This window comes from Bacteroides caecigallinarum, from assembly GCF_021531075.1.
GTDB classification, from domain to species: domain Bacteria; phylum Bacteroidota; class Bacteroidia; order Bacteroidales; family Bacteroidaceae; genus Phocaeicola; species Phocaeicola caecigallinarum_B.
Map to the genome: position 1 here is coordinate 1 of NZ_JADYTJ010000002.1, position 115343 is coordinate 115343.

The 115343-nt window shown below is 41.0% G+C and carries 90 protein-coding genes, 3 tRNA genes and 2 pseudogenes (1 of these 95 running past the window's edge); 33 read left to right on the plus strand and 62 right to left on the minus strand.

Annotated elements, in window-relative coordinates; all coding sequences use genetic code 11:
- Positions 1 to 555: 555 nt before the first annotated feature.
- From I6E11_RS00735 to I6E11_RS00780, 10 genes are all read left to right on the plus strand, one after another.
- Complete coding sequence (locus I6E11_RS00735; protein ID WP_087384143.1) at positions 556 to 753, plus strand: helix-turn-helix transcriptional regulator; 198 nt, start codon at positions 556 to 558, stop codon at positions 751 to 753.
- 34 nt (positions 754 to 787) lie between these two features.
- Positions 788 to 3091: an ATP-binding protein gene (locus tag I6E11_RS00740; protein ID WP_087384146.1), complete on the plus strand. Its 2304-nt coding sequence runs from the start codon at positions 788 to 790 to the stop codon at positions 3089 to 3091.
- A 2-nt stretch (positions 3092 to 3093) separates the two neighbouring features.
- On the plus strand, positions 3094 to 3726 hold the full coding sequence (locus tag I6E11_RS00745; protein WP_087384149.1) for a hypothetical protein: 633 nt from the start codon (positions 3094 to 3096) through the stop codon (positions 3724 to 3726).
- A 3-nt stretch (positions 3727 to 3729) separates the two neighbouring features.
- Positions 3730 to 4314 (plus strand): HNH endonuclease, encoded by a 585-nt coding sequence (locus I6E11_RS00750; protein ID WP_087384152.1) that lies wholly within the window; start codon positions 3730 to 3732, stop codon positions 4312 to 4314.
- A 3-nt stretch (positions 4315 to 4317) separates the two neighbouring features.
- Positions 4318 to 6102: an HsdM family class I SAM-dependent methyltransferase gene (locus I6E11_RS00755; RefSeq protein WP_087384155.1), complete on the plus strand. Its 1785-nt coding sequence runs from the start codon at positions 4318 to 4320 to the stop codon at positions 6100 to 6102.
- 43 nt (positions 6103 to 6145) lie between these two features.
- A complete protein-coding gene (locus tag I6E11_RS00760) occupies positions 6146 to 6328 on the plus strand; it encodes a hypothetical protein (protein ID WP_022510850.1) in 183 nt (60 codons plus the stop codon).
- 483 nt (positions 6329 to 6811) lie between these two features.
- Positions 6812 to 7924 (plus strand): site-specific integrase, encoded by a 1113-nt coding sequence (locus tag I6E11_RS00765; protein ID WP_235335952.1) that lies wholly within the window; start codon positions 6812 to 6814, stop codon positions 7922 to 7924.
- A gap of 213 nt (positions 7925 to 8137) precedes the next feature.
- Complete coding sequence (locus tag I6E11_RS00770; RefSeq protein WP_235335953.1) at positions 8138 to 8362, plus strand: helix-turn-helix transcriptional regulator; 225 nt, start codon at positions 8138 to 8140, stop codon at positions 8360 to 8362.
- Between the two features lies 1 nt (position 8363).
- Positions 8364 to 9323, plus strand: a complete 960-nt coding sequence (locus I6E11_RS00775; RefSeq protein ID WP_235335954.1) for an AAA family ATPase — start codon at positions 8364 to 8366, stop codon at positions 9321 to 9323.
- Positions 9323 to 11845 (plus strand): S8 family peptidase, encoded by a 2523-nt coding sequence (locus tag I6E11_RS00780; RefSeq protein WP_235335955.1) that lies wholly within the window; start codon positions 9323 to 9325, stop codon positions 11843 to 11845. The genes I6E11_RS00775 and I6E11_RS00780 overlap by 1 nt, the downstream gene beginning before the upstream one ends.
- A gap of 75 nt (positions 11846 to 11920) precedes the next feature.
- Here I6E11_RS00780 and I6E11_RS00785 read toward each other — a convergent pair whose 3' ends face one another.
- The 8 genes from I6E11_RS00785 to I6E11_RS00820 form a co-directional block, all read right to left on the minus strand.
- Entirely contained in the window at positions 11921 to 14830 is a 2910-nt protein-coding gene (locus I6E11_RS00785) for a GIY-YIG nuclease family protein (RefSeq protein WP_235335956.1), read from the minus strand.
- Positions 14831 to 14833: 3 nt separating this feature from the next.
- Complete coding sequence (locus I6E11_RS00790; RefSeq protein ID WP_235335957.1) at positions 14834 to 16372, minus strand: Eco57I restriction-modification methylase domain-containing protein; 1539 nt, start codon at positions 16370 to 16372, stop codon at positions 14834 to 14836.
- Positions 16362 to 17024 carry a DNA methyltransferase family protein gene (locus I6E11_RS00795; protein ID WP_235335958.1) on the minus strand — a complete coding sequence of 221 codons (663 nt, stop codon included), beginning with the start codon at positions 17022 to 17024 and terminating at the stop codon, positions 16362 to 16364. Before I6E11_RS00795 ends, I6E11_RS00790 begins: the two co-directional genes overlap by 11 nt.
- Positions 17025 to 17264: 240 nt before the next feature.
- Positions 17265 to 18467: a site-specific integrase gene (locus tag I6E11_RS00800; protein ID WP_235335959.1), complete on the minus strand. Its 1203-nt coding sequence runs from the start codon at positions 18465 to 18467 to the stop codon at positions 17265 to 17267.
- Positions 18468 to 18471: 4 nt separating this feature from the next.
- Entirely contained in the window at positions 18472 to 19239 is a 768-nt protein-coding gene (locus I6E11_RS00805; protein WP_235335960.1) for a hypothetical protein, read from the minus strand.
- A 49-nt stretch (positions 19240 to 19288) separates the two neighbouring features.
- On the minus strand, positions 19289 to 20218 hold the full coding sequence (locus I6E11_RS00810) for a relaxase/mobilization nuclease domain-containing protein (protein ID WP_235335961.1): 930 nt from the start codon (positions 20216 to 20218) through the stop codon (positions 19289 to 19291).
- A complete protein-coding gene (locus I6E11_RS00815) occupies positions 20215 to 20589 on the minus strand; it encodes a plasmid mobilization protein (protein WP_235335962.1) in 375 nt (124 codons plus the stop codon). Before I6E11_RS00815 ends, I6E11_RS00810 begins: the two co-directional genes overlap by 4 nt.
- Positions 20590 to 20813: 224 nt before the next feature.
- On the minus strand, positions 20814 to 21278 hold the full coding sequence (locus tag I6E11_RS00820; protein ID WP_235335963.1) for a DUF3408 domain-containing protein: 465 nt from the start codon (positions 21276 to 21278) through the stop codon (positions 20814 to 20816).
- A 462-nt stretch (positions 21279 to 21740) separates the two neighbouring features.
- Between I6E11_RS00820 and I6E11_RS00825 the strand changes: the two genes are divergently transcribed.
- The 6 genes from I6E11_RS00825 to I6E11_RS00850 all read left to right on the plus strand — a co-directional run bounded on the left by I6E11_RS00825 (position 21741) and on the right by I6E11_RS00850 (position 27976).
- Positions 21741 to 22052 carry a helix-turn-helix domain-containing protein gene (locus I6E11_RS00825; RefSeq protein WP_013618156.1) on the plus strand — a complete coding sequence of 104 codons (312 nt, stop codon included), beginning with the start codon at positions 21741 to 21743 and terminating at the stop codon, positions 22050 to 22052.
- A gap of 40 nt (positions 22053 to 22092) precedes the next feature.
- Positions 22093 to 22401, plus strand: a complete 309-nt coding sequence (locus I6E11_RS00830) for a helix-turn-helix domain-containing protein (protein WP_235335964.1) — start codon at positions 22093 to 22095, stop codon at positions 22399 to 22401.
- 880 nt (positions 22402 to 23281) lie between these two features.
- Positions 23282 to 25120 (plus strand): KAP family P-loop NTPase fold protein, encoded by a 1839-nt coding sequence (locus I6E11_RS00835; RefSeq protein WP_221728454.1) that lies wholly within the window; start codon positions 23282 to 23284, stop codon positions 25118 to 25120.
- Positions 25120 to 25980 (plus strand): Qat anti-phage system associated protein QatB, encoded by an 861-nt coding sequence (locus I6E11_RS00840; protein WP_234250491.1) that lies wholly within the window; start codon positions 25120 to 25122, stop codon positions 25978 to 25980. The genes I6E11_RS00835 and I6E11_RS00840 overlap by 1 nt, the downstream gene beginning before the upstream one ends.
- Entirely contained in the window at positions 25977 to 27275 is a 1299-nt protein-coding gene (gene qatC / locus I6E11_RS00845) for a Qat anti-phage system QueC-like protein QatC (protein ID WP_221728456.1), read from the plus strand. Before I6E11_RS00840 ends, qatC begins: the two co-directional genes overlap by 4 nt.
- Positions 27275 to 27976, plus strand: a complete 702-nt coding sequence (locus I6E11_RS00850) for a TatD family hydrolase (RefSeq protein ID WP_118162930.1) — start codon at positions 27275 to 27277, stop codon at positions 27974 to 27976. The genes qatC and I6E11_RS00850 overlap by 1 nt, the downstream gene beginning before the upstream one ends.
- Positions 27977 to 28254: 278 nt before the next feature.
- On the opposite strand, the gene I6E11_RS00855 is transcribed toward I6E11_RS00850, so the two are convergent.
- On the minus strand, positions 28255 to 29436 hold the full coding sequence (locus I6E11_RS00855; RefSeq protein WP_235335965.1) for a site-specific integrase: 1182 nt from the start codon (positions 29434 to 29436) through the stop codon (positions 28255 to 28257).
- A 19-nt stretch (positions 29437 to 29455) separates the two neighbouring features.
- Complete coding sequence (locus I6E11_RS00860) at positions 29456 to 30685, minus strand: site-specific integrase (protein ID WP_235335966.1); 1230 nt, start codon at positions 30683 to 30685, stop codon at positions 29456 to 29458.
- 219 nt (positions 30686 to 30904) lie between these two features.
- Here I6E11_RS00860 and I6E11_RS00865 point away from each other — a divergent pair, with 219 nt between their 5' ends.
- Positions 30905 to 31189 (plus strand): tyrosine-type recombinase/integrase, encoded by a 285-nt coding sequence (locus I6E11_RS00865; RefSeq protein ID WP_235335967.1) that lies wholly within the window; start codon positions 30905 to 30907, stop codon positions 31187 to 31189.
- 138 nt (positions 31190 to 31327) lie between these two features.
- Positions 31328 to 31564: a helix-turn-helix domain-containing protein gene (locus tag I6E11_RS00870; RefSeq protein WP_394800084.1), complete on the plus strand. Its 237-nt coding sequence runs from the start codon at positions 31328 to 31330 to the stop codon at positions 31562 to 31564.
- 681 nt (positions 31565 to 32245) lie between these two features.
- Here the strand turns inward: I6E11_RS00870 and I6E11_RS00875 are convergent.
- Positions 32246 to 32365 (minus strand): annotated as a pseudogene (locus tag I6E11_RS00875) (IS982 family transposase); the annotation flags it as partial.
- 232 nt (positions 32366 to 32597) lie between these two features.
- Here I6E11_RS00875 and I6E11_RS00880 point away from each other — a divergent pair.
- From I6E11_RS00880 to I6E11_RS00890, 3 genes are read left to right on the plus strand one after another with little or no spacing between them, the layout of a single operon-like run.
- Positions 32598 to 33632 carry a CHC2 zinc finger domain-containing protein gene (locus I6E11_RS00880; protein ID WP_235335968.1) on the plus strand — a complete coding sequence of 345 codons (1035 nt, stop codon included), beginning with the start codon at positions 32598 to 32600 and terminating at the stop codon, positions 33630 to 33632.
- A gap of 6 nt (positions 33633 to 33638) precedes the next feature.
- Positions 33639 to 34379 (plus strand): hypothetical protein, encoded by a 741-nt coding sequence (locus tag I6E11_RS00885; RefSeq protein ID WP_204508603.1) that lies wholly within the window; start codon positions 33639 to 33641, stop codon positions 34377 to 34379.
- 1 nt (position 34380) lies between these two features.
- Positions 34381 to 37812, plus strand: a complete 3432-nt coding sequence (locus tag I6E11_RS00890; protein WP_235335969.1) for an HD domain-containing protein — start codon at positions 34381 to 34383, stop codon at positions 37810 to 37812.
- 416 nt (positions 37813 to 38228) lie between these two features.
- Here the strand turns inward: I6E11_RS00890 and I6E11_RS00895 are convergent, their stop codons facing one another.
- A complete protein-coding gene (locus I6E11_RS00895; protein WP_235335970.1) occupies positions 38229 to 39434 on the minus strand; it encodes a site-specific integrase in 1206 nt (401 codons plus the stop codon).
- Positions 39435 to 39694: 260 nt separating this feature from the next.
- On the opposite strand from I6E11_RS00895, the gene I6E11_RS00900 reads away from it, so the two are divergent.
- On the plus strand, positions 39695 to 39973 hold the full coding sequence (locus I6E11_RS00900; protein ID WP_118153334.1) for a helix-turn-helix domain-containing protein: 279 nt from the start codon (positions 39695 to 39697) through the stop codon (positions 39971 to 39973).
- A 97-nt stretch (positions 39974 to 40070) separates the two neighbouring features.
- Here I6E11_RS00900 and I6E11_RS00905 read toward each other — a convergent pair whose 3' ends face one another.
- From I6E11_RS00905 to rbr, 5 genes are all read right to left on the minus strand, one after another.
- Entirely contained in the window at positions 40071 to 41306 is a 1236-nt protein-coding gene (locus tag I6E11_RS00905) for a site-specific integrase (RefSeq protein ID WP_235335971.1), read from the minus strand.
- Between the two features lie 237 nt (positions 41307 to 41543).
- Positions 41544 to 41617, minus strand: a tRNA-Asp gene (locus I6E11_RS00910).
- Positions 41618 to 41646: 29 nt separating this feature from the next.
- Positions 41647 to 41723 (minus strand) — tRNA-Asp (locus I6E11_RS00915).
- 170 nt (positions 41724 to 41893) lie between these two features.
- A complete protein-coding gene (gene eno, locus I6E11_RS00920) occupies positions 41894 to 43174 on the minus strand; it encodes a phosphopyruvate hydratase (protein ID WP_235335972.1) in 1281 nt (426 codons plus the stop codon).
- Positions 43175 to 43370: 196 nt separating this feature from the next.
- Positions 43371 to 43949: a rubrerythrin gene (rbr, locus tag I6E11_RS00925; protein ID WP_154043679.1), complete on the minus strand. Its 579-nt coding sequence runs from the start codon at positions 43947 to 43949 to the stop codon at positions 43371 to 43373.
- Between the two features lie 216 nt (positions 43950 to 44165).
- Between rbr and I6E11_RS00930 the strand changes: the two genes are divergently transcribed.
- A complete protein-coding gene (locus I6E11_RS00930; protein WP_235335973.1) occupies positions 44166 to 45860 on the plus strand; it encodes a SulP family inorganic anion transporter in 1695 nt (564 codons plus the stop codon).
- A gap of 292 nt (positions 45861 to 46152) precedes the next feature.
- Here the strand turns inward: I6E11_RS00930 and I6E11_RS00935 are convergent, their stop codons facing one another.
- The 12 genes from I6E11_RS00935 to I6E11_RS00990 all read right to left on the minus strand — a co-directional run bounded on the left by I6E11_RS00935 (position 46153) and on the right by I6E11_RS00990 (position 57775).
- Positions 46153 to 46773 (minus strand): LysO family transporter, encoded by a 621-nt coding sequence (locus tag I6E11_RS00935; RefSeq protein ID WP_235335974.1) that lies wholly within the window; start codon positions 46771 to 46773, stop codon positions 46153 to 46155.
- Positions 46770 to 47048, minus strand: coding sequence for a LysO family transporter (locus I6E11_RS00940; protein ID WP_235335975.1), 279 nt, complete (start codon positions 47046 to 47048; stop codon positions 46770 to 46772). Before I6E11_RS00940 ends, I6E11_RS00935 begins: the two co-directional genes overlap by 4 nt.
- A 372-nt stretch (positions 47049 to 47420) precedes the next feature.
- Positions 47421 to 47491: transfer RNA gene (locus tag I6E11_RS00945), tRNA-Gln, on the minus strand.
- Positions 47492 to 47679: 188 nt separating this feature from the next.
- Entirely contained in the window at positions 47680 to 48447 is a 768-nt protein-coding gene (locus tag I6E11_RS00950) for a metal ABC transporter ATP-binding protein (RefSeq protein ID WP_235335976.1), read from the minus strand.
- A complete protein-coding gene (locus I6E11_RS00955) occupies positions 48447 to 49334 on the minus strand; it encodes a metal ABC transporter solute-binding protein, Zn/Mn family (protein ID WP_235335977.1) in 888 nt (295 codons plus the stop codon). The genes I6E11_RS00950 and I6E11_RS00955 overlap by 1 nt, the downstream gene beginning before the upstream one ends.
- Positions 49335 to 49401: 67 nt before the next feature.
- The gene (gene mnmD, locus I6E11_RS00960; protein WP_235335978.1) at positions 49402 to 50061 is read right to left on the minus strand and encodes a tRNA (5-methylaminomethyl-2-thiouridine)(34)-methyltransferase MnmC2; all 660 of its coding nucleotides are present in this window, start codon (positions 50059 to 50061) and stop codon (positions 49402 to 49404) included.
- A gap of 21 nt (positions 50062 to 50082) precedes the next feature.
- A complete protein-coding gene (locus I6E11_RS00965) occupies positions 50083 to 50541 on the minus strand; it encodes a YqaA family protein (protein ID WP_235335979.1) in 459 nt (152 codons plus the stop codon).
- 5 nt (positions 50542 to 50546) lie between these two features.
- On the minus strand, positions 50547 to 51488 hold the full coding sequence (locus tag I6E11_RS00970) for a hypothetical protein (RefSeq protein ID WP_235335980.1): 942 nt from the start codon (positions 51486 to 51488) through the stop codon (positions 50547 to 50549).
- 6 nt (positions 51489 to 51494) lie between these two features.
- Complete coding sequence (purD, locus tag I6E11_RS00975) at positions 51495 to 52769, minus strand: phosphoribosylamine--glycine ligase (RefSeq protein WP_235335981.1); 1275 nt, start codon at positions 52767 to 52769, stop codon at positions 51495 to 51497.
- Positions 52770 to 52792: 23 nt separating this feature from the next.
- Positions 52793 to 55027: a S9 family peptidase gene (locus tag I6E11_RS00980; RefSeq protein WP_394800083.1), complete on the minus strand. Its 2235-nt coding sequence runs from the start codon at positions 55025 to 55027 to the stop codon at positions 52793 to 52795.
- 117 nt (positions 55028 to 55144) lie between these two features.
- Positions 55145 to 56665, minus strand: coding sequence for a THUMP domain-containing class I SAM-dependent RNA methyltransferase (locus tag I6E11_RS00985; RefSeq protein ID WP_235335983.1), 1521 nt, complete (start codon positions 56663 to 56665; stop codon positions 55145 to 55147).
- An 84-nt stretch (positions 56666 to 56749) separates the two neighbouring features.
- Complete coding sequence (locus I6E11_RS00990; RefSeq protein WP_235335984.1) at positions 56750 to 57775, minus strand: threonine aldolase family protein; 1026 nt, start codon at positions 57773 to 57775, stop codon at positions 56750 to 56752.
- 120 nt (positions 57776 to 57895) lie between these two features.
- On the opposite strand from I6E11_RS00990, the gene I6E11_RS00995 reads away from it, so the two are divergent.
- On the plus strand, positions 57896 to 58780 hold the full coding sequence (locus I6E11_RS00995; protein WP_235335985.1) for a DMT family transporter: 885 nt from the start codon (positions 57896 to 57898) through the stop codon (positions 58778 to 58780).
- Positions 58781 to 58982: 202 nt separating this feature from the next.
- Positions 58983 to 60581, plus strand: a complete 1599-nt coding sequence (locus tag I6E11_RS01000) for a sialidase family protein (protein WP_235335986.1) — start codon at positions 58983 to 58985, stop codon at positions 60579 to 60581.
- A gap of 91 nt (positions 60582 to 60672) precedes the next feature.
- Here the strand turns inward: I6E11_RS01000 and I6E11_RS01005 are convergent, their stop codons facing one another.
- Positions 60673 to 61566, minus strand: a complete 894-nt coding sequence (locus I6E11_RS01005) for a serine O-acetyltransferase (RefSeq protein ID WP_235335987.1) — start codon at positions 61564 to 61566, stop codon at positions 60673 to 60675.
- Between the two features lie 147 nt (positions 61567 to 61713).
- Between I6E11_RS01005 and I6E11_RS15030 the strand changes: the two genes are divergently transcribed.
- A complete protein-coding gene (locus tag I6E11_RS15030) occupies positions 61714 to 61848 on the plus strand; it encodes a hypothetical protein (RefSeq protein WP_262911637.1) in 135 nt (44 codons plus the stop codon).
- A 95-nt stretch (positions 61849 to 61943) separates the two neighbouring features.
- On the opposite strand, the gene I6E11_RS01010 is transcribed toward I6E11_RS15030, so the two are convergent.
- On the minus strand, positions 61944 to 62585 hold the full coding sequence (locus I6E11_RS01010; protein ID WP_235335988.1) for a hypothetical protein: 642 nt from the start codon (positions 62583 to 62585) through the stop codon (positions 61944 to 61946).
- Between the two features lie 174 nt (positions 62586 to 62759).
- Here I6E11_RS01010 and I6E11_RS01015 point away from each other — a divergent pair, with 174 nt between their 5' ends.
- Positions 62760 to 64271, plus strand: a complete 1512-nt coding sequence (locus I6E11_RS01015) for an IS1182 family transposase (protein WP_235335989.1) — start codon at positions 62760 to 62762, stop codon at positions 64269 to 64271.
- A 386-nt stretch (positions 64272 to 64657) separates the two neighbouring features.
- Here I6E11_RS01015 and I6E11_RS01020 read toward each other — a convergent pair whose 3' ends face one another.
- The 10 genes from I6E11_RS01020 to I6E11_RS01065 all read right to left on the minus strand — a co-directional run bounded on the left by I6E11_RS01020 (position 64658) and on the right by I6E11_RS01065 (position 84674).
- Complete coding sequence (locus I6E11_RS01020) at positions 64658 to 65377, minus strand: hypothetical protein (RefSeq protein ID WP_235335990.1); 720 nt, start codon at positions 65375 to 65377, stop codon at positions 64658 to 64660.
- Between the two features lie 461 nt (positions 65378 to 65838).
- Positions 65839 to 67359, minus strand: a complete 1521-nt coding sequence (locus I6E11_RS01025; protein WP_235335991.1) for a DUF5060 domain-containing protein — start codon at positions 67357 to 67359, stop codon at positions 65839 to 65841.
- A gap of 34 nt (positions 67360 to 67393) precedes the next feature.
- Complete coding sequence (locus tag I6E11_RS01030) at positions 67394 to 69508, minus strand: glycoside hydrolase family 43 protein (RefSeq protein ID WP_235335992.1); 2115 nt, start codon at positions 69506 to 69508, stop codon at positions 67394 to 67396.
- A gap of 34 nt (positions 69509 to 69542) precedes the next feature.
- Entirely contained in the window at positions 69543 to 70970 is a 1428-nt protein-coding gene (locus tag I6E11_RS01035) for a glycoside hydrolase family 43 protein (protein ID WP_235335993.1), read from the minus strand.
- Between the two features lie 158 nt (positions 70971 to 71128).
- Entirely contained in the window at positions 71129 to 72673 is a 1545-nt protein-coding gene (locus I6E11_RS01040) for a cellulase family glycosylhydrolase (RefSeq protein ID WP_235335994.1), read from the minus strand.
- Positions 72674 to 72687: 14 nt separating this feature from the next.
- Positions 72688 to 74193: a glycan-binding surface protein gene (locus tag I6E11_RS01045; RefSeq protein WP_235335995.1), complete on the minus strand. Its 1506-nt coding sequence runs from the start codon at positions 74191 to 74193 to the stop codon at positions 72688 to 72690.
- Between the two features lie 20 nt (positions 74194 to 74213).
- Positions 74214 to 75797, minus strand: a complete 1584-nt coding sequence (locus I6E11_RS01050) for a RagB/SusD family nutrient uptake outer membrane protein (protein WP_235335996.1) — start codon at positions 75795 to 75797, stop codon at positions 74214 to 74216.
- 11 nt (positions 75798 to 75808) lie between these two features.
- Positions 75809 to 78913 (minus strand): SusC/RagA family TonB-linked outer membrane protein, encoded by a 3105-nt coding sequence (locus tag I6E11_RS01055; RefSeq protein WP_235335997.1) that lies wholly within the window; start codon positions 78911 to 78913, stop codon positions 75809 to 75811.
- A 108-nt stretch (positions 78914 to 79021) separates the two neighbouring features.
- Complete coding sequence (locus tag I6E11_RS01060) at positions 79022 to 80524, minus strand: glycoside hydrolase family 43 protein (RefSeq protein WP_235335998.1); 1503 nt, start codon at positions 80522 to 80524, stop codon at positions 79022 to 79024.
- Between the two features lie 142 nt (positions 80525 to 80666).
- Positions 80667 to 84674, minus strand: a complete 4008-nt coding sequence (locus I6E11_RS01065; RefSeq protein WP_235335999.1) for a hybrid sensor histidine kinase/response regulator — start codon at positions 84672 to 84674, stop codon at positions 80667 to 80669.
- 139 nt (positions 84675 to 84813) lie between these two features.
- Here I6E11_RS01065 and I6E11_RS01070 point away from each other — a divergent pair.
- Positions 84814 to 85952: pseudogene (locus tag I6E11_RS01070) on the plus strand (IS4 family transposase).
- A gap of 51 nt (positions 85953 to 86003) precedes the next feature.
- Positions 86004 to 87425: a sialate O-acetylesterase gene (locus I6E11_RS01075; protein ID WP_235336000.1), complete on the plus strand. Its 1422-nt coding sequence runs from the start codon at positions 86004 to 86006 to the stop codon at positions 87423 to 87425.
- An 85-nt stretch (positions 87426 to 87510) separates the two neighbouring features.
- Here I6E11_RS01075 and I6E11_RS01080 read toward each other — a convergent pair whose 3' ends face one another.
- From I6E11_RS01080 to I6E11_RS01110, 7 genes are all read right to left on the minus strand, one after another.
- The gene (locus I6E11_RS01080) at positions 87511 to 88149 is read right to left on the minus strand and encodes a ribonuclease H1 domain-containing protein (RefSeq protein ID WP_235336001.1); all 639 of its coding nucleotides are present in this window, start codon (positions 88147 to 88149) and stop codon (positions 87511 to 87513) included.
- 2 nt (positions 88150 to 88151) lie between these two features.
- Positions 88152 to 89969 carry an arginine--tRNA ligase gene (gene argS / locus I6E11_RS01085; protein WP_235336002.1) on the minus strand — a complete coding sequence of 606 codons (1818 nt, stop codon included), beginning with the start codon at positions 89967 to 89969 and terminating at the stop codon, positions 88152 to 88154.
- Between the two features lie 110 nt (positions 89970 to 90079).
- Positions 90080 to 90649 carry a DUF4369 domain-containing protein gene (locus tag I6E11_RS01090; RefSeq protein ID WP_235336003.1) on the minus strand — a complete coding sequence of 190 codons (570 nt, stop codon included), beginning with the start codon at positions 90647 to 90649 and terminating at the stop codon, positions 90080 to 90082.
- Positions 90650 to 90741: 92 nt separating this feature from the next.
- A complete protein-coding gene (locus I6E11_RS01095; protein WP_235336004.1) occupies positions 90742 to 91644 on the minus strand; it encodes a BT1926 family outer membrane beta-barrel protein in 903 nt (300 codons plus the stop codon).
- Between the two features lie 22 nt (positions 91645 to 91666).
- Positions 91667 to 94039, minus strand: a complete 2373-nt coding sequence (locus I6E11_RS01100) for a hypothetical protein (protein WP_235336005.1) — start codon at positions 94037 to 94039, stop codon at positions 91667 to 91669.
- Positions 94040 to 94339: 300 nt separating this feature from the next.
- Positions 94340 to 94711 carry a helix-turn-helix domain-containing protein gene (locus I6E11_RS01105; RefSeq protein WP_235336006.1) on the minus strand — a complete coding sequence of 124 codons (372 nt, stop codon included), beginning with the start codon at positions 94709 to 94711 and terminating at the stop codon, positions 94340 to 94342.
- 233 nt (positions 94712 to 94944) lie between these two features.
- Entirely contained in the window at positions 94945 to 96171 is a 1227-nt protein-coding gene (locus tag I6E11_RS01110) for a M16 family metallopeptidase (RefSeq protein WP_235336007.1), read from the minus strand.
- A 180-nt stretch (positions 96172 to 96351) separates the two neighbouring features.
- On the opposite strand from I6E11_RS01110, the gene I6E11_RS01115 reads away from it, so the two are divergent.
- The gene (locus I6E11_RS01115; RefSeq protein ID WP_235336008.1) at positions 96352 to 96885 is read left to right on the plus strand and encodes an LOG family protein; all 534 of its coding nucleotides are present in this window, start codon (positions 96352 to 96354) and stop codon (positions 96883 to 96885) included.
- A 123-nt stretch (positions 96886 to 97008) separates the two neighbouring features.
- On the plus strand, positions 97009 to 97929 hold the full coding sequence (locus I6E11_RS01120) for a carbohydrate kinase family protein (protein ID WP_235336009.1): 921 nt from the start codon (positions 97009 to 97011) through the stop codon (positions 97927 to 97929).
- Here I6E11_RS01120 and mnmA read toward each other — a convergent pair.
- The 5 genes from mnmA to polA form a co-directional block, all read right to left on the minus strand.
- Positions 97901 to 99031 (minus strand): tRNA 2-thiouridine(34) synthase MnmA, encoded by a 1131-nt coding sequence (gene mnmA, locus I6E11_RS01125; protein ID WP_235336010.1) that lies wholly within the window; start codon positions 99029 to 99031, stop codon positions 97901 to 97903. The genes I6E11_RS01120 and mnmA overlap by 29 nt on opposite strands.
- 70 nt (positions 99032 to 99101) lie before the next feature.
- A complete protein-coding gene (locus I6E11_RS01130) occupies positions 99102 to 100016 on the minus strand; it encodes a ketopantoate reductase family protein (protein WP_235336011.1) in 915 nt (304 codons plus the stop codon).
- Positions 100017 to 100027: 11 nt separating this feature from the next.
- Positions 100028 to 101131, minus strand: a complete 1104-nt coding sequence (ychF, locus tag I6E11_RS01135; protein WP_235336012.1) for a redox-regulated ATPase YchF — start codon at positions 101129 to 101131, stop codon at positions 100028 to 100030.
- Between the two features lie 169 nt (positions 101132 to 101300).
- Positions 101301 to 101687 (minus strand): DUF3836 domain-containing protein, encoded by a 387-nt coding sequence (locus I6E11_RS01140; protein ID WP_235336013.1) that lies wholly within the window; start codon positions 101685 to 101687, stop codon positions 101301 to 101303.
- Between the two features lie 153 nt (positions 101688 to 101840).
- Entirely contained in the window at positions 101841 to 104624 is a 2784-nt protein-coding gene (polA, locus tag I6E11_RS01145; RefSeq protein ID WP_235336014.1) for a DNA polymerase I, read from the minus strand.
- Positions 104625 to 104718: 94 nt separating this feature from the next.
- Between polA and I6E11_RS01150 the strand changes: the two genes are divergently transcribed.
- Complete coding sequence (locus I6E11_RS01150; RefSeq protein WP_235336015.1) at positions 104719 to 105693, plus strand: polyprenyl synthetase family protein; 975 nt, start codon at positions 104719 to 104721, stop codon at positions 105691 to 105693.
- Positions 105694 to 105895: 202 nt separating this feature from the next.
- Here I6E11_RS01150 and deoC read toward each other — a convergent pair whose 3' ends face one another.
- The 8 genes from deoC to I6E11_RS01190 form a co-directional block, all read right to left on the minus strand.
- The gene (gene deoC / locus I6E11_RS01155) at positions 105896 to 106786 is read right to left on the minus strand and encodes a deoxyribose-phosphate aldolase (RefSeq protein ID WP_235336025.1); all 891 of its coding nucleotides are present in this window, start codon (positions 106784 to 106786) and stop codon (positions 105896 to 105898) included.
- Between the two features lie 71 nt (positions 106787 to 106857).
- Positions 106858 to 107178, minus strand: a complete 321-nt coding sequence (locus tag I6E11_RS01160; protein ID WP_204507500.1) for a nucleotide pyrophosphohydrolase — start codon at positions 107176 to 107178, stop codon at positions 106858 to 106860.
- 3 nt (positions 107179 to 107181) lie between these two features.
- Positions 107182 to 107634 (minus strand): D-aminoacyl-tRNA deacylase, encoded by a 453-nt coding sequence (dtd, locus tag I6E11_RS01165; protein ID WP_204403149.1) that lies wholly within the window; start codon positions 107632 to 107634, stop codon positions 107182 to 107184.
- Positions 107635 to 107645: 11 nt separating this feature from the next.
- A complete protein-coding gene (gene uvrC, locus I6E11_RS01170) occupies positions 107646 to 109472 on the minus strand; it encodes an excinuclease ABC subunit UvrC (RefSeq protein WP_235336016.1) in 1827 nt (608 codons plus the stop codon).
- A 17-nt stretch (positions 109473 to 109489) separates the two neighbouring features.
- Positions 109490 to 110014 (minus strand): adenine phosphoribosyltransferase, encoded by a 525-nt coding sequence (locus I6E11_RS01175; RefSeq protein WP_204403153.1) that lies wholly within the window; start codon positions 110012 to 110014, stop codon positions 109490 to 109492.
- Positions 110015 to 110146: 132 nt separating this feature from the next.
- A complete protein-coding gene (gene mnmG / locus I6E11_RS01180) occupies positions 110147 to 112018 on the minus strand; it encodes a tRNA uridine-5-carboxymethylaminomethyl(34) synthesis enzyme MnmG (RefSeq protein WP_204507503.1) in 1872 nt (623 codons plus the stop codon).
- A gap of 121 nt (positions 112019 to 112139) precedes the next feature.
- On the minus strand, positions 112140 to 112562 hold the full coding sequence (ybeY, locus tag I6E11_RS01185; protein WP_154044731.1) for an rRNA maturation RNase YbeY: 423 nt from the start codon (positions 112560 to 112562) through the stop codon (positions 112140 to 112142).
- Between the two features lie 122 nt (positions 112563 to 112684).
- Positions 112685 to 113917, minus strand: a complete 1233-nt coding sequence (locus I6E11_RS01190; RefSeq protein ID WP_235336017.1) for a nucleoside recognition domain-containing protein — start codon at positions 113915 to 113917, stop codon at positions 112685 to 112687.
- A gap of 116 nt (positions 113918 to 114033) precedes the next feature.
- Between I6E11_RS01190 and I6E11_RS01195 the strand changes: the two genes are divergently transcribed.
- On the plus strand, positions 114034 to 115089 hold the full coding sequence (locus I6E11_RS01195; RefSeq protein ID WP_235336018.1) for a DUF3810 domain-containing protein: 1056 nt from the start codon (positions 114034 to 114036) through the stop codon (positions 115087 to 115089).
- Positions 115090 to 115285: 196 nt separating this feature from the next.
- Here the strand turns inward: I6E11_RS01195 and I6E11_RS01200 are convergent, their stop codons facing one another.
- A protein-coding gene (locus I6E11_RS01200; RefSeq protein ID WP_235336019.1) for a TolC family protein crosses the window boundary here: on the minus strand, positions 115286 to 115343 show its 3' end. The gene runs 1289 nt beyond the window's last position; 58 of the gene's 1347 nt are visible here — the last part of the coding sequence; the start codon falls outside the window, past its right edge — the gene reads right to left on this strand; its stop codon occupies positions 115286 to 115288.

Below are 115343 nucleotides of genomic sequence, written 5' to 3' on the forward strand. Positions count from 1 at the left end.
GCTGAGGAAAAAGGACGATTTGGTTGGGATTGTAAGAACGAAAATGTATCTTTGCCATATTAGTTTTGATTATGCTTAAAGATACAAAATCTTTAGGACATAACAAAGCCTCGGCTTGGGAAAGTCGGGGCTTTGTCATAAAAAAAGAGGGCATGCATTTTGACACACCCTCTTAAGCGGTGCGTACGGGACTAACGGAGTCTTTAATCAAAACTGATATTCAGTCTGTTATAAGAATCTTCCATAAAAAGCACCCAGCTCTGCACCTGCTTCATTTCTATGTTTTTCCGATAGGAATTTGCCTTGTTCCAACATTACAAAGTTAATGATTTATATTGGATAATCAAGCGGATAAACATTATTAATGCCAATCAGACTTTCAAGAATGTAGCTACCAAGAGGAAAGGAACGATGAGATTATGTAATGTAATCAAGCTGTACTTCACTTGTAACATCCATTTATCAAATAAATTGAGTTTAATATAGCAACGCTTTGAGGAATAAAAAATATTTCATTAAATTTGCGTGATAGTTTAATTTATTAGATTTACAGCTATGAATAAAGACTTGAATAGAATTAAGGTTGTCTTAGTGGAGAAACACCTGACAAGCAAATGGCTTGCGGAAAAATTAGGTAAGTCAACTTGTACAGTGAGCAAATGGTGCTCTCAAAAGTCACAACCAGATTTGCAGACCATGAACCAGATTGCGACTCTGCTTGACGTGAAATTAAGCGAACTTATTGTGGATTGAGAGATATCTTTTCAAGTTTATTTAACGTACGACAATGAAAATTCCATTTGCGATATCAGCAAGAACAGCGCATCTTATTGGTATGGAGAACTTTGCCAATGCTGAAGGAGCTATTATAGAGCTGGTAAAGAATGCTTATGACGCGGATGCGGATACTTGTGTAGTAGTGGCAGATATCCGAGAAGATAATGTAAAATCCAAACTGTTCATAATTGATAATGGTTCAGGAATGACAGATGAAATTATCATCAAGCATTGGATGACAATTGGCACGGATGATAAGCTTCTCAATGCCCGTTCTTCAAATAAAAAGCGTGTTAAAAGTGGGGCAAAAGGTATTGGTCGATTTGCTTTGAACAGATTAGGGACTTCTGCAGAGATGTTGTCTTTTGCTAGTAACGAGTTTGGCAAAGGTTATGTGTGGAATGTTGATTGGAAAAAGTTTGATAAAGCACGTGTGCTTTCGGATGTAGAAGCAAACTTAGAAGAAATTACTATTGACTATTTGGCAAGTAAACTTAATGAATATGGCATTAACAGATTGCCAATATATGACAAATTAGTTTCTGAAAATTTTCACGGAACAATCCTTTGTATATCCCATCTGAATGACGATTGGAATGACGATGCTCTGAATGGATTGTTGAAGAACCTTGAGATGCTCATCCCCGCAGAGTTACAATCATCTTTTGAATTGTATCTGTACAAGATGCATGATTTGCAGTGGAGTGGAAAGGTTAATCCGATGGAGTATGAGGATTATGACTATAAAATTTCTGCTCAGTATGAAGGAGGTCGTGAAATACAGATAAAGATTGAGAGAAATGAATTGAACTTTTCTAAACTTGAAACATTTTACAGCAAAGTATTTCTGCGAGATGCAATGAAAGTAGAACCATTTCGTTTAGAGGATTTTCAAAAAAGAGAAATCACTCAAACTATTCAAATAAACGAAAAGGTTGATGCTAATCTGCTAGAGCAGGTCGGGAAATTTGGATTTACATTCTTCTTTCTAAAAAATACGTTAAAGGATGATCGAGACAAGGATGGGAATCAAAAATATCCATACAATTTATTTGATGAATCAGCCCGTACTCATTGGCTTGACAGGTTTGGCGGTGTGCGTATCTATCGCGATGAGTTCCGTGTCCGTCCGTACGGAGAGAACGGGGATGATTGGTTGGGTTTAGGTCGCAGACAGGCAAAGAGTCCTGGTGGTGCCGGTCAGAAAATGGGCGGTTATAGAATCCGTCCCAATCAGATTGCTGGTGTCGTCAAGATTTCAAGATTGACAAATGCGGCTTTCGAGGATAAATCAAGTCGAGAGGGTATTCAAGAAAATGCGGTTTTCGCTTTGTTTAAAAATCTGTTGTTGCAGATAATCTCGGCTTTCGAGCTTGATCGTAATACCATCATGTACAATCTGTCGGAACTGTACAAAGAAGAACATCCACAGACAGCACAAGCAAAGGAGATTGCCAATAAGGCTCTTGAGTCTAAAGATGAGAATTTGTCGAAAGAAGCAGAAGATTTAAAGATTCTTGCTGCTGATTATAAGTCTTTGGAGACAGAACTCAGTGACAAGGAGGCTGAACTTTCAATGCTTCGTGGACTGGCGAGTATGGGAATATCTTCTGCTACATTTACCCATGAACTCCGAAGCGTAATGCTTCGTCTTTTACCGAGAAACGAGTTGCTTAAGAATATTCTTCTGCAATATCTACCAGAAAAACAGTTTGAAGGAATGCGTTTCGACAATCCATATCAGGAGTTAAGAAACATGAAAGCAGAAGACGAGAAACTTTATAATTGGCTCCTTTATTCTTTAAACTCAATACGTCGAAGTAAAAGGGATTGGGTAGATATTGATTTGTCGAATTACTTTACTTTGTTTATTGAGTCATGGAAGCCTATCCTATTAAGAAAATTGATACATATTGATCTCCAATTAATAAACATGGATGGTACGTTCCTAAAAGGATTCGAAATGGATTTGGATAGTATATTCAATAATTTTGTAACAAATTCCATATCTGCATTCCTCACTTCAAAGGAAGAGAATAAAACGATTTCAGTACGTGTGAGCAATGACCATGGATATGCTGTAATAGATTTTGTTGATAATGGTATCGGACTTTCTCAAGAATATAAAAATACCCCAGATGTTATTTTTAATGCTTTCGAGACATCTATAGTGGATAATCAGAACAATAAGATTGGCACTGGCATGGGATTGTTTATCGCGAAAGGCATTATCAGCAAATATCCGGATGCAATGATTGCATTACTGCCTGTTGAGAAAGGCTTTGGAATAAGAACAATATTTAAGATCAAATAATTATGAACGATAAAATCAGATTAGTCTATTTAGATGAAGATGAGGGCTGGCAGTCACAAGCTCATTCTGTACTGAAGAACGACTTTCAGCTTCACATTCCACAATCTATGCCTCAAAATATAGAAGATATTTGGCGGGAGATATGCGAATTCGATGCACAAGCTGTATTAATTGATTATCGCTTGAATAATACAGGGGTAGTATCATATACTGGCGATGATGTGATACATGTACTTCATCGTCACAACAAACATCTACCAATGTTCATTATAACATCATTTGAGAGTAATGCATTAATAGAGTGTAAAGAAGCCCAAATAATCCGTGGTAAAGAATTATTTACTGATGCAAATCAGTACGAAAAGCTAAAGAGTATTATTACGGCAAATGTAAATAATTACAATAGTCGTAAGGCTTCGGCTGAAAATATAATTAAACATCTTCAAGATAAAGTTTCCAAAGGAGAGAACTTGACAAATGAAGAGTCGGTCGCAAGGTTTGAGGCTGAACTTTACTTGTCAGAGTTGGATTTGGATAATAGCGTTCATGCTGATTTGATTACAAGCAAATCAAATGAGACATTAGAGGAATTGTTGAAAGTCGCCCAAAGTATTGTTGATTTACACAAGAAGTAAACTATGTCAGATTTCAGAAAAATAACCCCTGCTCGTCGAGAATCAGTACCAGTATATAAGACTCATAACGAATATAAGCCATTGCTACGCGAAGATTTTCATCAACGCTGCGGTTATTGTGGGGATCATGAGTTCTTTAGGGATACTTATTATGAGGTTGATCATTTTGTCCCTAAAAAGAGCCTTGTGAACATATCTCCTACAGAATATTCTAATTTGGTTTATTCATGCCGATCTTGCAATAATTCCAAACGCGCAAAGTGGCCTACGGGGGATGAGAATATACATAACGATGGGAAACAAGGTTTCATAGACCCTTGCGATGATGCTTACGCAGCACAATTTGAGAGACTGGCAGATGGCTCTATACACTCAATTACTGATCTTGGTGATTGGATGTGGTCTGCACTTAATTTTGGAAATCCTGCTCACCGAGTGAGATGGAAGTTAGAAGAAATTAAAATTATGCTTAAAGAATTAGATGAAGTGAACATTGATTCGTTGGAGGAACTAAGAGCCAAAGAAAAACTGAATAGATTATACCACAACCTAGAGGAACAATTAAGAGGAAAACCAAAATTTGACTAATCAATGAACTCTCAAATTTTCGCATATCTTAAACGAAAACAACTCACAGATACACGGACAGTTAATCGCCTGTTCGTGTCTTCTTTTGTGTCGCTTAGTGATCTGAAGATTGAGAATAATCATATTATAAAAGGATTGCTCATAGACAAGGATGATAAAGATTTTGACTTGTTGCAGGAATTTATATCAAAGATTCGCCATTTCCATCCTACACCAATGACAATAGAAGACATGATTAGTCTCTTTGAATTTGTCGTTTCGCCAGCTGACCGTATTGTAACAGGAGCCGTTTATACACCTAGGTCTGTAAGAAAAAAGATCATTGAAACTTGCTTAAATACAATGCCAAATGAACAAATGCAACATGTTCGTGTGGCAGACATCGCTTGTGGTTGTGGTGGTTTTTTAATGGATGTTGCATTGTTTCTACGCAATAATACAGGGAGGACATTTTGTGATATTTATCAAGAATCAATATATGGGATTGATGTCCAAGAGTATTCTGTGGAAAGGACAAAAATCCTGCTTTCACTTTTAGCCTTGCTTTATAATGAGGATTTAGACTTTGATTTCAATATTCTTCAAGCAGATACACTAGATTTTAACACAGCGGAATGGAATCAGACTTACACGCATTTTGATGTTATTGTTGGCAATCCGCCATACGTTTGTTCGCGCAATGTAGATGCTATCATAAAGGAAAAGATGTTGCAATATGAAGTTTGTCTGTCTGGACATCCAGATTTGTATATTCCTTTTTTCCAAATAGCAACGGAAATGCTTAATGATGGTGGAAAGTTGGGCTTCATCACAATGAATAGTTTTATCCGCTCAGTCAATGGTAGAGCTGTACGGAATTATTTTTCTCGTGGAATTCATGATATTTCAATATTGGATTTTCGTGGTTATCAGATTTTTCAAAAGAAAAGTACATATACATGTCTTTTCTTCCTCACAAAGAATCAAGCATCAGATACACTACATTATGCCGTTAATGAGAATGGAGATTTAAACGTAACACCCAAATATACTAATATCTTATATGATCAACTTGATAACAAAAAAGGGTGGAGTCTCAATGATTTTGATGCAGTACGCCAAATGGAGTCCACAGGAATTCCTATTGGCAAATATTGTCAGTCTCGCCACGGTATAGCTACACTTAGTAACAAGACTTACATATTCAAACCTGTCGCAGAGGACGATAACTATTATTATTTGGAATCTAAAGATGGACGCTACCCTATAGAAAAAGCAATATGTAGAAATGTCATCAATTCCAACAAACTCAATTCGGAGGTTTCTTTCGAAAGCATTATCGAGAAATTGATTTTCCCATACTGTATTAATGAAGGGCGAGCTACAATTATTGAGGAGTCAGTCATGAAGACCATTTTTCCTTATACTTATACTTATCTTTTATCCCAACGCAAACAACTCGCTACACGTGACAAAGGCAAGACAGATAAGTATCCCACATGGTATGCCTATGGTAGAACTCAGTCGCTCATAATGCCAAGATATAAATTATTCTTTCCGAAGTTCGCAAACAAGCCTCTTCATTGCGTTTTGAAAGATGATGCAGACCTGATGCTATACAATGGCGTTGCATTTGTTAGCGATGACCTTGAAAAGTTGCAAGTCTTGAAAAGCGTTCTTGATAGTGATCTTTTTTGGAGCTATCTTGTCAAGAACGCAAAACCATATTCAACTGGATACTATTCGCTTAGTGGAGTTGATATTAAAAATTTTTGTATTCCTACTATTAAAAAAAGAAATGTGCCATAGTATAAAAAAACTCTAATAAGCTTTTTAAGCTATTTTTTTTAAGATGAATACAGAAAAGAAAATTCTAAAAGAAAACGGTCTAACAAACATCGACGAACTCATAGATTCCCAGTTCGGCAAACTTGGAACATCGGAACGTGAAAGATTCCGTGAAGAAGCCCGTACCTATGTAAACGGACATGCTAAAACTGCGGAATGTAAGATTTCCCCAAAGGAACGGAAATAACCGACTTTTCCTGTCCATTCCGGCGAGCCGAAGAACACTACCTCCGTAACGTCAAATTCTTCTCTGATGCAGATGAAAAGAGGTGGTTATTTGAAAAGTCCGCACTTAGCAGTCTGATGTATCTGGTTGAATGCTAATATCCTACAAGGTTCACCAGCAAATAATGTAGGAATTGAACCTATTTTTGTAAGCAATGCCGAACTACAAAGATGCAAACATTTGATAATAAACACATTACATACCATCCAATTACTCCAAGGCAGATTGGGGATCTGGGTTCGGGCCCCAAGCGGATCCGAACCTATTTCTATGACCTAAACAAATATCTGAAAACTACATATTTACTTTATTTTCTTCTCTTATTTCATTTAATCTAAAACTATTAATAATCAACAATTACATTCCATTCAAAACCATAATCTATGTCTTATCCGTGTCCTATGCATCCGTCTGTGATATGGACACAATTAATATTTATTTTTTATGAGACATAGTTTTTCCATCTACTTCTATCTGAAACGTAGAAAGCTTCAAAAAGACAGCAAGTCAACAATCATGCTCCGCATCATAGTCAACAACAAGGCCGCAGATGTAAGTCTGAAGACGTCCATCCTACAGGAGCATTGGGACAAACAGAACAGGCGTGTTTCCGACATGAATCCAGAAGCACACGACATCAATGCATACTTGGACAAAGTAAGTTCCACATTGCAGCATCATTACCGACAGGCCCAACTAGAAGGAAAACAGCTTACGGCAAGCATGCTGAAACAACGCTTCATGGCCACAGGAACCAATCCGCCTTCCCTTCTAGAGTTGTTTGACAAACAGGTAAAAGATGCGGACAGGCTGGCACATGCCGGACAAATCAGCATGTCCCATTCCAACAGACATAAACTAGTCTACAGGCGGCTTGAGGAATTCTGCAAGAAAATGGGCAGACAAGATATGCCACTGGAACAGTTCAACCGGCAGATGATATACGAACTAGAACTTTTCTTCAGGACTGACTGCAGGCTATCAATCAATACAACAGCCAAGATGATGAGTATGGTAAGAAAAGGAATCCTATGGGCATACCGGTGCGGAATTATCCTGACCAATCCGTTCTCAACTTACCGAATAAAGAAGGAAGAAAGCCAGAAACAATACCTGAACAGGCAGGAAATAATAAGAATAATGGGCAAGCGGCTGGATATTCCTAGACTGGCTTCCATCCGTGACATATTCATCTTCAGCTGCTTCACAGGCATCTCCTACTCAGACATCTGTCGGTTGAGAAAGGATCAAATCATTTCAGATTCTGACAAAAGCATGTATATCCATCTGTACAGGACCAAGACCAACCACCCCGCATTCATCCCTCTCCTTCCCCAAGCCAAGAAAATAGCAAGTTTTTACATAAGAAAAGGCGAATCGGAATACCTATTCCCGACCATCTCGAACCAGAAAAGCAATGCCTACCTTAAAGAGCTTGCCGACATCTGCCATATAAGAAAAAGGGTGACATTTCATTGCTCAAGATATGGTAATTTCTCTTTCTCGCTGAAAGCAAGCCATTTGCATAATTGGGATTCGCGACAGGTAACGATTTAGAAACGAGTACAGTTCTATACTCTGCATTATTTTGCACTATTCAAAAGAACGCTATATATGATACAAAGATACAATTTTTTTTGCAGAAAATGAATTTGTTAGAAATATAAATCAATCAACCTCATAGAGTTTTTACTAGTTAAACCTTAAAGTATCCCATAATATTTGGTATATTTGCACTTAAATATGAGATATAATCCCAAATCAAGAAGCATGAATAAGATAAAGATGGTTCTAGCCCAAAAAGGCATAAAACAAAAATGGCTTGCGGAACAATTGGGCAAAAGTTTTAATATGGTGAATTCTTATGTTCAAAATAGGACTCAGCCAAGTATTGAGACTTTATATAAGATTGCTTCAATATTAGAAGTAGAAGTAGATGAACTTCTATACTCAAAAGAAGATATTAAAAGAATGAATAATGTAAATCTGCAATAATATGGCAACAGCGAATCAACTAAAAATGCTTGTTAAAAGTCATTTTGAAGAAAACAATGAAAAATTCAATACCATAGCATTGCAAATTGCTGCACATGAAGCAAGATTAGGACATACTAATCTTGCCAATGACATTCGCAAGATTATTGAATCATCCAAAAATAATAAACCCAGATTGAAGAATATAGATTCTAATCTTCAAGGTCTTTTTTTGGAGATTTACCCACAAGAAAGGTTGTCGGATTTGGTTGTCTCACCTCAGATAAAGGAACGAATTGAGCGAATTATCCATGAATTTACATATAAGGATAAGTTGTTCAAACACAATTTGGAGAATCGTCGTAAAATACTCCTTTCTGGTAATCCAGGAACTGGTAAAACTATGACAGCTTCAATAATTGCAAACGAATTGAGGTTACCTATCTATGTTGTTCTTATGGATAAAATTGTAACTAAGTATATGGGTGAAACAAGTGCTAAGTTACGACAAATATTTGATTTCATAAAAGATGTTCCTGCTGTATACTTATTCGATGAATTCGATGCTATAGGTGGTCAACGTGGTAAAGATAATGAAGTTGGAGAAATGCGTCGCGTCCTAAATTCTTTTTTACAATTTTTAGAAAGAGATCATTCTGATAGTTTAATAATAGCTGCAACAAATAATCTGGAATTATTAGACCAAGCTCTCTTTAGACGTTTTGATGATGTTATCCGTTATCAATTACCTACCGATAATGAAAAACTACAACTTCTAAAAAATCGGTTAAATGGGAATCTTAGCAATAAGGAAATAAAAGATTTATTACCAGAACTTACTTCATTGAGTCATGCAGAAATAAATCAAGCTTGCTTAGATGTAATAAAAACATCTGTAATATACGATTTACCTATAAAATTTGATTTAGTAGTAAAAACAATACGGGAAAGAAAATCTGCTTATAATTTAAGTGCTGAATAATGGATAAGTACAGTCATATCATTTTACCTGAGCAAATTAAAGTATCAATAAAATACTCTCCAAGAGGTAATGGAGGTAGTTCTCCTGCGATACCTGTCAGAGATAGGAGAACTCATGCTGAGAATTTGCAACATCAACTAGAGACAGCTCACTCTGAAAATGAGCGTATCAAGATGGAAATGGAAGCGGTTTCTTTACCTGCCAGAACTGGTACTTATTTGGAATTCTCAGGTGCTCCAGCTCATGAATTAGTTACAAAAAGTTTAGAGGATCAACAATCAGGAATAAGACTACTGAATGTAAGAACAATTTGTGATGAAAATACAGGCGAACAAACATTTGCTACTGTTTTTATCCCTCACGGAAAAGAAAATAAGTTTGTGGCTAAACTAAGCAAGTACGCACACGAAAACACATCAAAAGGAAAGCCTAAGAATGATAAACTTTTCCGTAGTATTGAGAGTATTAATATTGCATTGCTTAAAGCTTTATGGACTGATAATATTAGTGATTTTCCTACCAATAATATTGATTGGTATGAGGTATGGATACGTACTAGTGATTCTGAGGAATTATCTAATCAACATGATGCATTTATCGGAATTCTAAATACATTACAAATAGAATATAAAGAAAATTCTATACTCATATTCCCGGAAAGATCTGTAATTCTAATAAAAGCAAATTTAGCAATTCTTACAAAACTGTTGCAAAGTTCTGACCAATTGGCAGAAATTAGATGTGCTAGAAGTTTAACTGATTTTTTATTTAGAGAATATCGTAGTGAACAAAACGAATGGGTTCAAGATTTACGAAACAGAACGATAGTTGATCCAAATTGCGATTCTGTTCTCTGTGTTTTAGACACAGGTGTAAATAATGGACATCCTCTTCTCGCTGATGTAATTAAAGATGAGCATTGTGCAACGGTAGTTGGAGAAGGTAATGCGGATAGAAATGGGCATGGGACCTGTATGTGTGGAGTTGTCGTGTATGGAGATATGGCAAAGGCTCTAGCTCATAATAATATTGTTCCAATTCATAATTACATTGAATCCATCAAAATCTTTCCATATAATACCCAAAATCCCAAAGAAGCTTGGGGATATTTGACAGAACAGGCAGTTGCGATTTCTGATGTCACATTTCCAAACAAACCTATATGCTATTGTATGGCAATAACTGCTGAAGATTGTGAAAACGGTAGACCTTCATCTTGGTCAGGCTCCATTGATAAAATCACATATAACAATGGCCATAATGGTAAATTATTTCTAGTTTCTGCTGGGAATATTAGAGATATAAACGGAATTGATAAAGAAATAATAAGACAATATCCAAATGGAAATTGTTTGCGCCCTATTCAAAATCCTGCACAATCTTGGAATTGTATGACAATAGGTGCTTATACAGATATCGTTGCTGCCAACAATCAAGAGTTGCAAGGATATCAAAGAGTTGCTCCAAGTGGAGGAATAAGTCCTTTTACTCGTACGTCTAAACTTTGGGAGAAATCATCATTGATAAAACCAGAAGTAGTATTTGAAGGAGGTAATTTATACAAAACTAATGACAATCAAATACCTTTTTCAGAAAGTGAGGCCCTTCAATTAATAACTACGAGCAAGAATTATGCTGTTAATGGTTATTTTGATTCTATAAATGCAACTAGTGCAGCAACCGCTTTAGCTCTGAATTTTGCAGGTAAACTCCAAGCTAAATATCCAGGCTTATGGGCAGAAAGCATTAGAGGGATTATTGTCCATTCAGCAAAATGGACACAATGCATGGAACAACAATTTCCCGCAAATAATCGGAAGGGAATGGAAAATAGGTTGCGACATTGTGGTTATGGAGTACCATCGGAAGATAGAGCTCTTTTTAGCTATGGAAATGGTTTAACTTTTATAGCACAAGAAGTTATTCAACCTTTTATCAAAGAAAGAAGGGATAGTGATGCCAAGATAAATGAAATGCATTTTTTTAATTTCCCATGGCCACATGAAATTTTAGAGGATTTAGCGGAAGTAGATGTCTCGATGAAAATTACATTATCATATTTTATTGAACCAGCTCCTGGGGAAATTGGATGGAAAGATAAATACAGATACGCTTCATGTGGATTACGATTTGATGTTAATAGAGAAGATGAAGACGAGAGGGCCTTTAAATTAAGAATCAACAAGGCAATTGAAGCCGAAGAAAATGAAGAACGTGGAAAGAATGATTCTGCTAGGTGGTTAATTGGTGCTGATAATAGGAATAAAGGTTCAATTCACTCTGATGAATTAAGGTTATCAGCAGCCCAATTATCAACATGTAATTTAATAGCTGTATATCCGATTGGAGGTTGGTGGAAAACTCGTAAAAATTTAAAGAAATACAATAATAAACTAAGATATTCATTAATTGTTTCATTGGATACGCCTATTGAAGATATAGACATGTATAATGTTGTAAAAACCAAAATCGAAGCAATCATTCATACTCCTATTGAGGTGGAAATTCCAATAAACGACTAAAAATATAGGCGTTCATTCTCAACTGAAGTGAACGCCTATATTATACAATCCTACAACTTTTGACGAATACGGTATTTATTTCACCTCCAAGAATCTCATTTGGAATGCATCAGGAAAGATAAATTTCTTTTCTCCTAATGCAAATCTGACATAGATAAACTTCTCATTTTTATTGATTTTTACGACTGTTCCTTTGCCAAACTTCTTATGAACTACAGTACTGTCAACCGCTAATTTCTCAAGTCGTTTTTTGAGATTACGATCCTCTTTCGTTGATTGCACAGATGGTGACTTCGCAGTAGTGAGCTCATTTACAGACCGAGATTGGACAATTGGTACAGAATGAGGTTGTAAGGCCTTTGTTGTTCCTTGTTCAGTTTGTTTTTTATTGACTATCTCAGTACCTTTTGAATAGGAATCAGAAGCTACCTGTGTCATTGAGGATTGCTGACTGTAGAAGAGTTTTTCATACTGTTCCTTGCGGATGGTAGTATCCCAGCCACCTACTTCGTCTGCTATATGTCTATTGATACCAGTATATGTCAGACTCGCATCTTCATAGCGTTTGAATTTGAAGATAGCGTCGTTCATCAGCGGTGCATTAAATACACCGAGTGAACATAGCATATTAAAGTCCTCGACACTTAAACCTGTAACTTTCTTGAACAGTCCTGGCTCTAACTGTGTAATGACATCTTTCAGGCACCTTTCACGATAGTCGGTCAAATACATAAATACGGGAATACGAGTAGCAAACTTTATCAGTTTCTCTTGAATCTGTTTGCGTTTACTCTTCATTTCCTTTTCCTCGTCAGAAATTTCCTTTTTCTCATTTGGGGTTGGATTGGGATTTTCTTTCTTTGCCTTTTTGACGGCCTCGGATTTATTGATGATGGTAGTAAGGTCATTGTTCAGGTTACGGAAGCCTTCTATATTCATTAAGGCTTTCATGGCTTCAGGACTCGCAAGCAAACGTTTCAGCGTATCATTATCTACATTTACAAGCAGGGCTGATTCCCATCGTTTTGCCAATAGCGTAGCCGAAGTTCCAGCCAAAGCGATATCCAAGATGTCTTGTGCATCAACTTCCTTCATGCTGCTTCCATCATAAGCCAGCACAGGAAGAAATTTTATGAACTCACCGACTTTTGCCTCTGGGTTGGATTCATTGATATCCAGTCTGCAACTGTAATCAGCTATTTGTCGCAAGGCTCTGTCAAGGGCGAAGTCAAAAACATAGCATTCATTTTTCATTATGATACGTCTTCCCTTCTCATCCTTTACTTCCCATGGACTTTGAACTCTAAATGCTGCCTGAAAATATGTTTCCGGACTTTTCAAATTACGGAGCATGAATATCCCAGTCCAAGGCTTCACCGTAACACCTGTTGTCAGCTTGCCACAAGTCAGCGTTATTGTCTTTGTTGTAAGTGGATCCCCCATATTTGCCAAAACTGGATACAAGGCATCCAAACCAATACCAGCTGCAGTTCCAGCACATACTATCACTTTGTAATCGTGGTAAAATTTGTTTTGTCGTTGAGCAAGCAGATTTGCCATAGCGAAACAAGATGCGACATTAGGCAAAAACCAAAGTGTATGAGAAAGTACATTGAGTAATCGAATATCACTGAATGGCATTGGGGGACGTTTATCCTGTCCTAACTTCATATCATCTATACTAGCCGGGAGGTATGAGCCACGAATAAGATTCAGCCATTTCTGTACCTCGTTTTCATATTTGAATCTGGCATTTGCCCCTTTGCCTTCTGCTGCGAAAAACACATTCAAATCAAACTCATCAAATTCACCTTGCTTTGCTACTTCCTGTATTTCATCAGGCATACGGTAAGTAAGCATTACCATTCGTGGCAGGGCCAGATATGGATTACCACTACCTTTCCATTCCGTTTTGGCTCGCTGTTCATCAGAATAAGTCCAGTTAAAGATCTGTTCCTCTATAAATTCTCCGGTATTGATGGCTCTAAATGGTGTTCCTGAGAGAAATAGATAATATCGTGTTGAAATAGGAAGCCATGTTTCATTGATGGCATTGCTCGCTTCATCTTTCTGATATTTTTCCGCATCAAAATCTACCTCATTTTCTTCATCTTCCTTTTCAAACAATTCCTTTGCTTTCTCTTTCCAGGCTCCGAAGTGATATTCGTCAAATATTACCAAATCCCAATTTGTCGAATGGATAAACTCATTCTTGGTCTTTATACCTCCATTTTCGTTTGTGCCAAGCAAATCTTGAAATGAACCAAAAACGACAATAGGTCTTGATTTATCCGCACGATTAAACTCTTGGTCAATATTCAGGTTATTGTTGCGGGCATCTTTATTGGATATGTACTGCCATCCTTCAAAATCGATATGGGATACAAGATCTTCTCTCCAAGCCGATTCTACAGCAGGTTTGAATGTAAGGATTAAAATCCGCGATAAACCCATTTTCTTTGCCAGCTGATAACTGGCAAATGTTTTCCCGAAACGCATTTTGGCATTCCATAAAAACTTTGGGGTGTGGCCAGGTTCTTCTTTGAGAGCTTGATCAAAATATTTTTTAGTCTGTTCTACTGCACGAGACTGTTCAGGACGCATTTTGAAATCTTGCGTTCTGTTCTCCTTATTTTCCAAACCTGCACGAAGGGATAATATAGCTGCTTCAACATCAGATACTGAACATTTGAACCACTCATCGGTTTTATCAAGAGGATTCAATCGATGACAACCTTTGTTTTCAAGAATCTTGTGTATATCCTTATCTGTAAAACAAGAACCGTCATTAGCCATTGCTGATTCCACTAATACAATCTCATACTTGATTTTACTCGTGTGCAGCTGTTCCTCAATACGTTCTTTAGCACTACGATCAGTATAACCGATTTTCAAATATCCTTTATGTGAATTTACTTCAGGCAATCTGTAGGCATATATTGTCGGAGTAACAGCAGGTCGTTGGGGGAAGAAGTTTTTTTCCATAAATTACTTCATTGGTCGTATCATTGATTCAATAAACGCGATTTCTTCTTTTGTTAGTCCATACTTAGCATACAACTCTTCATCAGTCCAGGATTTAGAATAATCTTGAATAGGAACAAATGCAAAAACGCCTTTAGATATATTTTGAGTATTCTTTATTAGGGACATCATAAATCTAAAGAACCTTGTGGTCATATATGAAATAAGGTTTTGACCTTCAATCTTGTTATTAACAAAATCTACAATCAAATACGTTTCTGTGCAGACTGTATTTACATCTGCATATAATGGAGTAGAAATAATGCTGTGGGGATATTCATCTCCACCAGGACTAGCTTTTGAAACCAATACTTTCTTTTTGTCTTTCCAAGCAATATTTTTAGTTATATATCGTGGTTCTATAAATACTTGTTTCTGAGAAGATTTACTTCTATCGCTACGAAATAGAGTTATATTTGCTTTGCTTGATTTTTTTAATTCATAATTTTCAAAATTCGAAGGTATTCCAAACGGCAACCTCGATTGCACTCGGTTATCCATTGTTTCTTCTTTAAAACTGCGTACTTTATTTAAGATAGAGATAGCTTCATTGTACCTGATAAAAGTTGTTGAATTACCTTCAAGTAAAGGTCTTTCTATAAAAGATGTAACAATGTTACCTTTATGGTTGTAAATTAGACAATCCCCTTTTTGATCCCTATCCCATAAGAAATAACACACTCCGCCACGAATGTTAATTCCTGGGAAGCAATCAGATGTTTCTGGGAAATCATGAATTATGCGTAGATGTCTGTCATTCAGCATTTCATCTCTAAAACTATCAAGTCCCTTACCACCTGAATACCATCTTGCAGGAATAATCATCGTTAGATACCGAGGATTAAGCTTTATGGCGTTTTTAACAAACTTATCATATATAGGAGTGGCACTGCTGCCTTCTCCTCCTCCATCATTCATTTGATAAGGTGGATTGCCTATAATCACATCAAATTTCATATTGAATACTTTGTGTATATCTAAGTTGTGGATAAATTGATAAGCGTGGGTTTCAAGTTCCGTTCCACGATCATATTCATTTTTCGAAGCCCCGCAATAGATACATTTACCATCTTTCCAAGTATGTCTAATACGTTGGAAGATTATATTTCCTTGAGGCTTTTCTTCAGGAAACTGATACACTGAAAACTCTCCACTCGGATATTTACTACAATAAACGCTTCGACGAGAAAGTAAACTCGTGAGTTCTGTAATAGCAATACCAAAGAGTTGCTTTGAAAATATGTGCTCTATACGTTTTTCAAGATCAGGAATTTGTTTTTCAAGCCCTTTTATCAGTCTTTTGGCAATTTCCCGTAAAAACACACCGCTTTTGCAGCAAGGATCAAGGAATGTCGTATCGGGATTTTCAAACAACTCTTGCGGCAGCATATCAATAATCTTGTTAGCCAATTCCGGTGGGGTAAACACCTCATCATTGCTAAGATTTGCAATACAAGACAGCACATCAGGATTATATACATTTTGAAACAAACTATTTTCCATAATCCTGAACCTTTTTATAGTGAGTGATATATCTGCTTAAGAATATGCCGCCCTCTTCTTTTTGATCTTCTGTTAGGGCAAAGAGGTTTCCGTCACTATTATCGTTGTAAAGAAGAAGATCTGACATAGTATAGTCAGAGCGCTGCATCTGAGTACCACCGATCAGTGTCCATTCTGAAAAGACTATGGGGGCTGTAGTATCGTTACCATCAGCATCGACACACATCAGTGTTAGCGCATTTCCGTTGATGATATTTCGGCTGATAATAAACTTAGCCGCTTGACGAGCTTCGTCCGAAGCCTCGGCTTTACAATGGTCGGTGTATTCTTCATTCCAAATTGAGAATAAGCGTTCACGACAAGCATATACATTGTCGTTCATTATATCTACACCGTACAAACTGCCTATGGCTACGATCGCTTGCTTTTCGTAGTCACGGGGGCTCTTCTTATATTTTCTTCTTAATTCTGCGAGTTTACGTCTGAGTATGGCAGAAAGGAAGTTCCCGTCACCACAAGCTGGTTCCAGAAATCGGGAATCCGGTCTCAAACACTCATTTTTTACAAGATCCAACATCGCGTTTACCTCACGCTCTGCTGTGAATACTTCACCTCGTTGTGCAACTCTTTCTTTAGACTTTATCTGATTCATATTCCATCTTACTAAATCCCTCTACGTAAGAGGTAGTATGACAGATGGAATATCCTGGTTATCAGTTGTTATTTAAGTCTCAAAACTCAAATCTGATAAACAATTCTATGTTTTTGAACATTGCAATATGCTTTTATTGGTTCTTAAATAGTAACAGTTGCTATATTTTGAGTAATTTCGCAGTAAATTATGTCTCTCTTACGTAGAATGTGATTGTTTTACTAAACACTTCATATGGTTCTACAAATCCTTTAATATCTGTTCGTTAGCTTTGTCCACTACGGAATTATCCAATGAGGCCAGATAAATTTGTGTGGTTGCCTCGGAATCATGTCCCATTCCTTCACTGATAACCGAAATCGGAATGTTCTTGCCTTTGGCTGCGCTTGCCCATGAATGGCGGGCACAGTACATGCTCAGAGGAACGGATATATCGGCCAGTCTGGCTATTTCTTTCAGGTTTCGGTTTATTCCGGACATAACATTCCTGTAATGCTTGTGCGTATCCTTAAAAGGATATTTCAATACCGGCAAAAGATAAGGACTGAGGCTGTCTTCCGGGTATTTGCCGACAATCTCCTGCATATATTTTTCCCACCTGATAACCAGCTGCTGCCCGGTCTTTCGTCTGCGATACGATAAAAATCCGTTCAGAAGATCTTTCTTTTTTAAGTGAGCCATATCTATGAACGACATGCCACGGGTATAGAAACTGAACAGGAACATGTCCCTTGCAAATTCCAGATTAGGCTGTAAGGACAGATCCAGATTCTTCATACGTTTGATGGCGGATAAGGGAACGGCACGCTTGACGGTCTTGTCCACTCCCGTATAGACATGCCTGAAAGGATTGCGCTGTTCCATCAATTCCTTTTCCAGGGCACGGTTATATACCGCCCGAAGGATACGCATGTAGAATGAACTGGTATTCCGTACGGCCCCTTTCCCATGAAGGTAGGCTTCATAAAGCTGCATCAAATCCGAATCAATTTCGGACAGCAGAACATCCCTGTTCCCTCTGAACTGCATGAAACTTTTCAGGGTGCAGGAATAATTTTCAGCCGTGCGTATCTTGCCCATCTGTTTGAGACGGGCTATGATGCCCTGCATGAAGTTGAAAAGCGACTGTCCCTCTGTGTTGCTTTGAAAAGAAGCGACAATATCATCTGCCGTATATCCGGCTTTCCGGTTATCCAGTTGTCGGATAATCATGTCCAGTCGCTTCAAGTCCCACTCCATGCGTTCCTGCAAGGAAAGGAGCAGATTGCTTCGTTCCGAGCTGCCGACAATGATACAACTTCCAGCTTCGTTCCATTCATTCGTAAATATCCGGTAATCCGTCTTTAACTGACGGATTACACGGTTCTGGATAATCTGATAATAGATGGTACCTTCTTTCCCCTCTATGGTGGAAGGTCTGAATTTCACTTTGACACTGGCCATGGGCTTACTTTTTAGGTCCGTCCGTAATAGACTTGTCCTTGATGGACTTCGCCTTGCTGTCCAGTTCTCTCGCGGCCTGTTCCTTCAGCCGTGCCTGCTCGGTCAGGGTGGCCTTTCTCCGTACCGCTTCCTCGTAGGCTTCCACGTCCTCACGCATCTGTTTTATCCGTTCGTTGTTCCGGTTCGGGCCGAAGAGGTTCTCAAGTTCCAAAAGTTGTTCTGGGGTAGCCTCTCCTTTCATCTTGACATAACGGTACTTCAGATCATTATCGGCCTGCTCGTTATCTGTTCTTGCCGAAAAATAGAGCGCCACGGACAGGGCCACGATTGCCGCGAACATTACGGAAAAACTCCCAAGAATGTACGGGGATTCCAAGCTCAGGCTGAAATGATGGTTGATGTTGCTTGTCTTGACGGCATTCTTCCTGATTGTGTCATTGGTCTCACAAAACAGGGCTTCCACTTTCTCCTGGTGCTGACGCTGTTCATTTCGTATTTCCGACAAGACCTGTCCAAGCCTTTCCTGTGACGAGTTTTTCCTGTCCATGGAAACCATATCGTTCTTGATGGCAGCAAGACCTTCGCACATGCGAACCAACAATTTGCGAAATGTCTCATGACCATTCCGGACTTCATTCAGCACGGACTCATCCTTTTCATTGTTAACTGTCGGGCTATTACCTTCCGGCAAGGGAATGGACAACCCGTTGATTTTGTTCTCGATTCTTTCCAGGCATCCGAAGATGCTCTCGATACATTCTTCCAATTTCATATTCCTGCAATTTTAATGTTCATGAATAATTTGAATGGGAAAGGACGGACTACAATCCGAATCCTTTCCTCTTTTGTTTCTTCTTCCTGCGTCTGCGCAAGAGTTCTTCCTGAGGTAACGGCTCTTCGGAGGCGGTGCCGTTTGTCGGACTGAACAGTCTCGGTCCCGTACTTTCGAGGAGATGACCTCCGCCCGGTATCCTTTGCTGCACCTTTCGTTCGGATTCCTGTCGGGATTCCGAGGGGTTCCAGCTCAATCGGGCATTCAGCTTGGCAAAGCTGAACTCCCGGCTGATTTGCGAAGCCTTGAAGGTCTGTCCATCCTTGGTGAACCGGATTCCCTGTATGTCCTCCGTTTTTTTTATCTCCCTGGTGCGCTTTACAAATTCCAGCCTGATGCCCCGGCGAAGCAGGTAATCGTTGAACTCTTTCCATGTTCCGGAGTGCTTCAAAGCCGCCTTGACGGCATTGAAGATTTCGTATTTCACACGCTCCGAAGCATGGAGTTTCTCCACGTTAGTCTTGCCTTTGTCCTCGGCGTATGTCAGCCCGTACCTGTCCTTAAGCACTTTCGTGGCGATTTCATTACGCTTGTAATCGCCTTGGGAAGAGATTACCTTGCCGTCATATCCGATGCGGTTATAGACCAGGTGGCAGTGCGGATTGTCCGTATTATGGTGCCTTACCAGAATAAATTGGGTGTTCCTTATACCCATCAGCTCCATGTATTCCCGGGCTATTTTAGCCATAAATTCATCTGTCAGCAGTGCCTTGTCCTCCGCCTTGAAGCTCAATGCGATGTGCCCGACAGGTTGTTTGATCTTCGGATTAAGCTCCCGCTGGTAGTTGAAACTGTCCGTTATTTCCCGGATATTTCCCAGCAGTACACCGTCGGAGTCGATGATTTCCGCGTTGTCCTTGCCCATCACGTAGCGGATACAGCCGCCGAAGGATTTCCCTTTCTTGATCTTGCCAATCATGACGGCCTCCTTTCTCCGTACCTGTACCGGACTATAATCTCCTTGAGTTTCTGCAGGAGTTCCGTCACCGTCCTTTGGGTACGGTGGAATCCGGCCTGATGGGACAGACGGGTCAGCTGGTTCAAGTTGTTTGCCATACCCATAAGACTGCGTATGACGGCAGTTTCCTCGGCAGAGTGCCTGGCTGTTATCGTCGCCTCAAAGGCTGATATGCGGAGAAATTCCGCCAGCGTGAGGTTAGCCTGCCTGCTGCGTCGGCACAATCGTTCATAGTCTATTTTGGAGAATTTCACTGTAACGGCTTTGCTGAGTTTGCACACTCCGCTTACCCGGGGACGTCCCCTCGGTCTGTTTTTCTTTCTGTCATTCATATTTTCTTCGTTTGATTTTTGATTATTCTTTTTCTCACAATCTGCGACCACCGGGAGCGGATTGCCTCCACTCTTCGGGAGTGGAGCGAGGTTTTCGGGATGCCCGAAAGATAACCTCGCTAACTCCCAAAACTGAAGTTTTGTCCATTACTCCGCCAAGGCGGCTGCTGACTGTCTGAATGCTATGATACTTGAAGTCAGTAAGTCTGTCATTCCGGAAAATATCACAGTTTTCTCCACTGCTCGAAGTCTTCCGAGTAGATTTCAAGATGCTGCCGGGCGATGTTCTCAAGCAGTCCTGAAACGCTCATTTTACGTCCTCCCAACCTGCGGACAAACTCGTCCAGCCTGTCACGTACCTCGCCGCTTACGAACACGGGCTTGCGGTCTTCGATTCTCGGAACCTGAAGAAAGGCCTTCCGGTATTCGTCCAAGGAAAGTTTCCTTTGCCTGCTGCTTATACGACGTTGAGATGAGAGAACTGCTTCCTCTTTTCCGGTTGATGGTTGCTGGTTCTCGGATGGAGTATCGGTCTGTTCTACTGTCCTTTCAGACTTTTCTTTCCCGGTATCATTCAAGGATGATTCACGGGCAGTCTCAATGCTGCCATCTGACGGGAGTATGAGTGACATGTCCGTACCTGTCATAGCCTCCCATTCTTCTTTGGTCAATTTCTTTTTTGTTACCATACATTTTTGATTTTAATCGGTTTACTCACTGGTCTCGGTGCGCACCTTGACTCGTTGTCGTGAGCAAAGGAAATGTGTATAGTGAACAGAATCAAGCAAATGGAGATACCGTGGCAATTATGTTACCCTATGCACAATACTGATTGGGCGGTCGGTGCTGCCTGCCGTGATTTGCCGGAGTGATTTCTCCATACCGGATTATTCAAGCGGATTCCGTTTATAAAGAAGGCTCATTGTATGCAGTTGATATGTAACATGATGTCATTCCTGGCAACGCATCGTCACCGGTCTGAAAATCCATTGCAGTATGATTTCTACTGCTTTTATTTGCAGTGGGAACAGAGAAAACGGTCACGTTTCCTGCCTAGAATAGGACGCTGATATATGATGGAATATCGGCTGTAAAAGACCTGTTCTGTTCCGAAGATTTGAATATATGTTTAACTGAAAATAAAGAAGACAATGGAAATCATCAGCTTTGAAAAAAGGACTTTCGAGGAAATAGCTGCCAAGCTGGATCGCTTCGTGCAGCGGGTGGAAAGTCTGTGTCGTGAACACGGCGGGAAGGAAACAAGTGAATGGATGGACAACCACGAGGTCTGCCGCAGGTTGCGTATCAGTCCGAGGACCTTGCAGACCCTGAGGGATAACGGGACGCTTGCCTTTACCAAAATCGGGAACCGGACTTACTACCGTCCTGACGATGTGGAGCGAGTAGTCGGTAACGTGGAGGACAAACGCAAGGAAGCCCGCTGGAAAGGCAAGACCATTTGAACGAGTTTCAAGAATAATGTATAACCAATATCAAACGCGTATGAGTAATGAAATCAGAGAAAAGGACCACGAGTGGGTAAAGACGTTCCACTCGAATTTCGACAGGCTGCTGGCCCTGATCGAAAGGGTGTTGGAGAAACGGCAACCGTCTGCCTATGGAGATGAACTGCTGACGGACAAGGAAGTGGCATATCTGCTGAAAGTGAGCCGGAGAACCTTGCAGGACTACCGCAACAACGGCATTTTGCCTTATACACAGGTAGGCGGCAAGATTCTCTACCGGGCTTCCGACATAGAAAAGACACTGATGAAAGGCTACAAGGAGGCATACAGATACAAAAGGAGCTAACATCGCAAGCATCCCCCACAAAGAACACACAAGGATTTTGATTTTTCTGGAGGGAGCGCAGTTTGCCGTCTGCCCATTTTATTTGTGTTCCTAAAAAATAGCCTTTCCAAATGATAGAAAAACAGCATATAGTATTAGACCCTATTTGAACCAATCCATATGCTGTTTTATCTTTTTTCTTTTTCTTCTGACTTTTCCGTCAGTCGCTTGTTTCCGCTGCCGTCGGCATTCATTGTACAGACGTGAAAGGGAAAAGGTTTTCGGGCTGAATACGCTCTGAAAGAGGAAGATTCTGCCCGAAACGGCAAAGCCGCCTGACCTTTTCGCTTTCAATAGAGTCTGTACTAACTTCTATGGACGGCGAGGAAATGGGCGGCTAAATATTTTACGAATATATGGATTATGCATAAGATTATGTGTCTTATTTTTATAAGATTTCTCATTTTGATTTAATAATCGAAAAACAAATGCATAAATGGTTGTTTTTTAATTGAATCTTATTTATTGTTGATTGTTTTTGGTATCTTTGTGTTAAGATTAAAGGGTTTTGCAATTTAGAGAGTTAAATCGCATCAAAGTCAAATTATGCTTGTTAGGAAAAAACGAACAATTAAGTGGCTTACGGATGAATTAGGTAAGAAAACTGCTATTATGAGTAAGTGGTACACTAATGTGTTATATACATTTGATAAGATTGCAAGATTGTTTGACATTGACATACAAGAACATATTACAGGTACAAATTGGATCTATGACAGATAATTATAAATCTATAAACCTGAGTATGATGTCAATTCTGTAACAGGTTACCGCAGTTTTTCCTCTTTATACAGGCCCCGAAGTAAAATTATTGTTAAAAAACTATATAAGAAAGATATCTATGTGGCCAGATAAAGAAGCAGAGATTGACTACCTTAATTTTGGATATATGGTAGATATGGTTGTTGATATAGCAACCAATAGGGATCTATCACCTTCAACAATAGGTCTGTATGGCGACTGGGGAAGTGGCAAGTCTAGTCTGATGAAGTTAGCTCAAAAAAAGATAGAGGAAAAGAATACAGAAATAGGGGACGAAAAAGATTCGATTAAAACCCTCTGTATAGAATTTAACGGATGGCTTTTCGAAGGATATGAAGATACTAAGACATCTCTTTGCGGTGTTATATTAGATGCATTAGCTGACGAAAAACGCTTCAGCAAAGAGATAACAGATTATGCAAAAACACTAATAAAGAAAATAGATTTTAATAAGATTTTAGGAAAAGGTATTAAATATGGATTGGATTTCTTCTTGACTGGTGGCATTGGTGCATTGACTGATTTGACTCTCAGTAGTGTACTATCTACTATTAAGACTAATGTTAGCGAAGTACAGGCTAAAGATTTAGAAGAAATTCTTAACAAGTTTAAGAAGGACGATAAAACACGAACGGAAATTAAGAATTTCCGCGAGGAATTTAAACAACTTCTGCAAAAAAGTAATGTAGAAAATGTCGTTGTATTTATTGACGAACTTGACCGCTGTCTGCCCGATACGGTTCTCGAAGTGTTTGAGGCCATGCGATTATTCCTTTTTGTAGAAGGTATGTCTTTTGTTATAGGAGCAGATGAACGCCTTATACAGTATTCAATAAAGAGTAAGTACAAGGAGGTACCAGGCAATAATTTGGATATCGGGAAAGAGTATCTAGAAAAGGTAATTCAATATCCTTTATATATACCCCAATTGACGCGAGCTGAAGTAAATCAGTATCTTGCTTGTTTATTATTGAGAGAGACCTTGACTGAAAATCAGTTTAAAGAAATACTGAGTATTATATATACTCTGGCTCCAAATCAAGACTTTTCGATGGAACAGATCAGTGATAAAGCGCCAGATATCGCAGAGAGTTGCAAAAAAGATATGGCACTTGCGCGACAGATCTCCTCTGTATTGGCTCCAAGCATTAATGGAAACCCACGTCAGTGTAAACGTTTCTTGAATACATTGTATATGCGACTTAAACTTGCCAAAGCGAGAAATGTAGCTCTTGATAAAAATATATTGGCCAAGCTTATGTTAGCAGAATACTTCAATCCGGAGTTTTTCAAAGCTGTCACAAAACCTGAAAATAGAGAACTTTTTAAGGCATTTGAAAAAGGAGAAGAATTGAATGATGACAATCCTTTTGCTGTGTGGAAAGAAAAGGATTGGGTAAAAAAGTGGATGCAAAACGGTACTAGACTTGATGAAGAAAAGTTGGACAAATACGTTTACTTTGCAGATGTTAAAAATCGCTATGGACAATCAAGCCTAGACATGTTGAGCCCAACTGCCCGTAAATGTTATGAACAACTTGTTGACGGGACTGAAATGAATAGAAATGCTGCCTTAAAATTGGTTGACAAACTTGTACCCGGAGAGAAAGCAATCATTGCATCAGAGGTATTTGCTGTGATAGAGAATACATCAACTATAAATGTAGAGGTTTTAAGATCTTATACTGAATTCTGTATAAAGGCTGGAATGACAGAAGATGCATTGAAGAAACTTATGGAGCAACCTGTAAGCAAGTACAATGCGGTTGCTTGTGGGCAGTTAGCATCATTTATTTCCAACCTATCACCTGATAAGGCAACTATGTTTAACGATTATCTTTCGACAAATCCAGAGTTGAAGAGTACCATCGAGAGACAGGCAAGACTAAATTCAATTGTATCTTCAAATAAAAAATAATGGGAACATCAAGTTTATATAAAGGTCCAAAAATTACATCTTTATTACCTTCAGATTACAATCCAGATGTAAATCCAGAGTTGGATGCACCAGATGAAACAATACCAACAAAAGATGAAGCAGGAGAGGCTGAATCGCAACAGGATGATACTGAAAATGAAGAATCAAATGAGCAAAAGGAAGACCAATCTAATCAACCTTCTGTCAAATGGGGTACAGTACGTAGCTCGATGAGGAAAGCCATGAATAATAGAAGCAGTGGCAATGCTAAAAGTGCTATAAGAAATTACACCAAAGCACTTGGTGGACATACTAATGCCACACGACAAGCTGCAAAGGTTCGCAGAACGGCCGGTATTCTCTACAGTTACTTTGCTGGAACGCCAGAATCCATTCATCAACGATTTGTAGATGCAGGGATACGTTTTGATGGAAGGGCTACGAAAGATATCTTTAATGATATATGTGGACTTATTGCACCTGTACCCAATGACCTTGAGGATTCTCTGACAAATAAAGCTTTACGTGAAACTTTTGCAGATGTAGCAGCGGACCAAAGCATTGATCTCAATCAACTTGAAAGCTTCAATGAAGAATTACTGCAACGGCTAGTAGGTGGATTGATAAAACATTATATTTTTGATAAGTTGTTACTACAATCAGAACAAACAGCTCTCAAGAGTTGTGAACATGTATCAGACTTACGTGAATTAGAAAAATCTATAAAAAAATATATAGATGGGATTGTTGACAGTGTTGTTCCTAATATAATCAAGAGTGGTTTGAACCCTGAGGACTTTAATAGGGCATTGGAAACGCTATGTGATATTTCTTATCAACAAATGGAGGAACTACGATGAAAGAGAGTTTTGTTTTTACACTATCAGAACATGATAGTTTTCAAGTTGATGGTTCTAGAAAAGTAAACATTAATGATCCAGAAGCATTCCAGTATACATTTTGGAATCCCAAGACTGGTTACGGAAAGAAACATATGTACGTTACCCCCCAGCGTTTTACTGATGAAGCTATGGATTTGTTTTATATTTCTCTTATGGTTTTCTGTGTAGATAGAAGTGTAAGTCGTAAAAAACAGGAAGATGCATGGACTCGAGACCTTGAACTGTACATTCCCGTAAAAGCTTATGAAAAATGGGAACATTGCAAATCTATCTTAATAAATGCATTAAACTTCCTGACAGGTGACCACTGGGCTATACATTTTAGAGAAAGAGTGACCACAACAGATGATGAGAACAAGTATATAAAGGGAAGATGGCGTTATCGTCGCTCAGTTAGAAAGATTGATTCTGATATATTTTGCATGCTTTCTGGTGGGTTAGATTCATTCATAGGTGCTATCAATCTGCTCAAAGACGGGGAAAAGCCTATATTCGTTAGTCATTATGGTGGAGGTAAGGGAGTAAAAATATATCAAGACAAAGTTATCAACTCTTTGAAAACCCAATATTCTATTGATTCCAAACGATTCTTCAGGTTTTATGCAGCTTCTCAGAGTGGTGTTGAGGACACGACACGTTCTCGATCGCTTATGTTCTTTGCTCATGCCATAGCTATTGCTTCAGGTATTGGTCATCATGTAGATTTGTATGTGCCAGAGAACGGTGTAATTTCATTAAACATACCTCTGAGCATTATGCGATTAGGTAGCCTTAGTACCCGTACAACACATCCATATTTTATGGGAATGCTACAAAGTCTGTTATCAAAATTAGATATAAACATATCATTAGTCAATCCATTTCAAATGCAGACAAAAGGTGAGATGATGAGAACCTGTAAAGATCTTGATTTTCTTAATGCCCATTATCAGGATACATTATCTTGTTCGCATCCAGATCAAGGTCGCTGGACTGGAGAAACAGTGGGACATTGTGGGGAGTGTTTACCTTGTACTATAAGAAAAGCTGCAATAAAAGCCGCAGGACTGAATGATGCCACCGTTTACCGGCATCATTATGAAACTGAAATAGGATTTGAATCATTACAGTCTTATAAATTGGGGTTAGCAACACCAAAAGATAGTTATGCAGCTATACAAATGTCGGGACCAATTACAGACCATATAAATGATTATGTTAGTCTTTACGAGCGAGGTATCAAGGAATTGGAAAATCTAATTAATTCACTTTAATGGAACACCTCTACGACACTCATTTCCATCTGGATTTACAGAAAGACCGGATTGGTGCTATTTATGAAATAGAAGAACATCAAATTTATACAATAGCAGTCACTAACTTGCCAGACTTATACAGAAAGGAATCTGGTGAGATAGCAAGCAAGTACATTAGATTTGCACTTGGTTTTCACCCAGAATTGATTCATCATTATAAAAGCCAAATCCCATTAATGTGGGAACTTTTGCCAGTAGCACGTTATATTGGAGAAGTAGGGTTAGATTTTGTTGATAGGACATACAAAAACGAACAATTAGCATTTTTTAGCGAATTAATAGAGCGATGTCGTTATGATAAAGACAAAATAATAACCATCCATTCACGGCGGGCTGTTAGACAAGTTCTAAATATAATTGGAGATAGATTCAGGTTTAAACCTATACTTCATTGGTTTACAGGAAGCAAGGAAGAGTTATTAAGTGCTGTGGAGAATGGATTTTATTTCTCCATTAATAAATCAATGATGAATACGAAAAAATTCCAATCTATGTTTTCATTAATACCAAAAGAACGATTATTATTTGAAACTGATAGTCCATTTCTCTCTTTCCAACATTCTCATAGCGAAACATTGATAAAGTTGAGACAATTGATTATAGAAGAAAGAGAGGATGTTAATATGTGGAATAATTTTAGAACAGTATTAGAGGGTTAAAAGTTTTGTTTTGTGGGCTTTTCCTCAATTAATTTATTATCACCTAGTAAGACAATAGCGTTCGATTGAATACAATGTTATCATTAGTTTTTTATTAATATAATTTAATATTAAAAGTACAGACTTTCCTATCACTTTTACACTAAGAGATTATGATTGACTCTAAATGTTAACATTCCTTTAGGATAAAGTGTTTTGAAACAATATAGCGATTATGATCACATAAAATGCATATAAAACGGAGCTGAATTTTGTTTAGTTCAGCCCCGTTTTATAACCTAATGTTTTTTTATCAACCTATCCATATCCTCCGAAATCTTGTCATCTGTAACTTTTGCGTATCCTTGTGTCGTTCTGATATTTGTATGTCCCATCATTTTGGATATGCTTTCCATAGGAACCCCTGCAGAGACCATTAGGGTGCCAAAAGTGTGACGACTTTGATGATATGACAGGTTATGTTTGAACTGATGGGAAAAGCCCAACTCATGTATTTCAAACCAGATCATATCACGTATTGGTAACGGGAAGATGGTCTTGCTGTCATCTGTCGTATTATACAAGGAAATTATCTGCTCCGCGACCGGATGCAATGGTATAAATGACTCAACGCTTGTTTTCTTGCGGAATGTTCTGATATATTTCCGTCCTTCCGCAGTTGTACCTATATGATGAGGATAGAGATTGCGTACATCAACATAAGCCAAACCGCAAAAACATGAAAATATAAAGGTTCTTCTTGCCAGTTCTTGTAATGGATCAAGTTTAGGACTGCTCATTATCTCCTGAAGTTGTTTCTTGCTTATGTACATGAGCTTTGCAGGTGCCTTCTTTTCATATTTTATATCATCCAAAGGATTATACCTCAAGATTCCGTTATCTACGGCTAAATAGACCAAACGTTTCAGCCAACAAAGACAATGATTCCGGTATGATGGCTTATGAGGATAATTTGTTTTCAGATATAAAATATAATTGATGCCAAACTCTTCGGTTATATCTGTAAAAAGCATGTCCTCCTTACCCAGAGAACGGATGTATTCACCCAGATAGTAATGATACATTTTTGATTGTCGGTAACTGGAAGTTGAATCTATTTGAATGGAACGGATTTTCAAATTTTCCCGTTCCACTTCCCCTGCTTGTAATATATACTTCGGGATGTCGGCAGTTCCTGTCATGGCTGTTTTCAGCAGTTCCGCACTAATGACGCCGTTCACTTTCAACAGTTCAGCATAAGTTTCATCTACGCGTTTCTTATATTCACAAAGCATTCCATTCAGTCTGTTGTTTTTGACTTCTCCTTTCTTGCTGTTCCACTCTTCCGGCTGGCAATATAACCCGGTCGATAATGCAACAGCCTTCCCGTCTATTGTAATACGACACATGATTGATGTGGTCCCGTCAGATTTGACTTTACCGCGGTTTATATAATACAGTTGCTTATATGTACTTCTCATGATTCTTTCTTTTTTGATTTTATAATACCAGTTTCATATCACTCGTTGCTTCGATGAATTTGTCCATATCCTCAAAAAGTTTTTTAGGAGTTACCCTTGCATAAAGCTGAGTTGTTGTCAGATTGGTATGCCCCAGCATTTTGCTGATTGTTTCAATTGGGACACCAGCCTCAAGGGTTATCAGACTTCCGAAGGTATGTCTTCCCATGTGATAGACCAGGTCACAACTTATGCCTGCCAGATCCCGTAAACCTTTCATGTGCCGTCGCATATTAGGATGGTGTATCATCGGGAAAAGCTCATCCCTTTCATCCGAACGATATTTTTCTATTAGAGCGATAGCCTCCGGCAGCAATTTGACGCGTGCCTGATAATCATTTTTCTTTCTCAAATACTTTAACCACAAATTGCCCTTATCATCCTTGTATATATTCTCTCGGGTAATTGAAACCGCATCTGCATATGGGACTCCTGTATAACAGGCGAAAAGGAATAAATCTCTGGCTATGTTATGAGTGACTCTTTCCGGTGGTATTACAACATCACGGATCTTCTCAAAATCCTCACGACTCAAAGCCCGTGGTGGTTTACGGTGCTCTTGGGGCAGTTTGAAATTCACAAAATAACGCTTTTCCGCATATCCTTCCTTAAATGCCATCCGGCAGATTTTCTTCAGGATGGCCAGATAATGTCTTGCCGTATCTACCGCAAGTCCTTTGTCCTTCAGAATATAATCCTGAAACTCCCAAGGAATGTGTTCATTCAACTGACCAAAAGCGACATCACTTGTCTTGAATCGTTTTTGAATATATTCACCAAGATACCTACGGGTGTAAATGTATGTTGACATGGAGCTTTTTGCCACATCTATACCGATTCTTGAGCGCATATCCTCGATATGCATATCAAGCCGTTTCAACAGAGTCATCTGGGTTTCCACACTTCCCTGGAAAAGCTCTTTTACGGCAGTCGCGTCAAAATCAATCTTACGTTCTACAAGTGAATCAAATGCAGAATTGACAGAAAGCAGGAGCCGGTCAATTTTTGCATTAATATCAACGGCTTCTTTACTCTTTCCATTCAGTCGGCTTTCTCTTGGATTCCATAACTCCGGAGTACATGACAGCTTACAACTGAATTGTGCCATCGTGTTGTTCACCGTTATTCGCCCCATTATCGGAGCCTTTCCGAATTTATCAAGACCGCTCTTTTTCAGGTAGAGCAACACCTTAAATTTTTCTACTTTCATACGCTTATTTTTTAATGGCAAAATTACCTATTTTATAAGCGTCCTTTGATATGCAAAATGCTGACATATAGTGAATAACAGCCTCTGTGACAGCTTCTTCATTGTTCAGTCTGTTACCTATTCGGCTCAGGTAACTGGGCAGCTAACATTCTGGTAACTGAACACCTGCAATATCCTGTCCATTTTTGCTTTCCATTATCTCAGCAAAAAACAGAACTTTTGCTCATATTCAACCAATTACGTTTTCCTTTCTCATCCCTTCATCTGCTTGCTTCCTATATTCTGTTCCATGTGGCCCGGCACACGTTCGCCGTGACCGTCTGTCTGGAAAACGGACTTCCAATAGAAACACTTTCCAAAATGCTCGGACATACCAATTTGAGGGTTACACAAGCCTATGCCAAAATCACATACAGAAAAGTCACGGAGGACATGAAGGTATTAAAGAACAAGCTGAAGGACTGGAAGCCGGAATCCGGTCCGATGAAATCTGATGACATTTAATGAAATCTGATGACAACAGGCTCCGGCGGTTTGCAGTGGCATGGGAATGCGGATATCTTTGTTTCAAACCAAAAAGGACAGATTATGGGAACAATCATCACCAGATCAGACAAGGAAGTGCTTCATTTCTTCGATGAAATGAAAAGGGTATCGGATCTCATCGACCATTTGCCAATGGACAACCAGCACTTATTGGACGGGGAAAACTATCTGACAGATACGGAACTAGCCGGAAAGCTCAAGCTAAGCAAGCGTACGCTGCTGGACTACAGAAGCAACGGCATATTGCCTTATTACCAGATAGGAGGAAAAATCCTATACCGGGAAAGCGATATCGTACGACTGCTGGAAAAGAACCGAAAAGAAGCGTTCTGACATCCGGTTCTATTTATGGGAAAGAGGGTGCACTTCAAAATGTACATTTTGATGCACCCTCATGTTGTTATAATATGTACTCAAGATGTACTTCAGTTAATTCTTACTTTATATAGTCTAGTTGTAATTTTGCGATTGGATACTGCTCCCAAAAGAATGTCTGCTAAGTAGTAAAAAACACACTCGCATAACGACTCCCAGATACCTTTATATTGCTAACGCACCACTCCTCAACAAAGCCCATTTTTTCGTCCGGCATCATCACAAAATCAACGATTTTGATACAAGATAAAAAATTAAATTTGTACATCACTCCTAGGGTAAATTTACCTCGGACACACTTTATAAAACACTTCCCTGCAGCTTCAAGAAGATGGTGTAATAGTACCTGAATAACCGGAAGGGATAGATAATGTTAAAATATAAGCTACCTACAAATGTCAATAAATCATGAACAATAGCACAGAACCAAAATCTGAAATAGAGGCCCAATCTAAAACAGTTCATGCTTCACAATAGGGTACACAACCTGAATCTATTGCACAATCCATAAATTATGAATTGTTTAGCATGCTATATAACAGGTTTCTCGTAGAATGGAGAATGCGACTTCGCTTATATGATATGGGGATTGTGACCACCCTAATGGCCATTTTCATTTTCTCCATAAGTCTCTGTATTCTTGGTACGATGCCTAGCCCTCTTGTCTTCAATCATATATTTTCCCTGCTGCAATACAAATTCCTTGCAAAAATTATCGGCCATACAAAAAAATTCTGTAATTTTAAATTTTGAGAACATAACAGTAATCGTTTAAATGTTATAATTGAGTACTATAGATTGAACACTTTTTGTTGTTATATTCCTAATTTTCAATGAAATATTTATTCGTTTATATCGAACTTACGTTAAATATAGAAATTATCAAATAAAGAGTTATGTGTGATTAACTAAAAAGGTCCACGCTGAAAGGATGTCTCAATTTAAAGAAAAAAATGATATATATAGATAATTTTAAAATCAAAAGTTTTCTATGATTTCTCCTGAAACAATAAAAAAACTGCACGAACTGAATTGTGAGGATGTGGCTAGAAGACTAGGATTGGAAGTCAATATGCATCAGGCTCATTGCTTTATGCATCAGGACAAAAGGCCTAGCCTTGCCTTTAAGAACAATTTATGGAAATGTTTTGCTTGCGATAAAGGTGGAGATGCTATCTCTCTAGTGGAAGAAAAATGTAATCTTTCGTTTGTAGAAGCATGTACGTGGCTTTGCGAACAATACCATATTTACATGCCTTCAACTAACCTGAAAAATACAAAAAAGAGACCTAAACTCAGACACAGAAGAACTCTTGTTATCGACAGGGAAGAAAGTAGGCCTGATTTTGATGGTGACGTGGCTTCAGCCATCATAAACCTAGCTGATTTGGAAGCCAAAGGAAAGGAGTTTCTTTTTACGGAAAGGAAACTGTCGGCCCAAGTGGTGGAAAAGATGAAAATCAAATCGGTAGAAGATCCGACAGAAATGAAAGAGATTCTAATGAATACCTTTGGTGAAGAGCGTTTAATTAAATGTAAAGTGTTAAAAAGAGATAACAACAAGATACAATTAACCATCAATATTCCTTCGTTACTGATACCGTATTTTGACAGAACAGGCAAACTGGTGGCTTTACAATCTCGCTACTTGGGCACAAACGAAAATATACCTCGATTCAAGATGCTGTGCAATTCACGTAAACAGCTTTACAATATGGTTTTACTAGCTAAGTTGCAAGAAGGAAACAAATTATATATAATGGAGGGAATTACTGACTGTCTGGCTATGCTATCGGCCGGATATCCTGCTGTTGCCATTCAAAGTGCAACGACTATCCCGGAAACGGAACTAGATAAATTATCTGGATTTGATTTGGTGATGGTCCATGATAATGATAAAGCTGGAGTAAGTGCTTTCTATCACTTGCACCGTAGCCTGCTTAGATACGGATGCCGTCTGAAATGCGCAACGATTCCTGCGCTGTTCAAGGATTATTCTGCATATTATCTATACTTAAAAAAATAAAAGGCGATGGAAAAAGATAAATTAGAAAGAAACGTCATTCAGCCTTCACTCAAAGAGTTTTCCAGAGAGATGCTGAGCCAGCTCATTGAAATCAGCTTTATCGAGCTAGAACAGGCTCCAGCTGAGGGTGAGCCCCAAGCCAATGGAAACCCACAAGACGAAAAGGGATATACCAAATATGAATCCCGATATCTAGTTCAGAAAGAATTGTTTTCACTGATGCTTTTTGATCCAATGCTGGAAGAACAGATTTCGATGAGGAAAAATGCGAACTTCGACTACATGACAGGATTGCACTTTTTCATTACGGCCAATAAGAATTTCCATTATAACTTTGGATTTTTTGAGCAGCAGATAGATTTTTTTGATCAGATTCTGAATGGTTGGTGTAGCTTTCTGGATCAGGTAGTGAGAGACGTAACCGCTCTACAGGGCTTTATAACGGAACAATGTGTAGAACTAGAATTTGATGGTATTTTACGCTTATTCTTATGTAAAGATACCATCATCAGTGCCTCTCTCAATCTAGATAGTTTCAATACCATTTTTAAAAAACGAACAGGAAACTATCACTATCATTTTGGTCTGTACTTGTGTGAAAGAAATAACCAAAAAACTCAGCTTATGGTATCTGGTCAAGGTGACGGGAAAGGCAAAGAAAGTGGTTTATACCAAGCTGTTAATTGGTTTAACAACCTCGTTGAATCATTAGAAAAGAAATATAATGCAACATTAAAACAGAATTGACATGAGTCTATTTGATACTATCACGCACCGAAGGAACATTTACAAGGCTATTTATGCACTGGATTCCTACATCTGTGAACGAAATCTTCTATCGGTAGAGGATCTGAAGTGCTATTATCAGCTGAAGGATAAATTTGACTTTGACGGCACAATCATGGATGTTATAGAGAAATGCCAGAAGAAACTTGAGAAGATACTGAACGAAGAAAATGATGATTTCTTTACCGTTTCAGTATACTATAAGATAAAGAAACTGAAAGATGAAAACGGAAAACAGTTAGTTACTTACAGACCGTTACATACTGCAAGTCTGATTGATCAAATCTGCATGGCCGCCTTGCTGATCCCACTGATGTTTGATGACAGTAAAAGCGTGCGGAACAAGTCGGAGCTTTCAAGGATGATTCCACATAATTTTTTTGGTAATATGCCGAGTGAAAGTGTAGATAGTCTTTTTATGAATTGGACAGAAAAGTATCGGCAATATTCTAAAATTATCCAAGACAAGAGCCGGGAATATTTGAAGACGCGGGAATATGATACGGTAATCAACTTTGATTTGGCAGATTTCTTTCCTTCCATAGACCCGGCCAGAATGTATAATTTCATCCTGAATCTGTTAGTTCCTAAATATCCCGATAAGGACGACTTGAAAACCTTGAAGAAGGCCATTGTGAAACTGCTCTATTTCAAGATTCAGGAAGATTCTCTGAGGGGGTGGATGGATGTTTATTATCCGAATACGGACACGACGTCTTTTAAGAAGGTTTTCATGAACAGAGGAATTGCTCAGGGATTGCCTCAATCTTATTTCTTCGGGAATCTATGTATGATTGACATTGCGGACAAAATGGCATCAACCGAAGAGTTGAAACAATCAGATGCCTATTTTTATGTGGATGACTCGGTTATTTTTGCTAAAGGGATTAACCAAGGAAATTTTAGAGCACTGATAACTAGACTAAACAATACTATCAAGGAATCACCGGCCAAGTGTGACGAACAGCCGGAGTTGAATCAAGTTTACCTGGATTTTCAGAAAAAAATTAACTACCAAATAAAATTTCATGAAGACGAGAAAAGTACAATTTGTACCATTGAAGAGGCGTTTAACGGAATGGAAGGGCTCTTCCTGGTGCAACGACCTGTCTCGATGGGAGGTTGGATACATGGAAATATTGATGAAGTGGACGAACATGTATCCCTGAAGAAACTCAATGCACTCCAGACGGTAGTAGAAAACCAACTTTTAGAGGTAAAAAAGAAACAAGAAAAGGACCCTAATAAAAAGCAATGGGGCGAAACCCGAATAAAATGGCTATCCAGATATTTGAAATATTTCATTTATCGGCAACGGAAATTGAAACTTATCATCAATGGTCAGTTTGATGAGTCCATGAAAGCAGATTTCTATGATGATTTCCATATCACGACATTGGGTATGGAGGCAAATGAAAATCAAGACAAAGCCGTCAAAGTTAATAAATTTGAGGAGGAAATCTTCCAGGCTGAAATAGGAATGTTTGCCAAGGCAATGACTTTCGATGATTTAAAGGAGTTCTGTAATAATATCCAATCATTTGATAAGATATTGGCAAGCTATAACTGTCCGAATGAGCGCAATTTTAAAGCGCTGTATTACTATAAGACTACTGAATTATTGGAACAAACCCATTTTCTGCAACAAACAGATAGCTATGCTTCCTTGAAGCAATTACTTTTACGCACTTTCCCTTTTCAGAATATTGAGGTGTTCTTGGATACAATCTATCAGGATCATACTGTAAACGAAAAAGGTTTTTGGGGAAAACAAACATTTCTTCCAGCAGAGGAGAATAAGGATAAGGAGAAAAAAAAGAAAGAATGTTGGATTGAATTACCTGATTGGGTGGACTTTATTTTTAACAATTCATCGGAATTCAAACGGAAAATACTTAATTGCTGCTTTTCGCTGGCTTGCAGGATCAGGGTTGAAGACAGCCTAACTATCTTACATACGGATCTGAAACCGGTAAGATATTATGAATTACGTATTTTATCCATTCTAAGGAACCGAAAATGCAATTGTGAGGATTTCTTTCACTTCCTACAGCAATTAGATTATAAGGACGTGAATGAAAAGATGGAAATTGACTTGGGTATCTTAGAAGCTTTGACTATTTTCAGGCAACGAGTACAAGATCCGATGAAAATAGACCGACTCATCCAGACGCACCGGCTTGTGAAAAGTTTGTGGCACAATGGTTCTAAGTTCCTGAATGCTTATACGCTTCACAACCATGAACATGCCATTAATCTGATTAAGAATGTGGTGAGAATGGTCAACAACATTGATTTTTTAAACATAAAATCAACGGATTATTTCTTGTTATTCCAGGCCTGTTATCTGCATGACATCAGTATGGTGATTCATCCGAATATAGCGTCTTTCAATGAATCAAATCCGGATTCAGAAGTGTTAATCAGCCAATGGATGGATGAAATGTTAAAGATAGAGAATGATGTCACTAGGACTTTTAAAGAAGACCATTTTTCTCTAACAGAAATACTTCAATTACGAAAAAAAATCGGTAGATTGCAAGTAGAAGCTTTCCAGAAGGTTTTCAATTTTTTTGAGAACAAGGTCAGAAACGCCCATCAGCAAGACAGTGCTAAATACATCCGGAGCTGGCAGAAAGGAATCTTGTCTCATCTTTCAGAAGTTGAAGCCGATATGATTGCAAAAGTTTCAGAAAGTCATGGTTGGGATAGCATACACGTGTATAGCCTGAAGTCTGAGGCAAAGGAAGAGTTGGTCAGTATTAAATATATGATGATTCTTATACGTATGGCTGACTTGTTGGATCTGGCAAATGATAGAATAGACTACTATCTTCTGAAGCAGAACCGGTCTCAAATGAGCCTTCTTTCCCGGTTTCACTGGATTTCGCATCTCATATCGGACGGATATAAATTGGATGTCGAGTTTAATCCGATAAAAGGTGTTCCATTGGACGAACACCCTATTGAGGAAAATATTTATGTGGACATCTTCTTGAATACTGAAATTATGGCTGCGATGCCTGTAAATAAAGAACCTTGCTTGAATATCCGTGCCACTAAAGGACTATGTAACAGCAGCAGCAATCCCCTAAAAAAAGAAGGCACACAGCAGGAGTGTATCCAATATGAATTATTTAAAGACAACAGAAGGTGTAATTCGGACTTGGTCCGAATTGACGGAACAGGTAAGAAATGCCCTTTCTTATGTATCTGGATACAAAAAAAACATGAATGGTTGTTTGCAGAACTGGCTGAACTGAAGTATTATCTTAACTCTGTAAATTCGAACCTTATCAAATCGGATATTAAAGTCAGATTCTTTTATTCTAACCTTCAGCCTTTTGATTCGGAATTCTATGATGATATCAGGTCTTATCTACAAAAGTCATGAAGCTAGAAGTATGTGTAGAGCTGTTCGGATTTTCGCTACCAAATGGCTTCATGTAAACGGGTATACTTCTATTGGGGTTTATATCGACTGCTATATGATGTGTGAGCATCAGCAAATCACTCACTGGCTGGTTAGGAGCCTGATTGATTACCCAAACTATATCTAATATTCATTAGACGGCATATTGAACCGAATGTTCTGACGGTGATGCTACTGGTTAGTTTTTGCTTATAGGTCAGGGCTTACCAAAAGGATCATTATTTCAGTATAAACCGCGTCTTAGTGGTACTCATTCTTGTCAATTATGTCTGCTTGAGATGAACCGGAAAGAAGCGTTCTGACATTGAAAAGGCTATACCACCACATCCGTTGGAGTATAGCCTTTCACTTTTTATCATATTTTGTATATATCCACTTCATGCCTTTTGGGAATTCCTCTCCAGAGCCTGCATATAATGGCGCAACATATAGTCGGAAGAATAGCCAAGCATTTCCCTGACGTGTCCTTTAGGAATCTGGTTAGCCAGGATAACTGTTACGACAAACGTATTGCGGGCCATCTGGGTGGTAAGCCTCTTGGAAATCCGACATTGTACCGAAACCTCTTTCAGGTATTCATTCATTTTCTGGACTGACGGGACAGGAAAACACGGACCTTCGGGATTCATCGGATTCCAGCCTCTGTATTTCTCCAGCAGAACCATTGCCGGTTTAAGAAGAGGAACACGGCTTGTACAGCTGTCTCCGACCTCCGTTCCTTCAGCACGGGTCCTGCAAATCCATAGTGTTCCTTCGTCATCCCTAAACAGGTGCGACGGACAAAGGGTGCTTATTCCCTGATAGGAAAGTCCGGTGAGCGCACAGAAGACGAACACATCCTTCACCCGTTCCAGACGTCCGGCCGGCATATCCGTTTCCATCACTGTTCTCAGTTCATCCCAGCCCAGGAAGGAAGGTGAAGTCTCCTCTTTCACGCACAGCCGTCCCAGTTCTTCCAGGCACCTACCATCCTCCATCCAGCCCTTCTGCCGGGCCACCTTGAGAACCTTACGGAAACACTCCAAATATTTAGCCGCCGTATTCCGTGCCAGCCCGCGGGTTTCCTTCAGATACCTTCCAAATGCCGTGATAAACTTCCTGTCCAGTTCGGAGAACGCGATATCTTCCTTATTGTAAACATTCCGTATGACGGTCTCTACCAATCCGCAGCATCTGTTGTAACGTGCCAGCGTGGCAGGATGCAAATCCCCGGGAGAAGCCGCCCATTCGTCTATGCATTCCTTCATGGCCTTCAGAACCTGATGCCGTCCTTCTCTGGCATATAGAATATCCAGGATTTTCTTCGGAGTCAGTTTTTCCCCATCATACACGGAATTCCTGTGGATGACATATATTCTGTCCCTCAGTGTCTCAAGGTACATGTTCAGTTCCCTCGAACTTCGGTCTTTTCCTTTGCTACGCATCTTTGCATTGTCCCATAACTCCACCGGTATAGAGCGCTGGATACGGATTTCATCCCGCTGCCCGTTGATTGTCACCCGAAGAACGACCGGTGCTTCACCGTTCTTCAATAACTTGTTCTTCAAGATAAAGAACATTACATTCAGTGTGTTTCCTTTCATACGTTTTGTTTTGGTACAAACTTAGTAAATGCGCTGAGATACAACACTATGCAAAATTGCGCAATATAGTGAAGTATAATACATGCCTTTCCTGAACACAGCTGTACTTTCCGGATTCAACGACCGGATATTTTTGAAAGACCGGTTCCTGCAACAGACAACATGAGACATCTGGTGACTTGTGATGCCATCTGATGACATGATATTGGCCGGTCGGCCCATACCGTCTATATTTGCCTCAAACCAAACAACTACACTTTATGGAAATCGTAAACATTGAAGCCGGTACTTTCAGAGAAATGGTAATATCTATCCAACTGCTGAAAGAAAAACTGGAAAACCTCAAAGGCAGGAAAACCTCAAAAAGTCTGGATGACTGGATGGACAATCAGGAAGTATGCATGGCGCTGAACATATCGCAGAGAACATTGCAGGCCCTGAGAAGCAACGGTACCTTACCCTTCTCCCAGATTGACCGGAAAACCTATTATCGGAGACAGGATGTTATCAGACTGATTGAAAAAGGGAAGAAGAGATAATCCCGACAAAAGCGGGGCCAATCCATACAAGCAAACAACTCTTCATTATGTAAAAGGCTATACCTCACTGTGCGTTGTGAAGTATAGCCTTTTCTGATTATCCGAAGACCCGGGCGACATCCTGCATGTCCTTCATGATACTGTTGTCCAGCACACGGGCATAATGCTGTGTCATGCGGGTTGAAGAATGGCCGAGCATTTTTGACACATTCTGTAGGGCGACATCGTTGGCAAGGGTAACAGTCGTCGCGAACGTGTGTCTGGCCACATGAACGGTCAGCCGCTTGTTTACCCGGCATATGGTGGCTATCTCTTTCAGGAACTCGTTCATCTTCTGATTCGAAGGAATCGGGAAACAGGGACCTTCAGGATTTTCCGGATTCCAGTCCTTGTATTTCTCCAGAATGACAAGTGCGGGTTCCAGAAGCGGGACATTGCAGGTACAGCTTTCCTTATGAGTAGTAATCTTTACGCGGGCCTTGTGTATCCACAATTTCCCCTCATTGTCCTTGTAAAGATGTGCCGGACACAAGGTCTTTACATCAATATACGACAGGCCGGTCAGACAACAGAACAGGAAAAAATCCTTCACGGTGTTCAGACGTGTCGTGGAAAAGTCCTTCTCCATAATCCGTTTCAGTTCCTCCAAGGTCAGGAACGTAGGACACGTCTCCTCTTTCCGGAACAGACGCTTGCGTTTTCCGGCCAACGGATCCTGCTCCAGCCATCCGTTTTCCCGGGCCAGTCCGAGAAATTTGCGGAAACAGCTCATATACTTGGTCAGGGTATTCTGGGAAAGCTTGCGTACCGTCCTCAGATGCATCTCAAACCGGTCGATGAATTCCCCATTCAGTTCATGGAATGTAATATCCTCTTTCCTGTAGAAATCCTTAATGACCGTCTGCAACGATTCATAACAGTTGTTATAACGTGAAATGGTGGAGGGCTGGTACTCCGTACCGATCAGGGAAATCCAGTCATCGATACATTTCCGCATAGTCTGCAAAACCAGATGCCGTTCCTCTTTAGAGAATAACTTTATCAGAAGATTCTTTGGGGTAATCAGGGCTTCCCGACAGAGAAGTTCCTTGTGAATCTGATACAGCCTTACTTTTAATGCCTCGATATAGCTGTTCAGTTCCGTTGAACTCCGGTCTTTTCCTTTGCTGCGTTCCTTCACATTGTCCCATAACTTCAACGGAACAGAACGTTGAATCCGAACTTCATCCAATTGTCCGTTAATTGTCACCCGCAGAAAAATCGGTGCCTCGCCGTTTTTCTTTAGTCTGCTCTTACGGATAAAGAACAGAACTTTCATTGATTCCTGTTTCATACCACTTTATTTACGTTGTAAAATTAGAAAATGAGGAACAGGAAAATCCTACGCAAAAACATGATAATCAATGAAGTATTATACATTTCAGGTGCTTTTTTATTGTCCCTAAAAAAGAACCCTGAATTTGCACCTGACAAACTTCTAGAAACGCTATATTCTGCTTCCGCCCGGAAACAAAAAAGCCCTGATTCTGTTGTGAATCAGAGCTTTTCCTAATTTTGCTTTGTAAGCTTGCGGTGCGTACGGGACTCGAACCCGTGACCCCATGCGTGACAGGCATGTATTCTAACCAACTGAACTAACGCACCAGTTATTTCTAACTGTTTATTTTTTTTGTTGGCGGTGCGTACGGGACTCGAACCCGTGACCCCATGCGTGACAGGCATGTATTCTAACCAACTGAACTAACGCACCAATTATTCTCGGCTTTTGAGTTGTTTTATGTCTCAATTGCGGTGCAAAGGTACAACAATTTTCCGTACTTGCAATACTTTGACCGATTTTTTTCAAAAAAAGTGATTATCACCTCATTTTTTACCGAAATCCGGCTGTTTTGAGGTGATAATCGTTGAATTATGGGCAAGTTATTTTATTCTCTTATATCCGTATTTTGCCAGGTCTCCAAGTTCTTCTTCGATACGGAGAAGCTGGTTGTATTTTGCCATTCTGTCCGAGCGGCTCAAAGAACCTGTCTTTATCTGACCACTGTTGGTTGCTACAGCAATGTCTGCTATTGTGGCATCTTCTGTTTCTCCCGAGCGGTGTGATGTAACAGTAGTATAGCCATGTCTGTGTGCCATTTCTATTGCATCGAGTGTTTCGCTCAGCGAACCTATCTGGTTTACTTTTATCAGGATTGAGTTTCCGCATCCCATTTCTATACCTTTTGAGAGGAATTCCACGTTAGTAACGAACAGGTCGTCGCCAACCAGCTGGCATCTGTCGCCGATTCTTTCTGTAAGTTTTTTCCAACCATCCCAGTCGTTTTCGCTCATACCGTCTTCTATTGAGTCGATAGGATATTTGTTTATCAATTCTTCTAGATAGTTAATCTGTTCGTCAGAAGTACGTTTCTTTCCTTTTTCTCCTTCGAAGATTGTGTAATCGTATATTCCATTCTTGTAGAACTCTGACGAAGCGCAGTCCATACCAATCATAATGTCTTTTCCCGGTTCGTATCCTGCGGCTTTGATAGCAGAGATTATTGATTCAAGAGCGTCTTCTGTACCGTTGAGTGAAGGTGCAAATCCACCCTCATCGCCTACTGCAGTGCTGAGTCCTCTGTCGTGAAGTACTTTTTTAAGGGCATGGAAGACTTCTGCGCCCATTCTGAGTCCTTCGCGGAAGGATTCTGCACCTACAGGACGAATCATGAATTCCTGGAAGGCTATAGGAGCATCGCTGTGAGAGCCTCCGTTTATGATGTTCATCATAGGTACAGGTAAAGTGTATGTGTTCACACCGCCAATGTATCTGTAGAGAGGAATATCAAGATAGTTTGCGGCAGCTTTTGCCACTGCAAGTGATACACCGAGAATTGCGTTTGCTCCGAGTTTTGATTTGGTCTTTGTACCGTCCAGTTCAAGCATCTTGTTGTCTATGGCCCTCTGTTGCAGTGCAGACCAACCTGTAAGTGCAGGTGCAATGACATTGTTTACGTTATATACAGCTTTCAGTACGCCTTTACCGCCGTATCTGGTTTTGTCGTTATCGCGCAGCTCAAGAGCCTCGTTTTCGCCTGTTGATGCTCCTGAAGGAACAGATGCTCTACCTGTAATTCCTGATTCCAGACGAACTTCTACTTCTACTGTCGGGTTGCCGCGTGAATCCAAAATTTCACGTCCTTTGATTGATTCTATTCTCATACGCTTAAGTTTTTTATAGTTTTATATACACCTGCAAAGTTCAAAAGTCCTGATTTTATTTACAATACCTAAAAGTAGGTATTCTTCTATTGCAGGTTTTTGTATTGTTATAAAATAGGACAGGTTGCCCTGATCAAATGTAGGTACATTTTCACGAGGCAACCTGTATATCTATGATTTAGGGAATGAACAGTTATTAGTAGTTGTTCTTTTTAACTTCGAAATAAGCCTGTGGGTGAAGGCATGCAGGACATATTTCAGGAGCCTCTGTACCTACGTGTACATAACCACAGTTGCGGCACTGCCATACTGTTTCAACATCTTTCTTGAATACCTTTCCTTCTTCGATATTCTTAACGAAAGCTCTGTATCTTTCTTCGTGTCCCTTTTCAGCTACAGCAATTTCACGATACATTTTTGCGATTGCAGGGAAACCTTCTTCGTCTGCGATGTCAGCAAAACGTGGGTAATCCAATGACCATTCTTCGTTTTCGCCGGCAGCTGCTGCTTTCAGGTTTTCAAGTGTTGTACCGATTACGCCTGCTGGATAGCTAGCTGTAATTTCTACCATTCCGCCTTCAAGCCATTTGAACATACGTTTTGCGTGTTCCTTTTCCTGATCTGCAGTTTCAGTGAAGATTGCAGAAATCTGTTCGTAACCTTCTTTCTTTGCTACACTTGCAAAATAAGTGTAACGCATTCTAGCCTGTGATTCACCTGCAAATGAGATTGCCAAATTTTTCTCTGTTCTTGTTCCTTTGATGCTTTTTTCCATAATTGTAGTTATTTTGTTGGGTTAAACTTCTTGTTTTATTTTCACACTGCAAATATAATATGTTTATTCAAATTTGTAATCATTACAATTTTTAATTTATAATCTTTTAAGTTTTTTCTGCCAAATCATAATTTATATAGTTATAAAAGTATGTTATATGGCAGAAAATACGTAATTTTGCAAAAAAATATTTATAAATAGAAATAAGATTGTTTTATGAAAGGGGTTGAGTTTCATCCTAAACTGTTTTCTACACTCAAGAATTACAGTAAATCAGATTTCATGACTGATTTGATGGCAGGTATAATAGTAGGTATTGTAGCCTTGCCATTGGCTATCGCGTTTGGTATTGCTTCAGGTGTAACTCCTGAGAAAGGTATCATTACGGCTATTGTGGCTGGATTTATCATTTCGTTCCTTGGTGGCAGTAAGGTGCAGATAGGTGGTCCTACAGGTGCTTTTATTGTTATCATCTACGGTATCATCCAGCAATATGGATTGAGCGGACTTATGGTTGCCACTATGATGGCTGGAGTCTTGCTTATATTATTAGGTGTATTCAAGTTGGGAACTGTCATAAAGTTTATTCCCTATCCTATTATTATAGGTTTTACCAGTGGTATTGCCGTTACAATCTTTACTACACAGATAGCAGATATCTTCGGCCTTGATTTCAGGGGAGAAAAGGTTCCTGGAGATTTCATTGGTAAATGGATGCTCTATTTCAGACATTTTGATACTGTGAACTGGTGGAATGCCATAGTAAGTGTAGTCAGTGTGTTTATCATAGCTATAACTCCAAAATTCTCAAAAAAGGTACCTGGGTCGCTTGTTGCCATTATTCTGGTTACTGTAGGAGTGTATTTGCTGAAGCAGTATGCAGGAATCACATGTATTGATACTATCGGCGATCGTTTCAGTATTAAGGCTGAACTTCCTTCGGCAGCTGTTCCTGCGATAAATTGGGAGGCAATACAGAATCTTTTCCCTGTAGCGATAACTATAGCGGTTCTTGGAGCAATAGAATCTTTGCTTTCTGCTGCTGTGGCTGATGGTGTGATTGGTGACAGACACGATTCAAATACAGAACTTATAGCTCAGGGTATTGCCAATGTGGTATCTCCTATTTTCGGAGGTATTCCTGCAACAGGAGCAATTGCCCGTACTATGACAAATATCAATAACGGAGGAAAGTCTCCTGTGTCAGGAATTGTACATGCAATAGTTCTTCTTCTGATACTTCTTTTCTTAATGCCGCTTGCACAGTATATACCTATGGCATGTCTTGCCGGAGTATTGGTTATTGTATCATATAATATGAGCGGATGGAGAGTGTTTATGGGATTGCTTAAGAATCCTAAATCGGACGTTACAGTTCTTCTTATAACATTCTTCCTTACAGTTATATTCGATTTGACAGTGGCTATTGAGGTGGGATTGCTCATTGCCTGTGTGCTGTTTATGAAACGTGTGATGGAAACTACTCAGATTTCCGTTATCAAGAACGAACTTGACCCTAATAAGGAATCGGATATGGAGGTGCACGAAGAGCATCTTATTATTCCTGACGGTGTAGAGGTGTATGAGATCAACGGTCCTTATTTCTTCGGTATAGCAACCAAATTTGAGGATATGATGGCACAGCTGGGCGACAGACCTAAGATTCGTATTATTCGTATGCGTAAGGTGCCGTTTATCGATTCTACAGGTATTCATAACCTTACTACACTTTGCCACATGTCGCAGAAGGAGAATATACATATCATCCTGTCGGGTGTAAACGAGCATGTACATAAGACACTTGAGAAATCAGGATTCTATGAACTCCTTGGCAAAGAAAATATCTGTAGCAATATAAATGAAGCCTTGGCTGTAGCTACAAAAGAAATTGAAGAACTCAATAGAAAATAAAGCTTTTAACAATTAACATAAATGCTCCATGTTGTTAACAAACGTGGAGCATTTTCTTTATTTATTAAACTATGTTATAAAGCATAGATTTTTGGTCGAAATACTTGCAGATTACTGGAAAGTCCGTACCTTTGTACTGTGTTTTTCATAGTATTAGATTTTAAGGTTAACAAAGGTTGGAGTACAGCGGTACTCCTTTTTTTATGTCTTTACGTTTCGTACGATAAAATATAGTAAAAACCGCCGGCTAGATATACATCACATATCTCTAGCCGGCGGTTTTTGTTTCTTATTATAAATTACAGAATAACGATACGAAGAATGGTACGCTCAGGTTTATCAGAATTCCGTGAAGAATAGCCAATGGAATGGCTTCCTTGCCTGAATATTTGCTGATAGTAGCTAATAGAATATCAGATGATCCTATACCTGCGGCAGATATAGGTGCAAGCTGCCCGAAATATTTTCTTATTACCGGGGCACAAATCAGGGCCGTCATTTCGCGGAATATATTTGCAAGCAGGGCAATAGTTCCTAGTTCTGTGGCAAGCTGAAGTCCTATGCTTGGTGTTTTAAGCTGGGTTATAAGAACTGAAGATACGGAATAGTATGCAAAACCACTACCTACAGCCATACAGTCGAATATGCTCCATCTGCTCAGAATAAATGCTGCAATTGCAGAGAAAACGAAAGTTCCTGCCACTGTAGCCATCGGGACAAGAAGCATGTTAAAACTCAGTTGTGATGCAAATCCTTTTATGTCCTGATTACCTCCAAGATTGATGCCAAGCAAAAGCATAAGTACATAGAGTACATATACCGAGAGCTGATGCGCATCGAAATCCATTGTAACAAAATAACCGCCCAGACATCCTAATATAAAGAATACCAGAATCATTATACTTCCTTTCATTTTCCGGTTCCTTTCTTGAAAAACATGTTGAATACCAGCATGGCTGCTACAGAGCTTCCTACAAGGCTTAAGGCAGATATTATCGCTGCCTGTTCGCAGTAGTAAGTCAGATTGTTGATTATTAGTTCGTTTGCCCCTACAGATAGTCCTAGAATGAATAAAAGAAGACAAACTACAATTTGTATAAGTACAGTTACCTTGCTTAGGTCTTTTTTACTGCGTAGACTATAACCTATCAAGGCACCTATTGCCATAATAGAAATAAAAATGAACATGTAAAGTTATAAATTAAAATTAGACATAGAAAATAAAAATCCTCGCTTGGAGTATATTCTATGGCACATTAGTGAAATTAAAAGATCGTATAGACCAGATTATTTTCATTTTTAATATCAATTTATAAGTTTTTGTGTTGCTTGAAATCGGGCGCAAAGGTACACTTTTTTCTTTTATGTTATATTTGATATACAAGAAAAATGTTTTATACTGTAATTTGAATATTTTGTGCTCATATTGCTTACAATTTGATATGTATATTACATTACGAATTGATAGTATATTATTGTCGGTGAATAAATATTCGTTTTTGTTACATAGTTATATAAACAAGAAAGCCCCAAGAGATTATCTCTTGAGGCTTTCTTGTGTTGGACTACCAGGATTCGAACCTGGACAAACAGAACCAAAACCTGTTGTGCTACCATTACACCATAGTCCAAACTTAATTGCTTTCTTTCGAAATGCGTGGTAAAGATACTATCTTTTTATGTTATCTTCCAAATTTTCTTTAACTTTTTTCGTACTTGCAGGTCTATATTTATTAATAAAGTATTGTTGTCTTGGGTAAAATTCTATCTGTGAAAGATGTGAAAGTAAAATTACTGTATAAAACCACTATAGTTTCAATCAGTCTTTATGATTGTGTTTCTTGAGTACTCTGTGTGGCAGTTCTCCATGTCCAAGCAGTTCTATAGGGCATTGCAGCTTTTCTTCTATCCATTCGGCAGAGACTTCGTTTTGTGGGTGATAGTCCAAAGTGCCGTTTACGCAAGCTATACTCTTTACATTTTGCAGTACTGAGCCTATGTCGTGGCTTACCAGTATTATGGTCCTTTCCTTGTTTATTTCCTCAAGCAGTGAATACAGTCTGGCTTCGAAACGCTTGTCGATATAGGTATTTGGCTCGTCAAGTATTATTGCCTTAGGATCTGAAACAATGGCTCTGCCCAATAAAGCTCTTTGCATCTGTCCTCCGCTCAGTTGTCCTATCGGCTTGTTTTCCATTCCTTCGAGTCCCATCATGGATATAGTTTCCTTTACTCTCTCATGATGTTCCTTTGTGAATCTTCTGAACAGGTTTTTCTGTCTGTTAAGCCCTGAAAGAATAACTTCGTAAACAGATATAGGGAATTTCTTGTCTATCGAATTATATTGCGGCAGATAGCCTATTTCCAGTCTTTCTGTGGGGATACCGTTATCATAATAGGTTATTTTTCCTTCGGTAGGTTCCAGAAGTCCCAGTATCACTTTCATAAGTGTGGTTTTTCCTCCACCGTTCGGACCTATAATGCCAAGGAAATCCTTTTCTGCCACCTCCAGATTTATGTCATGGAGTACAGTCTTATTCTCATATCCGGCGAACAGGTTCTCTATTTTTATTATGCAGTTGTTCATTATTCGTTGCTTGAAACTTCTTTTGTGTGTAGTGCCTTTGCTGTATTTATCATCTCTTCAGTCCAGTTGTAGTTCAACGGATTTACCGGAACAACTTCCACTCCTAGCTCCTTGGCTATAGTCTCTGCATTACGCATGTCGAACTCCTGCTGTACGAATATTACTCTTGCATTCTTGTCCTTACACAGTTTTATAAGTGACTGCAGATGAGCAGGCGACGGTTCTTTACCACCCTCCTCGATACTGATCTGTTCCAGACCATAATCTCTGGCGAAATAAGTCAGAGCAGGATGATAGATAAGGAAAGTCTTGTCTGCATCAGTAATTATTTCCTTTATTTTTTCATCGGTCTGTTCTATTATTTTTGTAAGACTGTCCAGTCTGCTGTTGTAGTATTCCGAGTTTTTGCTGTCCAGTTCTTGCAGTGCGTTGCAGATGTTATTGGCTATTATTTTAGCGTTCTCTGTAGAATTCCAGATGTGTGGTTCCACACCGTGTACATGGTTCTCCGGTGCGTTGTTGTCATGTGAGTGTGAACATTGCTGGTGTATGAGATTTACTCCGGCTGAAGTGTCGTAGAATGGAAGCTTCGGAAGATTTTCCTGCAATTTGGCAGTCCATGACTGTTCGAATCCTATGTATCCTATACGCAGATATGCAACACTCTTGCTCAGGTTGACCATTTGTTGTGGAGTCGGATCGTATGTTTCCGGGCTGCTGCCGGCCGGTACCATGCTCACTACTTTGAATTTATCGCCTGCAATGACTTCTGTGAAATATCTTAGCGGTTCTATTGTGACGGTTATTGTAGGCTTATCGTTTTTTTCAGTGTTACTGCATGATGAAAAAGCCAGAAGCAGGCATATAATAGATAATAATGTTTTCATGTTACAATCAAAATTTAAAAGATTAATCATTATGCTGTTTCCTGCACATTTCGTTTTGTGTAAGATTTCATTTCTTTTTGGTCCCTCTCAGTATTTCTCTTTTGCCTCCCGGAGGACCTGCCAAGCGTTCCACTATGAAACCCGCTTTCTGAAGCATCCGTCTTACAACTCCTTTTGCACAATATGTGGTTAGTATTCCGTTGTCGTTCAATACTTCATATAGGTTGTCAAATAGCGTCTGACTCCACATTTCAGGTTGCTTTTCCGGAGCGAAGGCATCAAAGTAGATAATGTCGTAGCCTTTACTGAAATTATATTCAGTAAAATCACCTTCTATTTTTTCAATAGTGAAATGTTCTGAAACGGTTTGCGGTGAGTTCCATTCTGCATTGTGGATAGAGTAAAACAGTTCGCTTTCTTCCGGGGCGATAAGTTTCGGATAGTCAAGAAGCTTTATAGTCTCCATATCAAGAGGATATTTCTCTATAGTAGTATAGAATATGTTTCTGTTTTCTTTCTTTGCTTCTAGCGAAGTAAGGAAGGCATTGAGTCCGGTCCCGAAACCAATTTCCAGTATATGTGGTGAAGTAGCCTGTGAGTGTTTAAGACCCATATTGATGAATATGTGTTCCGACTCTGTCAATGCTCCTTTCACAGAGTGATAATGTTCGTTCAGTTCCGGCACGAACAGTGTATAGCTTCCGTCTGCGGTCTTTTCTATTTCCATAACCTTACTATATAACTTGTTTTACAAAGATATAAGTTTCAGGGTAGTAGCTACCAGAATGGCATATCTGGCAAGTTTTCCCAAAGTCATTGATATCGTTACGATAAATGCATTTGCTCTCATTAGTCCCAATACTACCAGTATAGCATCACCTATAACTGGCAGGAACGACAGGAAAGCTATCCACGAACCTTTTCCTTTAATAAATCTTTCTGCCTTGTCCATCTGTTTCTTTTTTACTCCCAGATACTTCTCTATCCATTCCATCTTTCCAAGATGTCCTATCCAGTAACAGGTAAGTCCTCCAAGAGCATTTCCTGCCGTGGTTGACAGTGTGGACAGTATAGGGTCAAGCCCCAGGCCTATACATGCCAGTAATACAGCCTCCGAACTGAATGGTAATACAGTTCCTGCAAGGAATGCCGATATGAACATTCCCCAATATCCCCATTCTGTAAGAAACTGAAGCATTGCATCCATGTCTTTTATAATCCTATGTTTAAAGAAAAATGAATCATCAGGTTATATAACGCAACAATAGCAATTATAACCAGTGAAAATATCATAAATATGTATGTAAACTTGTTTGTTTTATGTATCATGGTATATCCGTAAAGGATTGAGCCCATAGCCATTATAATGGGAAGTATAGACTTCAGCATAACAGGTTGTGCAACCATAATGATTGTTTCATATATTCCTATGGTGTTTATCACTCCTATCATGATTCTGTTCTTTACTTTATCATTTTGTGATATTATAAGGCTGTTTATTCCACTAACAACAGACAGTAGCAATATGCATCCGGCTGTCACTGTCTGATATATTGGTAAATTTCTGTATATGTTTATGTTCCATTCAGATACATTGTCGAACCATGTGAGAAACATCGGACTGTTACCACTGTAAAGATTGTATCCGGTTATGAGCCAGTATGGTGTGCACAGACCTATGATGCCTGCAAAGAAGTTTCTGAAACTGAAAGACCTAAGCTGAAACATGAGAATAAACACTAGTGGTGCAGAGAGAATTATCCCTGGTTCAATAAGACTTCCTATGCCTAACCATAAAAAGGCATGAAAAATATACGTAGGTGCATTTTTCAACTCATAACTTTTGAGCATACAGTAGAGACTTCCCATGAAGAACAACATAACCCAGCATTCCCCTTTGCCATATTCGTGAAGGAAAAATGACGATGAATAAAGTATGGCAAATAAGGCAGAGGGCAATGATGAACGGCTTCTGATAAGAGCAAATGAGGTGTTGAATTCTATGAGAAGATATGTTACCAAACCTCCTGTTATGAAAGAGGCTGCTTCCAGATTATCTTTGAAAGCAACTATCCACAGAATTGCGGATAATATGATAGCTACCGGAAGTGTCAGTCTACCGGTAGCTATCTGATATTGAAAGCGGTTATGCATGATATATTATAAATCGAAACCGATGTCTGAACGGAAATATTTCTTTTCAAACTGTATCTTGCCTGCGTTCTGGAAAGACATTGCTAATGCTTCTTCTTTGTTTGTTCCGTAAGAACTTACAGCTATTACACGTCCTCCTGCTGTTACAACCTGATCGTCTTTGACAGCTGTCCCGGCATGGAATACAATACTTCCTCCTGCTTTGGCATCTTCTATTCCACTCATTGGGAATCCTTTTTCGTATGCTTCAGGATAGCCTCCTGATACCAGCATTACGCATACAGCCGAGCGAGGGTCTATCTCAAGAACACGCTGGTCGAGGTTGCCCTCCGCAACACCTTCGAGCAGGTCAACCAGGTCGCTCTTGATACGGAGCATTACACTTTCTGTTTCAGGGTCACCCATACGTACGTTGTATTCTATCACCATCGGTTCGCCCTTCACGTTGATAAGTCCGAAGAAGATGAAACCTTTGTAGTCGATACCTTCTTCCGCAAGACCTTCTACTGTAGGACGTATGATGCGGTCTTCTACCTTCTTCATCCATTCTGCATTTGCAAACGGAACAGGTGAAACAGAACCCATACCTCCTGTGTTAAGACCTTTGTCACCTTCTCCGATACGCTTATAATCCTTTGCCTCAGGTAATATTTTGTAGTTTTTTCCGTCTGTAAGAACGAAAACAGAACATTCTATTCCGCTAAGGAATTCCTCTATAACAACTGTGGCAGAAGCACTTCCGAACATACCGCCAAGCATTTCTTTCAGTTCCTTCTTTGCCTCTTCCAGTGTAGGGAGAATCAATACACCCTTTCCTGCACACAATCCGTCAGCCTTAAGCACGTATGGAGCTTCGAGAGTTTCAAGGAAAGCCAATCCTTCTTCAAGGTTTTCGGCTGTAATGCTCTTGTAGCCTGCTGTAGGGATATTGTGACGCTGCATAAATCCTTTTGCAAATTCCTTGCTTCCTTCAAGCACTGCGCCGGCTTTAGAAGGACCGATAACAGGGATTGACTTCAAAGCCTCGTCATCGCGGAAAAAGTCATATACACCCTTTACCAATGGATCTTCCGGACCTACTACCACCATGTCAACTTTGTTTTCAACGACAAACTGTTTGATGGCGTTAAAGTCGTCAGCCTTGATAGCTACGTTTTCACCAACTTCGCGTGTTCCGGCATTTCCCGGAGCGATGTACAATTTCTCAACTTTTGAGCTTTGTGCAATTTTCCATGCCAGAGCATGTTCGCGGCCGCCTGAGCCAAGTAGTAAGAGTTTCATATTATATTTTGGTTTTAAGTTTTTCATTTTAAAAAATCGTCAAAGTATCTCGAAATGTGTTCATGCAGATGAACTCTTTCTGTTCCAATCATGTTATGTCCTGATTCAGGATAAACGAAGAAATCTGGATGTGTTCCTGCATCAATGCATGAACGCAGGAATGTATAGCTGTGCTGAGGAACGCATGTTGGATCTTCGCCGCCGATAATAATCAGCAGTCGTCCTTTCAGATTTCCTGCTTTCATATTCAGATTTGAGTTTTTGTATCCTTCCGGGTTTGTTTCCGGTGTGTCCATGTATCTTTCACCGTACATTACCTCGTAGTATTTCCAGTCTATAACCGGACCTCCGGCTACACCAACCTTGAATATCTCAGGATAAGTAAGCATAAGGTTAGTAGTCATGAATCCGCCGAAGCTCCATCCGTGTACCCCTATCCTATTGGCGTCAACGTAAGGAAGAGACTGCAGCATCTTAGCTCCTTCCACCTGGTCTTTCATCTCTTCAACACCAAGCTGACGGAAAGTGCAGTTCTCAAATTCCAGACCACGGTTGTCGCTACCACGGCTGTCAATAGTAAGCATCACATAGCCTTTCTGAGCCATGTACAAGTCCCATCCGCGTGCATCGTAGAAACGTGTGTTATGTATCATTTGTGCGTGAGGACCGCCATACACGTAGATTATAGCAGGATATTTCTTGTTAGGGTCGAAATCAACCGGCTTGATAAGTCTGTAGTAAAGGTCTGTCTTGCCGTCTGCAGCTTTGATTGTTCCCAAAGTAATTTCAGGCATATTGAATTTCTCAAGCATTGGGTCGCTTGATGCGAAAATCGTAACACCCTTCTTGCCGTTGGTAGGCAATATGCTTGTTTCGCCTGCTATGCTGAACGAAGTCATATTGTCGATGATATAAGTACCATCGGCAGAGAGTTGCGCCTTGTGATGACCATCTTCTTTACCTATCAGAACACGTTTGCCGTTTTTTATGTTGAGACTGTAGATGTTTGTCTGCAAAGGTGAAACCTCGGTAGATGCAATAATGACTTCCTTCTTCGCTTCGTTGAAACCGAGAATATCCTGTACCAGCCAGTTGCCTTTGGTAAGCTGTTTAACCTCTACATATTCCTTGTATTTATTCATACCTTCTATCAGTTCCAATGTGACTGGTCTAGGTTTCTTCGTGTCGAACAGATACAGATGGTTGAATCCGTCTCTCTGGCTCTGGTAGATGAATTTTGTTTCATCCCAAGGCAGGAATGTAAGAGTGTGCTGAGGTTCAACATATTTCGGATGAGCTTCTTCATACAGTACACCGATTTTCTTTCCTGTTTCGGCATCATACTTAACAAGCTGAGCATGGTTTTGGTCGCGGTTAACTTCTATCACGTAGATGTTTTCCTCGTCAGGAGCCCATGATACGTTTGTGAAATATCTGTCGGTTGGGTCACCTGCATCCAGGTAGACTGTTTTTTCGCTTTCAAGATTGTATATACCCACAGTAACCTTATGGCTTGTCATACCTGCCATAGGATATTTGTCTGGCTCTAGAGTTGCTATGCGTGTAGTGGTGTTCACTTGTGGATAGTCTGTCACCATGCTCTGGTCCATGCGGTAGAAAGCAAGATATTTTCCTTTAGGACTCCAGAATGTTCCTTTGTATATCCCGAATTCATTGCGGTGGACAGCCTGTCCGTAAACGATGTCGTGAATATCATTTCCGCCACATGCAGCTTTCTCAATGTTGATGTCAGGATTAACCTGCTTGTCAGCAATCTTTTCTGAAGCTATATGCAGATTGTCGCCCACTGTATATGCTACAGTCATGCTTTCCTTGCAGAAATCAATGTTGGCAGCTCCATTGTTTATTTTGATAACTGATTTTACTGCCTTATCTTCGAAGTTATAGACTATGATGTTACCGTCGTTTGAGAGAAGTATTTCCTTTTCGTCACCCCACGGCATTGAGGCACCCATAAGCGAACGGAGTGGTTTGATACTCTTAGTCTTTTCGTCAGCCTGAAGTGCGGAGTTCAGTTCTTCTAATGTGATGATAGTTTTTTCCTTACCGTTCTTTTTGTCGATAGATACTATTTCTTCCACTCCAGTACGTATACATACATTGCCCCACCATTTCAGGCCTGACATTCTTTTCGGAATGAGGTTGAAATAGTTGTCGCCTCCCGGTATTACATCCTGTAGGGTGAACGAAGTCTTTTCCTGTGCCAGGATTCCTGTAGTAGGGATATTAAGTGCCATTATACTCAATAGGGTTATAATTTTGGTCTTGAGAATCATGTTTTTCCTGTTACGTTATGAATCGTTTTAAAAATATGAAACCTTGCAGGGTAATGTTTTACCCTGCAAGGATATGCATTAATCAATGTTGTTTTCTTCTGTTGACAGTAAATCTTCAGCTTTACGTCTGCTGTGTATATATCTTGGTGCAGGCGCTGCTTTAGGACGTCCATCGTCTGTTGACGGGCGTGGAGTGCGTGGCTTGTTTTCATCGCGGTATTTGAATTCGCTTTTTCTTTCGCGTGTAAATTCTTTTCCGTCGCCCGCCCTTCTTCCTCTGAATGCAGGTTTGGCATCATCGTTTTTACGGTCTTTTCTTTCAGTTTTATCGTTACCGAAAGATTTTCTGTCCTTACGGTCGCCTTTTCCGAAATCAGTTTTCTCATTTTTTCTTTTGGGCTTTTCGCTTCTTTCTTCGCTTTTAGCCTTGAAGTTCTTTCCGTCTTCGCCGCTTCTGAAAGCCTTGAACTTACCGTCGAACAACTGATATTGGCGGAACTGACATTCCAGGGCACCATTTATCAGGCGTATTTTTACGCTTGGCTTAAGTCCTATCTGGTCGAAACATTCGTCGCGGTAACTCAATATCCACGCATCATTACCTGTGAAAGCATGTTTCAGTCTCTCTCCTATCATCTTGTATAGGCCAAGGAGGTCGTCTGATGAGATTCTTTCACCGTAAGGAGGGTTTGTTATGATTATACTCTTTTCTTTAGGCTGTTCAAACTGTTGGAAAGGTTGTATCTTTAGTATTATATCCTTGCTTAACCCCGCAGCTTTTACATTGTGTATAGCAATTTCGTTTGCCTTAGGATTGTTGTCGTAACCGTATATCTTGTGGTTAAATTCTTTTTCCTGCGAATCGTCATTATAGATAGAGTCGAGAAGTTCACGATCGAAATCTTTCCATTTTTCGAATCCGAATTCTTTGCGGAATACACCTGGAGCAATGTTGCGTGCTATAAGTGCAGCTTCGATAGGAATAGTACCAGAACCGCACATAGGGTCAATAAGGTCGCACTCTCCTCTCCATCCTGTCATAAGAATCATTCCGGCAGCTAGAACCTCGTTAAGCGGAGCTTCTACCTGTTCCTGACGGTAACCACGACGGTGAAGAGATTCTCCAGAACTGTCAAGTGACAAAGTACACTGGTTTTCTGCGATATGGATGTTGATACCCAAATCAGGCTTATTGATGCGTACTGACGGACGGTTTCCTGTCTTTTCGCGGAAATAGTCTACAATGGCATCTTTTACTTTGTATGCAACGAACTTAGAATGACGGAATTCTTCCGAGAATACTACAGCATCTACGCTGAAGCTACTTGTATTGTCAAGATATTCATTCCATTCAATACTTTTTACAGCATCATAAACTTCGTCTGCAGAGTTTGCTGTGAAGTGTTTGATAGGCTTAAGGATGCGTATTGCAGTACGAAGGCAGAAGTTTGCTTTGTACATCATTGCCTTGTCACCGGTGAAGGAAACCATACGTCGACCTATTTCGATATTGCTGGCTCCCAATTCTGTGAGTTCTTGTGCCAATACTTCTTCCAGACCTTGGAACGTTTTGGCGATAAGCTCGAATTCTTGATTCATGTTTGAGAAAAAATTACGTAATTTTGTTTTAGGGGACAAAATTACGTAATTTCAGTCGCTTAATCAATGTTTTAGCGTTGTTTCTTATAATAATTCTATAAAAGAGTTCACGTCTTCTTCGTGTGTAGCCCAGCTGGTGACAAATCTTACCACAGTTTCTTTCTCTCCACGAGACCCCCAAAGTTCAAATCCGGCGTGTGGTGAGAGTCTGTCAATCTCTGTATTTGGCAGGCAAACGAACTGCTGGTTTGTTGGTGAGTCGATATAAATCTTATATCCTTTTTCCTTGAAAGCCTGTTTCAGTTTCATTGCCATTCGAACAGCATGTCTGGCTATATTCAGATATAATCCGTCAGTGAACAGAGTCTCGAATTGTATACCCTGCAATCTTCCTTTTGCGAGCAATGCACCGTGCTGTTTTATCAGAGGGAAGAAGTGAGGCAGACGTTTGGGATTTGCAGCCACTACAGCTTCGCCGAATAAGGCACCTACCTTTGTTCCACCGATGTAGAATACATCACATAGTCTTGCAATATCTTTTAGTGTGATATCAGCTCCTTCGGCAGCCAGTCCGTAACCAAGTCTTGCTCCGTCCATATACAGTGGTATGTCTGCCTTACGGCATACACGGCTGATACTTTCAAGTTCCTCAAGTGTGTATAGTGTTCCGTATTCCGTAGGATGTGAAATGTAAACCATACCAGGAGCAACCATGTGCTCGTAAGTTTCGTCGCGGTAAAAATCGGATATGTATTTCTCTATATCCTCAGCTTTGATTTTTCCTTCATATTGAGGCAGGGTCAGCACTTTGTGTCCTGTTGCTTCTATTGCTCCCGACTCGTGAACGTTGATATGTGCACTCTCTGCAGCCAATACTCCTTCATGATGTCTGAGTAGTGCATCTATTACAGTAGCATTAGTCTGTGTCCCTCCCACTAGGAAATGTACGGCAGCGTCAGGCTGTCCGCAAGCCTCTCTTATAAGTTGTTTGGCTCTCTGTGTATATTGGTCGGAACCATATCCTGTGGTATGTTCAAGATTGGTCTCCATAAGTCGGCGCATCACTTCCGGGTGTGCCCCTTCCATATAGTCTGTATAAAAGTATAACATTGTTGAATGATTTTATAATTCGTGTGCAAATATATGCATGATAACCCTTATATAGTAGAATTTATCAGTGATTAATGTTGAAAAATATCTAATTTTGCGGTGAAAATTTATGAAGACGATATGACAAGTTTACACAATGCCAAATATCATATTCTGGCGATACTTACGGTAGCTGTATGGGGAACCACATTTATATCTACAAAAGTTCTGATAAACAATGGTTTGACTCCTCATGAGATTTTCTTTATACGCTTTGTGATTGCGTATATCGGAATATGGTTTATTTCGCCCCGCAGGATATTTTCCGAAAGCGTTAAAGATGAACTTACGTTACTGGCAGCCGGACTGACAGGTGGTACACTGTATTTTATCACGGAAAATACGGCATTGCAGTTTACTCAGACCACTAACGTGGCTTTTATTATATGCATAACTCCGCTGATAACAACCGCTATGTCTCTTTGGGTAAACAAAGACAGTAAAGTGGGGCGCGGATGGGCTGTAGGATCATTAGTCGCACTGGTTGGTGTGGCTATTCTTATATTCAACGGTAGTGTCATTCTGAAGTTGTCGCCAGTAGGAGATTTGCTGACACTTGCCGCTGCATTGTCGTGGGCATTCTATAGCCTGATAATAAACAAACTTTCGAAGAAATATAACTCGGTCTTTATTACAAGGAAAGTTTTCTTTTACGGAGCTTTATGTGTTCTGCCTACATTTGTAGTCAATCCCCCTTCATTCCCTGTCGAAGGTTTTCTTCGCCATGAGGTATTTCTCAACATTATGTTTCTTAGTGTTTTGGCCTCACTTGTATGCTTCGTTGTATGGAATATAGTACTGATGCGTATAGGCACTATAATGTCATCTAACTATCTGTATCTTAATCCTTTGTTTACAACGGTTGCAGCGTCTATATTCCTTGATGAAACATTAACCTGTTATGCCGTGATTGGTGTTGTATTAGTAATGCTTGGAGTATATATTGCAGCAAGAAAAGGGTCATAATATACCGATAATAATTATAGTGCAAATAATTATCTTTACTTTACAAAGTGGTTATCATAAATAATTTACATACCTTTGTGATAATTATTCATATATACATGAAATGTTGATAATCACATTGTTGTAGTGAATGCTATTTTTTATTTTCGGCATTACTGACCGAACATTGTTGTTTTTAATATAAACCTTAAACATAATTATTATGAACAAAAACACAAGAACAATATTTCTATTCAGTTTTATTTTACTTTGTAATGTTTTTATACATGCCAACAATGGTTTTACAGCACTGACTGTTGACCAGGGTTTCCTCACAGCCGGAAAAGGAAATGCAGACCATATATTGCTTAGAATAAATCTTAAAAGGGATATTACAATGGAGCCTCCTATCCTATCCGGTTTGAGAATTTCCATGAATGGAACTACAGACTGTAATGACATTTCTGCACTAAAAGTATATGCAACACAATCTCCTTTCCTGAATGGTGACATAAAGGTTTATTCTTTGGCTCTTGCTAGACATGAAGCTCCAGCATTGTGGAATACAGAAAGTTTTGATATTACTTTTTCTTCAGAATACATACCTTTTGATGAATTGAATTATCTGTGGCTTACGGCGGATATCTCGTCCAAAGCCAAGACGGGTAATGAGATAGATGCAATGTGTGAGGGCTTATTATGTAATGGCGGTACATTTATATCTGTAGAGTCGGGTAATCCTGAAGGTGTCACTCGTATATATAACAGACAGACTATGTTGTTCAATCCGTGGGATAACGGTTCTGAGTTTTATAGGATACCTGCAATGATTGTATTGGAAAATGAACAGTTTAAAGGACGCATACTGACTGTAACAGACAGACGTTTTAATAGCAATGCCGACCTGCCAAATAAAATAGACCTTGTAGCAAGGTATAGTGATGACAATGGTAGTTCGTGGAGCAAAACAAAAACAATTGCTGGAAATTATAACCAAGGACCAGATTATGGCTATGGAGATGCGGCAATAGTAGAGACCGAAAACGGTAAAGTTGTTTGCCTTATGGCTGCTGACCGTCAGTTCCAGCGTTCTACATATGAAAACCGAATAAAGGTTTATCAGACATCGAGTTCTGACGGTGGGGAGACATGGGTTCAGCCAAAAGAAATATCGGACTTAATATATGATGCTGTATACAAAGACGCTCCGTCAAAACTTCAGGGAGTCTTTGTCACTTCTGGAAAAGGACTGTGTCTTAAGCATCAGAAGAAAAAATCTCTAAACGGTAGAATACTTTTTGTTATGGTTTGCAAGTTCGAAAGCGGACCGTATTGTAATTATATTGTATATTCGGATGATGAAGGAAAGACATGGAACGTATCGGAAGAGGCTGCATTCATTGGTGGTGATGAGGCCAAACTTGTGGAAGAATATGATGGTTCTGTAATAATGTCAACTCGTCGTAGTGGAGAACGTGGATTTAATTTTTCATGTGACGGAGGACTTACATGGGGTAAAGGCTATACCAACAGTGATCTGTGGGGAAACAGTTGTAATGCAGATATGTTGGTCTATTCGGAGAAAATATACTTGCATACTATGCCCAATGACGAGAGTCGCAGAAATCTTACAATTTATGCCAGTAAGGATAAGGGAAAAACATGGCCTTATAAGTTTGTATTCAATAGTCTTACTGGAGCATATTCCACTATAGTAAAATGTAAGGACGGTTCAGTTGGTATATACTATGAGGATGGAACTATGAGCGGACATTATTCAATGAATTTTATTTCTTTACCTCTGGAATGGATATTAAGGTAAATTCATGATTTTATGAAAAACTAAAAATACTCCGATACTGTTGTTTGTGAATTATCGGAGTATTTTTTACCTTTATATACTGAGTATAGTATCATTTCCTTTGGACAATGCGAGTACCTGCCGGCACACTTTCTGTCACCCATATGTTTCCACCTATGGTTGCTCCCTTCCCTATCGTGATACGTCCAAGAATTGTAGCATTTGAATATACCACCACGTCATCTTCAAGTATCGGATGTCTGGGAATTCCTTTGATTGGATTTCCGTTTTCGTCCATAGGAAAACTCTTGGCTCCTAACGTTACACCTTGATACAGTTTCACATTGTTGCCTATTATACATGTCGCTCCTATTACCACGCCCGTTCCGTGATCTATTGTGAAGTGATGCCCTATCGTAGCTCCCGGATGTATGTCTATTCCCGTTTCCGAGTGTGCCATTTCGGTAATTATTCTTGGAATGAGAGGAACGTTCAGAGTATATAGCTCGTGTGCTATTCTGTAGTTTGTGATAGCTCTTATAATCGGATAACAGCAGATTATTTCACCGAAACATGTAGCTGCAGGGTCGCCATAATATGCAGCCTCTACATCGGTTGCAAGTATACTTCTAATCTCTGGCAGACGTCTTATCAGTTCCGAAGCCAGACGTGCGGCAGTATCGCGACACGGTTCGTCTTTGGTTTCCATGCCGTTGTTCTCTACTCCGAAGCACAATCCTGCCTGAATCTGTTCCGTAAGCAGCTCGAACAGTCTTTCCAGATTTACTCCTATGTGATAGTTTATGTTCTGGCTGTTGATATTCGATTTTCCGAAATACCCAGGAAATAATATTGCTCTAGACAGATCTATAATCTCCTCAAGTGCTTTTCCTGATGGCAAAGGCTCACCGTCCTTATGCTGATGGAAAAGTCCGCGGTAAGAGTTGTTGTCCGACAGTTTGTCCACAGTATCTGTTAGTATGTGAGAATAATCAAATAAGGTCATATTGCTTTGGTTTTTATGATATTATTGGCAAATGTAAAGTATATTTTCTTATTTTGGTAATAAAATGAATATTTTTTGACTTGATACTGGTTTTGACATGTAATAAAAATGCAGTAAATTTGTGTCGAACATAATACTATATCTCTTATGCCGATAAAAAAGAACAATAATCCGTTTGCTTTCAAGGCCAAACAAGGAGTGAAGAAAAAAAGCAGTGGCAAACGTATTGGAAAGTCCAAGCCAGAAAAGGCCAACAATCAGTTGAACAGACGCGTTAAATAAAAAAATGATACGATACATGCAACAGTCGCGGCATGATCGTATCATAACTATGATATGGTAATTATTAGAAGTGTCCCTAAAAGAATTTCAATCAATTACTTCTTTATGCTTTTTATTACGGTTGAGGCTATTTTTGATGAACTCTTACGGCTAGCCTTGCTCAATTTGTCTGCCTTTTCGAGGTTCATGCAAGTGAAATAGTTATTTCCCTTTGTGATTTCTTTCTGGTTCTTGTCATACAGCGAGTAGCTTACAAAGTGGAAAAGTGTTCGTAAAGGCTTTTCCTGCCATTTCAAATAGTGCTGATTCAAGAACAGTACATAGTCTGCATTTGAGGCATCAATTAGTCGATGATATTCATTATTGTCGATACTGCTGAGGTCGATATATCTTTCTTCCTCCTCCCCTTTCAGCTGAATGTCGTCTATGATTTCGTTTATCTCGGATGAAACAACCGGGGAAACAAACGTATAATCCTTGTCTTTGTTTGACTGGATAATGTTGTTTGTGATAATCTTGTTATAAGTGTAACTGATACTGTCGGTTGGTATGCCTGTTTCTTCTGTAATCATACTTTGTGGAAAGTAGTTTGAGTTTACGTTATCCAGACCGATGACAAGTACCTTCTTGGTAGAAACATTGCTGTTTTCGTTTACATAGTCTTCTGCATTTGCAGATAGTGAGAGTCCCAATACAGATAATCCAAAAATAATACCTTTGAAAATTGTTGTTATCATCTCTTTCAAGTTTTAATTTCACGATACAAAAAGAGGCTGTCTCAAAATACTTTGAGATGGCCTTTTTTGTGTCTTCAAAAAAATCGGACAAGTCCTAACTTCGCTCAGCCAGAACTTGCCCGTTTCCCTAATTTTTTGTATCTTAGGGAATCAAGTTTAGATATCCCAAAGATAATGTTTAAAAGTTACACATCCAACGATAATCTGCTTTTACCTCCATGTTTAGGCGATTTTATTCCCCAGAACGATCCGGTCCGGGTTGTTCACCGTATCATTGAACAGATAAACCTTGAAGAACTTTACCGCAGGTATTCTCCTAAAGGCTGTTCTGCATACCATCCTCGCATGATGCTTCAGATTCTTGTCTATGCTTATTTGCGTAATATCTATTCCAGCCGTCGCATCGAAGAGTTCTGTCGCAATGACATCCGCTTCATGTGGCTTACCGGCAATGTGACCCCTGACCATAATACCATCAACCGTTTTCGCAGCAGCCGGCTGAAGGATGTACTCAAGACAATATTTGCCACCATCGTGAAGTTCCTCGTGGCGGAAGGTTTTGTAAGTCTGGATGTTGCCTGTACCGACGGAACGAAGATAGAGGCGGACGCCAACCGTTATACGTTCGTCTGGGGCAAGTCCATACATACGCGCATATCCAGAATCGCAGAACAGCTTGAAGAGATATGGCAGTACGCCGAGTCCGTCACCAAGCAGGAACTGCGTGATTCCGCTCCCCTTACATATCAGGATATCACCCCGGAGAAAGTGGAAAAGGCACTCGGGCAGATAGATGATGCCCTGAATGGAGTGGGCGCGGACAGAAAAATGAAAGCGAAGGTTAGGCGTGTAAGGAAGTCTTGGCCTGAACAGCTCAGGAAATATGAATCACAGGGAAAGATACTTGACGGACGCAACAGCTACTCAAAGACAGACAACGATGCAACTTTCATGCGCATGAAAGAGGACCATATGAAGAACGGACAACTAAAACCCGGATATAACTCCCAAATCAGTACCAATAAACAATTCATTCTGAACTATACTCTCCATCAGTGTGCGGGAGATACCTCCACCTATCCTCTGCATATGGATGATTTCCATTCCCTTTACGGCAGATACCCTGACGTATCTGTCTGTGATGCAGGATACGGAAGTGAAGAGAACTATCTGTATGCTTTCAAACATGGCATTGAAACTTTCATTAAGTACAATTATTTTCATAAGGAACAGAAAAGGAACTTCAGAAACGACCCGTTTCTGTCTGCCAACTTTTATTATAATGAGGAAAATGATGGTATGTACTGTCCTATGGGTCAGAGAATGGAAAGACTCTCCGATGTAAGGCGCGTAACAGACAACGGTTTTGTGCAGACAATATCAAGATACAGGGCACGCAACTGCAAGGATTGCCCGTTAAGATGCCGGTGCCATAAAAGTAGCTCGGAAAGGATTGTACAGGTAAATCACCGTCTGAGAAAAATCAAGGAAAGAGAACGTGAAAAACTACTTTCTGATGAAGGTCTGAAATATCGCAGTCAGCGACCACAGGATGTAGAAGCTGTATTTGGAAACCTCAAGAACAACAAACACTTCAAGAGGTTCCATCTTCGTGGACTTAAGAAGGTTGAAATTGAGTTTGGCCTGCTGGCAATAGCGCATAATCTTGCTAAAGTAGCCTCTTAGGAGGCTTATGGTAACAAAAAAACAGTTTGAGAAGGTGAAATCTTCAAAAGTAAGCTTATAAATTAATCTTTAAAGAAAAATCCAAAGGACTTCAATACGGAATGAAACAACAGAGGCTATCTCAAGTTCATTTTGAGACAGCCTCTTAATTCAGGCCTGGTTCCTATAGAGGTACTTTTTCAGTGCCCTCGAACAATCAGAACGCTATTTTTTCAAAAGCCTCGACTCCGAAGAAAATTTATTACCATCAATATTGCGGCAGTCGGCTTTTGGCAAAGATACCTTATTGAAAGACCTAATTTAAATGTTACTATTGTGCCAAGATGTTGTCTGATATTGCTTTCTAACAACCTAACGTATTATTATGTGTGTTTTTGACCTGGTAATTATAAAATTATTTTGGAAATTTTATTACCTTGACGGCGGATGAATACGCCGTTTTCAGGCTTGTTTACACCGATGCCATGAAGATTGAAGTACTCGACAGGTGCGTTATCGCTGTCGATGTCAATGTCCTTGATTGAGACAGTGCTATCTGATTTAAGCAAGAGCTGGTCAAGGATGAAACGGACAGCCTGGATAGTGAGACCGTTGGCTTTAAGTTTGTCGATATACTCCTGTTTAAGGGTCAGTGAGATGCTGTTGGTGGTATGGCTGAATTCCTCTGGATTAACGTCAGTGTTGATTTCAATGCCGCCCCAACTGCCAAAGAGAAGCTTGATGTAAGGATTGTCACTATCAGAAATCATGAATACAAGTTTGTCTCCGGCTTCGGCTTCTGAAAACAATGATGCCGGTAAATCAATGCTTCCAAATTCTTTAAAGCTTTTCGGCCCGACCCAGATAGCGTTTTCATCGACAGTTATTTCTGACGGGACATAGGCTATTTCGATTATTGAAACTCCATAACCGAAGGGCAAAAATCCATACTCCTTCATTGTGGTTACCTGTGACTTGATCAATGCGGATTGAGCAGTCACAGGATTTTCACCTTCAAGAGGAAAACTGAGCAAATCTGTCCATCCGTCAACAGGTTTGTCATAACATAATTTCAATATGGCTCCCTCCTGCATATTCAAGCGTATCTCGATTTTGCCTCCGACCATAAATTCGGTGCAGGACTCGGGGCTGATATTAATACCTCCGTTACTCCAGCTAAGGCTGACGCCTTCAGGTGCTTCGGATTGCCAAAGAATGACACGCTCTGATGCTGAGAGTTGAATGAGTGCTGACAGGACAGCAACACATGAAAGTAAACGTCTAATCATATATAGTTAAGGTTTTAGTAGGTTTCGTGATAAAAAGTTTAGATTGAGGCCACAAATTTAAGCATACTTTTTTTACGCATGAGATACTGTTATGTCTTCGTGATATGACGTTTTTGTACTATGATTCGAATAAAAGCGATTATGATACAAATTGAAACTTATGAAATCGAAATTGGTACAAACCGATAAAATACACTTTGACTGACGATACAATGAGAGCCCGACTTTCAACCTGTTTTTTTGAAAGTCGGGCTCTCCGTATTGTATTTTTCCGTATTGTGGGAAGGTATCAATAACTGTTAGCTATTGACCGCCGTCACAATTATAGCCATATAGGGACGTTCTGCTATCGGGACAAGCGAGCGGCCGCGGAAAGTTCCTTCAACCGGGGTTATTTTCATATTCCAGGTGTCAATAAGTGCAATTTTATAATCCGTATCATCTGGAAGTTCGAGAACCATCTGACAATGGATGTCACGTCCGGTATAAATCAGAAACCATTTATTGTCGGAACCGAGAGTAGGATAGTTCTGCCATCCGGTTATCTCTTTTACCGGTTTTATGTCTTTAGGCGATTTTTCAAGAATTTCTTTCAGGAAGCCTATGCGTTGCGGACTTTCACCTTTTAAGATTCCTCCTTTTGACCACCAGAGCACTTCATCTGACTTTTCAGGAGCTACGGAACCGTCGGAAAGCAACACTTCTCCGTGTCCGACAAAGCCGCCGGCAAGAAATCCGTTCCAGAACTTCTGAACCATTTCCTCTGCCGAAAGTGTTCCCCATATCCAGGGGATATTTCCTTCATAGCGACATTCATCATAAATGACCGGTTTGCCATATTCGCGGCAGATGTTGCCGGCGTTGTCGGTGTCCGGAGCCTGAATACTGACATGAGTTACATTACTGTCATTATGGTCATATAGTTTCACGCCATTATGAATACTCCGCAGATGATTGTAGGGGTCATTTTCAGCAAAAAATTCCAAGTGATGTTTCCAGTCGTCCACCGTATAAGCTTCCATGAAATCATATTCATTCGCCATGCTCCACCAGACATTTTTATAAGCCCCGAGGCGGGAGATTAGATACTGCATATAGCGGTCACGGTCAGCGAGGCCAATGGAACTGAAGCCCCAACGGTCGTATGGGTGAAAGACTATTATATCTGCTTCAATTCCGAGGCTGTCAAGCGAGGAAATGCACTGTTCGATGTTTCTGAAATATTCCGGAGTCAACTGTGAGAAATCCCATTGACCTACGGAGCCTTTGAAGGGATAAATTTCAGGTTCGTTCCGGTTCCAGTCATAGCTTTTCGGGAAAACGCACATCCGCAACTTGTTGAAACAACTTTTGCCGAGGGTCTCAAGTGTCTGTCGGCGCAGTTCTGATGGCTGATGGACCCAGGCATAGCAGGTCGTTCCTACCGGAATATATCTTGAACCATCAGCATAAACGAAATTCGTAGAGTCAACTCTGACAAGTCCGTGATTGTCAGCACTTGCTGTCACACACACGAACGAGCCTTTCTTCTCTTTGCGGTTTATGCCGTCAAAGCTTATACGATATTTCCACAATCCTGTTTTGTGCGGCATGAAACGGACTCTGTACACATCATCTCCGTCATAAAAACCTTTGACATTGACTGTGTCGGCGCCGTTTATGAAAGTAGCTTTGACCGTAACATCGTCAAAGGGGTTTCCCTTGACCTTCAAGTGGAATGGGAGTTCAAATATTTTCCATTGTTCGACCCTGTCGTTAGCGCGGACCTCTCCGAAAAGTAATGACAGCGCCATGGTCAGGAATATGATATTGATTCTCATATTGATTTTTTTTGAATAATTATTACGGGTATGATTATTTCTCAGCCATTACATCTATGATTCCGGCTTCGGTCCATTTAAATACTGTGCCTCCGAGACGGCTTGCCGATGTGCCGGGCCAGTCAGCGGAATAAGGCTCTCCTGAGGCCGGGTCGAGGCCTACATAGCGATGTGTTTTCAAGGATAGCAACATGAATTGGCCGTGAAGCATATCCTGCCACATAAAAAGGCAGTCATCGGTTTCTTTTGGTGACAGACGCAGGTCTCCTGACAGACCCAGACCGGCAACTGTTATGAAACCGTTTCCGTTGACGGCTTCAAGAGCCACTTTGCCGTTGCCTCTGTCGTGGACAATGAAGCGGCAGTTGTCGGTTTCATAATCGGCATCACCCTGCCATACTGACAGAACCATCCGACGGCTGTGGGCCTGCATCCGGTGATTGTTTGAAAGATTTGTCAGACTTATGACTTTTCCCAGTGGGATGTTGCGGCTGCGGTCGGCCAGCGGTTCTTCAACAATGAAATCATCGAACTCGGCATAGCCGCCGTTTTTCCCCAGTCGGTTGAATGCAAACAATGAAATTCTCGCACCCTGAAACGTCTTGGTCTGATAGGGTACCACCAGCCGTTGGCCTATATCCTGAAATGTCTTTCCATCGGTACTGAAACTGAATTGAGCCCATTCATGCTCGAAATCGCCTGTAAGCCGGAGCTGTATTTTGTGGCTGTCCAGCGGTTTTTCAATGCTTGTGTCTGTTCCGAGGTCATAATAGCTCAGCAGCGGTTTGCCGTCACGGATTTCAATGCCAATCCATTCGTAAGGAATGTTCATCAACGCCAATCCGGCAATATCGCCGTTTTTGAGTTTGTCGGCTTCAAGAGTTACGGTCGATACCGATACCGGTCCGATGCCTCGTTGAGTCAGTGTGTTCTTGGCCCAGTACAAATTTTTGGCCGGCATAGTGTTCAGGCGCAGTTTCCCTTTTCGTAATGACCATTTGCTGTCATCGGGCAGATGATTCCACTGCCACACAGGCTGAAGTCTGCCATTGTCAAAGTTATCGCTACGGCAGTAAGGAGCATGAGGAGTGACCGAAGCGGAAACAGAAGGTTTTAGCCAAGTCCGGGGTGAGCGGCCGAGATTGCCAGGCAGGCCGAAATAGGGCCATCCGTCAACCCATGTGACCGGCGAAAGGCAGGTCGTGCGCCCCACGGCCAGAAAATCGAGCATCGAAAATCCCCACCAGTCACCGTTTTCAAGCTGTACGATACCTCCTTGATGGAGAGTGGCACAACCCATTTTGTCGGCATTCGGTTTGACTGTTTTCAGAGACCATTTCCCCGGTTCGGGCATTGCGCCGTCCATAGGTATATCCACGGCCCATGTTGAGTGTTCTGTTCCCATAGTCTCTCGGCAGCTTATGACCCGGGTTTCATAAGGCCCTTCAAGTTTGTCGGCGCGGGCACACATCATACGCCCCATGGGCGAATAGTCAGCACTGATGATGTAGTATTTCCCATCAATTTTGTAGAAATGGTGTCCCTCGCCCATGGCATTGCCGCGTTCAATCAGGCAGAAGTCACTGTTATCGACATAGCCGCTGAAATCCGGTTTGATTTCGATACAGTGCACTTCATCATAACCGTAGATGGCATATATCCGTCCGTTGTCAAACAGGACAGACAGGTCATGTATGGCTCCTCCCATATTATAATGTGTCCACGGACCTTTGGGGTCCTCCGACACGTAAACCTGCATACCTATTCCGTTGATGTTTGAAAATATGTAGAATTTGCCGTCATGATAGCGTATGCAAGGAGCCCATATACCCTGGCCATAGGCTTCTTTCCCGTTTTCAAGCCGGAATCGGTCATCATCAATGTCAATACGGTCAAACGCGTAACTGCAGAAGTCCCAGTTGACAAGGTCTTTAGACTCCAGCACCACAAGGCCCGGATTACAGTGCATGGTTGTTCCCACTAAATAGAATGAATCGCCTACGCGGATTATGTCAGGGTCTGAAAACTCGTCATAGAATAACGGATTTGTGTATGTGCCGTTACCATTATCTGCGGTCCACGATAACTGTTGCCCGTTCATGCTCAGAAGTGTCATGAGGAACAGTGTCAGAATCATTATTTTTTTCATATATACTTAAAATTATATCCAAATATATGCTTTGCTATTCGAATTTCCAATAATCGAAATTAAAAAGTTTGCAGCCCTTGCGTCCGCGGAACACGAAAGTCAGGTCATGGACTCCGGTCACGGTCTCATAGAGGGGGGCTTTGACTGAAGTCCAGTTCTCCCAGCCGCCGGTCCCGGGAATCTCAATCGAGGCTATATGTTTCCCGGAAACGCTGTCGAGATACACGTCGATTCTGCCTCCCCGCAGCGCACTTGCCGCCGAAGCGGTCAACGAGCGTGCTCCCTTATCTCCGAAATCAACAGAACGCACCTGAAGGAAATCGCCGTCATGAATGTCCGAAACATAAATGCCGGTCTTGGCATTGGGCTCTGTTTTAAGCCCTTCGGACCATGCCATGGTCTCTGCCTCGACACGTGAATAGGGATTCAGAGTCCCTACCGGCTCAAGGCCTTTGTCGGAGGGCAGGATGACCGGTATGGAACCGTCAGGATTATAGTCAAAACGCTCGATAGCGGTCGACCTGTTGAAACCGCTGCCACCGGGAAGTGTGCCGCAATGATAGCAAAAGTAATTTGCGCCACGGAACTCTACGATACCGCAATGGTTGGTGAACGAGTTCATCTGCTGCAAAGGCATGATTTGCCCGGCATATTTCCACGGGCCATAAGGAGTTTTGCTCACGGAATAAGATATGTGTTCCGGAACTCCACCGGCTGCGTAAGCTAAAATATATCTGTCGCCGTGTTTATAAAACCACGGTCCTTCTTCATACAAATCCTTATAGTCGGTGAAAACCGTGCCTTCGGCCAGCTTTTCAGGCCCGCCGAATGAATTTTCATCCTGTTTGAATTTCCAGACGCCGTCAGCAACTTTCTCGGCATGGTCACCTTTGATTTCAAATTTATGGTCATAGGAAATCATGTCACGGTTAAGTTTGCAGCACCACAGACCGGGATTTCCCCAGTAGAGCCACGCATCACCGTTTGGTTCGATGAAAACCGTCGGGTCGATGTAGCCTCCGTGGCCGCTTACAAGCGGAGCTCCGATAGGGTCCTTGAAGGGACCGGTCGGACTGTCGGCCACAGCCACACCGATTGCCATATCATGAGTGGCCTTGTCGACACAGCATACGTACCAATAGAACTTGCCGTCACGTTCAACACACTGCGATGCCCATGCTCCCGATTCCGACCATTTGAATGTGTCGAGTGACATCGGGGAGCCGTGGTCGGTCCAGTTGACCATATCTTTGGATGAGTAGACTCTCCATTCATTCATTACAAACTCGTTATGCTCGCCATCCTCGTCATGACCGGTGTAGATGTAAAATGTATCGTCATAGACCATCGGAGCAGGGTCAGGCGTGAAATTTGTCTGTACAACCGGACGCTGTGCGTTGGAACACAGACTTGTCATGGACAACAAGAATATCGTAGTAGTAAAATACTTTTTCAATGCCATAAACTGTTAATACTTGTCGTGCTTGGAATTCTGATATTAAAAAATACTCTTCTGTATATGTTAATCACATAATCAACTATATCCCTAATATATACAGAAGAGTTGAACTGAAAATAATCTAATAATAAATTTTACCTCGGTATTGCGTTTTTAGAGAACTATTGTTTGTCGTCCTCTTCGGCTGCGGGTGCTCTGTCATAGATACTTTTCAGTGTGTATTCAGGGCTGTCATCGGAGACCGCACGAACCATCGCGGCAACTGAAGCTTCATTATAATGGATATAGTCGCCTGTCTGACGGTCAAATATAGCACCTTGACCGGCACCGATACCCTTACCGCCATTATCCCAGAATACAGGAGACAGGCCGCAGTCATGAGCTGCCTTGCAGAAATATTCGAGATAATAGTCTCGGAATGCGCTTTCGCGTCCGGCCGGACGGTTTGTACATGTGAACTCACCGATATAGACCGGAATGTTCTTGTCGGTAAATCTTTCCTTCAGTCCTCGGAAAATGTCTTCCAGACCTTCTTCATCGACATCATCGGCAGGGTATTTTCCTTCTGTTGCAGTATGGCCCCATTCAGGAAAGTATGTATAATTACCACCTTCATCATAAAATTCCATACAGAACTTTCCGGGAGAATAACAATGGACTGATACGAGTAGACGGCCGATTGCGGGGTCTTTGGGCAGTTCAAGGTGTTCAATTAGTTCCCATCCTCCGGCATATCCGGCTACACCAAGATAACGAGTGGCATTTTTGCCTCCGGTTGAGCGTACGGCATCGACAAAAACCTGAAGCCATTCGTTGAGCAGGTTATACTGATGACCATTATCTGTCAGATTGGCTCCCCATCCCCAGTCTCCGTCATGTATTTCGTTGAAAGCCTCGAAGATGAGGAAATCACCGGTATCTACGAAACGCTTGGCTATCTGAGTCCAGACTTTGCGTATCTGGTCCTCGACTTCAAGATTTTTGGCTACATTTGCAGCAGCCGGTTTGAAATCAAGCCAGAAACCATAACCTCCGGAGCCGTCGTGATGAATATTTATGATTATGTTCAACCCGGCTTTTTCTGCATAACCTACAATTTCAGCAACGCGTTCCAGACGGTCATCAATAATGTAGTCAGGAGCCGGACCGATATGGCCAATCCAAGTGACCGGTATACGTACAGTCTTGATTCCAGCTGCCTTAATTTTATAAAACAGTTCCTGAGTCAGCATCGGGTTACCATCGCTGGTCTCGCTGGCCACGCCGTTTTTGTAAGAGTCCATCTGATTGCCCGCATTCCAGCCCAAGCCAAGCCATGAAGCCACTTCGTAGGCTGAAGCCTGGGGTTGTGATGACTGGTTAATGGTCAGGGTTTTGGATTCAGTACCCGATGTTATGGTCACTGATGCGGTGCGGTCATCGCCCGTGTTGGCGGCGACCTTCACATCAAGGCGATAGATTGAAGCTGTCAGGCGTTCGAGATTGAGTTCTACCCAGTCTTCCGGACAGCTAATCTGTGGATACACTTCTGATTTGATGCGTAAAGAATTGGTGTTGCTTTCTTTCTGAAAGTACAGTACATCATTCTCAATGACAAAATTGATTCTGTCGGGTGCGAGATTATTGTCTTTGTCATCCGAGCAGGAAATAAATCCTACGGACAGAAGCAACGACAGTAATATCTGTAAAATATAGTTGGTTTTCATGATTTCTCAATCTGTTATGGTTTAACATACATACGGAAGTTGTCAAAATAGACAGCGATGTCCTGGACGTTTTTGAGGTTGCAGACATGGAGATAGACTGATGTCAGATTCTGCTTGATTTCACCGAATGTGGCAACTGATGTGAATTTTTCCATCGGAATCGAGCAGCACATCCAACGACCCTGTTCACACTTGCCGGTGATTCGGTCCTTGTAGCCATCGAAAGAATATTGGCTCTGGGGGATCGGAGTGTCTGTGAAAAAAATAAACCAGCAGTCCATTCCTTCGACATAAGGATAGTGCATATAACATTCGTAGCGGAATTCGACTTTTTCAATCGGAGTGTCGTCAGGTATATCAGTAATCTGTGCATCACCGAGGAAGAGCGGGCCCCACCATCCGTTTCCAATCTGAGTGGTACCCTCGATGCCCTGGAATTTGCCTGAGGTGTTGGCAGGTTTGTTGTTGGCTGTAGTTTCATCAACCGGTTTGCTTGAATCGGTTCCGCCCCAAAAGTAACGTCCGTAGTTGTCGAAGTCAATCAATACTCTTGATTTCTGATAGAAGGGTACGGTATCGCGGCCCTGCTCGGTTATCAGAATCAGTTGTCCGCCCTTTTCAGGCAGTGTGGGGAGTGAGAATGTAAGCTGAGTGTTGTCCTCGTTGGCGGAAATATCTTCGGCAGGGATTGTGATTTCGTCTTTACCGATAACGATAGCCACTATGTCGTCAAAATCCTTACCGTAGATGGTACACGGTTCGCCCCAGACAGGCATATCTGATGAAATATCCTTGATTACAGGTGGGGTTGGCTTGACAGAGCGGAAACCGATGACAGAGGGACCTGAATAACATTCGAGTACAATGTAGCCTTTGTCAGGGAATGAAGCCGGCATCAGGGCGGTGATTTCATCGAAAGTTGCGTTGACGGTGAATTCGGTGATTTCATATTTGGTCACCGGTTCTTCCGGTTCTACAAGATTACCTTCTTCATCGACCTCGTATGGGTTGATTTCAGATATGTAGAGGCTCTGTACTTCATAGAAATTCTCGCCTTTGATGCGGAACTCCTGACCTGGGACTAATGGTTCTTCTCCCACCCAGTCGGCCGTATATGAAATGAGGTTGGGAGCAGGAGAGTTGACATGGAAAGCATAGGTCGCAGTGCCGTGGTCCGTAACAAGGCGGATTTCAGGTCTCAGACTCGGGTCCTCGCCGACAAGCTTCAACTTTTCGGGAATCGAGAGGATGATGTTGGTTGAAGTGACATAAGTCGGATTAAAAGAGATTTTCTGGTCATTGATGTAGATTTCCTTGGCTCCATCGAGATGATGGCCCATGATTACAATCAGTTGCCAGCGCTCGCCGTCGGTGAAAAGGCTGTCAGGGTTTTCAATCGAACGGATTCCGGTGATGACCGGCTGTCCGTCCTTGTCACCGTCAGAGCTGCATGAGGCAAGGAACAGAACCTGCATCAGGCAGACTATGGCCACACAGAATAAAGTTTTATAATTTTTCATAATTAGTCTATCAATTGGGGTTAGTCTTTAAAATCATAGCTCACGGGCTCTTCTTTCAGCAATGGATTCTGAATAACATCGTTCTCAGGATAGGGCATGAACATCTTGCTGCTGATTACCACTACGGGCGATGTCGGCTGAATCAGGCCTTCATAAGTCAGTGTTCCGTCAGGATCTTTTTTGATTTTGTCGGCACGAGTGCCACGATTCTGATTATTGATGAGGTTGAGAATCAGTTCGGGTTTCCACTTGAACCAGCTGATGTATTCATACCAGTTGGTGAACTCCATGCAGAATTCGATGCGGCGTTCGCGGACTATGTCCTCGAACGTGATTGATTTTTTCGGGTCAATCTGTGCACGCTCGCGGATTTTGTTAAAAGCATCGAGACCGGGTCCGTCAGTGAGTTTATCCTTGTTGCCGAGACAGGCTTCAGCATAGGTGAGATAAGTGTCGGCAAGTCGGATGATATAGGTGTTGAGCGGCGAGCTCATCGGAGCTACAAAACCGTCATTGTCATCATCGGGACCACCGATGGCACCCTTTTTGATTTGTGCACTCTCTTTATCGTAGTGGTAACCACCTTCCGAAATGTTGATTTCCGGGTAGAAGGTATACTGCGTCATGTAAGTGGCGTTACGGCGGATGGTATCGGCAAGTTCGTACTGGTCAAGCATTTCCAACGGTGCAAATGGAGAGCCCCAGGCACCGATGCCGCCGGTTATCTCATTGATTGAGAGTATTGAGTAAAGGGTGTTCTGTGTGCCCCATTCGCCGAGTGGAACCCACTGCATGGCCAAGAGTGACTCTTCATTGTTGTTGAATTTATATTTGAAGAGGTCGGCATAGTTGGGGAGCAGGTTCAGACCGCTTCTGTTGATTACATCCTCGCAGAGAGTCTTGCATTTCTCAAGGTCGGCTTCATCGCGTGCTCCTCCGTTCCAGCCTGAACGGCACAGATAGACTTTGGCGAGAAGTGCTTTGGCTGACCAGCAGGTAGCGCGGCCCTTGACTCCGGTTTCTGGAAGATAGTCGGCGGCTATTTCAAGGTCACGGATGATGAATTTGAACACATCCTCCTCTTTGTTGAGCGGACGCACGGGATTATTGACGATGTCCTGATTGTTTTCAAACAGAATCATCGGTCCCCAGAAGCGGACTGCATAAAAGTATGCGGCCGCTCTCATCAGTCGGGCTTCGCCGATGGCGGTGTGAATGCCGGCTTCCGTACAGTCAGGCCCGACTTTTGTCTGGCAGGCGTCTATGATGGAGTTGGACATGGTCACAACCGCATAGAATGAACGCCAGATGTTTGAAAGGTGTGAGTTAAGAGCTGTCACCTGCATGGTATTGAATTCAGGAGCATTCCATGGGTCGTAACACTCATTAGCCAGACTGCTGATATAGAGTGCTCCTTCTCCGTTATATTCAAACCATGGACGGTTATACAGAACTGAAGTCGCTGCTTCGAGGGCCTTGTCAGAAACATAATATGTTTCTTCAACATAGTTTCCCTGTGGCATTTTTTCAAGGAAATCTTCACCGCAGGATGAAAGACAGGCTGCGATTCCGAGTCCTAATAGTGGAATATATGATTTTTTCATTGTTATTCTTGTTAGAGTGAAACATTAAGTCCGAAAGTAAAGATGACTTGTGACGGATAACGGGCATAGTCAATGCCGCGGGTCAGCACGTCGTAGTTGTAAGCTCCGATTTCAGGGTCAAATCCTTTATACTTGGTGAAAGTGAACGGATTCTGCACGTTGAAGTAGAGCCGGAGGTTTTCAAGGCTGGCTTTTTTGATTAGTGATTTCGGGAATGTATAGCCTAATGAGATGTTTTTCACACGGAGATATGAGCCGTCCTCGACAAAATAGCTGCTCATGCGGTTGTTGTCGTTTGAGTTATCGACTGCAATGCGGCAGATTGTTGCTTCGGGATTGATTACGTGCATGTTTTCAAACGTATGTCCGCCGTTGGGGTCGATTAATCCCACACTTGCAAAGTTTGTGACTTCGCGGAGAAGATTGGAATTGCGCATCGGTGCGGTGTAGGTCTGACGCAGGGAGTTAAACACTTTGTTGCCATAAACGCCGACAAGTGAGACATTGAGGTCGAAATCCTTGTAGGTGAATGTGGTGTTGAATCCGTAAGTGAATTTGGGCTCGGGATTACCGATGAATTTGCGGTCAGCTTCAGTGATGACACCGTCATGGTTGACATCTTCGAAGATGTAGTCGCCATACCAGATTTCATTCTCCTTGATGGTCTTGTTTTCAGGGATGGCCACAAGAATTTTTTTGAAATTGTCGTCAAGCATGAAATCGCCGTTCCGGTCCTTCACATAGAAATCATCAGCTTCTTTGAACATTCCGATTACATTATAGCCGTAGAACTGGCCGACAGGTTCACCGACAACTGTTTTGGTATAGGTTTCAGCCCCGATTGTACCGGTGATGCTTGATGCTTGGGTGTAGAGCTTTGTCACTTTGTTGCGGTTGAGCGAGAAGGTGAAGCCTGTTCTCCAGGTGAAATCGCGGGTGCTGATGTTGACGGTGTTGAGAGTGAATTCAAAACCTTTGTTTTCAATGGCGCCGGCATTGACCCAGGGCGATGATATGATTGAAGTCACATAGCCCGGCAGCGATGCCCGCATGAGCAGATTGTCAGTTTTCTTGAGATAGCCGTCAATGATGAATTCCAGACGGTTGTTGAACATGGCCAGGTCAAGGCCGATGTTATAGGACTTGGTTTCCTCCCATTTCAGCTTGTCATTGGAGTAATTGCCTGCATAGAAGCCAGCGCCCCAGACGGTGGCGCTTGAAGCCATCGAAGTTCCATAGGCATAGGCTCCGGCATTCTGGTTGCCGACGATACCCCAGCCGAGACGGAGTTTCAGGTTATTGAGCGGCTCAAATCCTTGGAGGAATTTTTCCTGGCTTATTCTCCAGCCGAGAGCCGCGGAGGGGAACCAGCCCCAGCGGTTTGCTTTGCCGAAATTTGACGAGCCGTCGGTACGGAGTGTGAAGGTCAGGAGGTAGCGGTCATCAAAATTATAGTTGACGCGGCCGAAGTATGATTCCATCGAACCTGAGCCTCGCGAACTGTTGTTTTTGGCAGTGAGGGCGTCACCGGCATCAAGTTCATGGACTGAGTTGAGGAAGAAATTGCGGCGGGAACCTGAAAGGTATTCATACTCGTTTTCATTTGACTCGTGGCCGAGCATTACATTCAGATGGTGTTTGCGTATTTGCTTGTCATAAGTCAGGAAGGTCTTGAAGAAATGGTTCTTGCCATTGCTTGCGCTGCGTGAGCTTTCTGAGTCCTGGACAAAGAGGCCATAGTCATAAGTCGGGCGGTAGTAGTAATGGTTATTGTAGTTGAAACCGCCGCCGTACTCCAGACGGAGAGTGAGACCTTTGATAATTATGAAGTCAGCCCAGATATTTCCGAAGAAGTTGGTTCCGCGGTCGTAGTCCTCGCGCAGAAGGGCATCAGCTACAGGGTTGGCATAGAATGTGCCGAAATTGTCGTCCTGAGCCTGGAAACCGTAGGAGCCGTCAGGATTCCTGACCGGCACATTGGGGTGCTGGTCAAAGGCAGTGCGGATGATGTTGCCGTTATCAATGGTATTGGTCTGCTTGGTGCGGCTCAGAGACGCGCTGACACCCATGGAGAGCCATTTGGTAATATTGGCGTCGAGGTTGATACGTCCGGAGAGACGCTCGAAATCCGAGCCGATTGCGATACCGTCCTGGTCAAGGTAGCCGAGGCCTAAGGCATAGCGTCCCCAGTCGTTACCGCCTGAAACAGTTACCTGATGGTTGTGCATACCGGCGGTCCTGAAAATTTCATTCTGCCAGTTGGTGCCGGGGCCGAGAATCGAGGGGTCACCGAATTCTTTGGTGGCGCCGAAACCGATGACATCGGCACGGTGGTTGCGGAAGATGGCAAATTCTTTAAGATTCAGGACATCGAGACGCTTGGGAATCTGCTGGATGCCATAGTAGCCTTCATAGCTGATTTTGGTCTTTCCGGCTTCACCGCGCTTTGTCTTAATCATAATCACGCCGTTGCTTGCGCGTGAACCGTAGATGGCAGTTGACGAAGCATCCTTGAGTACTTCCATTGACACGATGTCAGCGGGATTTATCGAAGAAAGAGCATTGGTGTTGCCGTCAGACTGGCCTGACAGGGGGACACCGTCGATTACGTACAATGGTTCATTGCCGTTGAGAGAATTGGTGCCTCGGATGCTTACTGAAATACCACCACCGGGGGCACCTGTGTTTTGCGTTACCTGAACGCCGGCCGCATGTCCCTGCAGGACCTGGTCAAGTGAAGTTGCTACGGTTTTCTTGATGTCGTCGGCCGATACTGAGACAACTGAACCTGTTAGGTCACTGCGTTTCATAGTTCCGTAGCCGACCACAACCACCTCATCCAAGGTTTCGACATCTTCTTTGAGGTAGATGTTGACTTTTGTCTTGTCTCCGACTTTGAAACTCTGGGGCAGGTAGCCGATATAGGTGAAAGTGATCGTCTGACCTTTATTCACGTTGATGGAGAATGCACCATCAGCATCAGTGATCACTCCCACACCGGAGCTTGATTTTACAGTTGCTCCGATAAGCGGGGCATTGTCATCGGCGCTTCTTACAGTACCGGTGAGCTTTACGTTCTGTGCTAAACCCGGGATGAAGAATCCACCAAGCAGCATTACGGTAACTATACATCTTAATAGATACCGCGGACTTTTGTTAAACAATCTGCGTAATTTCATGATATGATTGGATTAATAAAATGAGTTCATGACTGAAATGTGTTTTTATTTTAGGAAACGCCATTCGTCAAATTTGAAATCACCGTTACGGTACACGAAACAAAGGTCATGGACACCTGTAAGTGATTTGTTCAGTTTGACCGAGACGTTGTCCCATTGTGGATTATCGGCATTGAGTTTTGCGATAGGTTTGCCCTCAGGTTTTCCGGAATATATCTCGATGGTACCTTTACCTGAAATCTTGGCTTCAAAAGATGACGCGCCTTCCCCGAAATCCACTTTCCTTATCTCGGACATCTGGTTTTTGCCTAATCCTACAGCCACCATATTGCCCGGGACAGATGTATGCTCAAAATTGAAGCCATGTGTTGCCGCCACGGTTTCGGCCTGTTGCCATGAGAATGGATTTATCGGTTTTAATTGTGTCACTCCATACAGAGTCATGGTGCCGAGAGTGATGGATGCGGTAGACTCATCTATATCTATTTTGTCAACACAGATATTGCGATAGCCTGTTTTGATTTCACGGAAGTCAGCGAGATGATTATTGTGATAGAAAATGTAATAGTCACTGCCGAACTTCAGGAAATGGGTGTGGTTGTTTGTAGGTGACATTCCATAGCCAAACGGATTTTTAAGGATGTCACCTCTGAATTTCCAGCTATTTTTATCAAGCGGATTGTCGGATGTCATATAGCTGATGGAGCAGATTGTCGGGCGCTCGGCTTCAGTGGTGAACCATTCGTTACGGTCAACCCAGTCCGTGCTGTAAGAATATACCCATGTTCCGTTTATGTAGTTCAGCTCGCTTGCTTCAAAGAAGTATGGTGCTGGAATTTCGCTGATTTCACTGTCGAGGCTAAGCAAATCTTTGCCGAGTCTGACGATACGGGCGCTTCCGGGATACAATGTGGTTGCAGTTGATGATTTTCCGCCACCGAATGAGAGCCATCCGTTGCCTTCGTCATCAATGACTGCTCCGGGGTCGAAAGGAGCCGGACAGTCAGTTAATCCCGGAGTGCTTAAATCAATCAGGTTATGTCCGAGCGGGTCGGTCCACGGGCCGACAGGTGATGTCGAAGTCAGCACTGCCACACCGCCGCCGCCATGTGAATAATACATATAAAAATGTGTGAGACCGTCATCCTCAACTCGTGAGACGATTGACGGAGCCCATGAGACACCCTTGACTCCGGTCCAGGGAGCTGATTTCTCTACATCGATAATGCCGTGATATGTCCAGTTGACCATATCGTCAGTTGACATCATGACTAAGGAATGAATAAATTCATAGCTGTTTTTATTCTCTCTTCCTACGGAATCAATCTGCTGCTGGTCATTTGTCCCATAGACATAGATACGTCCGTCATGGACAATGGCTGTCGGGTCTGCAACATACATAAAATCCAGAAGTGGATTTCCGTTTCCTGTCAATAACTTCGGTGACGCATCACATCCTTTGAGCAGACCGTATCGGTCAAGAGCGTTGGACGATGATCCAGCTCCGACTGGATGGCAGCCTATTACGGATGAGGCGGCAACGAGCATGCCTGATAAAAATCGAGTTAGAAGCATAATGTGAATAAAAAAATTGTGAATAAAAAATTATTGGTATTGCGAATTTAGCAAACCAATCATTAAACCAAGGGTTCATTATGTACTCCCGATGTGTCTGTTATGTGTCCATGATTCAAGACAAGCCCTTTATATATTCAGAAGGCAACATACCGAACTCGTTGCGGAAATTCTGAGCGAAACGCTTGGGCGAATTGAATCCGCATTTATAGGCCACTTCCGCTATTTGCAACTGACTTTTCGCCAATAGCTGGCGAGCTCGTTTCAGGCGAATCGTACGGATGAATTCAGCCGGACCCTTGCCTGTTATAGCCATCAGTTTTTTGTAAAGATACCCGCGGCTGAGCGCAAGTTCCTGACTGAGGACTTCGACTGAGAATTCGGAATCCTCCATGTGGTCTTCGACAATCTTGATGGCTTTCTCAACCAATTTTTCATCAAGTGATGTTATGGTGATTTCGCTCGGTTCCACATCAATCTGATTCTTAAACATTTGGTGGTTGCGCTCGAAAAGTTCGATGAATTTATGTATCCTAAGTCTTAACATCTGATAATTGAAAGGCTTGGTGATGTAGTCGTCGGCGCCAAGTTCCAGCCCTTCGATACGAGATTCCTCAGCACCTTTGGCGGTTAACAGGATGACAGGTATGTGTGACCAGCAGATATTACTCTTAATGCGGCGACACAATTCCATTCCGTCAATCCCGGGCATCATCACATCGCTGATTATAAGGTTGATGTTTTCCTTGTCAAGAAGTTCAAGCGCTTTTTCTCCGTTGTCGGCGGTGAGGACATTGTATTCGTCGGATAAGACACTGGCTATTATGTCAAGGTATTCCTTGTTGTCATCCACAAGGAGGATATTCGCTTTTTTCTCGCTCTCGGGATTGTCGATGTCGGTCTGCTGTAATTCCGTTTCATCGGTAGTTTCGTCAGTAGCTTCATCGTCAGTCCGGTCTGCTACGCTATCAGTGACGGGTCCGCAATTCTGAAGCGGAATACTGAATGTGAATGTACTTCCTTGCGGTGTATTGTCTGTTACGGAAATCTCACCGCCGTGCATGTGGACATATTCGCTCACAATATGCAGACCGATTCCGCTGCCGGTCTTGCTCTCGCTCTGTTCTCCCTGATAAAACCGTTCGAATATGTATTTTTTAGTTTTATCATCTATTCCTTCGCCGGAATCAGCCACGCTGATTGTCACAAAATTGTCATTGCGTTCCAGACTGACACGGATATGGCCGCCGTCAGGGGTATATTTGAAGGCATTTGACAGTAGGTTGTTCATTATTTTTTTGACTTTCTGAATGTCGAAGTCAAAGCTTAATTCCGACAGACTGCAGTCCAGGTCGAATTTAATGTTACGGCTTGACGCATAATCCTCAAATGATGCGCAGGTCGATTTGACAAAATGAATGAAGTCATTGTGGCTACAGTGTAGAATCTCAGCCCCCACATCTAATTTCCGTAAGTCAAGCAGTGAATTAATCAGATTCAACAGATGCAAGGCATTCTGATGCATGGTGTTTAGCATCTTTTTTGATGTCTCGTCTTTAGCCCTGCTCATCAGGACCTGTAACGGAACCATGATAAGAGTGAGGGGAGTGCGCAGGTCATGGCTGATATTTGTGAAAAATTTGAATTTGATTTCATTTATCTTGGCTTTTTGCTCATTCTCAAATTCCTGTTTCTGAATATCCATTTTCTGTCTGTGCTTGTTTCGGACACCGAAGTACACGGCATAGACACAACCGATAATGAACAAAATATAAATCGTATAGGCCCACCAGGACAGATAGAACGGAGGACGTATGATGATGTCAATGCCCGATGTCTCACTGCACTCACCGTTGGGCAGACACGCTTTCACGAGCAGACGGTATTTACCCTCCGGAATAGAGGCGAATGTCACTTTGTTGTCGCCGGTATGCAGCCATTGGTTGTCCAGCCCCTCTAATTTGTAATCATATTCAAGATTGTATTGGTTGGTCAGGTCACAAGCGGTAAACTCGATGGTAATCAGATTGTCGTCATGGTCAAATGTCAGTGTCGAAGTTTTTTCTAATGAACTTTTCAGCAATATTCTGCCGTCATACAATGAATCGACGCTGATAGGCTTGGCTCCGACATAAAGCTTTGTGAAAATGACTTTCAAATCGTTTCTGCGGGAATTGAAAATTCTTTTGGGATGAAATGTGACACATCCGTTGGAAGTACCGAAGATGAAATTGCCGTCAGGCATTTTTGCAACTGCATTGGTGTTAAAAAAGCTGCTTTTCAAACCATGCTTTTTGGTGTAATTACGGATGTTATAGCTGAAATTGCCTTCATTTCCCCATTTGGGTGAAATGATTGAAATGCCGTTGCTTGTCGATACCCAGATGTGTCCGTCGGCATCTTCGGTAATGGCGCGGACCATATTGTCACACAATCCATAGTTGTGGTCTATATAATATAATGAGTCCGTCACTGTATTCCAGACCGTTATTCCTCGGTTGTGTCCAAGCCATAGATGGCCGGATGTGTCCTTTAAGATGCTTGAGACGAATCCTTGCCTAAATGACTGGGTCTTTTTATAGTTGGAAAAGCAATGTTCGTGTCGTTTGGTGTGAATATCAACTTTATAAAATCCTTCGAATGTCCCGATATACATCGTATCATCACCGTCATAATATAGACTCATGGAGTTTATCGGGGATCCGTCCGATGCTACAACAGACATGAATCTTCCTGATTTCGGATCAAAATATTGTGTCCCGTTTACGGTCGCAATCCAGACATTGCCTGTTTTGTCGGTCTGGACATCCCAGACCATATCTGAAATCAAAGGACTGTTTTCTGTCGTGAAATGGTTGACATCATCACCGTTAATCCAGTAAAGTCCGTTGCCGTAGCAGCCGGCATATATCATGCCGGTCGAATCCTCGTCAAGACAGATTATAGACCCATTAAATACGGATGATATTTTCTCAGCATGACTTTTGTCGCCGACTTTCTTCCTGAACAGTCCGTTGCCGTCGGTACCAACCCAGAGATTATTACGTTTATCTAAAAGTAAAGCGGTAATATCATCAGCATCGAATAAACCAAGATTGTCGAATTGGAGTTGGCTGTCGTTGCAGAATGATATGCCGGATTTGTTATGTCCGAACCAGATTGTGTTGTCAGCGTCCTGATAAATACATGAGACATTATTCGACGGCAATGTCTCGCTAATTTTGGAATCGTGGATAAAGGATTCCATGGTAGCTTTAAATTGATTATAGACATACAATCCGTTGTGGTCAGTTCCTATCCATACATGACCGCTCTTATCATCTAAAATGCAGCGGATACCTTTGCTTTGGGTCAGGTTGGTTGACGGAAGTGACTGTTTGTCCCATGGCCCGGAGTCTTTTTTATAATAAATATCATTGTCGTGGTCGGAAAATAGCCAAAGGCCGTGCTGAAAATCGGCATATATATGATTGACCCTGTTTACTTCAGTCGGCGGTTGCATATATCCGATTTGTAGTCTTGACTTATCAATTCTGCAGATTTTGCCTGTGTTCAGTAATATATACAGATAGTCCGGGTCATCGGATATGTCAAGATTGTCAAGCAGGAATTTAATACTGTGATTGACCGATTTATGGCTCCCTTCAGACATATTATAGAAATGTATGGTATCATCCGTCAGAATCCATAAATTTTGTCCGCGGTCCACGTAAACACAGTAATATTCAGGGATATCAATGCCATAACTTGACAGCAGCTCGGATACGTCGACAGAAAAAATATCTTTATCACGGTTAAAGACCGAATAGCGCTTATTACTTCTTACCCAGATATTGCCATCTGCGTCTTCCTGTAAAGACCAGATGTCATCAAGATAATCATTCGTTTCATTTTCAGGAGTTTTGATGTTATATTGCTTGAACTCATATCCGTCATATCGGTTTAGGCCGGAAGCAGTTCCAACCCAAAGGAAACCGGCTTTGTCTTTGAGTATGGACTTGACATTGTCGTTTGACATCCCGTCGTTATTGTCAAGTTTCCTGAAAACATGACGCTCAGACGCAATGATTGATACTGTAAATACCAAAGAAAATAGGATAGTTGTAAATCTTGATGGATTCATTGCATTATGATATTTTTAGAATTTTAGTAGATGACAAAAAATGAAATCATGCTGTTAAACATCTAAATTTCAGTTGATTATATTTGTAAAAGCCCCTGAAAATTAGTAATTTAAAGGAAAAGTTTAGCCGCTTTTTCACATGAAAACTACTAATTCCAAGGACTTGGTCAAAGTTAATCAAATCCTTACGATTATGCAAGAACATTTTGGACAAAGTGTGAATCTGGCTCGCATAAAGCTTATGACGATGCTGCTCCACGCGCTGTGTGTGGTGCAGACAGTCAGCCTTCATAAACTGGCTGGCGCGATGCCCACGGACGTGGACAGGGACTCCAGCCTGCGACGTCTTCAAAGATTCTTCGCCAAGTACGTTCTTGACCTCGACATAGTCGCCCGTATGATTTTCTCGTTGCTTCCTGTCAAGACGAATCTTGTTCTGAGCATGGACCGTACCAACTGGAAGTTCGGGGATTTCAACATCAACATACTGATGCCGGGCGTGACATACAAGGGGATTGCTTTCTCTCTTATTTTCAGTCTTCTCCCCAAAAGAGGCAACTCCAATTGGGAAGAACGTAAGAAAATCATGGAGCGTTTCATCCGCCTTTTCGGACAGGACTGTATCGACTGCCTGGTCGCTGACAGGGAGTTCATAGGAAAGGAATGGATCGGATGGCTGAACAGTCGGCGCATCCGGTATTACATCCGTATCCGGCAGAACTTCCGGATTGTCAAGCCTTCCACCGGTGAGCGTATCCGTGCATGGTGGCTTTTCAATGACCTCAGGGTCGGACATGAGAAATTTTACCATAAACTCTTCCTCCACAGGGGCGAGTATGTCTATCTTGCCGGAAGCCGGATCAAGAACTCCGACGGGATTCCCGAATTGCAGATTCTCATATGTTTCAACCGTCCAGAAGGTGCTGTCCTGACTTATAAGAAACGCCGGGGGATCGAGACGGCATTCCGTGCCATGAAATCTTCGGGCTTCAACATCGAGGACAGGACACCCACCTGCGTGACAGAGTGCGTATCACACGTCTGTTTGCGATGGTCTGCATGGCTCTTGTATGGGCGTATCTCGTTGGTGAACATAAAGATATATACGTTAAACCGATAAAAATTCTGAAACATGGGCGAAGGGCTTAGTCATTGGTCAAGTATGGTCTTGAGGAAATCTCAAACGTGCTTTTTCGACCGACATACACACCCAAATTCGATGTATTCAAATTTTTGTCATGTAATTTTCAATTTTATTACAATATTCAGATAAAATAATACTATAATAATTGTCTGCAAAGTATTATTTTTGTGGAAAACTTTAAAGATATGAGAAAAACATTGTTAGCAGCACTCATGCTGATGCAGATGAGCGCATGGGCAAAAGTTGATTTGCCGGAGATTTTGAGTGATAATATGGTATTGCAGCAACAAACCGAAGTTAAACTTTGGGGAACAGCTAAGGCAAATGCTGAAGTAAGTATAAGTCCGTCATGGACAAACAATGTTTATACCGTGAAAACGGATAATGATGGAAAGTGGATAGCAGAGATACAGACACCATCGGCAAGCTATACACCATATACCATTACTCTTTCGGATGGAGAGGTCACAACATTGAATAATATATTGATAGGAGAGGTGTGGTTCTGTTCAGGACAGTCGAATATGGAAATGCCTCTGGCTGGTTTTTGGAATTGTCCAATAGAAGGAGCAAACGAGACTATAGCTACAGCCTCACAATGGAAGGGGATACGTGTTGCTACGGTTGAAAAAAATGGTCAGTTAGAGCCTGTGGATAGATGTAAGGGAAGCTGGAAAGTAAGTAATCCGGCAAATGCGGGTGCATTTAGTGCTACAGCTTTCAATTTCGCAATGATGATGAATCGTGTGTTGGATATTCCTATAGGAATAATAAACTGTAGTTGGGGAGGTAGTACAGTAGAAGGATGGCTTCCACGTGAAATTGTTGCACAATATAAAGATATCGATTTAAAGAAAGATATCCGCAAGGAAGATGGTCATGACTGGTGGCATTACATGAGCCCTACACTGATGTATAACGGTATGCTAAAACCGCTACAGAACTATACTATAAAAGGTTTTCTGTGGTATCAGGGAGAGTCTAACGTAGGAAAACATAAGACATATCCTGAACGCCTGAAAACAATGGTGGAACTATGGAGAAAAGAGTGGGGGCTTGGCGAATTGCCATTCTATTATGTTGAGATAGCTCCTTTCGGTTCGCGTGAAACAAATGGTAGCGCATTACTTCGCGAAGCACAATTCAAGGCACAGTCTATAATTTCCAATAGCGGAATGATTTCTACCAACGACCTCGTGGAAGAGTATGAAAAGGACAATATCCATCCGAAAAACAAGACTGATGTAGGTAAACGTCTGGCATATATGGCATTGAGCCGTACATACGGTTTCAAGGGAATGGAAGATATGGGCCCTGTCTATAAGTCAATGGAAGTGAAAGACGGTGCTGCTATTCTTTCGTTCTATCATGCAAAAGACGGATACAACCGCCTGAAAGGTATGGAAGGATTTGAGATTGCCGGTGATGATAAAGTGTTCTATCCTGCAGAAGCTGAGGTCTATAATAACCTTCAGATAAAGGTTAAGTCGGACAAGGTAAAGAATCCTGTAGCTGTACGTTACTGCTTCCGTGACTTTAAGCCTGGAAATGTGGCAAATCTACGTGAACTTCCTATGTATCCGTTCCGTACAGACAACTGGGAATGATATATTAGAATATAAATTATAACGCTGTTCGAATGGTATTCGAAAGAGACTTAAATACCGTTTGAACAGCGTTTTATAATTTTGTCTATTTTCGTCCGAAATCGGCAGGAATTTCCCCCCACAAGTCTGTCTGCCATTTCAAGATAGGAGTGGAGTAGGAGTTGTTTTTCAGCCAGTTCTCAGCTCTTTCGATATATTTGAACAATTCCTCTGTTTTAGCATTCCTAGCCAGATTTGTCTTGCATTTCTTTTGTTTCACCCAGAGCTGTGCGTTTCTGCTGTCGGAATAGATAGGCATGTCCAGACCTTTCTGCTTTAGCAGTGCCAAGCCATGAACTATTGCGAGGAATTCACCGATGTTGTTCGTCCCGTATACAGGACCGAAGTGGAAAATCTGTTCTCCTGTGCGCAGATAAACGCCACGATATTCCATCATCCCCGGATTGCCACTACATGCTGCGTCTACTGCCAAACATTCGAAATTGAAGTTTTCCGGCAGATTCAATTCCGGCTTCTTTATTGAATTTTCTCCACTTTTTCTTCCCGGAGGATTCATAAACTCATGAGCCGGAGAAGCAAAGGCGTGCTCTGCTTCGTCCCTCGAATTGAAGGACTTGTAGAGCGCGCCTTTGAAACCTTTTATCTGGAGCTGGCAGTCGGTCCATGAGTCATAGACCCCAGGATTGACACCTTTCCAGACTGTATAATATTTTTTCCCGGCCATTATTACATTCTTTCAGGTACTTCAATACCAAGAAGTCCCATAGCCAGTTTTACAACTTTTCCTACGTTCTTGCTCAGTGCAAGGCGGAATACCTTGACTGCCTCGTTTTCTTCGCGCAGGATGCTGAAGTCGTGATAGAACTGATTGTATTCCTTAACCAAATCGTAAGCATAGTTGGCAATAATAGAAGGGTTATAGTCGCTTCCTGCCTGTGCCACTACGTTTCTGAAGTCGGCAAGCATCTGTATCAGTCCCTCTTCCTTAGTGCTGAGCTCAATGTCTGTATTCAGTGTCTCAGGAATGCTTATTCCTGCTTCTGCCGCTTTTCGGAGGATAGACTGGATACGTGCGTAGGTATATTGGATGAATGGTCCTGTGTTACCGTTGAAGTCGATAGATTCCTTAGGATTGAAAGTCATGTTCTTTCTTGCATCCACTTTCAGGATGAAATACTTCAATGCTCCAAGACCTACTATACGTGCTATATCGTCGGCTTCTTCCTTAGTAAGACCGTCCAGTTTACCGAGTTCTGCACTGGTTTCCTTTGCGGTTTCAATCATTGCTTCCATCAGGTCGTCTGCATCAACCACAGTACCTTCACGGCTCTTCATCTTACCTTCAGGAAGTTCCACCATACCGTATGAGAAGTGTACCAAATCCTTACCCCATTCGAAGCCAAGTTTGTCAAGTAGGATAGAAAGTACCTGGAAGTGATAGTTCTGTTCGTTACCAACAACGTAAATCATCTTGTTGATGGGGTAGTCTTGGAAACGGAGTTTTGCAGTACCGATGTCCTGGGTCATGTATACAGAAGTGCCGTCGCCACGGAGCAAAAGCTTGTGGTCAAGACCTTCGGCTGTAAGGTCGGCCCATACCGAACCGTCTTCCTTGCGGAAGAAGAAACCTTTTTCAAGTCCTTCCATGACTTTTTCCTTACCTTCCAGATAAGTTTCAGATTCGTAGTATATCTTGTCGAAGCTTACGCCCATCATTTTGTAAGTCTCGTCGAAACCAGCGTATACCCAGTCGTTCATCATCTTCCATAGTCCGCGTACTTCAGGGTCGTTAGCCTCCCATTTACGCAGCATTTCGCGTGCTTCAAGCATCAATGGTGATTCTGCTTCTGCTTTGGCTTTGGCTTCTTCTTCATTCATGCCTTCTGCCATGAACTTAGCGGTAAGTTCCTTAACTTCAGCTTTATAATGCTTGTCGAAAGCCACATAGTAGTCACCTATAAGGTGGTCGCCTTTTTTGCCTGACGATTCTGGAGTTTCACCATTACCGTATTTCAACCAAGCAAGCATAGACTTACATATATGAATACCGCGATCGTTCACGATGTTTGTTTTCACCACCTTGTTTCCGTTTGCAGCCATAACATTAGCCAGTGCGTTACCAAGCAGGTTATTGCGCACGTGTCCAAGATGCAAAGGCTTGTTTGTGTTAGGCGATGAATATTCAATCATTACCAGCGGAGAAGCATCTGTAGCATCCTTTATACCCCATTTTTCATCCTTGTTGATTGTATTGAGCAGTTCTACCCATACACTTGATGCTATAGTAAGATTGAGGAATCCTTTTATCACATTGAAATCTGCAATAGCAGGTTCATTATTCTTCAGATATTCACCAATCTCCTGTGCTGTCTGTTCAGGACTTTTCTTCGACATTTTCAGGAAAGGGAATACAACCAATGTTAAATGACCCTCGAACTCTTTCTTGGTCTTCTGCAACTGTACCATTTTTTCAGGTACATCCTGTCCATACAGTTGCTTGATACCTTGTAGTATCGCGGCTGTAAGCTTGTCTTCTATTTTCATTTATTTCTGTTTTTATTGATTATCCGGATAATAATGTTGCAAAGTTACTAATAAAAAGTGATAATCAGAAATGTGAAAAATAGAAAAGCCAGGATTATCCCGGCTTCTTGTTATTTGATAATTATTTTGCACTCTTCAATTTGTTTTTCGTTCAGTTTATTTTTGAAGGAGTTGAATATATATTTTCCTACAGTAGAATTTCCGTTTTTCAGAATTTGCTGTACTAGGAAGGTCGCAAATTCTGTTTTTACGGAATCCGGTGAAAGTGACTTACTGTACATGCTGTCAGTGAATTTGTCTTTTTCTATCAGGAATTTCATCATTTTGTCATTTCCATAGGTATTTGCCACATATACCATATCACCCATTTCTACAGTAATTTCACCTTTTTCCAGCACTACAGGTAGGATGATAGGAAATAAATCGCTGTCGTTCTCATGCAACACAAGTTCCATTACTTTTGTAGTGTCATGTTTGCCTGTGAAAGTGAACTTGCAGTCTTTTATTGCTGCACTGTCGCATTTCTGTCCAGTAGCATCTACCATATATACGGTTTTTTTGTCGTATCTAGGGTTTGTTATTCTTCCGTTAATTTTATATCCATCGGTTTCTGTATGTCCGCAGGACAATAAAAAAAGAAGTAAAAAAGCGTTTGTAGCTAAATGTTTTAAACTTTTCATACTTGTAGTTAGCAAAGTTTAAAGAAGCACCCCACACAAAGTTGCAGAGTGCTTCTTAATCATGTTAGAAATTCTATTTGGATTTTCTCTGTTTAGAATCTGAATCCAATCTTCAAGTTAGGAGTAGCAAACAGACCTACACTGTGGTGTGCAGCCTGGTAAACGGCAGAACCTTTCGGGCAAATCTGTATTACGTCGTAACGATATGCAGCAGGCTGGACTTCGAAACCTAGAACCAGTCCTTTTGCCAGACTATATTCTATACCGGTGACAATCCCCGCCCTAAGACCGAAAATCTGTCCGGTACGTGAGTTTGGGGTATAGAGTTGTACGCTTTCAGTCATTAACTCTTCATCGGTTTCTTCGCTCATATCAGGATCTGTCACTGTTTCGCCTGTGTAAGGATATGAGGTTTGTATTCTACCCATTTGCCATCCTAATACACCTCCTGCGTAGAGGTTGATGCGCTCGTTTTTTGTATTGAAATAATAATTTGAACCTATTTGTACAGTCCAGGCATTCTGTACTCTTCCTTCAATATACTTATAGTCTTGTATTGGCAGTTCAGCTACACTATGGTCTCCTTCGATATAATCTTTGGATGGCGTAGCATTAATGTTCATGCTGAACATTAAGTTTACATCCAGACGGTCAGTGAGGAAATATTTTCCCTGAATACCAATAAGGTTCATCAGTGAATTATTATTTAAATTTCCCAAATTGAGCCAATATCCAGGATCACCGGACTGGAAATCTGTTCCAGGCATACCTACAGGATTATTAAATCCGATAGATGCATCTGTATTTCCGTTCCAGTAAGTAGGCAGCAGATATTCCATGCTTTGGTCGAACATCTGACTGTTTCCTATTACTGCAGAAATTTGCCATTGGCCTTTTTTAGGAGTAAACGACGCATCACTGCTGCTGTATTGTTGCGCCATTCCTGGCGCAACTGTACATACAGACAGAAGTAATATGCATAGTTTCTTTATCATACTTGTTAGTTTAAGAGGTTAATTATACGCCGGCTATTGCTGCGAGTAACTGATTTTTCTTTTCATTTGCTGCATCGAACAGTGACTGCAAAGCTTCTGATTCGGCTTTTCTTGCATTGTATAGTGCATCTTTTTGAGCAATAACGGCTGTCTGAGCAAATTCGTATTCACCCTTTTCTGCTGATTCAAGCAGTTTGGTGTAATAATTCAATGTGTGCTGTGCTGCAGGAAGAGTACCGCCTACACCTTCAATTGCTGCTATATCTTCTTTTATTGCTGCAATTGCGTCTTGGTATGATGATAAGCTATTTCCTTCATCAGCAATTGTTACACCTTCCATTGTACTCATCAATGAAGACAGACCTGTAATTTCTTCTCTTAGAGTTGCAATCTGAGATGTGTAAATCGCATCAATCTCGTATTTCTGTGCAATCAATAAATTCCTAGCTTCCTGATAAGCCTCATTTGCTTCTAATAAGCCCTCACTGATAGTTTCCAAGCCGGCCATCAATGTCCTGAAGTCAGTTTGGTGTGTTATAGTAATATCCTCTGTTTCATATAGATAAGTTGACATGAAATAATCGTTTGCTAATCCATCGCCTATAATTGCACCGTAAACATATGATGTACTATTACCTAGGTATAAATCCTCATAATATTCAAAAAGACCGTAATAATTTAAACTATTTTTCCACTGTTCATAGGTATACGGAACTAACATATAGTTCTCTTCTAGAAGAGTACTTATATTACTACCCCAAATTGCTTCTGTAGCATCCATATATGTGTCATACAGACTGCCGTCAAAACGATATAAATCATCGGTTCCTACTTGTTCTTCTTTTGATAGTGCTAAATAAGCATCCAGACCACCTGTTTCATCAATCTCTGTTATTGCATCACCACCTAACAGATTACAAACGAAACCGTCAAGTTCTTTTCTTTGAGTCAGGAACTCTTTAATTTTATCTTTAATTTCAGTTTGATCTTCTGTTGTAGGAGATCCTATAGCTTCATAAGCGGCAATTTCTTTAAGTAAGATCGTTCTAGCATCGTATCTGTTTTTAGATGAAAAAGGTTTGTATTGATACTTATATGCATCAGCAGCCTCAATAAAGTCATTCTTTGCTTTTATCCAGCCTTTTGTCTCATCACCAATAGCATCATTGTAAGCTTTTTTTGCATCTTCGTTGTTTATTTTTAATATTTCAAGATTCCTGTTTTTGTTTGCCAGTTCATTATCTTCATATATATAAGAATCTAAACTCAATGTTAAATAATAAATGAAAAGTTCTTTTATATCTGGCTTCATTGATAATGACAGAGAAGTAGGAAGTTTATATGTATATGGGATATCTGTTGTTATCTTTACTGCTTCCAATTGCATCTGATATTCATTGGGATCAGGGTCTGCTGAAGGGTCTAAAGTATAAAGCGCATAATCAATATCCCAATATAACCATTCTGTTAATGCCTCAGGAATTTCAATCTTGATTTCGGATTTTACGTTGTAATTATTTTCAAGTTCTGCAAGTTGCCTGTCAATCACAGTCTTTTGTTCATCTCTTTCAAGTTCTAACCTTGTTATTTCCGCATTATTAGTTGTTACTTTATCGTTATATTCATTATACTTATTCTCCCATTCGCTAATGTCGGTATTAGCAATCAATTTCAGTTCTGCTAAAGTTTTATTAATTCCATCAATAGTTCCTTGTGTGTTACTTATAGTGTTTTTTATTGATGCAATAATACTTTCCTTTGAATCGCCAAATTCAGCTTCGTACTTATCCCTTAAAGCATCAGCCATATCTTTCTGCGCATTAGCTAAAGCAGTAGCCAATCCTTTTAATCCTTGAACTGTGGTAGCTGTTGTGCTAGGAACATATTCTTTCTTAGTGTCACTCCATACGTATTTTGTGTATTCGAATGATTTAGTATAAATCAACTCATACAATGCGGCTGCATACGCGTTTTCTTTATAATTTAGCATTGCAACTTCAATATCTGCTATAGCTTTATCGTAAGCAGCTTGTGCCAATGCTGTTTGGGTTTGTAAGTCAAGCAATTCCTTTTTGAATTTTTCTTCGAGTTTTTTCTTTTCATTTTCCCAGTACAGTTTTTCCTGTTCGCTTTTTGCAGCTAATATTTCAGTATTGATTTTAGCTTGTGCAGCAACTTCCTGCTCATATAAAGCTTGAGCTTGTAAGTAACTTGCCTGAGCCTGTTTGATTGCCGCTTCAGCCTGCTCTACCAGGATTTTTGCTCTTAGTAAATCTGCTTTTGCGCCACGAAGATTTTCAATACCTGCCGGTTCCGTTGTGTCGATACAACTTGTGAATGTTGCAGCTGCTCCACTCATGAGTAGTCCAGCCACGAGGTACGTCCATTTTTTCATACTCTAGTGTGTTTTTAAAGGTTAATAAATAGTTTTTAGATTTATATATTTATTTTTGTTGTTATACTATATGAGTATGCTTTATTGCAAATATATGGACTATAAATTAAAATGGTTTTTCTAAACGTAAAATAATAACAGATTATGATTTATAACATATATATTATAACAAATAGTAATTTTACCCCCCCCCATCCGCATTAATATGTAACTATTATGCAATTTTCATATTGCATTTTGTTATAACAGAATTGTTTGTTTCCCTTAGTGAAAAATTAATTATTTAAATATTTGTGTTATTTACTTTTTCACGTTTCCCTTTTTCCATCTCATTGGAGATATACCAGCTATAAATTTGAATTGTTTGCTGAAATGTGCCTGATCATTATATCCAGTCATTATTGCTATTTGTCCCATATTAAGATTTGGGTTCTCAGACATTATTCTTTTTGCATCCTCAACTCGCATCTTGTGTAACCATGTGTTGAAGTTGCAGTTATATGTATCATTGATATAATTGGAAATATATGTTCGATTAATACCTAAATCTCTTCCAAGGATTTCTATACCCACTTCGTGCTCAAGGTATTTTTTGTTTTTTATCCATTCATCAACCAAAAGTTTGATTTTCAATGAATCTTTTGCTTTTCTAGTATACTTCTTGTTTTTCATAAAATAACTCATTTTTCTCATAATATATATCAATATAATGTTCTTACCGTCCAAATATATTAAAACCTTTACGTTTCTACAAACAGTTATTCCTCAATATATTACTATATGGCAGATATGTGTACTATTGTGCAAAAAAACGTGCCTATGTGGTATAAAAATCCTATAATTATAGAATGAGTGGAAAATTAGTTATTTTATATGATTTATGCATCACTGTAACCCGTGATTTATTAATTATATACTAGTGTGGAAAGGTGCCTTTCACTGAAAATATCATTGGCAATATCCAGAATTTCACTTGCAGAGATATTTTCAATACGTTTGTAGACCTCTTCTTTTTCTTCGTAGCGGTTATAGTGAAGGAAACATTTTCCCATGTCGAGTGCGCAATTCTCAAAATTGTCTGATGCTACTCCCAGTTGTCCAATAATTTGTTTTTTGGCTGCTGATAGCTGGCTATCCTTCATTAAGTTCTCTCTAAGTTTCTTTAGTTCCTTCCTTGCTAGTTCTATGCATCGTTCTTTATCCTCTGGGTCGCAACCGAAATATATGCTGAACACTCCAGTATCTGTATATGATGTAAGATTTGATTCAACATTGTATACCAACGCATTTTTCTCCCTCAGAGCAATATTCAGACGACTGTTCATTCCCGGCCCTCCAAGAATATTGTTCAGCAGGTATAGGCCTGTTCTTCTCTTGTCGTGTGCGTCGTATGCTCTTGTACCTATCATGACATGCGATTGGTGTGTGTCTCTGTTTATTGTGATATCTCGTGGAACATAGTCGGGTGGTGTAAGCCGGTTTATGCTTTCTTCCTGAAAAGCCGGTATGTCGTTAGTAATCTTTTCTATGGTTCTTACTACCTTCCTGAATTCAATGTTTCCCATGATGAAGAACACCATATTACCTGTCCTGTATCTGCTGCGTGTGAAGCGGAGTGCATCTTCTGTTCCAAAACTCCTGAGCAGTTCCGGTTTTCCGAGGATGTTTCTTCCCAAAGGGTGATTGGGAAAGATAAGTTCTTCGAAATCGTCGAAAATCAGTTCGGCAGGACTGTCTTCGTAACTTTGTATTTCATCTATTATTACTTCTACTTCTTTTTCAATCTGGTTTTCAGGGAATGTGCTATGGAATACTATGTCTGTCAGAAGTTCTGCAGCACGCATGAAATGTTCTTTAAGGAAAGTGCTGTATACTATTGTTTCTTCCTTGTTGGTAAAAGCATTTAAATCGCCACCCACGTTCTCCATGCGGTTAAGTATGTGCCACGCCTTGCGGTGGGAAGTTCCTTTGAACAGCAGGTGTTCCACAAAGTGGGCCATTCCTTGTTCGTTGTCTTGCTCGTCGCGTGTTCCGGCGTTTATTGCATATCCGCAATATACCACGTCGGTAGGACTGGGGCAATGTATAATTCTCAGTCCGTTAGTCAATATATGTGTAGATATCGTTTTCATAATTAAGCATTTCGGGGGTGCAAATTTAAAAAGGTTTTTCTTATTAAAAAAACTCCTTGACGTTTTAGGTAAAATACCTTGTCGTTTTGAGTAAAATGACAGGACGTTTTAAAAAAAACATTTACGGGATGAAAAATGTATCAATTTTTATGTTCATATTTGTAAATAAAATTCATACATATGGAACGTATAGCAGTATTCTGTTCTGCTTCGCAGGACATAGACGATATTTATGCAGAAAAGGCACGCGAACTTGGGGCATGGATGGGTGACAATGGTAAATGTCTGGTTTATGGAGGTACAAGTTCAGGACTGATGGAAGTCATAGCGGCCGAGGCGAAAGCGCACGGGGCTATGGTAATGGGTGTGGTGCCTACCATAGTGGAAGAACGTGGAAAGACAAGTGACATTTGCGATGTAGTTTTCCGTACGGATAACCTTAGCGACAGGAAAGATGTCATGTTGCGCGAATCCGAAGTGGCCGTTGCACTGCCGGGTGGGGTAGGGACATTGGATGAGATATTCACCGTGATGGCTTCGGCTACTATCGGCTATCATCACAAACAGGTGATATTATATAATATAAACGGTTTTTGGAACGGTGTTATTGCATTCCTCGACGGACTGGAACAACAGAACTTTGCGCATTCGCCACTGAAGAACTATTATAAGGTGGCAAATTCGTTTGAAGAACTGGTGGAAATGATAAAATGAGATATTAGGTACTAGATACTAGTTGTTAGATACTAGGTATTAGATACTAATACTAGGAAACCTAGTCAACTAGTCTCTAGTCTCTAGTCAACTAGTAACTAATTAACTTGTAAACTAAAAAAGATGCGAAAGATTATAGGAATAGGAGAGACCATTCTGGATATACTTTTCAGAAACGGGCAACCGGAAGCTGCGGTACCCGGTGGTTCTGTATACAACGGAGTGGTGTCGTTGGGAAGAATGGGGATGGATGTTGCATTCATCAGCGAAACGGGCAATGACAGGGTAGGGCGCATTATTCTTGACAATATGCGTGAAAATGGTGTTAAAACAGACAGCGTAAATGTATTTCCGGATGGAAAATCACCTGTTTCGTTAGCTTTTCTGAATGAAAGGAATGATGCCGAATATATCTTCTACAAGGATTATCCTAAGTTGAGGCTGGACGTGAAAATGCCCGAAATAGGGAAGGATGATGTGTTGATGATAGGTTCGTATTACGCCATATCGCCTTTGTTGCGTGATAAGATTAAGGAAGTGATGGACTTGGCCAAGGATAACGGAGCAATAATATATTATGACGTGAACTTCAGGAGTAATCATCTTTCGGAAGCTATAAAGCTGATGCCTACAGTGCTTGAGAATTTTGAATATGCAGATATCCTACGAGGCTCGACAGAAGATTTTCAGAATCTCTTCAAGACCGGCGAACCGGATAAAGTTTATAATGATAACGTGGGCTTTTACTGTAAGAATTTCATTTGTACGGATGCAGATAAGGATATACATCTGTATACTGGTAATTTTAGAAAGACATACGGAGTTGAGCCTGTGGAAACAGTAAGTACCATAGGGGCTGGTGATAACTTCAATGCCGGTGTGGTGTACGGACTTATAAAGAATAATATAGGAAAAGACGATTTGCAGGGACTTTCGGAAGCCGACTGGGATAAGGTGATACGCTGCGGCATTGACTTCAGTGCTGAAGTGTGCCGCAGTGTACACAATTCTGTATCTAAAGAGTTTGCTGCGTCATACCGCTGACAATCTTCTTTACTTCGTTCTGGAAGGCTATGAAACCGCCTCCCAGAACGCGGTTGCCGTCGTAGAATACGGCCGACTGTCCCGGAGTGATAGCCGATGCTTCGGTGCTGAAACGTACTATCATACGTCCGTCGTCGAGTAGGGTAGCGGTACAAGGAATAGGCTTGCTTCTGTAACGTATTCTCACCGATAGTTCCGGGCATGTCAATATCTCGTTGATATCGGCAGCATTGATATCTTCTACAAGCATATATTCAGTCTTGAGCTGCTCTGCATCGCCCAGCATTACAGTGTTCTTTACCGGATTTATTTTCAGCACGTAGGCAGGTTTCCCGAGTGCTATTTCAAGGCCTTTACGCTGACCTATAGTGTAGTAGGCAAAACCTTTATGCTGACCCAGCTTTAGCCCTTTACTGTCGACAAACCATCCCGGACCTATCTTCTCGTCTATATCCGGACAGTGTTCCTTCAGAAAGTCTCTGTAATCCTTGTCAATAAAGCAAATTTCCATGCTCTCTCCGCCTTTTGCCTTGGCTTCGAAACCTTTCGATGCAAGGTACTCTCTTACTTCGAGTTTGGTCATTCCGCCGAGCGGGAACATCATTCTGCGGAGTATCTCCTGTGGAAGTTTCCATAGGAAGTACGACTGGTCTTTTGTATTGTCATCACCGGTGAGGATATATCTGTTGCCGTTTCTTTCTTCCATACGGCAGTAATGTCCCGTTGCGATGTAGGCACAGTTTGTCCTGTCAGCCCATTCGCACAATATCCTCTCCTTAAAAAGTGGGTTGCACATAACGCATGGGTTTGGAGTGCGGCCACGCATGTATTCGTCGATGAAATACTTCACTATCACCTGTTTGAATTCCTCGCGTACGTCAGCTACATGGTGTTCTATACCAAGCTTGGAGGCCAGTGCTTTTGCTTCGAGCACAAAGTTGGGTTCCTCCTGATTGGGGTTAGAAAACTGTGATGCTATGTCCCATGTGCGCATAGTTACGCCCACTACTTCGTATCCTTGTTCCTGCAGCATGATGCATGTGGCAGAACTGTCTATTCCGCCGCTCATACCAACCAGAACTCTTTTTTCTCTATCTTTCATTATTCGCGTAGTTTTGTTTTTATAACAGTATGCGTGGTGATGATGTTCATCGGCAGTTACCCTACTATATTTATTTTATGAACTTTTTGGCAACCTTATGATATGTATCAAGGTTTACCCCAAGTTTTTCGCCAAGTTCTATCATGTCGAACAGCATTCCCTGTATTTCTGATTGGTGTCCGCGTGCGATATCCTTCTGCATTGATGCTGTACTGTGAGGGTCTAGTTTGTCTATAACTTTCAGATTGTAAGTTATTGGATCCTCAGGGAAAACTACTCCCAGACGGCGGCCTATTTCGGCACTTTCGGCAGACAACCCCTTGAATGTGTCGCGCACTTCGCCTTCGTGCTGTACTTCGCCCATAGGAACATCATGATATGCTCCGGTACATGCCATAGCAGATATAAATGCCCATTTGATGAAAGTATCACGGTTTATATCATCTGAAACGTCGACTTTAATACCACATTTGCGTAGTATGTCTGCTATCTCCTCCAGTCTTTCGCTTGCTACTCCCTGCTCAGGGCGGGCACCGAATACCAGGCGGAATATCGTTCCCATTTGTGTGATTTCTCCTTCGCCTGACACGAATCCTACTATGTAGATACATCCGTCCAGAACTTTTACAGATGGGGCAAGACGACCTATTCTAGGACCAGTTCCATAGACATTAAGTATCGGTATAACGAGAGTATCAGGAGTAGAAGCACGTTCTAGCACGTCTTTGATAGATTCGATGGAATATCCTTTCACGCATACGAAAATAACGTCAGCCTTGTCGTTGTATTCATCGGAAGTACAGGCCTTGACATTCAGAAAGTGTTCTCCTTTAAGGTCTGATTTCAAATGCAATCCATTCTTGCGGATTGCTTCGAGATGTGCACCGCGTGCAATACAGGTGACATCTTCACCGTTTAGAGCCAAAAAACCGGCGATGCTGCCTCCAACGCCGCCGGTTCCTATGATTAAATATTTCTTTTGCATATCTTTTGTGATTATACATTGAATCTGAAGTGCATGATGTCGCCGTCCTGAACTACATAGTCCTTACCTTCGACACTCATCTTTCCTGCTTCTTTTACTGCAGTTTCTGAGCCGTATTTGATATAATCGTCATATTTGATTACTTCGGCACGGATAAATCCTTTTTCGAAGTCTGTGTGGATAACACCTGCACACTGTGGGGCTTTCCATCCTTTACGATATGTCCAGGCTCTTACTTCCTGCACTCCGGCAGTGATATATGTTTCAAGGTCAAGCAATTTGTAGGCTGCCTTGATTAGTCGTGTCACTCCTGATTCTTCCAAACCCACTTCCTGAAGGAACATCTGGCGGTCCTCATAAGTTTCAAGTTCGGCGATGTCGGCTTCTGTCTTGGCTGCTACGATAAGTATTTCTGCATTTTCATCTTTTACGGCTTCGCGTACCTGTTCAACGTATTTGTTGCCGTTCACTGCACTTGCTTCATCTACATTGCATACATAAAGCACCGGTTTGCTTGTAATCAGGAACAGTTCTCTTGCAATCTTCTGCTCGTCTTTTGTTTCAAACTGTACTGTACGGGCCGATTTTCCTTGTTCAAGAGCTTCTTTGTATTGCACTAATACTTCGTAAGTCTGTTTTGCAACTTTGTCGCCACCTGTTTGTGCCTGTTTCTGGACTTTCTGTATGCGGCTTTCAATAGTTTCCAAGTCTTTCAGTTGAAGTTCTGTATCGATGATTTCCTTGTCGCGTACAGGGTCTACACTTCCGTCTACGTGAGTAACGTTTTCATCATCAAAACAACGCAAAACGTGTATGATAGCATCTGTTTCGCGGATATTGGCAAGGAACTTATTTCCAAGACCTTCGCCTTTGCTGGCTCCTTTTACAAGTCCGGCAATATCAACGATTTCAACGGTTGTTGGAACGATACGCTGAGGATTTATAAGTTCTGCCAGTTTGTTCAGACGTTCGTCCGGAACAGTGATAACACCTACGTTAGGTTCGATAGTACAGAAAGGGAAATTGGCTGCCTGAGCCTTTGCATTAGATAAGCAATTGAAAAGTGTCGATTTACCTACGTTTGGCAATCCGACAATACCACATTGTAAAGCCATAAATATATATAAGTTTTTTATTTTTAGATCTAAAACTCTGCAAAGGTACTTATTTCTAGTAATATAACAAAAGATTGCAGGTCATATAGCAAAAAAAGGAGGTATCTCGTGAAAGATACCTCCTGATAGAGAAGAGAGATTTATTGTTTACTAATTTTATCTACTTGTTTTACTTGTCCATTGTAACTGTCATTTCAGGAATAAGGATAAATGTACCTTTTTTGCTGTTCCATTTATAGTATTCTGTAGTAACGCTCTTGTTGTCGTATGTATAACAGATTTTTAGGTCGTTTACCCAGCAATTGTCTTCTGCATTCCATTTCTGTGACATATTTTCAGTCATCTGGTTGTTTGCATCGTACTTATAATTGTATTTCATATATTTAGTAAGCAGATTGTTGTCCATCTTATAGACAGTCTCTGCAACTTTCACTCCGTTTACTTCTTCTGCATTGTAAATCAGGTTGTTATTCAACTTTGCAGCTGAAATAGTAGCATTTGCAATAAAAATTGTTACAATTACTAACAAGGTCTTGATAAAATTCATAGCTTTCATATATCTGTTATTTTTAGGTTTAACTTACAATTTGTTTTTGATTGCGCTGCAAATATAGGTGTAATTTCAATATGTTGTATAGTTTTACCCAAAAAAATAGCTTGAAATTAGCAAAATGTTAGTTATTTAACTTTGGTTTACAAATAAATGTCGTTAATGAGCTTCAAGCCAATTTTGACCCCAACCACAGTCTGCAAGCAAAGGTACTTTCATTTTGTAAGCAGCCTGCATCTCCGAAATCACAATTTGTTGTACTTTTTCTTTTTCTTCTTGCAACACACTGAAGTTGAGTTCGTCGTGTACCTGTAGTATCATTTTCGACTTGATTCCTTCATCCATGAATCGTTTATATATTCTCACCATAGCAACTTTTATTATATCGGCTGCGCTGCCTTGTATTGGGGCATTGATTGCATTTCGTTCTGCATAGCCTCTGACGATTGCATTTCTTGAATTAATGTCAGGTAGGTATCTCTTACGATTGAATATAGTTTCTATATATCCTTTGTCTCTGGCTACGCGGATACTTTTGTCCATATATGCTTTGACTTTAGGATAGTTTTCAAAATATCCGTCAATGAGTTCTTTGGCTTCTTTTCTTTCTACATTCAATCGTTCTGCAAGGCCGAATACTGAAATACCATATATAATACCGAAGTTAGCTGTTTTTGCCTTGTTTCTCTGTTCTCTGCTTACGTCTTCAATATTAATCTTGTATATTTTTGCAGCAGTGGCAGCATGTATGTCCTGTTCTTCTCTGAAGGCTTCAATCATATTATCGTCTTCGCTGAGGTGTGCCATTATTCTAAGCTCTATCTGTGAGTAGTCCGCAGAAAAGAATTCGCAGCCATCGTCCGGTATGAATGCTTTTCTTATCTCCTTGCCGTTTTCGTTCCTTATAGGAATATTCTGAAGATTAGGATTGCTGGAACTGAGTCTTCCTGTAGCAGTTACTGTCTGATTGAAAGATGTGTGTATCCTACCTGTTTTAGGATTGATAAGTTCCGGAAGAGCATCAATATATGTACCAAGCAATTTCTTCAGACCGCGATGCTCAAGAATTTTGCCTACAATTTCGTGTTTTGTCTTCAAGCCTTCCAACACTTCTTCTGAAGTTACATACTGACCAGTTTTTGTTTTCTTGGCTTTTTCTACTATTTTCAATCTGTCGAAAAGAACTTCGCCTACCTGTTTGGGTGATGAAACGTTGAATTCCATCCCTGCAAGACGATATATTTCTTCTTCAATTTCACGCATCCTGATAGTGAAATGTTTTGAAGTTTCTTTCAAGGCATCGGTATCTATTCTTACTCCGTTTCTTTCCATGTAGGCAAGTACGGGAACAAGAGGCATTTCAATCTCTTCAAACAGATTTTTTACTCCATTATCTTCAAGTTCCTTTTCAAGTATGTTTTTTAACTTTAGTGTAACATCAGCATCTTCACATGCATATTTGTATACATCAGTAGGAGAGAGGTCGCGCATATTTCTTTGGTTTTTTCCTCTTGCTCCAATAAGTTCTTCTATTTTTATAGTGTCATATTTCAGGTACACTTCTGCCAGGAAGTCCATTCCATGATGAAGCTCTGGTTGTAGAACGTAATGGGCAATCATCGTGTCAAAAATCTTTCCTTTTATAGTAACACCATAATTAGCAAGAACTATCATGTCGTATTTTATGTTTTGTCCCACCTTTGTGGATTTTTCATTTTCTAATACAGGCTTGAACTTATCAACAATTTTCTGAGCATCTTCTATGTTTGGAGGGATTGGGATGTAAAATGCCTGATTTTCTTCAAAGCTAAAGCTCATACCAACAAGTTCGGCGCTTATAGCATCGGTGTTTGTTGTTTCTGTGTCTAGACTGAAAATTTCCTTTGTAAGGATTATTCTTAAAAAATCATCTATTTTCTCCTCAGTATCAATTAGTTGGTAATCGTAATTGATGTCTTCAAGCCTTTTGAGATTTGAATTTTTCTGTTCGCCAATACTCTCGTCAGTAAAAAATCCAAAGAGATCACCTTGAATAGCCTGCTTTTCTTTAATAGGTTTGGCAGATACTTTTTTATCATTGTTGAAGACTCTGTCCATTAAAGTACGGAACTCCAATTCTTCGAAAATACTTTTAAGTTTATTTTCGTCAGGCGATTCTCGTTTCAGAGATTCCATGTCAAGCTCTATAGGAACATCAGTCTTTATGGTGGCAAGGAATTTAGAGAATCGGATTTTTTCTATATTCGATTCAACCTTCGTTTTGATAGCACCAGTCAGTTGATCTGTATGTTCAAGCAGATTTTCTATATTTCCGAATTGTGCAATGAGTTTCTGTGCGGTTTTCTCTCCCACGCCAGGACAACCAGGTATGTTGTCAGAAGAGTCTCCCATAAGGCCAAGCATGTCGATTACCTGGCTGGTAGATTCAATGTTGAACTTAGCCTTAACTTCTTCTATGCCCATTATGTCGAACTCTTTGTCGCCATATTTAGGTCTATACATGAATACATTTTCACTAACCAGCTGACCGTAGTCCTTGTCTGGAGTCATCATATATGTTGTTATTCCTCTCTTGCCGGCCTCTGTTGCCAGTGTTCCTATCACGTCGTCTGCTTCATATCCCGGAACTTCCAGAATAGGAATTCTATAGGCTTTGATAATATCTTTTATGATAGGTACTGAAAGTTTTATAGCTTCGGGAGTCTCTTCTCTTTGAGCCTTGTATTCCTTGTATGCTTCATGTCTGAACGTAGGACCGGAAGGGTCGAAAGCAACACCGATATGGGTAGGTGATTCTTTTTTAAGCACGTCTTCCAGAGTATTTACAAAACCTAATATTGCAGATGTATTGAAGCCCTTTGAATTTATTCTTGGACTTTTGATTAATGCGTAGTAGGCACGGTAGATTAATGCGTAGGCATCGAGTAGAAAAAGTTTATCCATATAGTGTGAATTAATAATGAAATTTCATGTAAAAGTACAAAAAAATACCGTATTACCCTTTTTATTATTACTTTTGTACGCTAATTTATTCCCGATGGACAGAGTAGATATAATAAAACAGCCTATTATTAATGAACTTGAAGCTTTCAGAGAGCTATTTATAACATCATTAAAAAGTGATAACCCACTTCTTGATAATGTTCTTTCTTATATAAAGAAAAGGAGCGGTAAAATGATGAGGCCGATTCTGGTCATGCTGATTGCCAAGGCTTATGGTGCAATAGATGACTCGGTGAAACATGTAGCTCTTTCGCTTGAACTTTTACATACAGCAAGTCTGGTTCACGATGATGTGGTAGATGAAAGTAGTGAACGAAGAGGGCAGCAGTCAGTAAATGCTGTTTACAATAACAAGTTGTCTGTACTGGTTGGTGATTATATCTTGGCAACGTGTCTGAAGCACGCTGCTATGACCGGCAATATAAAACTGGTGGATTTGGTTTCTAACCTGGGTCAGGATCTTTCATTGGGAGAAGTGATACAGTTGGCAAACTTGTCAAATAAACAGTTCTCCGAAGATGATTATTTCAGTGTAATCCGCAAGAAAACAGCTGCTTTGTTTACTGCCGCAGCTGAATGTGGAGCAGTAGCAGTAGGAGCTTCTGAGAAAGATGTAAAAAGTGCTGCAGCTTTTGGCGAAATGCTAGGTATTGCTTTTCAGATAAAGGATGATATATTTGATTATTCTGATAATGAAAATATCGGTAAGCCAACCGGTAACGATATGATGGAAGGTAAGCTTACACTGCCTGCCATATATGTCTTGAACAAGATGAATAATGAGTCTCTCAATAATCTGGCTTTGCGTATAAGAGGAATGGAAGCTACTAAGGATGAAATCAGTTCGTTTGTTGAGACTGTTAAGAAAGAGGGTGGGATAGACTATGCCATGAAAGTGATGCATGACTATCGCAACAAGGCGCTTGCAGCACTGCCTGAATATATTCCGCAAGAGATACGTTTGGCGCTGACAGCATATATTGATTATGTAATCGACCGCAATAAATAATATTATTCTATATATCAAAAATGGCATAAAAAAGGAAGAACGAAAATTAACATTCGTTTTTTCTTTTTTATGCCATTTTTTATACCAGAAAATTTGCTCAAATTTTAGTCAAAACTTGCCCGTGTTTAGGTTCAAATTTGCCCAAATCTTACATCGAATGTGAGCAAGCCATTTTTTTAACAAATTTTCTCTTTTTCGGCGCTTAGAACAACTTTATTTCTTCTCCCAGAATGTCTGATAAAAGAAGGTTTGCAAGACGGCTTGTACCTATACGGAAAAGTCCTTCGTTCAGCCATTCTTCGCCCAGAACCTCTTTTGCAATAGTATAATACTTCACTACATCTTCTACAGTATTTATTCCTCCAGCGGCTTTAAAACCTATTTTAATGCCTGTTTCAAGGAAGTATTCCTTAATTGCCTTGCACATTACGAAAGCTGCTTCCGGAGTTGCTCCAATGTTTTCCTTTCCTGTAGAAGTCTTGATGTAATCAGCGCCTGCATACATCGTGAGGATAGCAGCTTTCTTTATGTTTGAGGCACTTCCCAATACTCCGGATTCAAGGATAACTTTCAAAGTCTTTTCTCCGCATACAGCTTTCAGTTCCTCTATTTCGTCACACATTCCTTCATAATCACCATTCAGGAACTTGCCTACAGGCATTACGATATCTATTTCGTCGGCACCTGCATGTATAGCCATCGCTGTTTCAGCTACTTTTACTTCTGTGAAAGTCTGTGATGAGGGGAACCCTCCGGAAACACATGCTATTTTTACATCATCAGCCTCTAGTCCGTCGTTGACAATCTCTGCCATGTTAGGATAAACACAGATTGCAGCTACGTTTTTCATGTCCGGGTATTTATCGGCAAACTCGTTTACTTTCTCTGTAAGTTTCAGAATACTTTCTTCGCTGTCTGTACATTTAAGGCTTGTCAGATCGATGCTGCTGAATAAAAATTTCTTTACATCTTTTGTGCTGTTTTCCGACAGATATTTGTTCAGAATGTTTTCTGTAGCGTATGTCACCTCGTCATCTTTAAGAGCGGTGTTGTACTTGTTCAATGCCTCTGTGTATTTATCACTTGCAGGCATTTCATGTTCATGCTCGTGGTCATGTTCCTGTTCAAAATCGTAGATGTTTTCTTCGTTGTAACTCATAAGCATTATAGTTTTGGATTGTTTTTATGTCTGTCTTTATCTCTTGAAGTTTTCTTTTCGATGTTCTTTCTGAATGCTTCCGTAAGGTTCACGCCTGTCTGGTTAGCCAGGCAGAGCAGTACCCAGAGTACATCCGCCATCTCGTCTGCCGGGTCCTGGTTCTCTCCTTCCTTGAACGATTGGTCGCCGTATTTTCTTGACATTACTCTTGCCAGTTCTCCCACTTCTTCAGTCAGGACTGCCATGTTTGTCAGTTCGCTGAAGTATCTTACACCGTATTCTTTTATCCAGTTATCAACTGTTTTCTGGGCTTCATCAAGTGTCATAATTTATTCCTTATTCTTTGAATCTATCAATATTGTTACAGGTCCGTTGTTAAGCAACTCTACTTTCATATCCGCGCCGAATTCGCCTGTTCCGACTTCCTTTCCAAGTGCTTTACTCACTTCGTTGCAGAAGTATTCGTAGAGTGGGATAGCGGTTTCATGTCCGGCGGCTCTTATGTATGACGGTCTGTTTCCTTTCTTTGTAGAAGCCATCAATGTGAACTGGCTAACGATGAGAATCTCGCCGTTCACATCCATTATGGATTTGTTCATCACTCCGTTCTCATCGTCGAACACTCTCAGCCCGATAACCTTTTTGCACAGCCAGTCGGCATCCTCTTTTGTGTCGGCTTCCTCAATTCCGACCAATATCATGAAACCCTCTTTGATTGCCGATTTGCATACTCCGTTTATGGTTACAGATGCGTGGCTTACTCTCTGTATAACTAATCTCATATTATGATAAATTATTCCTTGTTTAATTCTTCTTTTACAGCCTTTGCAGAGGCTTCTCCAACGACGTTGGACAGTTCTTCAATGCTTGCTTCTTTTATCCGTTTCACGCTCTTGAATGCTTTCAGAAGCGCTGTTTTCTTTTTCTCTCCGATTCCTTTTATATTATCCAGCGCTGATGCAATCTGACTCTTGCTTCTCTTGTCGCGGTGGAAGGTAATGGCAAACCTGTGGACTTCATCCTGTATGTTCTCAAGCAGATGGAATAGGGGAGTTCCCTGTTTTATTCCTATCGTTTGTGGCGGAAATCCTGCAAGCACTTCCGATGTTCTGTGGCGGTTGTCTTTAGCCAGTCCTACGATTGGAATGCTGAGGTGAAGTTCATCTTCTATAACCTGCCTTACTACCTCCATCTGCCCCTTACCGCCATCAGTCAGTATTACGTCAGGAAGTTCACCCTGTTCGTCAATGATACGCGTATATCTTCTTCTTACAACCTCCTGCATTGAGGCATAATCGTCCGGGCCTTCTACGGTTTTTATGATGTATTTCCTGTAGTCCTTCTTGCTCGGTTTTGCCTTTTTGAAGACAACACACGCCGCTACGGCATCCGAGCCCTGAATGTTCGAGTTGTCGAAACATTCTATGTGGACAGGCATCTTGTCGAGGTGAAGTTGTTCCTGTATTTCTTTCATCAGTCTCACACTCCTCTGTTCAGGATTGAGTTTTTCAGCCTGTTTCAGGCGATCCACTTTGTACTGTTTTACATTCAGTATAGACAGTTCAAGAAGATGCTTTTTGTCTCCTCTTTGAGGTATGGTAAATGTTACTCCGTTCATCTCCATGTCGAGCTCAAAAGGTACTATTATCTCCTTCGATTCGCTATGATATCTTTCTCTCATTTCTACAATACCAAGTTGGAGCAACTCCTCTTTAGTTTCGTTCATTCGTACTTTATATTCGAACGTGAAAGCCTGGTTTATGCATCCGTTCGTGATATGCAGATAGTTTATGTATGCTACGCCTTCGTCTGTTTCTATTGAAAATACATCAATATTATGTAACACCGAACTTACTACCTCGCTCTTCGACCTGTAGCTTTCCACCAGGTCATATTTGAGCTTTATTTTTTGCGCCTCCTCGAATTTAAGTTCACTTGCCAATTTCTGCATTTCATCCATCAGCATATCGCTTATTACGCGTGTATTGCCTTTCAAGATTTCCTTTATTTCCGCTATCTGATTCATGTATTCCTCATGACTCTCTAGTCCGATACATGGACCTTTGCAGTTCTTGATGTGATATTCCAGACAAACCTTGAACTTTCCTTGTGATATGTTTTCCGGAGTAAGCGCAAGATGACACGTCCTCAGATTATAGAGTTTCTTTATGAGTTCCAGAACAGCCATCATTGACGGAACATGACTGTATGGTCCGAAGTAAGTACCTTCTTTCCTGTCTATCTTTCTTGTCTTGAATACACGTGGAAAATATTCGTTGCTGATGCAGATAGAAGGGTAGCTCTTGTCGTCCTTAAGCAGGACATTGTATCTTGGTTTGTATTTCTTGATCAGATTATTTTCCAGCAATAATGCGTCTTCTTCGGTATTGACTACGATGTATCTGATGTCGGCAATCTTTGTCACGAGTATTCTTGTTTTTGCTGATTGATGTTCTTTTGCAAAATACGAATAAACTCGTCTTTTCAGATTCTTGGCTTTGCCAACATATATGATTGTACCTTCCGAATTCAGATACTGATATATCCCCGGACTGTCCGGCAGGTTCAGAACGATACCTCTCAGATAATCGCTTGTTTTAAGTTCTTCTTTCGAATCCATTATTGCCGTGAGTGTATTTATAATTCGAGTATGGTCTTCACCTCTACATCTGCAGGGAATGCTTGCCTTCCGTTAAGTCCCTTCAGTTCGATAACGAAGTTGATATATGTCTGTTTTGCTCCAGCCTTCTTGACCAGCCTATGAGTGGCAGCCATTGTTCCGCCTGTAGCAAGGAGGTCGTCGTGTAACAGAACGACGTCGTCTTCGCTTATTGCATCTTTATGAAGTTGGATAGTGTCGGTACCATATTCCTTAGCGTAAGTTTCTTCTATTACCTCTGCAGGAAGTTTTCCAGGCTTGCGTGCCATGATGAAGCCCGCGCCTAATCTTGCTGCGAGCGCACCGCCTAATATGAATCCTCTTGATTCGATGCCTACCACCTTTGTGATACCTTTGTCTTTATAAAGTTCGTATAGCTCGTCTATCAGGCCGCTTAGGCATTCGCTGTTTTTAAATAGGGTAGTTACGTCGTAGAACAGGATTCCCGGCTTTGGGAAGTCTGGTATCTCACGGAGATTCTTTCTTAAGATTTCTTTGTTCATATATTAGTCCTTTTATTTATTCTTCCCTTAAAGTTTTACGTTAAGTTATATGCTTATTTTAGGGTCTATTCCTTTATTTTCAACATCTTATGGGCGTTCCTTAAACAAATTGTTTCACGTGAAACATAGCTTTTATCGTCCCATTAGCACCAGCAATACGTTGATGTCGCTTGGGGATATACCCGGTATTCGGCTTGCCTGTGCCAGAGTCTCAGGGTCTATCTTCTTTAGCTTCTGTCTTGCTTCCGTTGACAGTGACTGGAGAGTGTCGTAGTCGAACTTGCCTTTTATCTTGATTGACTCCAGGCGGTGTATCTTGTCGGCTATCATTCTCTCACGGTCTATGTATCCTTTATACTTAATCTGTACTTCGGCAGCCTCTATAATCTCTTCCTTGCGGTCTTCTATTCTGTCAAGTACAGCTTTGAATGCAGGCACAAGAGGTGCTATGTTTTCTATCGTAATCTGCGGACGGCTTATCAGGTCGATAAGCTTGCATCCGTGCGCCAGTCTTGCTGTGCCTAATGCTTCCAGACCATCGTTAATCTTGTCTGCCTTGATAGAGTAGGTCTTCGTGAATTCCACTATCTTCTCTATCTCTTCGCGCTTTTTGCAGAGGATGTCGTATCTGTCATGTTTTGCAAGTCCGAGTTTGTATGCCCTTTCTGTAAGTCTGAAGTCGGCATCATCCTGTCTCAGCAGGATTCTGTATTCGGCTCTTGAGGTAAACATACGGTAAGGCTCATCCACACCTTTTGTCACAAGGTCGTCTATCAGTACGCCGATATAAGCTTCGTCTCTTCCCAATACGAAAGGCTCTCCGCCATGACAGTTGATATGAGCGTTTATACCAGCGATGATACCCTGACCTCCGGCTTCTTCATAACCTGTAGTACCGTTCACCTGACCTGCAAAGAACAGGTTCTTGACTATTTTAGATTCAAGAGTGTGCTTGAGCTGGGTAGGGTCGAAGTAGTCGTATTCTATTGCATATCCGGAGCGGTAAAGCACTACATCCTTGAAACAAGGAATCTTCTTAAGAGCCTCAAGCTGGATGTCCATAGGTAGGGAAGAGGAGAACCCGTTGAGGTAAAGTTCTTGTGTTGTCTCTCCTTCCGGCTCCAGGAAAAGCTGATGCTGTGGTTTGTCCGGGAATGTTACGATTTTCGTTTCTATACTCGGGCAGTAGCGCGGACCGATACTTTGGATTTGTCCGTTGTAAAGAGGGGAGTCCGCCAGTCCACTCCTCAGTGTGGCATGTACTTCTTCGTTGGTAAAACATGTCCAGCACTGGAGCTGTTTAAGCTGTCTTGGCTCGCTGATAAAAGAGAATCTGTGGAAATCATTCTCGCCGTCCTGTGGCTCCATCAAATCGAAATGTACGCTTCTTGCGTCTATTCTCACCGGTGTACCCGTTTTCATTCTTCCGGATGTTATGCCATGTCTTGTTATAGACTCTGTAAGATGATAAGAAGCTGGTTCAGCGCAACGTCCTCCGGCAAGCATTTTGCGTCCTATATGCATAAGTCCGTTGAGGAAAGTTCCTGCTGTGAGAACAATACATTTGGCATAGAATGTCACACCCCAGCAAGTTGTCAGACCTTTTACTTCCCCGTTCTCGATTATAAGTTCTTCCACAGTGTCCTGCCATATATGCAGGTTAGGAATGTTCTCGAGAATTTCTCTCCAGGCCCAAATGAATTTGCCTCTGTCGCACTGAGCGCGAGGGCTCCACATGGCAGGACCTTTGGAGCGGTTCAGCATACGGAACTGTATGGCGGTCTTGTCAGTCACCAGTCCCATGTATCCGCCCAATGCGTCAATTTCTCTTACTATCTGTCCTTTTGCAATACCACCTACTGCAGGGTTGCAACTCATCTGTGCAATCTTGTTCATGTCCATTGTTATCAGACATGTTTTCGAACCAAGATTGGCTGCCGCAGCAGCTGCTTCACATCCTGCATGACCGGCACCGATTACAATAACGTCGTACTTAAATTCCATTGAATAATGATGTTTATTATCGGGTGCAAAATTAGTGAAAATAATCGTTGTTTTTCCCCCTTGCAAATATCATTTAACAAAGTAGGGCGAGAATTTCTCGCCCTACCACTTCCCAGTCTAATTATTTCATTTCCTTAAGCATATCCAGTGCCTTGTTTTCTGCCGCTTCCATTATCTCTCTTTCTCCAGGTCCCTTGTCGTTTATCCCGCAAAGGTGCAGGATTCCGTGGATAATCACTCGGTGCAGTTCCGTATCGTATTCCGCTCCAAATTGTTCGGCATTTGTCCTTACGGTGTCAAGACTGATGAACAGGTCGCCTGAGATACGTTTGCCTTCACAGTAGTCGAAGGTGATGATATCTGTATAATAGTCATGTTGCAGATACTGTCTGTTCACCTCAAGAATCTTTTCGTCCGAACAGAATATGTAGGCGATTTCTCCCACGCGCAGACCGTATGAAGCGGCTACTGCTTTTATCCATTCTGTGGTTTCTCTCTTTTTGATGTCGGGCATTTCAACCCCGTCTGTCTGATAAGTAATCATATGTTGTTTAAGTTTTTAGTTTTTAGTGCTTAGTTTTTAGTTATAAGTTGCTCTGTTTATAATTTATAATTCATATAGTTTCTAACAACTAATAACTTTAGACTAACAAACTGTTCTCCGTTTTATCCAAAGAACAGATAGCAGATAAATATGGCTGATATTATTCCTGCAAGGTCGGCCAACAGTCCGCAAGGAACGGCATGTCTTGTTTTGCTTACTCCTATACTTCCGAAATATACGGCAAGAATATAGAATGTAGTGTCGGTTGAGCCCTGGAAGATACAAGCCATACGTCCTACGAAAGAGTCGGCACCGTAGGTTGTCATTGCGTCAACCATCAGTCCGCGTGCCCCGCTTCCGCTCAACGGTTTCATTATGGCTGTAGGCAGCGCCGCTACAAACTCGCTGTCTATTCCGCACCATCCCACTGCGGCTGCCACTCCGTTGATTATATAGTCCATACTTCCCGAAGAGCGGAATACTCCTATAGCTACAAGTATCGCGACCAGATATGGTATTATCCTTACGGCTGTGGTAAATCCTTCTTTCGCACCGTCAACAAACGCATCGTAAACATTGACCTTCTTGCGTACTCCGGCAAGAATAAAACCGATAATAATCAGGAACAGGAATACATTTGCAGTCGTAGTGGAATATATATCAATCATCTCTCTTGAAAGCGTAGTGAAGAAATAGATTATTCCTGCGATGAACAGGCTGGCTCCACCAAGGAACAGCAGTATAGTCCTGTTCAGAAGATTGATTTTCTGATAAACGCTTACGGCGATAATTCCTGCCAATGTTGAAAAGAACGTAGCAAGCAGTATCGGGACGAATACATCTGTAGGCTGTGCGGCTCCCAGTTGCGCTCTGTAAACCATTATGCTTATCGGAATGATTGTAAGTCCCGATGTGTTCAGCACCAGAAACATTATCATCGGATTGCTGGCAGTGTCCTTCTTTGTATTCAGTTCCTGAAGTCCTTCCATGGCTTTCAGTCCTAACGGAGTTGCGGCATTGTCCAGTCCCAGCATATTGGCTGCAAGATTCATGAATATACTTCCTGTCACCGGATGTCCTTTCGGAATGTCAGGAAAGAGTTTTGAGAACAGCGGACTCAGTACTCTTGAGAACATATTTATCACTCCCCCAAGTTCCCCTATTTTCATAATTCCGAGCCACAATGACAGCACTCCTGTAAGTCCAAGTGAAATATCGAACGCTGTCTTAGCCGAGTCGAAAGTTGAATTGATGATAGTCGGAAAAACGCTTGTATCGCCAAGAAACACAAGCCTTATTGTTGCCACGATGAATGCGATAAGGAAAAACGCTATCCAGATGTAGTTCAATACCATAAATAGTCTATCGTTTTTTGGTTATAAATCAGTTAGAAAAATCTTTTACAAAAATAAGTATTTTAATCAGAAAAAGATAATTTTGCCAATACTTAAACCTAAAAACTCATTTGCTTATGTTCAAATTTAAATATTTCCGTTGGACTATACTTCTGCTGTTATTTCTTTTTGTAATTCTTTCGTCGCTTAATGTCGGTGTCGCAGAGTTTTATTCACGGAGTATTTATCCGTCATTGTCATACGTGCTTTCAGCAATATCATCCGTTGTGCCGTTTTCGCTTGATGAAGTAGGTATATTTCTGATGATATTGTCAGTTGTAGTATTTCCGTTCGTATGGCGGATACGCAGGAAACAGAAATGGAGAACTATTCTATTTCGTGAGGTAGAAATCCTTTTGTGGATATACGTGTGGTTTTATATCGGTTGGGGAATAAACTATTATCGTGAGAGTTTTTTCACAAGAGCCGGTGTTACGCCTGCCAAATACGATGAACAGCGTTTTAAAGACTTTCTGAATTCATATACCGACAGTCTGAACAATTACTATTGTGATATTGATACAATCATTGCCGGGCATGTTCATGATGAAATAAAATCGTCTTATAGAAAAGTATCGGATGTTTACGGCCTCACCACACCCCGTTCGTTTCAGCATCCAAAGAAATTGCTCTTCAATTCCATTTACTCAGGTTCGGGAGTCCTCGGGTTTATGGGACCATTCTTTGCCGAGTCGCATATCAATATGCAGATTACTCCGTTGGAGTATCCTTTCACATACGCACATGAACTTTCACATCTTCTCGGAATAAGTAGTGAGGCTGAAGCAAATTTCTGGGCATATCAGACTTGTCTCATTTCTTCTGATGCAGAGATTAAATACAGTGGTTATTTCGGACTCTTTCCATACGTGCTGATGAATGCGCGAGGTCTGTTGAATGAAGAAGATTATAAAAACTGGATTTCCAGTGTCCGTCCGGAAGTTATAAACCAGTATCAGGAAAAACGTAAGCATTGGTCTTCTCTTTACAGTCCGATGCTTGGCGAAATTCAGTCGGCTATGTATGAACTTTATCTGAAGGGAAACAGAATTTCGTCCGGACAGAAAAATTATGCCGAGGTAATTGGGCTTTTGCTATCCCTATCGGAAGAAGGCGTAAAAAAGGCCTGCTGAGAATTAAAAAATACGTGTCTCCCACCGTGACGTTCGTGATTTTTTAATTCTCGCAAGCCTGTTAATAGCGCTGAAGTATTTGTTTTTATTACATTATGCTATTAAAAGCGTTGTAATAAAGCGCTTGATGTTACATAAGTGTAATATATGTTTGTGTGTGGCTTTCTTTTTGATATTATCTGCTGTGAGTATTTAATTATAAATCTGGAGAAAGCTCCTGATTTAGCCTTCCAGTTGCCCTTAAATATTCGGTC

Coding starts and splice junctions, on each gene's coding strand:
- I6E11_RS00790 (WP_235335957.1), bottom strand. CDS start 16,372: ATGGAAAATAGTTTGTTTCAAAATGTATATAATCCTGATGTGCTGTCT.
- qatC (WP_221728456.1), top strand. CDS start 25,977: ATGAAAGAGAGTTTTGTTTTTACACTATCAGAACATGATAGTTTTCAA.
- I6E11_RS00880 (WP_235335968.1), top strand. CDS start 32,598: ATGATTTCTCCTGAAACAATAAAAAAACTGCACGAACTGAATTGTGAG.
- I6E11_RS00895 (WP_235335970.1), bottom strand. CDS start 39,434: ATGAAAGGAAACACACTGAATGTAATGTTCTTTATCTTGAAGAACAAG.
- I6E11_RS00985 (WP_235335983.1), bottom strand. CDS start 56,665: ATGAATCAAGAATTCGAGCTTATCGCCAAAACGTTCCAAGGTCTGGAA.
- I6E11_RS15030 (WP_262911637.1), top strand. CDS start 61,714: ATGCCGATAAAAAAGAACAATAATCCGTTTGCTTTCAAGGCCAAACAA.
- I6E11_RS00885 (WP_204508603.1), top strand. CDS start 33,639: ATGGAAAAAGATAAATTAGAAAGAAACGTCATTCAGCCTTCACTCAAA.
- I6E11_RS01040 (WP_235335994.1), bottom strand. CDS start 72,673: ATGAAAACCAACTATATTTTACAGATATTACTGTCGTTGCTTCTGTCC.
- I6E11_RS00805 (WP_235335960.1), bottom strand. CDS start 19,239: ATGAAATTGGAAGAATGTATCGAGAGCATCTTCGGATGCCTGGAAAGA.
- I6E11_RS00755 (WP_087384155.1), top strand. CDS start 4,318: ATGAACTCTCAAATTTTCGCATATCTTAAACGAAAACAACTCACAGAT.
- I6E11_RS00935 (WP_235335974.1), bottom strand. CDS start 46,773: ATGAAAGGAAGTATAATGATTCTGGTATTCTTTATATTAGGATGTCTG.
- I6E11_RS00870 (WP_394800084.1), top strand. CDS start 31,328: ATGAAAAGGGTATCGGATCTCATCGACCATTTGCCAATGGACAACCAG.
- polA (WP_235336014.1), bottom strand. CDS start 104,624: ATGGATAAACTTTTTCTACTCGATGCCTACGCATTAATCTACCGTGCC.
- I6E11_RS01190 (WP_235336017.1), bottom strand. CDS start 113,917: ATGGTATTGAACTACATCTGGATAGCGTTTTTCCTTATCGCATTCATC.
- I6E11_RS01105 (WP_235336006.1), bottom strand. CDS start 94,711: ATGAAAAACAAGAAGTATACTAGAAAAGCAAAAGATTCATTGAAAATC.
- mnmA (WP_235336010.1), bottom strand. CDS start 99,031: ATGAAAGATAGAGAAAAAAGAGTTCTGGTTGGTATGAGCGGCGGAATA.
- I6E11_RS01175 (WP_204403153.1), bottom strand. CDS start 110,014: ATGAACAAAGAAATCTTAAGAAAGAATCTCCGTGAGATACCAGACTTC.
- I6E11_RS00800 (WP_235335959.1), bottom strand. CDS start 18,467: ATGGCCAGTGTCAAAGTGAAATTCAGACCTTCCACCATAGAGGGGAAA.
- I6E11_RS00995 (WP_235335985.1), top strand. CDS start 57,896: ATGACAAGTTTACACAATGCCAAATATCATATTCTGGCGATACTTACG.
- I6E11_RS01090 (WP_235336003.1), bottom strand. CDS start 90,649: ATGAAAAGTTTAAAACATTTAGCTACAAACGCTTTTTTACTTCTTTTT.
- I6E11_RS00750 (WP_087384152.1), top strand. CDS start 3,730: ATGTCAGATTTCAGAAAAATAACCCCTGCTCGTCGAGAATCAGTACCA.
- I6E11_RS00820 (WP_235335963.1), bottom strand. CDS start 21,278: ATGGTAACAAAAAAGAAATTGACCAAAGAAGAATGGGAGGCTATGACA.
- I6E11_RS01050 (WP_235335996.1), bottom strand. CDS start 75,797: ATGAAAAAATCATATATTCCACTATTAGGACTCGGAATCGCAGCCTGT.
- mnmG (WP_204507503.1), bottom strand. CDS start 112,018: ATGGAATTTAAGTACGACGTTATTGTAATCGGTGCCGGTCATGCAGGA.
- I6E11_RS01035 (WP_235335993.1), bottom strand. CDS start 70,970: ATGGCATTGAAAAAGTATTTTACTACTACGATATTCTTGTTGTCCATG.
- I6E11_RS00990 (WP_235335984.1), bottom strand. CDS start 57,775: ATGTTATACTTTTATACAGACTATATGGAAGGGGCACACCCGGAAGTG.
- I6E11_RS00745 (WP_087384149.1), top strand. CDS start 3,094: ATGAACGATAAAATCAGATTAGTCTATTTAGATGAAGATGAGGGCTGG.
- I6E11_RS00780 (WP_235335955.1), top strand. CDS start 9,323: ATGGATAAGTACAGTCATATCATTTTACCTGAGCAAATTAAAGTATCA.
- argS (WP_235336002.1), bottom strand. CDS start 89,969: ATGAAAATAGAAGACAAGCTTACAGCCGCGATACTACAAGGTATCAAG.
- I6E11_RS01020 (WP_235335990.1), bottom strand. CDS start 65,377: ATGGTCGGAGGCAAAATCGAGATACGCTTGAATATGCAGGAGGGAGCC.
- I6E11_RS00970 (WP_235335980.1), bottom strand. CDS start 51,488: ATGCATAACCGCTTTCAATATCAGATAGCTACCGGTAGACTGACACTT.
- rbr (WP_154043679.1), bottom strand. CDS start 43,949: ATGGAAAAAAGCATCAAAGGAACAAGAACAGAGAAAAATTTGGCAATC.
- I6E11_RS01015 (WP_235335989.1), top strand. CDS start 62,760: ATGTTTAAAAGTTACACATCCAACGATAATCTGCTTTTACCTCCATGT.
- I6E11_RS00760 (WP_022510850.1), top strand. CDS start 6,146: ATGAATACAGAAAAGAAAATTCTAAAAGAAAACGGTCTAACAAACATC.
- I6E11_RS00775 (WP_235335954.1), top strand. CDS start 8,364: ATGGCAACAGCGAATCAACTAAAAATGCTTGTTAAAAGTCATTTTGAA.
- purD (WP_235335981.1), bottom strand. CDS start 52,769: ATGAAACTCTTACTACTTGGCTCAGGCGGCCGCGAACATGCTCTGGCA.
- I6E11_RS01065 (WP_235335999.1), bottom strand. CDS start 84,674: ATGAATCCATCAAGATTTACAACTATCCTATTTTCTTTGGTATTTACA.
- I6E11_RS01075 (WP_235336000.1), top strand. CDS start 86,004: ATGAGAAAAACATTGTTAGCAGCACTCATGCTGATGCAGATGAGCGCA.
- I6E11_RS01005 (WP_235335987.1), bottom strand. CDS start 61,566: ATGACCTTATTTGATTATTCTCACATACTAACAGATACTGTGGACAAA.
- I6E11_RS00825 (WP_013618156.1), top strand. CDS start 21,741: ATGGAAATCATCAGCTTTGAAAAAAGGACTTTCGAGGAAATAGCTGCC.
- I6E11_RS01055 (WP_235335997.1), bottom strand. CDS start 78,913: ATGCTGCTTGGTGGATTCTTCATCCCGGGTTTAGCACAGAACGTAAAG.
- mnmD (WP_235335978.1), bottom strand. CDS start 50,061: ATGGAAATAGAAAAGACCGCAGACGGAAGCTATACACTGTTCGTGCCG.
- I6E11_RS01115 (WP_235336008.1), top strand. CDS start 96,352: ATGGAACGTATAGCAGTATTCTGTTCTGCTTCGCAGGACATAGACGAT.
- I6E11_RS01110 (WP_235336007.1), bottom strand. CDS start 96,171: ATGAAAACGATATCTACACATATATTGACTAACGGACTGAGAATTATA.
- I6E11_RS00930 (WP_235335973.1), top strand. CDS start 44,166: ATGAAAGGGGTTGAGTTTCATCCTAAACTGTTTTCTACACTCAAGAAT.
- I6E11_RS01025 (WP_235335991.1), bottom strand. CDS start 67,359: ATGAGAATCAATATCATATTCCTGACCATGGCGCTGTCATTACTTTTC.
- I6E11_RS00950 (WP_235335976.1), bottom strand. CDS start 48,447: ATGAACAACTGCATAATAAAAATAGAGAACCTGTTCGCCGGATATGAG.
- I6E11_RS00980 (WP_394800083.1), bottom strand. CDS start 55,027: ATGGCACTTAATATCCCTACTACAGGAATCCTGGCACAGGAAAAGACT.
- I6E11_RS00900 (WP_118153334.1), top strand. CDS start 39,695: ATGGAAATCGTAAACATTGAAGCCGGTACTTTCAGAGAAATGGTAATA.
- I6E11_RS01045 (WP_235335995.1), bottom strand. CDS start 74,193: ATGAAAAATTATAAAACTTTATTCTGTGTGGCCATAGTCTGCCTGATG.
- I6E11_RS01160 (WP_204507500.1), bottom strand. CDS start 107,178: ATGACACTTGATGAAGCCCAGAAAACAGTTGATAACTGGATAAAAGAA.
- I6E11_RS01000 (WP_235335986.1), top strand. CDS start 58,983: ATGAACAAAAACACAAGAACAATATTTCTATTCAGTTTTATTTTACTT.
- I6E11_RS01150 (WP_235336015.1), top strand. CDS start 104,719: ATGGACAGAGTAGATATAATAAAACAGCCTATTATTAATGAACTTGAA.
- uvrC (WP_235336016.1), bottom strand. CDS start 109,472: ATGGATTCGAAAGAAGAACTTAAAACAAGCGATTATCTGAGAGGTATC.
- I6E11_RS00765 (WP_235335952.1), top strand. CDS start 6,812: ATGAGACATAGTTTTTCCATCTACTTCTATCTGAAACGTAGAAAGCTT.
- I6E11_RS00815 (WP_235335962.1), bottom strand. CDS start 20,589: ATGAATGACAGAAAGAAAAACAGACCGAGGGGACGTCCCCGGGTAAGC.
- I6E11_RS01060 (WP_235335998.1), bottom strand. CDS start 80,524: ATGCTCGTTGCCGCCTCATCCGTAATAGGCTGCCATCCAGTCGGAGCT.
- I6E11_RS01120 (WP_235336009.1), top strand. CDS start 97,009: ATGCGAAAGATTATAGGAATAGGAGAGACCATTCTGGATATACTTTTC.
- I6E11_RS00735 (WP_087384143.1), top strand. CDS start 556: ATGAATAAAGACTTGAATAGAATTAAGGTTGTCTTAGTGGAGAAACAC.
- eno (WP_235335972.1), bottom strand. CDS start 43,174: ATGAGAATAGAATCAATCAAAGGACGTGAAATTTTGGATTCACGCGGC.
- I6E11_RS01130 (WP_235336011.1), bottom strand. CDS start 100,016: ATGCAAAAGAAATATTTAATCATAGGAACCGGCGGCGTTGGAGGCAGC.
- I6E11_RS00850 (WP_118162930.1), top strand. CDS start 27,275: ATGGAACACCTCTACGACACTCATTTCCATCTGGATTTACAGAAAGAC.
- I6E11_RS00785 (WP_235335956.1), bottom strand. CDS start 14,830: ATGGAAAAAAACTTCTTCCCCCAACGACCTGCTGTTACTCCGACAATA.
- ychF (WP_235336012.1), bottom strand. CDS start 101,131: ATGGCTTTACAATGTGGTATTGTCGGATTGCCAAACGTAGGTAAATCG.
- I6E11_RS00810 (WP_235335961.1), bottom strand. CDS start 20,218: ATGATTGGCAAGATCAAGAAAGGGAAATCCTTCGGCGGCTGTATCCGC.
- dtd (WP_204403149.1), bottom strand. CDS start 107,634: ATGAGATTAGTTATACAGAGAGTAAGCCACGCATCTGTAACCATAAAC.
- I6E11_RS00795 (WP_235335958.1), bottom strand. CDS start 17,024: ATGAATCAGATAAAGTCTAAAGAAAGAGTTGCACAACGAGGTGAAGTA.
- I6E11_RS01100 (WP_235336005.1), bottom strand. CDS start 94,039: ATGAAAAAATGGACGTACCTCGTGGCTGGACTACTCATGAGTGGAGCA.
- ybeY (WP_154044731.1), bottom strand. CDS start 112,562: ATGATTACTTATCAGACAGACGGGGTTGAAATGCCCGACATCAAAAAG.
- I6E11_RS00770 (WP_235335953.1), top strand. CDS start 8,138: ATGAATAAGATAAAGATGGTTCTAGCCCAAAAAGGCATAAAACAAAAA.
- I6E11_RS00830 (WP_235335964.1), top strand. CDS start 22,093: ATGAGTAATGAAATCAGAGAAAAGGACCACGAGTGGGTAAAGACGTTC.
- I6E11_RS01010 (WP_235335988.1), bottom strand. CDS start 62,585: ATGATAACAACAATTTTCAAAGGTATTATTTTTGGATTATCTGTATTG.
- I6E11_RS01195 (WP_235336018.1), top strand. CDS start 114,034: ATGTTCAAATTTAAATATTTCCGTTGGACTATACTTCTGCTGTTATTT.
- I6E11_RS00890 (WP_235335969.1), top strand. CDS start 34,381: ATGAGTCTATTTGATACTATCACGCACCGAAGGAACATTTACAAGGCT.
- I6E11_RS00940 (WP_235335975.1), bottom strand. CDS start 47,048: ATGTTCATTTTTATTTCTATTATGGCAATAGGTGCCTTGATAGGTTAT.
- I6E11_RS00905 (WP_235335971.1), bottom strand. CDS start 41,306: ATGAAACAGGAATCAATGAAAGTTCTGTTCTTTATCCGTAAGAGCAGA.
- I6E11_RS00965 (WP_235335979.1), bottom strand. CDS start 50,541: ATGGATGCAATGCTTCAGTTTCTTACAGAATGGGGATATTGGGGAATG.
- I6E11_RS00955 (WP_235335977.1), bottom strand. CDS start 49,334: ATGAAAACATTATTATCTATTATATGCCTGCTTCTGGCTTTTTCATCA.
- I6E11_RS00860 (WP_235335966.1), bottom strand. CDS start 30,685: ATGAAAGTAGAAAAATTTAAGGTGTTGCTCTACCTGAAAAAGAGCGGT.
- deoC (WP_235336025.1), bottom strand. CDS start 106,786: ATGCCTGCAAGTGATAAATACACAGAGGCATTGAACAAGTACAACACC.
- I6E11_RS01140 (WP_235336013.1), bottom strand. CDS start 101,687: ATGAAAGCTATGAATTTTATCAAGACCTTGTTAGTAATTGTAACAATT.
- I6E11_RS01030 (WP_235335992.1), bottom strand. CDS start 69,508: ATGAAAAAAATAATGATTCTGACACTGTTCCTCATGACACTTCTGAGC.
- I6E11_RS00740 (WP_087384146.1), top strand. CDS start 788: ATGAAAATTCCATTTGCGATATCAGCAAGAACAGCGCATCTTATTGGT.
- I6E11_RS00835 (WP_221728454.1), top strand. CDS start 23,282: ATGTGGCCAGATAAAGAAGCAGAGATTGACTACCTTAATTTTGGATAT.
- I6E11_RS01095 (WP_235336004.1), bottom strand. CDS start 91,644: ATGATAAAGAAACTATGCATATTACTTCTGTCTGTATGTACAGTTGCG.
- I6E11_RS00855 (WP_235335965.1), bottom strand. CDS start 29,436: ATGAGAAGTACATATAAGCAACTGTATTATATAAACCGCGGTAAAGTC.
- I6E11_RS01080 (WP_235336001.1), bottom strand. CDS start 88,149: ATGGCCGGGAAAAAATATTATACAGTCTGGAAAGGTGTCAATCCTGGG.
- I6E11_RS00840 (WP_234250491.1), top strand. CDS start 25,120: ATGGGAACATCAAGTTTATATAAAGGTCCAAAAATTACATCTTTATTA.